General features: G+C 52.8%; 121 protein-coding genes, 1 tRNA gene and 4 pseudogenes (1 of these 126 cut by a window edge). 77 read left to right on the plus strand and 49 right to left on the minus strand.

Annotated elements, in window-relative coordinates; genetic code table 11:
* Positions 1-361 precede the first annotated feature (361 nt).
* From rpsJ to KO503_RS03190, 5 genes are all read left to right on the plus strand, one after another.
* Complete coding sequence (gene rpsJ, locus KO503_RS03170; protein ID WP_085848206.1) at positions 362-670, plus strand: 30S ribosomal protein S10; 309 nt, start codon at positions 362-364, stop codon at positions 668-670.
* Positions 671-684: 14 nt separating this feature from the next.
* Positions 685-1410 carry a 50S ribosomal protein L3 gene (rplC, locus tag KO503_RS03175; protein WP_215990142.1) on the plus strand — a complete coding sequence of 242 codons (726 nt, stop codon included), beginning with the start codon at positions 685-687 and terminating at the stop codon, positions 1408-1410.
* A complete protein-coding gene (gene rplD / locus KO503_RS03180; protein ID WP_215990143.1) occupies positions 1407-2027 on the plus strand; it encodes a 50S ribosomal protein L4 in 621 nt (206 codons plus the stop codon). Before rplC ends, rplD begins: the two co-directional genes overlap by 4 nt.
* Positions 2024-2320: a 50S ribosomal protein L23 gene (locus tag KO503_RS03185; RefSeq protein WP_215990144.1), complete on the plus strand. Its 297-nt coding sequence runs from the start codon at positions 2024-2026 to the stop codon at positions 2318-2320. The genes rplD and KO503_RS03185 overlap by 4 nt, the downstream gene beginning before the upstream one ends.
* 144 nt (positions 2321-2464) lie before the next feature.
* Entirely contained in the window at positions 2465-3577 is a 1113-nt protein-coding gene (locus tag KO503_RS03190; protein WP_215990145.1) for a hypothetical protein, read from the plus strand.
* 69 nt (positions 3578-3646) lie between these two features.
* On the opposite strand, the gene KO503_RS03195 is transcribed toward KO503_RS03190, so the two are convergent.
* The gene (locus KO503_RS03195; RefSeq protein WP_215990146.1) at positions 3647-3892 is read right to left on the minus strand and encodes a hypothetical protein; all 246 of its coding nucleotides are present in this window, start codon (positions 3890-3892) and stop codon (positions 3647-3649) included.
* Between the two features lie 287 nt (positions 3893-4179).
* On the opposite strand from KO503_RS03195, the gene rplB reads away from it, so the two are divergent.
* The 6 genes from rplB (at position 4180) to KO503_RS03225 (ending at position 7953) form a co-directional block, all read left to right on the plus strand.
* A complete protein-coding gene (gene rplB, locus KO503_RS03200; RefSeq protein WP_215990147.1) occupies positions 4180-5019 on the plus strand; it encodes a 50S ribosomal protein L2 in 840 nt (279 codons plus the stop codon).
* A 3-nt stretch (positions 5020-5022) separates the two neighbouring features.
* Entirely contained in the window at positions 5023-5301 is a 279-nt protein-coding gene (rpsS, locus tag KO503_RS03205; RefSeq protein WP_009574008.1) for a 30S ribosomal protein S19, read from the plus strand.
* A 3-nt stretch (positions 5302-5304) separates the two neighbouring features.
* Positions 5305-5685: a 50S ribosomal protein L22 gene (rplV, locus tag KO503_RS03210; RefSeq protein ID WP_215944150.1), complete on the plus strand. Its 381-nt coding sequence runs from the start codon at positions 5305-5307 to the stop codon at positions 5683-5685.
* The gene (rpsC, locus tag KO503_RS03215; protein ID WP_215990148.1) at positions 5685-6392 is read left to right on the plus strand and encodes a 30S ribosomal protein S3; all 708 of its coding nucleotides are present in this window, start codon (positions 5685-5687) and stop codon (positions 6390-6392) included. The genes rplV and rpsC overlap by 1 nt, the downstream gene beginning before the upstream one ends.
* 13 nt (positions 6393-6405) lie before the next feature.
* A complete protein-coding gene (rplP, locus tag KO503_RS03220; protein ID WP_123794175.1) occupies positions 6406-6819 on the plus strand; it encodes a 50S ribosomal protein L16 in 414 nt (137 codons plus the stop codon).
* A 369-nt stretch (positions 6820-7188) separates the two neighbouring features.
* Positions 7189-7953 (plus strand): ion transporter, encoded by a 765-nt coding sequence (locus tag KO503_RS03225; RefSeq protein ID WP_215990149.1) that lies wholly within the window; start codon positions 7189-7191, stop codon positions 7951-7953.
* A gap of 79 nt (positions 7954-8032) precedes the next feature.
* Here the strand turns inward: KO503_RS03225 and KO503_RS03230 are convergent, their stop codons facing one another.
* Positions 8033-8518 (minus strand): hypothetical protein, encoded by a 486-nt coding sequence (locus tag KO503_RS03230; RefSeq protein WP_215990150.1) that lies wholly within the window; start codon positions 8516-8518, stop codon positions 8033-8035.
* A gap of 88 nt (positions 8519-8606) precedes the next feature.
* Positions 8607-9227: a TIGR02466 family protein gene (locus KO503_RS03235; protein ID WP_215990151.1), complete on the minus strand. Its 621-nt coding sequence runs from the start codon at positions 9225-9227 to the stop codon at positions 8607-8609.
* Between the two features lie 157 nt (positions 9228-9384).
* On the opposite strand from KO503_RS03235, the gene KO503_RS03240 reads away from it, so the two are divergent.
* The 32 genes from KO503_RS03240 (at position 9385) to KO503_RS03395 (ending at position 31984) form a co-directional block, all read left to right on the plus strand.
* Positions 9385-9870, plus strand: coding sequence for a bacterioferritin (locus tag KO503_RS03240; protein ID WP_215990152.1), 486 nt, complete (start codon positions 9385-9387; stop codon positions 9868-9870).
* Positions 9871-9968: 98 nt separating this feature from the next.
* Positions 9969-10334 carry a hypothetical protein gene (locus tag KO503_RS03245; protein WP_215990153.1) on the plus strand — a complete coding sequence of 122 codons (366 nt, stop codon included), beginning with the start codon at positions 9969-9971 and terminating at the stop codon, positions 10332-10334.
* A gap of 168 nt (positions 10335-10502) precedes the next feature.
* On the plus strand, positions 10503-10703 hold the full coding sequence (rpmC, locus tag KO503_RS03250; RefSeq protein WP_215944158.1) for a 50S ribosomal protein L29: 201 nt from the start codon (positions 10503-10505) through the stop codon (positions 10701-10703).
* A 14-nt stretch (positions 10704-10717) separates the two neighbouring features.
* Positions 10718-10945, plus strand: coding sequence for a 30S ribosomal protein S17 (gene rpsQ / locus KO503_RS03255; RefSeq protein ID WP_215944159.1), 228 nt, complete (start codon positions 10718-10720; stop codon positions 10943-10945).
* 110 nt (positions 10946-11055) lie between these two features.
* Positions 11056-11424, plus strand: a complete 369-nt coding sequence (gene rplN / locus KO503_RS03260; RefSeq protein ID WP_215944160.1) for a 50S ribosomal protein L14 — start codon at positions 11056-11058, stop codon at positions 11422-11424.
* A complete protein-coding gene (gene rplX / locus KO503_RS03265) occupies positions 11424-11729 on the plus strand; it encodes a 50S ribosomal protein L24 (protein ID WP_215990154.1) in 306 nt (101 codons plus the stop codon). Before rplN ends, rplX begins: the two co-directional genes overlap by 1 nt.
* Entirely contained in the window at positions 11729-12292 is a 564-nt protein-coding gene (gene rplE / locus KO503_RS03270; protein WP_215990155.1) for a 50S ribosomal protein L5, read from the plus strand. Before rplX ends, rplE begins: the two co-directional genes overlap by 1 nt.
* A gap of 19 nt (positions 12293-12311) precedes the next feature.
* Positions 12312-12617: a 30S ribosomal protein S14 gene (gene rpsN / locus KO503_RS03275; RefSeq protein WP_215944163.1), complete on the plus strand. Its 306-nt coding sequence runs from the start codon at positions 12312-12314 to the stop codon at positions 12615-12617.
* A 12-nt stretch (positions 12618-12629) separates the two neighbouring features.
* Positions 12630-13022 carry a 30S ribosomal protein S8 gene (gene rpsH, locus KO503_RS03280; protein WP_215944164.1) on the plus strand — a complete coding sequence of 131 codons (393 nt, stop codon included), beginning with the start codon at positions 12630-12632 and terminating at the stop codon, positions 13020-13022.
* Between the two features lie 10 nt (positions 13023-13032).
* Positions 13033-13566, plus strand: coding sequence for a 50S ribosomal protein L6 (gene rplF, locus KO503_RS03285; protein WP_215944165.1), 534 nt, complete (start codon positions 13033-13035; stop codon positions 13564-13566).
* A gap of 11 nt (positions 13567-13577) precedes the next feature.
* Entirely contained in the window at positions 13578-13937 is a 360-nt protein-coding gene (rplR, locus tag KO503_RS03290) for a 50S ribosomal protein L18 (RefSeq protein ID WP_215990156.1), read from the plus strand.
* A gap of 137 nt (positions 13938-14074) precedes the next feature.
* Positions 14075-14647 (plus strand): 30S ribosomal protein S5, encoded by a 573-nt coding sequence (gene rpsE, locus KO503_RS03295; RefSeq protein ID WP_215990157.1) that lies wholly within the window; start codon positions 14075-14077, stop codon positions 14645-14647.
* Positions 14648-14659: 12 nt separating this feature from the next.
* The gene (gene rpmD / locus KO503_RS03300; RefSeq protein ID WP_215990158.1) at positions 14660-14851 is read left to right on the plus strand and encodes a 50S ribosomal protein L30; all 192 of its coding nucleotides are present in this window, start codon (positions 14660-14662) and stop codon (positions 14849-14851) included.
* Between the two features lie 588 nt (positions 14852-15439).
* The gene (locus KO503_RS03305) at positions 15440-15658 is read left to right on the plus strand and encodes a DUF1127 domain-containing protein (RefSeq protein WP_215990159.1); all 219 of its coding nucleotides are present in this window, start codon (positions 15440-15442) and stop codon (positions 15656-15658) included.
* A 237-nt stretch (positions 15659-15895) separates the two neighbouring features.
* Positions 15896-16366 carry a 50S ribosomal protein L15 gene (gene rplO / locus KO503_RS03310; protein WP_215990160.1) on the plus strand — a complete coding sequence of 157 codons (471 nt, stop codon included), beginning with the start codon at positions 15896-15898 and terminating at the stop codon, positions 16364-16366.
* Positions 16367-16468: 102 nt separating this feature from the next.
* Complete coding sequence (secY, locus tag KO503_RS03315) at positions 16469-17827, plus strand: preprotein translocase subunit SecY (protein WP_215942220.1); 1359 nt, start codon at positions 16469-16471, stop codon at positions 17825-17827.
* On the plus strand, positions 17824-18399 hold the full coding sequence (locus KO503_RS03320; protein ID WP_215990161.1) for an adenylate kinase: 576 nt from the start codon (positions 17824-17826) through the stop codon (positions 18397-18399). Before secY ends, KO503_RS03320 begins: the two co-directional genes overlap by 4 nt.
* A 434-nt stretch (positions 18400-18833) precedes the next feature.
* On the plus strand, positions 18834-19202 hold the full coding sequence (gene rpsM, locus KO503_RS03325; RefSeq protein ID WP_215990162.1) for a 30S ribosomal protein S13: 369 nt from the start codon (positions 18834-18836) through the stop codon (positions 19200-19202).
* Positions 19203-19217: 15 nt separating this feature from the next.
* Positions 19218-19607 (plus strand): 30S ribosomal protein S11, encoded by a 390-nt coding sequence (gene rpsK / locus KO503_RS03330; RefSeq protein WP_215942223.1) that lies wholly within the window; start codon positions 19218-19220, stop codon positions 19605-19607.
* A 120-nt stretch (positions 19608-19727) separates the two neighbouring features.
* The gene (locus KO503_RS03335) at positions 19728-20744 is read left to right on the plus strand and encodes a DNA-directed RNA polymerase subunit alpha (RefSeq protein WP_215990163.1); all 1017 of its coding nucleotides are present in this window, start codon (positions 19728-19730) and stop codon (positions 20742-20744) included.
* Between the two features lie 152 nt (positions 20745-20896).
* The gene (gene rplQ, locus KO503_RS03340) at positions 20897-21322 is read left to right on the plus strand and encodes a 50S ribosomal protein L17 (protein WP_215990164.1); all 426 of its coding nucleotides are present in this window, start codon (positions 20897-20899) and stop codon (positions 21320-21322) included.
* A gap of 317 nt (positions 21323-21639) precedes the next feature.
* Positions 21640-22251 (plus strand): autoinducer binding domain-containing protein, encoded by a 612-nt coding sequence (locus KO503_RS03345; RefSeq protein ID WP_215990165.1) that lies wholly within the window; start codon positions 21640-21642, stop codon positions 22249-22251.
* A 53-nt stretch (positions 22252-22304) separates the two neighbouring features.
* Positions 22305-22892: an acyl-homoserine-lactone synthase gene (locus KO503_RS03350; RefSeq protein ID WP_215990166.1), complete on the plus strand. Its 588-nt coding sequence runs from the start codon at positions 22305-22307 to the stop codon at positions 22890-22892.
* Positions 22893-22977: 85 nt separating this feature from the next.
* A complete protein-coding gene (locus KO503_RS03355; RefSeq protein WP_215990167.1) occupies positions 22978-24309 on the plus strand; it encodes a replication-associated recombination protein A in 1332 nt (443 codons plus the stop codon).
* A gap of 68 nt (positions 24310-24377) precedes the next feature.
* On the plus strand, positions 24378-24752 hold the full coding sequence (gene crcB / locus KO503_RS03360; protein ID WP_215990168.1) for a fluoride efflux transporter CrcB: 375 nt from the start codon (positions 24378-24380) through the stop codon (positions 24750-24752).
* On the plus strand, positions 24749-25789 hold the full coding sequence (locus tag KO503_RS03365) for an RluA family pseudouridine synthase (RefSeq protein WP_215990169.1): 1041 nt from the start codon (positions 24749-24751) through the stop codon (positions 25787-25789). Before crcB ends, KO503_RS03365 begins: the two co-directional genes overlap by 4 nt.
* Entirely contained in the window at positions 25786-26454 is a 669-nt protein-coding gene (locus KO503_RS03370) for an HAD-IA family hydrolase (RefSeq protein WP_215990170.1), read from the plus strand. The genes KO503_RS03365 and KO503_RS03370 overlap by 4 nt, the downstream gene beginning before the upstream one ends.
* 3 nt (positions 26455-26457) lie before the next feature.
* A complete protein-coding gene (locus tag KO503_RS03375; RefSeq protein WP_215990171.1) occupies positions 26458-27168 on the plus strand; it encodes an ATP12 family chaperone protein in 711 nt (236 codons plus the stop codon).
* 313 nt (positions 27169-27481) lie between these two features.
* Complete coding sequence (locus KO503_RS03380; protein WP_215990172.1) at positions 27482-28513, plus strand: amino acid ABC transporter substrate-binding protein; 1032 nt, start codon at positions 27482-27484, stop codon at positions 28511-28513.
* A gap of 137 nt (positions 28514-28650) precedes the next feature.
* The gene (locus KO503_RS03385; protein WP_215990173.1) at positions 28651-29871 is read left to right on the plus strand and encodes an amino acid ABC transporter permease; all 1221 of its coding nucleotides are present in this window, start codon (positions 28651-28653) and stop codon (positions 29869-29871) included.
* 1 nt (position 29872) lies between these two features.
* Positions 29873-31177 (plus strand): amino acid ABC transporter permease, encoded by a 1305-nt coding sequence (locus KO503_RS03390; RefSeq protein ID WP_215990174.1) that lies wholly within the window; start codon positions 29873-29875, stop codon positions 31175-31177.
* Positions 31178-31192: 15 nt separating this feature from the next.
* Entirely contained in the window at positions 31193-31984 is a 792-nt protein-coding gene (locus tag KO503_RS03395) for an amino acid ABC transporter ATP-binding protein (RefSeq protein WP_289846644.1), read from the plus strand.
* A 69-nt stretch (positions 31985-32053) separates the two neighbouring features.
* On the opposite strand, the gene KO503_RS03400 is transcribed toward KO503_RS03395, so the two are convergent.
* From KO503_RS03400 to rpmH, 9 genes are all read right to left on the minus strand, one after another.
* Entirely contained in the window at positions 32054-32563 is a 510-nt protein-coding gene (locus KO503_RS03400; protein WP_215990175.1) for a SixA phosphatase family protein, read from the minus strand.
* Positions 32564-33445 carry an acetylglutamate kinase gene (argB, locus tag KO503_RS03405; protein WP_215990176.1) on the minus strand — a complete coding sequence of 294 codons (882 nt, stop codon included), beginning with the start codon at positions 33443-33445 and terminating at the stop codon, positions 32564-32566. It abuts the gene before it with no gap.
* A 71-nt stretch (positions 33446-33516) separates the two neighbouring features.
* Positions 33517-34164, minus strand: a complete 648-nt coding sequence (gene yihA / locus KO503_RS03410) for a ribosome biogenesis GTP-binding protein YihA/YsxC (RefSeq protein ID WP_215990177.1) — start codon at positions 34162-34164, stop codon at positions 33517-33519.
* A gap of 16 nt (positions 34165-34180) precedes the next feature.
* Complete coding sequence (gene yidC / locus KO503_RS03415) at positions 34181-35992, minus strand: membrane protein insertase YidC (RefSeq protein ID WP_215990178.1); 1812 nt, start codon at positions 35990-35992, stop codon at positions 34181-34183.
* A 103-nt stretch (positions 35993-36095) separates the two neighbouring features.
* The gene (locus tag KO503_RS03420) at positions 36096-37628 is read right to left on the minus strand and encodes a putative bifunctional diguanylate cyclase/phosphodiesterase (protein ID WP_215990179.1); all 1533 of its coding nucleotides are present in this window, start codon (positions 37626-37628) and stop codon (positions 36096-36098) included.
* Between the two features lie 80 nt (positions 37629-37708).
* Positions 37709-38602, minus strand: coding sequence for a tRNA 2-thiocytidine(32) synthetase TtcA (gene ttcA / locus KO503_RS03425; RefSeq protein WP_215990180.1), 894 nt, complete (start codon positions 38600-38602; stop codon positions 37709-37711).
* A gap of 3 nt (positions 38603-38605) precedes the next feature.
* Positions 38606-38863, minus strand: coding sequence for a membrane protein insertion efficiency factor YidD (yidD, locus tag KO503_RS03430; RefSeq protein WP_215990181.1), 258 nt, complete (start codon positions 38861-38863; stop codon positions 38606-38608).
* On the minus strand, positions 38860-39306 hold the full coding sequence (rnpA, locus tag KO503_RS03435) for a ribonuclease P protein component (protein WP_215990182.1): 447 nt from the start codon (positions 39304-39306) through the stop codon (positions 38860-38862). The genes yidD and rnpA overlap by 4 nt, the downstream gene beginning before the upstream one ends.
* Positions 39307-39329: 23 nt before the next feature.
* Positions 39330-39464 (minus strand): 50S ribosomal protein L34, encoded by a 135-nt coding sequence (gene rpmH / locus KO503_RS03440; RefSeq protein WP_123794215.1) that lies wholly within the window; start codon positions 39462-39464, stop codon positions 39330-39332.
* 341 nt (positions 39465-39805) lie between these two features.
* Between rpmH and KO503_RS03445 the strand changes: the two genes are divergently transcribed.
* The 6 genes from KO503_RS03445 (at position 39806) to KO503_RS17730 (ending at position 44894) form a co-directional block, all read left to right on the plus strand.
* Positions 39806-40495: a TVP38/TMEM64 family protein gene (locus tag KO503_RS03445; RefSeq protein ID WP_215990275.1), complete on the plus strand. Its 690-nt coding sequence runs from the start codon at positions 39806-39808 to the stop codon at positions 40493-40495.
* A gap of 22 nt (positions 40496-40517) precedes the next feature.
* Positions 40518-41939 carry a dihydrolipoyl dehydrogenase family protein gene (locus tag KO503_RS03450; RefSeq protein ID WP_215990183.1) on the plus strand — a complete coding sequence of 474 codons (1422 nt, stop codon included), beginning with the start codon at positions 40518-40520 and terminating at the stop codon, positions 41937-41939.
* An 18-nt stretch (positions 41940-41957) separates the two neighbouring features.
* On the plus strand, positions 41958-43388 hold the full coding sequence (locus KO503_RS03455; RefSeq protein ID WP_215990184.1) for a sensor histidine kinase: 1431 nt from the start codon (positions 41958-41960) through the stop codon (positions 43386-43388).
* An 88-nt stretch (positions 43389-43476) separates the two neighbouring features.
* A tRNA-Arg gene (locus tag KO503_RS03460) sits at positions 43477-43553 on the plus strand.
* Between the two features lie 560 nt (positions 43554-44113).
* Positions 44114-44371 (plus strand): hypothetical protein, encoded by a 258-nt coding sequence (locus KO503_RS17725; RefSeq protein ID WP_252730928.1) that lies wholly within the window; start codon positions 44114-44116, stop codon positions 44369-44371.
* 70 nt (positions 44372-44441) lie between these two features.
* Complete coding sequence (locus tag KO503_RS17730) at positions 44442-44894, plus strand: hypothetical protein (RefSeq protein WP_252730929.1); 453 nt, start codon at positions 44442-44444, stop codon at positions 44892-44894.
* Positions 44895-44964: 70 nt separating this feature from the next.
* Here the strand turns inward: KO503_RS17730 and KO503_RS03470 are convergent.
* The 5 genes and pseudogenes from KO503_RS03470 to KO503_RS03490 all read right to left on the minus strand — a co-directional run bounded on the left by KO503_RS03470 (position 44965) and on the right by KO503_RS03490 (position 52721).
* A pseudogene (locus KO503_RS03470) lies at positions 44965-45939 on the minus strand (IS30 family transposase).
* A 230-nt stretch (positions 45940-46169) separates the two neighbouring features.
* Positions 46170-47900, minus strand: a complete 1731-nt coding sequence (locus KO503_RS03475) for a recombinase family protein (protein WP_215990185.1) — start codon at positions 47898-47900, stop codon at positions 46170-46172.
* Positions 47901-48896: 996 nt separating this feature from the next.
* Positions 48897-51029, minus strand: a complete 2133-nt coding sequence (locus KO503_RS03480; RefSeq protein ID WP_215990186.1) for an AAA family ATPase — start codon at positions 51027-51029, stop codon at positions 48897-48899.
* Positions 51030-51112: 83 nt separating this feature from the next.
* Positions 51113-52036, minus strand: a complete 924-nt coding sequence (locus KO503_RS03485) for a GIY-YIG nuclease family protein (protein WP_215990187.1) — start codon at positions 52034-52036, stop codon at positions 51113-51115.
* A 172-nt stretch (positions 52037-52208) separates the two neighbouring features.
* On the minus strand, positions 52209-52721 hold the full coding sequence (locus KO503_RS03490) for a hypothetical protein (RefSeq protein ID WP_215990188.1): 513 nt from the start codon (positions 52719-52721) through the stop codon (positions 52209-52211).
* A 113-nt stretch (positions 52722-52834) separates the two neighbouring features.
* Between KO503_RS03490 and KO503_RS03495 the strand changes: the two genes are divergently transcribed.
* Positions 52835-53011, plus strand: coding sequence for a ribbon-helix-helix protein, CopG family (locus KO503_RS03495; RefSeq protein ID WP_252730930.1), 177 nt, complete (start codon positions 52835-52837; stop codon positions 53009-53011).
* Between the two features lie 75 nt (positions 53012-53086).
* Here the strand turns inward: KO503_RS03495 and KO503_RS03500 are convergent, their stop codons facing one another.
* Together KO503_RS03500 and KO503_RS03505 are read right to left on the minus strand one after the other, a co-directional pair.
* Positions 53087-54877: a hypothetical protein gene (locus KO503_RS03500; RefSeq protein ID WP_215990189.1), complete on the minus strand. Its 1791-nt coding sequence runs from the start codon at positions 54875-54877 to the stop codon at positions 53087-53089.
* A gap of 380 nt (positions 54878-55257) precedes the next feature.
* Entirely contained in the window at positions 55258-56469 is a 1212-nt protein-coding gene (locus KO503_RS03505; protein WP_215990190.1) for a DinB/UmuC family translesion DNA polymerase, read from the minus strand.
* Between the two features lie 52 nt (positions 56470-56521).
* Between KO503_RS03505 and KO503_RS03510 the strand changes: the two genes are divergently transcribed.
* Complete coding sequence (locus tag KO503_RS03510; protein WP_215990191.1) at positions 56522-56740, plus strand: hypothetical protein; 219 nt, start codon at positions 56522-56524, stop codon at positions 56738-56740.
* Positions 56721-56828, plus strand: a pseudogene (locus tag KO503_RS03515) (topoisomerase DNA-binding C4 zinc finger domain-containing protein); the annotation flags it as partial. The gene KO503_RS03510 and the pseudogene KO503_RS03515, both read left to right, overlap by 20 nt.
* 719 nt (positions 56829-57547) lie before the next feature.
* Here KO503_RS03515 and KO503_RS03520 read toward each other — a convergent pair.
* Positions 57548-57994: pseudogene (locus KO503_RS03520) on the minus strand (transposase); the annotation flags it as partial.
* A gap of 211 nt (positions 57995-58205) precedes the next feature.
* Between KO503_RS03520 and KO503_RS03525 the strand changes: the two are divergent.
* Positions 58206-59009 carry a hypothetical protein gene (locus KO503_RS03525; RefSeq protein ID WP_215990193.1) on the plus strand — a complete coding sequence of 268 codons (804 nt, stop codon included), beginning with the start codon at positions 58206-58208 and terminating at the stop codon, positions 59007-59009.
* 376 nt (positions 59010-59385) lie between these two features.
* Here the strand turns inward: KO503_RS03525 and KO503_RS03530 are convergent, their stop codons facing one another.
* The 9 genes from KO503_RS03530 to KO503_RS03570 all read right to left on the minus strand — a co-directional run bounded on the left by KO503_RS03530 (position 59386) and on the right by KO503_RS03570 (position 69439).
* Positions 59386-60303 (minus strand): HEPN domain-containing protein, encoded by a 918-nt coding sequence (locus tag KO503_RS03530; RefSeq protein WP_215990194.1) that lies wholly within the window; start codon positions 60301-60303, stop codon positions 59386-59388.
* 214 nt (positions 60304-60517) lie between these two features.
* Entirely contained in the window at positions 60518-61309 is a 792-nt protein-coding gene (locus KO503_RS03535; RefSeq protein WP_215990195.1) for an inositol monophosphatase family protein, read from the minus strand.
* Positions 61306-62337: a LacI family DNA-binding transcriptional regulator gene (locus tag KO503_RS03540; RefSeq protein WP_215990196.1), complete on the minus strand. Its 1032-nt coding sequence runs from the start codon at positions 62335-62337 to the stop codon at positions 61306-61308. Before KO503_RS03540 ends, KO503_RS03535 begins: the two co-directional genes overlap by 4 nt.
* Positions 62334-63752 (minus strand): glycerophosphodiester phosphodiesterase, encoded by a 1419-nt coding sequence (locus KO503_RS03545; RefSeq protein WP_215990197.1) that lies wholly within the window; start codon positions 63750-63752, stop codon positions 62334-62336. The genes KO503_RS03540 and KO503_RS03545 overlap by 4 nt, the downstream gene beginning before the upstream one ends.
* Complete coding sequence (locus tag KO503_RS03550) at positions 63749-64795, minus strand: ABC transporter ATP-binding protein (protein ID WP_215990198.1); 1047 nt, start codon at positions 64793-64795, stop codon at positions 63749-63751. The genes KO503_RS03545 and KO503_RS03550 overlap by 4 nt, the downstream gene beginning before the upstream one ends.
* The gene (locus KO503_RS03555) at positions 64795-65625 is read right to left on the minus strand and encodes a carbohydrate ABC transporter permease (protein ID WP_215990199.1); all 831 of its coding nucleotides are present in this window, start codon (positions 65623-65625) and stop codon (positions 64795-64797) included. The genes KO503_RS03550 and KO503_RS03555 overlap by 1 nt, the downstream gene beginning before the upstream one ends.
* Positions 65622-66923, minus strand: a complete 1302-nt coding sequence (locus KO503_RS03560) for a carbohydrate ABC transporter permease (protein WP_215990200.1) — start codon at positions 66921-66923, stop codon at positions 65622-65624. Before KO503_RS03560 ends, KO503_RS03555 begins: the two co-directional genes overlap by 4 nt.
* 72 nt (positions 66924-66995) lie before the next feature.
* Positions 66996-68339: an ABC transporter substrate-binding protein gene (locus KO503_RS03565; RefSeq protein WP_215990201.1), complete on the minus strand. Its 1344-nt coding sequence runs from the start codon at positions 68337-68339 to the stop codon at positions 66996-66998.
* 305 nt (positions 68340-68644) lie between these two features.
* Positions 68645-69439, minus strand: a complete 795-nt coding sequence (locus KO503_RS03570; RefSeq protein WP_215990202.1) for an IS110 family transposase — start codon at positions 69437-69439, stop codon at positions 68645-68647.
* 737 nt (positions 69440-70176) lie between these two features.
* Between KO503_RS03570 and KO503_RS03575 the strand changes: the two genes are divergently transcribed.
* The 7 genes from KO503_RS03575 (at position 70177) to KO503_RS03605 (ending at position 76458) form a co-directional block, all read left to right on the plus strand.
* Positions 70177-71085 carry a LysR family transcriptional regulator gene (locus tag KO503_RS03575; protein ID WP_215990203.1) on the plus strand — a complete coding sequence of 303 codons (909 nt, stop codon included), beginning with the start codon at positions 70177-70179 and terminating at the stop codon, positions 71083-71085.
* A gap of 255 nt (positions 71086-71340) precedes the next feature.
* Complete coding sequence (locus tag KO503_RS03580) at positions 71341-72327, plus strand: isopenicillin N synthase family dioxygenase (protein WP_215990204.1); 987 nt, start codon at positions 71341-71343, stop codon at positions 72325-72327.
* The gene (locus KO503_RS03585) at positions 72314-73111 is read left to right on the plus strand and encodes an alpha/beta fold hydrolase (RefSeq protein ID WP_215990205.1); all 798 of its coding nucleotides are present in this window, start codon (positions 72314-72316) and stop codon (positions 73109-73111) included. Before KO503_RS03580 ends, KO503_RS03585 begins: the two co-directional genes overlap by 14 nt.
* Positions 73112-73169: 58 nt before the next feature.
* Positions 73170-74147, plus strand: coding sequence for an ABC transporter substrate-binding protein (locus tag KO503_RS03590; RefSeq protein ID WP_215990206.1), 978 nt, complete (start codon positions 73170-73172; stop codon positions 74145-74147).
* Between the two features lie 61 nt (positions 74148-74208).
* Complete coding sequence (locus KO503_RS03595) at positions 74209-75042, plus strand: ABC transporter ATP-binding protein (protein ID WP_215990207.1); 834 nt, start codon at positions 74209-74211, stop codon at positions 75040-75042.
* Entirely contained in the window at positions 75039-75938 is a 900-nt protein-coding gene (locus tag KO503_RS03600; RefSeq protein ID WP_215990208.1) for an ABC transporter permease, read from the plus strand. The genes KO503_RS03595 and KO503_RS03600 overlap by 4 nt, the downstream gene beginning before the upstream one ends.
* Before the next feature lies 1 nt (position 75939).
* On the plus strand, positions 75940-76458 hold the full coding sequence (locus KO503_RS03605; protein WP_215990209.1) for a nucleoside deaminase: 519 nt from the start codon (positions 75940-75942) through the stop codon (positions 76456-76458).
* A gap of 478 nt (positions 76459-76936) precedes the next feature.
* Here KO503_RS03605 and KO503_RS03610 read toward each other — a convergent pair whose 3' ends face one another.
* The 4 genes and pseudogenes from KO503_RS03610 to KO503_RS03625 form a co-directional block, all read right to left on the minus strand.
* Complete coding sequence (locus KO503_RS03610; protein ID WP_215990210.1) at positions 76937-77980, minus strand: IS110 family transposase; 1044 nt, start codon at positions 77978-77980, stop codon at positions 76937-76939.
* 124 nt (positions 77981-78104) lie between these two features.
* The gene (locus KO503_RS03615; RefSeq protein WP_215990211.1) at positions 78105-79844 is read right to left on the minus strand and encodes a recombinase family protein; all 1740 of its coding nucleotides are present in this window, start codon (positions 79842-79844) and stop codon (positions 78105-78107) included.
* Positions 79845-79848: 4 nt separating this feature from the next.
* Positions 79849-80040, minus strand: coding sequence for a hypothetical protein (locus tag KO503_RS03620; protein ID WP_215990212.1), 192 nt, complete (start codon positions 80038-80040; stop codon positions 79849-79851).
* 939 nt (positions 80041-80979) lie between these two features.
* Positions 80980-81387: pseudogene (locus KO503_RS03625) on the minus strand (hypothetical protein); the annotation flags it as partial.
* A 364-nt stretch (positions 81388-81751) separates the two neighbouring features.
* Between KO503_RS03625 and KO503_RS03630 the strand changes: the two are divergent.
* From KO503_RS03630 to KO503_RS03655, 6 genes are all read left to right on the plus strand, one after another.
* The gene (locus tag KO503_RS03630; RefSeq protein ID WP_215942384.1) at positions 81752-83011 is read left to right on the plus strand and encodes an ABC transporter substrate-binding protein; all 1260 of its coding nucleotides are present in this window, start codon (positions 81752-81754) and stop codon (positions 83009-83011) included.
* A gap of 70 nt (positions 83012-83081) precedes the next feature.
* Positions 83082-83951 carry a carbohydrate ABC transporter permease gene (locus tag KO503_RS03635; protein WP_215990213.1) on the plus strand — a complete coding sequence of 290 codons (870 nt, stop codon included), beginning with the start codon at positions 83082-83084 and terminating at the stop codon, positions 83949-83951.
* Positions 83941-84750 (plus strand): carbohydrate ABC transporter permease, encoded by an 810-nt coding sequence (locus KO503_RS03640; RefSeq protein WP_215990214.1) that lies wholly within the window; start codon positions 83941-83943, stop codon positions 84748-84750. Before KO503_RS03635 ends, KO503_RS03640 begins: the two co-directional genes overlap by 11 nt.
* A gap of 20 nt (positions 84751-84770) precedes the next feature.
* Positions 84771-85520 (plus strand): glycerophosphodiester phosphodiesterase family protein, encoded by a 750-nt coding sequence (locus tag KO503_RS03645; protein ID WP_215990215.1) that lies wholly within the window; start codon positions 84771-84773, stop codon positions 85518-85520.
* Positions 85517-86596, plus strand: coding sequence for an ABC transporter ATP-binding protein (locus tag KO503_RS03650; RefSeq protein WP_215990216.1), 1080 nt, complete (start codon positions 85517-85519; stop codon positions 86594-86596). The genes KO503_RS03645 and KO503_RS03650 overlap by 4 nt, the downstream gene beginning before the upstream one ends.
* 25 nt (positions 86597-86621) lie before the next feature.
* On the plus strand, positions 86622-87503 hold the full coding sequence (locus tag KO503_RS03655) for a MurR/RpiR family transcriptional regulator (RefSeq protein ID WP_215990217.1): 882 nt from the start codon (positions 86622-86624) through the stop codon (positions 87501-87503).
* A gap of 362 nt (positions 87504-87865) precedes the next feature.
* Here KO503_RS03655 and KO503_RS03660 read toward each other — a convergent pair whose 3' ends face one another.
* The 5 genes from KO503_RS03660 to KO503_RS03680 all read right to left on the minus strand — a co-directional run bounded on the left by KO503_RS03660 (position 87866) and on the right by KO503_RS03680 (position 94355).
* A complete protein-coding gene (locus tag KO503_RS03660) occupies positions 87866-89575 on the minus strand; it encodes a recombinase family protein (RefSeq protein WP_215990218.1) in 1710 nt (569 codons plus the stop codon).
* A gap of 4 nt (positions 89576-89579) precedes the next feature.
* Complete coding sequence (locus tag KO503_RS03665) at positions 89580-89771, minus strand: hypothetical protein (protein WP_215990219.1); 192 nt, start codon at positions 89769-89771, stop codon at positions 89580-89582.
* A 747-nt stretch (positions 89772-90518) separates the two neighbouring features.
* Complete coding sequence (locus KO503_RS03670) at positions 90519-92651, minus strand: AAA family ATPase (RefSeq protein ID WP_215990220.1); 2133 nt, start codon at positions 92649-92651, stop codon at positions 90519-90521.
* Positions 92652-92734: 83 nt separating this feature from the next.
* Positions 92735-93658 carry a GIY-YIG nuclease family protein gene (locus KO503_RS03675; RefSeq protein WP_215990221.1) on the minus strand — a complete coding sequence of 308 codons (924 nt, stop codon included), beginning with the start codon at positions 93656-93658 and terminating at the stop codon, positions 92735-92737.
* A gap of 172 nt (positions 93659-93830) precedes the next feature.
* Positions 93831-94355, minus strand: a complete 525-nt coding sequence (locus KO503_RS03680) for a hypothetical protein (protein ID WP_215990222.1) — start codon at positions 94353-94355, stop codon at positions 93831-93833.
* Positions 94356-94489: 134 nt separating this feature from the next.
* On the opposite strand from KO503_RS03680, the gene KO503_RS03685 reads away from it, so the two are divergent.
* A complete protein-coding gene (locus KO503_RS03685; RefSeq protein ID WP_215990223.1) occupies positions 94490-94666 on the plus strand; it encodes a hypothetical protein in 177 nt (58 codons plus the stop codon).
* Between the two features lie 104 nt (positions 94667-94770).
* Here the strand turns inward: KO503_RS03685 and KO503_RS03690 are convergent, their stop codons facing one another.
* Positions 94771-94908, minus strand: a complete 138-nt coding sequence (locus KO503_RS03690) for a hypothetical protein (RefSeq protein WP_215990224.1) — start codon at positions 94906-94908, stop codon at positions 94771-94773.
* 86 nt (positions 94909-94994) lie between these two features.
* Here KO503_RS03690 and KO503_RS03695 point away from each other — a divergent pair, with 86 nt between their 5' ends.
* Positions 94995-95468, plus strand: coding sequence for an NADPH-dependent FMN reductase (locus KO503_RS03695; RefSeq protein ID WP_215990225.1), 474 nt, complete (start codon positions 94995-94997; stop codon positions 95466-95468).
* On the plus strand, positions 95434-95643 hold the full coding sequence (locus KO503_RS03700) for a hypothetical protein (protein ID WP_215990226.1): 210 nt from the start codon (positions 95434-95436) through the stop codon (positions 95641-95643). Before KO503_RS03695 ends, KO503_RS03700 begins: the two co-directional genes overlap by 35 nt.
* A 91-nt stretch (positions 95644-95734) precedes the next feature.
* On the opposite strand, the gene KO503_RS03705 is transcribed toward KO503_RS03700, so the two are convergent.
* The 8 genes from KO503_RS03705 to KO503_RS03740 form a co-directional block, all read right to left on the minus strand.
* On the minus strand, positions 95735-97573 hold the full coding sequence (locus KO503_RS03705; protein ID WP_215990227.1) for a relaxase/mobilization nuclease domain-containing protein: 1839 nt from the start codon (positions 97571-97573) through the stop codon (positions 95735-95737).
* Positions 97551-97919, minus strand: a complete 369-nt coding sequence (locus tag KO503_RS03710) for a hypothetical protein (RefSeq protein WP_215990228.1) — start codon at positions 97917-97919, stop codon at positions 97551-97553. Before KO503_RS03710 ends, KO503_RS03705 begins: the two co-directional genes overlap by 23 nt.
* Positions 97912-98379: a hypothetical protein gene (locus KO503_RS03715; protein WP_215990229.1), complete on the minus strand. Its 468-nt coding sequence runs from the start codon at positions 98377-98379 to the stop codon at positions 97912-97914. Before KO503_RS03715 ends, KO503_RS03710 begins: the two co-directional genes overlap by 8 nt.
* A gap of 1026 nt (positions 98380-99405) precedes the next feature.
* The gene (locus KO503_RS03720) at positions 99406-99549 is read right to left on the minus strand and encodes a DUF2256 domain-containing protein (protein WP_436836506.1); all 144 of its coding nucleotides are present in this window, start codon (positions 99547-99549) and stop codon (positions 99406-99408) included.
* 15 nt (positions 99550-99564) lie between these two features.
* Positions 99565-101097: a cryptochrome/photolyase family protein gene (locus KO503_RS03725; RefSeq protein WP_215990231.1), complete on the minus strand. Its 1533-nt coding sequence runs from the start codon at positions 101095-101097 to the stop codon at positions 99565-99567.
* Between the two features lie 25 nt (positions 101098-101122).
* A complete protein-coding gene (locus tag KO503_RS03730; RefSeq protein WP_215990232.1) occupies positions 101123-101623 on the minus strand; it encodes an aggregation factor core in 501 nt (166 codons plus the stop codon).
* A 367-nt stretch (positions 101624-101990) separates the two neighbouring features.
* Positions 101991-102953 carry an NAD-dependent epimerase/dehydratase family protein gene (locus tag KO503_RS03735; protein ID WP_215990233.1) on the minus strand — a complete coding sequence of 321 codons (963 nt, stop codon included), beginning with the start codon at positions 102951-102953 and terminating at the stop codon, positions 101991-101993.
* Positions 102954-102990: 37 nt separating this feature from the next.
* On the minus strand, positions 102991-103677 hold the full coding sequence (locus KO503_RS03740) for a GntR family transcriptional regulator (RefSeq protein WP_215990234.1): 687 nt from the start codon (positions 103675-103677) through the stop codon (positions 102991-102993).
* A gap of 230 nt (positions 103678-103907) precedes the next feature.
* On the opposite strand from KO503_RS03740, the gene dctP reads away from it, so the two are divergent.
* The 5 genes from dctP (at position 103908) to KO503_RS03765 (ending at position 108075) form a co-directional block, all read left to right on the plus strand.
* A complete protein-coding gene (gene dctP / locus KO503_RS03745; protein ID WP_215990235.1) occupies positions 103908-104891 on the plus strand; it encodes a TRAP transporter substrate-binding protein DctP in 984 nt (327 codons plus the stop codon).
* Between the two features lie 65 nt (positions 104892-104956).
* Positions 104957-105472: a TRAP transporter small permease gene (locus KO503_RS03750; protein WP_215990236.1), complete on the plus strand. Its 516-nt coding sequence runs from the start codon at positions 104957-104959 to the stop codon at positions 105470-105472.
* Positions 105469-106761 (plus strand): TRAP transporter large permease, encoded by a 1293-nt coding sequence (locus KO503_RS03755; protein WP_215990237.1) that lies wholly within the window; start codon positions 105469-105471, stop codon positions 106759-106761. The genes KO503_RS03750 and KO503_RS03755 overlap by 4 nt, the downstream gene beginning before the upstream one ends.
* 85 nt (positions 106762-106846) lie before the next feature.
* Positions 106847-107704, plus strand: coding sequence for an alpha/beta hydrolase (locus tag KO503_RS03760; protein ID WP_215990238.1), 858 nt, complete (start codon positions 106847-106849; stop codon positions 107702-107704).
* Positions 107701-108075 carry a RidA family protein gene (locus tag KO503_RS03765; RefSeq protein WP_215990239.1) on the plus strand — a complete coding sequence of 125 codons (375 nt, stop codon included), beginning with the start codon at positions 107701-107703 and terminating at the stop codon, positions 108073-108075. The genes KO503_RS03760 and KO503_RS03765 overlap by 4 nt, the downstream gene beginning before the upstream one ends.
* 92 nt (positions 108076-108167) lie before the next feature.
* On the opposite strand, the gene KO503_RS03770 is transcribed toward KO503_RS03765, so the two are convergent.
* Positions 108168-109115 (minus strand): cupin domain-containing protein, encoded by a 948-nt coding sequence (locus KO503_RS03770; RefSeq protein WP_215990240.1) that lies wholly within the window; start codon positions 109113-109115, stop codon positions 108168-108170.
* A gap of 171 nt (positions 109116-109286) precedes the next feature.
* On the opposite strand from KO503_RS03770, the gene KO503_RS03775 reads away from it, so the two are divergent.
* The gene (locus KO503_RS03775) at positions 109287-110111 is read left to right on the plus strand and encodes an IclR family transcriptional regulator (RefSeq protein WP_215990241.1); all 825 of its coding nucleotides are present in this window, start codon (positions 109287-109289) and stop codon (positions 110109-110111) included.
* 28 nt (positions 110112-110139) lie between these two features.
* Here KO503_RS03775 and KO503_RS03780 read toward each other — a convergent pair whose 3' ends face one another.
* Entirely contained in the window at positions 110140-110958 is an 819-nt protein-coding gene (locus tag KO503_RS03780) for an IclR family transcriptional regulator (RefSeq protein WP_215990242.1), read from the minus strand.
* A gap of 335 nt (positions 110959-111293) precedes the next feature.
* Between KO503_RS03780 and KO503_RS03785 the strand changes: the two genes are divergently transcribed.
* Together KO503_RS03785 and KO503_RS03790 are read left to right on the plus strand one after the other, a co-directional pair.
* Complete coding sequence (locus KO503_RS03785) at positions 111294-111596, plus strand: recombinase-like helix-turn-helix domain-containing protein (RefSeq protein WP_215990243.1); 303 nt, start codon at positions 111294-111296, stop codon at positions 111594-111596.
* Positions 111586-111745, plus strand: partial view of an ABC transporter ATP-binding protein gene (locus tag KO503_RS03790; protein ID WP_215990244.1) — the 5' end (the start) only. 611 nt of this gene lie beyond the right edge of the window; 160 of the gene's 771 nt are visible here — the first part of the coding sequence; its start codon is at positions 111586-111588; its stop codon lies off the right edge, out of view. The genes KO503_RS03785 and KO503_RS03790 overlap by 11 nt, the downstream gene beginning before the upstream one ends.

A 111745-nucleotide genomic window follows, 5' to 3' on the forward strand; every position in this document is an offset into this window, starting at 1 on the left:
CTAAAATCATCGAGTAAGCCTTATCGCTTATAAGACTTAGAAAAGGCCGCTCGTAAGGGCGGCCTTTTTGGTTTTGCATTTGTTTTGCGGGGGCCGCTCGAACAGAATAATAGTGTAGAAACACGACAGATTTTGCTACATTTTAACCTGCCCTCAGGTCGCTGATCGCCAAGCCTGCCTGACTCATTTCACATTTTCACATCAAAGGTATTGCCACATAGCAATCCAGCCTGTATTGGGCGTGAATTCGTAACTAACGAAGTCTACGGGTGAGATTCGTCTCGCCAATTTTGGGTTCGATGTGGGAGTGCAATAAGGTGCTTCGACCTCTCAACTTAAAAGCCTAAACGGAGGCATTGCAATGCAAAGCCAAAACATCCGCATTCGGTTGAAGGCCTTTGATTTCCGCGTTCTTGACGCATCTACACAGGAAATCGTGAACACGGCTAAGCGCACCGGCGCTCAAGTACGTGGCCCGATCCCACTGCCAAACAAAATCGAAAAATTCACTGTTTTGCGTGGCCCACACGTTGACAAGAAATCCCGCGATCAGTTCGAGATCCGTACGCACAAGCGTCTTCTCGACATCGTAGACCCAACACCACAGACTGTGGACGCGCTGATGAAGCTCGACCTCGCTGCCGGCGTTGACGTCGAAATCAAAGTATAAGGGGGCAATTGAATATGTTGCGCTCTGGTATTATCGCGAAAAAAGTGGGCATGACCCGCTTGTTCATGGAAGACGGCAAACAGGTTCCTGTAACCGTCCTTCAACTCGAAAACTTGCAAGTTCTTGCACAACGCACATCTGAGAAGCACGGCTACACAGCTGTTCAACTCGGTTGCGGCAATGCAAAAGCAAAACGCACATCCCAAGCTATGCGTGGCGTTTTCGCGGCTGCGAATGTTGCGCCAAAACGCAAAATCGCAGAATTCCGCGTAGACGAAGCGAACCTCATCGCTGTTGGTGAAGAAATCTCAGCTGAGCATTACTTCGAAGGCCAATACGTTGACGTTGCTGGTACATCTATCGGTAAAGGTTTTGCTGGTGCGATGAAGCGTCACAACTTTGGCGGTTTGCGTGCGACACACGGTGTGTCTATCTCTCACCGTTCGCATGGTTCGACTGGTCAGTGTCAAGACCCAGGTAAAGTTTTCAAAGGTAAGAAAATGGCTGGTCACATGGGCGCTGCTCGTGTCACGACACAAAACCTTCAGGTTGTCCGCACAGACGCTGACCGTGGCTTGATCATGGTCAAAGGCGCTGTTCCTGGCTCCAAAGGTGGTTGGGTCACTGTCAAAGACGCTGTGAAAAAGCCGTTCCCTGAGAATGCGCCACTTCCAGCTGCCTTGAAATCTGCGGCTGCAGCAGCTCCGGCTGAAGCACCTGTTGAAGGAGGTGAAGCATGAAACTTGACGTAATCAAACTTGACGGCGAAAAAGCTGGTACACTGGATCTGGACGAAGCACTCTTCGGTCTTGAGCCACGTGCAGACATTCTTCACCGCGTGGTGCGCTGGCAGCGCAACAAAGCGCAAGCTGGTACACACAAGGTAAAGACACGCTCAGAAGTTAGCTACTCCACGAAGAAGATCTACCGCCAAAAAGGCACCGGTGGCGCACGCCACGGGTCTCGTAAGGCACCGATCTTCCGCAAAGGTGGTATCTACAAGGGTCCTACACCGCGGTCTCACGGTCACGAGCTTACGAAGAAATTCCGTAAACTTGGCCTGAAACACGCGCTCTCTTCAAAAGCAGGCGCAGGCAATCTTGTAATCCTCGACGACGCCAAATTGGCTGGTGCGAAGACTGCAATGCTTGCAAAAGCTGTTAAAGAGCAGGGCTGGAAACGCGTCCTCATCATTGATGGTGCAGAAATCGACACAAACCTCAAAGCCGCAGCTGCGAACTTGACTGGTGTTGATATCTTGCCAACAATGGGCGCCAACGTATACGACATCCTGAAACGTGACACACTCGTGCTTACGAAATCAGCTGTCGAAGCTCTGGAGGCTCGCCTCAAATGACCACTAAAGCAGATATGTACGACGTAATTCGTAAGCCTATCATCACTGAGAAAGCCACTATGGCTTCCGAACATGGTGCGGTTGTTTTCGAAGTTGCGATCGACTCTAACAAACCACAAATCAAAGAAGCCGTCGAAACGCTCTTTGGTGTGAAAGTTAAAGCCGTGAACACATCGATCACAAAAGGCAAAGCAAAACGCTTCCGCGGAATGCTCGGCAAACGCAAAGACGTTAAAAAAGCCTACGTGACACTCGAAGAAGGCAACTCCATCGACGTGTCCACTGGTCTCTAAATCCTTTCGGATTTGACTGGTTAGAAATTGAAAAGCCCCTCGCATTTTCGAGGGGCTTTTTGTATGTTCTATCGTAGTTGGTGTGTGTGGTGAGTGATGACATTCTTGTCGCACTGAAAGCACTGTGTTGTGGAGATTTAGCCTATGCTCAGATCCCTGTTCCAGTTTGCGCAAGCGCAGTCGTCACGCTTCATCGCTGTATATATTTTGGTTTGGGCATTTGCCGCTGCGTTGATTGCGATCTTGCAGCCTGAGTATAATTGGGACGTCATCGGCTACGTGGCGTCTGGGCTGAGTTTTATAGGTCTGTCTGGCGTGTCACTGCATGAATTGACCTACGCAGATGTCGAATCGGCTGTTCGAGATTTTGCTGTTTTTGATGCACTCACATCAGGTAAAGAGTATCGCGCCGGCGTAGCACTTGATCCGATAGCTCTAGAGCAGCAGCTCCCATTCTATCAAACACGCGTCCTCTATATTTGGCTGTCTTTGGCGGTTTTTGCCTGTGTGCCAACACTGTCGTTCGCGACGGTTTTGGTTTCCGGGTGTTCGGCGGCTATCAGTCTTTGGGTGTCGCATCGATTGTTCGCGATCAGGGGTTGGTGGACAGCTTTGCTTTTGCCAATTGGGCTCTACTTTGGCGGACTGGATGTCTTAGCAGACAAAAGCAGCCCCGACGCTCTTTCTGTTTGTTTGGTCATGACGGCTCTGCTCGTGGCGTCGAAAAAGCCTCGGCTGGGGGTGGTGTTGTTTGCTGTGTTGCCGTTGCTGCGGACCGACTATGTGATTTTGGTATATTTGTCTCCGATCCTCTTCTGGGGGGCCGTGAGGTGGACGGCGATTGCCGCAAGTTTGAGTGTTGCGCTTGTCATTTACATGTCCCTGAACATGGGGTTCGGGAACTACGGGTATCTCCATATTTTCAATTTTACGCTGATCCAAGGTCCGCAGGTCTATCCTGTTGATATGACCATCTCAAAGGAACTATCTGACTATCTGGCAGCCTACACTCGCGGCGCGCGCCGCTTTTGGGAAACGGGAAACGTGCCAGCTTTGGTTCTGGCGTCTGGGTGTATGATTTATAACTTTGTGAAAGCACCGCAGTTTCTTGACAGGGCAATGCTTACACTGCTGTTGTTCGGGTTAGCGCATTTCGTGCTTTTCCCCGTAGGCTTTGAGCGCTTCTACGTTCTGACGTTGGTTTTTTGCTTTGGGTACGCTGTAAAGCAAGTTGACCGTTATGTCGTAGAGCGGTGACTTGAGTACTGCACTTGAAGGCAAAATGATTTCGCGAGATGCTGCGTAAGTGCAAAGACGTTAAAAGGTCTAAGTGCCCCCGAAGAAGGCAACTTCATCGACATGTCCGCTGGTCTCTAAGTGTGGTCCGAACCTGAGATTGTTAGAAATTGAATCGCCCCTCGAGAAATCGACGGGCGATTTTTTTGCTGCAGTACGGGCGTAGATCGAGAGGTAATTTGTTGTCAGATACTTAGTTTCAAGTTGCACCATGTTCGCTACAGTACCAAGCGCGACTTGATAATTGTGGGCGGCCTGATGAAGATAGGTGTTCATTCTAAGCCCTCATGTCGACGGTAACGAATATCGTGTCGCGGTTGCCGTGGGCATAACTGCCCTAGTTTGGCTGGCGCGTTTTTTTGCTAATCGTCATAAGGAGGGGAGCTTTGGGCCCCTCCCCACTAGACACCCAATCCCCCCTCTGATACTCCCCAGCAATCTTATGGCTACAGATTCGTTCTGTGGTCTTTTGATATATGAATTTGGGCACCTACGGGGGCCTACACACAGACCTTCAGGGCAACCTGAACATAGGGTCACAAAGCAAACGGAAGACAGAAACTATGGCACTAAAGTCGTACAAACCAACGACGCCTGGCCAGCGCGGGCTGGTTCTGATCGACCGTTCGGAGCTTTGGAAAGGACGTCCAGTCAAATCCCTTACTCAGGGTCTGACGAAAAAGGGCGGCCGGAACAACACCGGACGGATCACGATGCGCCGCATCGGCGGGGGCGCAAAGCGTCTTTACCGCATCGTCGATTTCAAGCGTAATAAATTTGATGTCCCAGCGACTGTAGAACGGATCGAATATGACCCGAACCGCACCGCGTTCATCGCACTGATCAAATACGAAGACGGCGAGCAAAACTACATCATCGCTCCTCAGCGTCTTGCAGTTGGTGACAAAGTCATCGCCTCTGCTAAAGCTGACGTGAAGCCTGGTAACGCTATGCCGTTCTCCGGTCTCCCAATCGGTACCATCGTCCACAACGTTGAGATGAAACAGGGCAAAGGCGGTCAAATCGCTCGTGCTGCTGGTACATATGCTCAATTCGTTGGTCGTGACGGTGGCTACGCTCAGATTCGCCTTTCTTCGGGTGAGTTGCGCATGGTTCGTCAAGAATGCATGGCAACGGTTGGCGCAGTTTCCAACCCTGACAACTCGAACCAAAACCTTGGTAAAGCCGGTCGTAACCGCCACAAGGGCATCCGCCCATCCGTACGTGGTGTTGTTATGAACCCGATCGATCACCCTCACGGTGGTGGTGAAGGTCGTACCTCAGGTGGTCGTCACCCAGTGACACCTTGGGGTAAGCCGACTAAAGGCGCGAAAACGCGTAAAAACAAAGGGAGCGATAAACTTATCATCCGTTCCCGTCATGCTCGGAAGAAGGGTCGCTAGAATATGGCACGTTCTGTCTGGAAAGGCCCATTTGTGGACGCGTACGTCCTCAAGAAAGCCGAGAAAGCTCGTGAGTCCGGTCGCAACGAGGTCATCAAGATCTGGTCACGCCGCTCAACAATTTTGCCTCAGTTCGTTGGTCTCACCTTTGGTGTGTACAACGGCCGTAAGCACATTCCTGTAAACGTCACAGAAGACATGATTGGTCAAAAGTTCGGTGAGTATTCACCAACTCGTACCTACTACGGTCACGCTGCAGACAAAAAAGCGAAACGGAAATAAGTCATGGGTAAGGTATCAAATCCCCGCCGCGTGGCCGACAACGAAGCAATGGCGAAAACGCGCATGCTCCGTACGTCTCCGCAAAAGCTCAACCTCGTTGCTCAGATGATCCGCGGTAAGAAAGTCGACAAGGCCCTCACAGACCTGACGTTTTCTAACAAGCGTATTGCTGCAGATGTGAAGAAATGTCTTCAGTCCGCGATTGCCAACGCTGAAAACAACCACAATCTTGACGTCGATGAACTCATCGTTGCTGAAGCTTGGGTTGGCAAAAACTTGACGATGAAACGTGGTCGCCCACGTGCGCGTGGTCGTTTTGGCAAAATCTTGAAGCCATTCGCTGAAATCACCATCAAGGTGCGCCAAGTTGAGGAGCAAAGCTAATGGGTCATAAAGTCAATCCAATCGGCATGCGTTTGCAAATCAACCGCACTTGGGACAGCCGCTGGTACGCAGAATCCAAAGATTTCGGTGATCTTCTTCTTGAAGACATCAAAATCCGCGAATTCGTTAAAGAAGAGTGCAAGCAAGCTGGTATCTCTCGCGTGATCATCGAACGTCCACACAAAAAATGCCGTGTGACAGTTCACACTGCACGCCCAGGTGTGATCATCGGTAAAAAAGGCGCAGACATCGAAACGCTTCGCAAGAAGATCGCTGCGATGACTGCTTCTGAATTGCACCTCAACATCGTTGAAGTTCGCAAGCCAGATCTTGACGCCGCTCTCGTTGCTGAGTCTATCGCTCAACAGCTGGAACGTCGTGTGTCTTTCCGCCGCGCTATGAAGCGTTCGGTTCAGAACACAATGCGTCAGGGTGCTCTTGGTATCCGTGTAAACGTTGCTGGCCGTCTTGGCGGCGCGGAAATCGCGCGTACAGAATGGTACCGCGAAGGTCGCGTTCCGTTGCACACTTTGCGTGCGGACATCGATTATGCATCTTTCGAAGCCATGACTGCTTACGGCATCATCGGCATCAAAGTTTGGATCTTCAAAGGCGAGATCATGGAACACGATCCACAGGCTCGTGACCGTCGTCTCGAAGAAGCCCAACAAGGTCCGGCGCCCCGTGGCGACCGCGGCCGTCGCTAAGGAGATCTGATAAATGCTTCAGCCAAAGCGTACGAAATTTCGCAAGATGCACAAAGGCAGCATCAAAGGTCTCGCCAAAGGCGGGTCTGATCTGAACTTCGGCACTTACGGTCTTAAGGCACTTGAGCCTGAGCGCGTAACTGCTCGTCAGATCGAAGCTGCTCGTCGTGCAATGACACGCCACATGAAACGCCAAGGCCGCGTTTGGATCCGCATCTTCCCAGATGTACCTGTCACATCCAAACCGACCGAAGTACGTATGGGTAAAGGTAAAGGCTCTGTTGATTACTGGGCATGCAAGGTCAAACCTGGCCGCGTTATGTTCGAAATCGACGGCGTTGGTGAAGACGTTGCACGTGAGGCCCTGCGCCTTGCTGCAATGAAATTGCCTGTCAAAACCCGCACCGTGGTGCGCGAAGACTGGTAAATGTCGATTGTGCCTTCGGGCACTCTTGGCCACCAAGTCTAACAGTATAAAAGGCCCCGCTGCGAAGCGGGGTTTTTTGCTTTTGGGATGCCTGTCCTAAATTTGGAAAAGCCTCATACCAAAACAGAACCGTGTATTTTGCTGTGATTAGTGTTTGAATGTAGGAGTAAACCCCGCGATGTTTTACGTGTTTCAAACTTTATGCGTTTTCCAGTTTACATGTTTTAAAGGTGGGTCTGATGCTTATCCGCCCACCAAGCAAGCAGTTCATTGACTGCATGCGCTTTCGCCAAGGGATTTCCCCGCCAAGCCTTGATCCCGCGCGCAACACAGGCCATATCCGCTCTGACACGTAACAGGAGCACACAGATGCGCGCGCAGATTGCAGATATTCTCGATCGGTCTTTGACCCAAAATATCATCATGGGCGTGATCTTGTTCAATGCTGTGATTTTGGGGCTGGAAACCTCTGATGCCGCCATGGCGCGGGCAGGGGGGCTGATTCATGCACTGGACATCGCTTGCCTGACAATTTTCGTGATCGAAATCGCTGCCAAAATCTATGCCCGCCGTTTGGCGTTTTTCAAATCGGGCTGGGGTCTGTTCGATTTGGCCATCGTTGGCATCTCGCTTTTGCCTTTTGCCCAAGGTCTGGCCGTGCTGCGTGCCCTGCGCATCTTTCGACTGCTGCGGGTCATATCGGTCGTGCCGTCTTTGCGCCGTGTGGTCGAGGCTTTCATCATGGCGCTGCCCGGTATGGCGTCAGTGTTTTTCCTGACAGGGATTATTTTCTATATCGGGTCCGTGATGGCGACCAAACTGTATGGCGATAGCTTTCCCGAATGGTTTGGCACCTTGGGGCGTTCGCTTTATTCCCTGTTCCAAATCATGACGCTGGAAAGCTGGTCCATGGGCATCGTGCGCCCTGTAATGGAAGTGCATTCAAATTCGTGGCTGTTCTTTATCCCGTTCATCTTGGTCACAGCTTTTGCGGTGATGAACCTCGTTGTCGGTCTGATCGTCAACTCCATGCAAGACGCCCACGCCGCAGAAGAACACGCCGCCACCGACAGCTACCGCGAAGATATAACTGCGCGTCTGGATCGGATTGAGAAGGCTTTGGGGGAGCGGTAGCCATAAGATGGCGTACTATCTGAGGTCTGAAGCGACGATAGGTTAACCTTTTCCGTCAAGAAATCGGCAGAGGTTGGGCTTATGACCAGCTTTGAGTATACCAGTTATAGGCTATTAATTCTGGAAAAAAGTCGGGCGTGGGCATTGGTGTTATTCCGTCATTTCTGTCCCAAAACCGCGAATAGATTACGACACAATCTTCTGGTAACGCACTTTTCCTTGAAACATTGAGCTTGGGTTGCAGCTTATATATGAGCGCGCCTTCTGCGATGTGTAGGTCTGTGGGTGTTTTGCGTGTTCGCCTTCCAGATAAGCCTGCAGTTGCAATTTCTCCGAGATAATAGGTGTTATTGATTGGATCTTTCATCTTTGGATGTCCACCAAACCGAGAGCTGGGTGAAGTTGAGAGGCCAATATAGTTGATGGTGCTTGTGCTTGGCGCATCTCCGTTCGATATGCCCATATAAAGGGTACGTGACCCTTTACCCCAAGCCGAGGCTTCTTTCTTAAAATCTTGAAGCGAAGTGTAAGGTCCGTACCATTCTACTATGATCGCGATTGGCATTTTGTTTCCTAATTAGAGTTTTCAAATAGGATATATTCGGGCAAATATCGGCGAAACGTAATGCGCTCGATACTCGTCCTCAAATTACTCATTCCCACCGATAATTGAAGCTCACAGAAATGCGGTGCTCTTCTGACATGTTCATAGGCACTTCGTGGCGCAGCCAGCTTTCCCAGAGCAATACGTCACCGACCTCTGGTTTGATGTAAACGAAACTTTTCATGTCCTCGCGTGCGTCTTTAACGCGGGGTGGGGCGGCCATCATCATGGCGTGACGCGGATCTTCGAGTTTCAGGGCTGAGGCACCTTCGGGCATCGCCACATAAGTGGTGCCAGAGATCACAGAATGCGGGTGGATATGGGCTGAATGCGCGCCGCCTTCGGGTAGGATGTTGATCCACAGGTCTTCCAGTACCAGCTTGCGGTCGTCCAGATCAAATTGCAGGTCGGCGGCAAAGGCGGCGACATGTTGATCTAGGCTGTCGGTGATGTCCTTGAAAATCGGAAAGCGCCACCCAAGGTCTGTCAGGGAAGCATAGCTGGTGTAGCCGGCAAAATCATTGGCCTCACACCAATCTTGGCCCGCCTCGTCATCTTCGGCAATCGACAGACAAGAGGTTTCCAACTCATCCGCGTCCACTGGCGTGCCAAATTCGGACAGAGCAGCGCGGTAAAGGCGGGTGACGAAAAGGGATGAGATGTCGGGCATGATGTGATCCTCAAAATTGGGAATGCCAAAGGCGTTTTCTGACATCGCATGTGTATGAAAAAAGTGCAATCATGGGGTGAAAACTTGCGGCAGGCCACTATATTAGAATCATTCTAACTTATGCCTCCCCAAAGGCGATTCGAAAGGACGTAACGCTATGAACAACGACACGACATTGAAAAACCTCAATACGGCGCTTCAAATGGAGCTGACTGCGGCGCATCAGTATCAGCTTCATGCTCATGTACTCGATGATTGGGGATTGGACAAACTTGCCGAAAAAATGCGTGAAGAGTTCGCAGAAGAGACCGAGCATTCGAATCTGTTCCTTGAGCGTATGTTCGAGCTTGGCGGCGCGCCTGAAATGGCATTTGCCTCAACACCAAAGGTCGCGACATCTTTGAAAGATATGTTCAACATGGATTTGGTTGATGAACGTGCCGCGACGGATTTCTATACGCAGGCAGCGAAATCGGCTTATGAAGCTGGTGATCTGAAATCAAAGCGTCTCTTTGAGACGATTGCGATTGATGAGGTTGGCCACCAAAGCTGGCTCGAACTACAGCTCAGCCTGCTTGAGCGTATTGGCGAGCAGAACTATGCATCCAAATATGTATCTGCGGCCGCGCCTGACCAAGAGTGATCCCCTTGTGATCGAAACAGCAAAACCTCGCCCGCAGTGTTCACGCATTTCACAGCAAAGTGAGTGCAGGGCGGGGGAGGTATTGCTATACTGAACAGATGAAACAGACAGTCCCAATTATCTTCAGCCTTTTCCTTATGCCTGTTCATCCGCTTTGGGCAGACGCCCCTGTGGTTGAAGCTGCGCGTGCCTCTGTGCAAAATGGCGCTTGGCGCTTTGATGTGACCCTATCCCACCCTGATACAGGATGGGATCACTACGCAGATGGATGGCGCGTGCTTGATATGCAGGGTGAGGAACTGGGCTTGCGTGTTTTGACCCACCCCCATGAGCATGAACAGCCGTTCACGCGGTCGCTGTCTGGTGTTGTGATTGCTGAGGGGGTGACGCAGGTTCAAATTCAAGCCCGCGACACCCAAAGCGGCTGGGCCGATGACACCTATGTTGTGAGCTTGCCGGATTGATCACAGCACGGCAGAAAGCCCGATCTTTCCCTTGCTATGACGTTGCATCCCCCCTATAGAAGCACATCGCTCGAACCTCGTTAGGGGATTCGTGTGTTTTGACATTACCCACCAGATCCTGGGTGACCCTAACGGGGGCCCACTGGTGCTTAGGAAAAGGATAAGGCTATGAACGCCGACGAACTGCGCGCCAAAACGCCAGACCAGCTTCGCGAAGAGCTGGCAAACAACAAAAAAGAGTCTTTCAACCTGCGCTTTCAACAAGCAACTGGTCAGCTCGAAAACACCGTTCAAATCCGTAAAGCGCGCCGTGCAGCTGCACGTGTGAAAACGATTTTGAACGAAAAAGCCGCAGCTGCGGCTGAGTAAGAGGAGCTGAGACTATGCCAAAACGTATCCTTTCTGGTGTTGTGACATCTAACCAAAACGAGCAAACAATCACTGTTTCCGTTGAGCGTCGCTTCAAACACCCAGTTCTGAAAAAGACCATTCGTAAGTCCAAAAAATACCGGGCGCACGATGAGACAAACCAATTCAACGTAGGCGATACAGTCCGTATTCAGGAATGTGCACCTAAGTCGAAAACCAAGCGTTGGGAAGCTCTCGTATAAGCGATCGATTTTAACGCAAGTTGAAATCGATTGTGCGGGACTAACCAGCATAATCGAAACCCTGGGGATCCACGCCGCTGCAGGCAGCCCCAAAGGTCGGGAGAAACCACATGATCCAGATGCAGACCAATCTGGATGTAGCTGACAACAGCGGCGCTCGCCGTGTTCAGTGCATCAAGGTTCTCGGCGGTTCACACCGTCGTTACGCGTCCGTGGGTGACATCATCGTTGTATCGGTGAAAGAAGCCATTCCACGCGGCCGTGTGAAAAAAGGGGACGTGCGTAAAGCCGTCGTCGTTCGCACAGCAAAACAAGTTCGTCGTGAAGACGGCACAGCAATCAAATTTGACAGCAACGCTGCTGTGATTTTGAACAACTCAAACGAGCCAGTCGGTACACGTATCTTTGGCCCAGTTGTTCGCGAATTGCGTGCGAAAAACTTTATGAAGATCATCTCACTCGCGCCGGAGGTGCTGTAATGGCTGCTAAACTCCGCAAAGGTGACAAGGTCATCGTTCTCGCTGGTAAAGACAAAGGTAAACAGGGCGAAATCGCTTCTGTGAACCCGTCCAAAGGCAAAGCCGTAATCGAAGGCGTTAACGTCTCATTGCGTCACACAAAAGCGTCTCAAGGCGACCAAGGCGGCAAGAAACCGGTATCTATGCCGATCGACTTGTCTAACCTCGCGATCCTCGACGCAAACGGCAAAGCGACACGTGTTGGCTTCCGCATGGAAGACGACAAAAAAGTGCGCTTCGCTAAGTCCACAGGAGACGTGATCTGATGCTTGATACTGCAAATTACACACCACGTCTTAAGACTGTGTATGCGGATGCCGTTCGCCCAGCTCTGAAAGAAGAGTTTGGCTACAAGAACGACATGCAAATTCCACGTTTGGACAAAATCGTTCTCAACATCGGTTGTGGCGCTGCAGCTGTTCGTGATTCCAAAAAAGCAAAATCTGCTCAGGAAGATCTGACACTCATCGCTGGTCAAAAGGCTTTGACAACGATCGCTAAGAAATCCATCGCTGGTTTCCGCGTTCGTGAAGACATGCCTCTTGGCGCGAAGGTTACTCTTCGTGGCGAAAAGATGTACGAATTCCTCGATCGTCTGATCACGATTGCTATGCCACGTATCCGCGACTTCCGCGGCATTTCTGGCAAATCCTTTGATGGCCGCGGCAACTATGCCATGGGTATCAAAGAGCACATCGTTTTCCCTGAAATCAACTTTGATAACGTTGATGAAAACTGGGGTATGGACATCGTAATCGCAACCACTGCGAAAACTGACGCAGAAGCTAAGGCCTTGTTGAAAGCTTTCAACATGCCTTTCAACAGCTGATCGCGAGGAGTTAGAGAACATGGCTAAGAAATCCATGATCGCACGTGAGCGTAAACGCGAAAAATTGGTGGCAAAATACGCTACCAAACGCGCCGCTCTCAAAGAGATCATTTATGACCAAGAGAAGCCCATGGAAGAGCGTTTTCGCGCAACCATGAAGCTTGCTGAATTGCCGCGCAATAGCTCGGCTGTCCGTCTTCACAACCGTTGTCAGTTGACCGGTCGTCCTCACGCTTACTACCGTAAGCTCAAGGTCAGCCGTATCATGCTGCGGGAACTTGGCTCTTTCGGCCAAATCCCCGGTCTCGTGAAATCAAGCTGGTAAGGAGAGCATAATATGAACGATCCTATCGGCGATATGCTCACACGTATCCGTAACTCTCAAATGCGCGGTAAATCCGTCGTCTCAACACCAGCGTCAAAGCTGCGTGCATGGGTCTTGGACGTGCTGGCAGACGAAGGCTACATCCGTGGCTACGAAAAAGGCACAAACGAAGTTGGTCACCCAACGCTCGAAATCAGCCTGAAATACTTCGAAGGCACTCCTGTTATTCGCGAAGTGAAACGGGTTTCAAAACCTGGTCGTCGTGTGTACCTCGGTGTCAAAGACATCCCAACTGTCCGTCAGGGCTTGGGCTTGTCGATTGTCTCTACACCTAAAGGTGTGATGTCTGATGCAAACGCTCGTGCCAACAATGTTGGCGGCGAAGTGCTTTGCACAGTCTTCTAAGGAGGGTCTGATGTCTCGTATTGGTAAAAAACCGGTCGAGCTGCCCAGCGGCGTTACTGCTTCTGTTTCAGGTCAGACCATCGAAGTGAAGGGGCCAAAAGCCACTCACGCATTCACTGCAACCGACGATGTGACAATCACTGTCGACGGCAACGTGATCACAGTGACACCACGTGGTAAATCCAAACGTGCGCGTCAACAGTGGGGCATGTCCCGCACTGTTATCGCAAACTTGGTAACCGGTGTTTCTACAGGCTTCAAAAAAGAGCTTGAGATCAACGGTGTTGGTTACCGCGCAACAATGCAAGGTAACGTGCTCAAACTCGCTTTGGGTTATTCACATGACGTCCTCTTCGAAGTTCCTGCTGGCGTAACAGTCACAGCTCCGAAGCAGACTGAAATCGTTGTTGAAGGTACAGACGCACAACTCGTTGGCCAAGTCGCGGCAAATATTCGCGAATGGCGGAAACCAGAGCCCTATAAAGGCAAAGGTATCAAATACAAAGACGAGTATATCTTCCGCAAAGAAGGTAAGAAGAAGTAAGGACGTAGATCATGGCAAACAGCAAAAGAGACCTGTTCTTGAAGCGCCGCCTGCGCGTCCGGAACAAACTTCGCAAGATGGCAAACGGACGTGCGCGTCTGTCTATCCATCGTTCGAACAAGAACATCAGCGTTCAGTTGATCGACGACGTAAAAGGCGTGACACTCGCGTCTGCTTCTACACTCGAGAAAGATCTCGGCGTAGTTGGCAAAAACAACGTCGAAGCAGCGACAAAAGTCGGTGCGGCGATTGCAGAACGTGCGAAAAAAGCCGGTGTGGAAGTATGTTACTTCGACCGTGGCGGTTTTCTCTTTCACGGTAAAGTTAAGGCCTTGGCCGAAGCGGCACGTGAAGGTGGTTTGAAGTTCTAAAAACTTGTGGAAGGCGCCCGATCTTAGGGTTGGCGCCTTCCCGATGATCCAGGAAAAACGTGAGGCCTCGCGTCTCACGTTTTTCACTTGGATTGATAACATTGGCGCCTCGCGCCACCTATGTAAAGGAATGCCCAATGGCAGATAACAACCGCGGGAATAACCGTCGCGATCGCGATGAAACTCCCGAATTCGCAGATCGTCTTGTCGCGATCAACCGTGTGTCTAAAACAGTTAAAGGTGGTAAGCGTTTTGGCTTTGCTGCTCTTGTTGTTGTTGGCGACCAAAAAGGCCGTGTAGGCTTCGGTAAAGGTAAAGCGAAAGAGGTCCCTGAGGCCATCCGCAAAGCCACCGAGCAAGCCAAGCGCCAAATGATCCGCGTTCCTTTGAAAGAAGGTCGCACATTGCACCACGACGTCAACGGCCGTCACGGTGCTGGTAAAGTTGTGATGCGGACTGCACCACAAGGTACTGGTATCATCGCCGGTGGTCCAATGCGTGCTGTATTTGAAATGCTCGGTGTTCAGGATGTTGTGTCCAAATCTATCGGGTCTTCAAACCCATACAACATGATCCGTGCGACAATCGAAGGCCTCAAAAAAGAGTCTTCACCACGGTCTGTCGCTCAGCGTCGCGGCAAAAAAGTGGCTGACATCTTGAAAAAAGATGAAGCACCTGCAGCTGCACCTGCTGAAACAGCAGAAGCGTAAGGAATAGACATCATGGCTAAAACAATCGTTGTAAAACAGGTCGGTTCTCCGATCCGTCGCCCACAAGATCAACGCGCTACGTTGGTCGGCCTTGGCCTCAACAAAATGCACAAAACACGTGAACTCGAGGATACTCCTGCGATTCGCGGCATGGTGCGTAAGATTTCCCACATGGTGGAAATCATTGAAGAGCGCGACAACTAAGTCGTTCTTTTTGATCTAAAGTCTTTGAAAACGCCCTGCTGGAAACAGTGGGGCGTTTTTCTGTTGGTGGCATTGTTTTGTGCGACTTCTGTCCAACGTCTGATTTAGGGCATGGGGATTTTAGTCTGACACAAAACCCCAAGTCTAATTGATGCAGGTTGGTGCCGCTGCTGAATTGATTGCGTTCGACCTCGACCTTTTCCCAATTTACGGATAGCCGCCTACCGTAACCTCCAACCACTTCCACTAGCGCCGTGGCGATGGCTATAACCAAGCCCTTAAAGCCTTTGCATCCCTTGTTGAGAAGGCAGCGCGATTAACGGAAGGCCGTTGGTAGGGTGACGACCTTAGATGATTGGCGCAATCATAAAGTGATGACTTAATGGCCCCATGGATTGTGGTGTGTGCTACTCGATTCGGAGGATTAAGATTCGGTTTATCGAGCCATGCAGTTCGCGCATGTCGGGGTTGGGATTCTAGCGCTACTCAAAAGTTTTCATTTCGCCTAATTAACAATCAACACCTCATCAGAGGTTACTGAAAAATAGACACGATGAAAACTCATCCCGCTTAAAAAGGTTTTGCTCCATGGCACATGTTTCCAACTACGCTCAGGCGTCTAACGGCTCCGTATTCTCTTCCATCTTCGCTTCTGTTTCAAATGCTTACGCGTCATTCATGCGTGCGCGCGCTGCAGAAAAAACATACAATATGCTGAGCGCATTGTCAGATCGCGAATTGTCGGACATCGGTCTGGATCGCAGCAGCATTGCTGAAGCTTCAGTGGTCAGCCCGCGCACATTCTAATCGACCAGAACAATGTGAGACGATAAACGTCTTTAAAAAGTGGCTCGCATCTTATGCGGGCCCTTTTTGCTTTTACGAGCAGATGGCTGGACGCGATTCTCATGCATTGCGAGACTTGCCAAAACGCGGTTCTGCGTCTATACGCGGCCAGTGGTCCAAGATGACCATAAAGAATCAACATTTAAGCCGTGTTTGGTCTTCCGTCGCTGGGGGCCAGTTCCGGCAAGGAGAAGCGACATGAAACTGCACGAACTTCACGATAACGAAGGCGCAACAAAAGCCAAAAAACGCCGTGGCCGTGGCCCAGGCTCTGGTCTTGGTAAAATGGGTGGCCGTGGTATCAAAGGTCAAAAATCCCGTTCAGGTGTTGCGATCGGTGGCTACGAAGGTGGCCAAATGCCACTCTACATGCGTCTACCAAAGCGTGGCTTTAACAAACCAAACCGTAAAAAATTCGCAGTTGTGAACCTTGGCTTGATCGAAAAATTCGTCGCCGAAGGTAAAATCGATGCGACGGCAGCGATCACCGAAGATACACTTGTTGCATCTGGTTTGATCCGCCGCAAATTGGACGGTATCCGCGTTCTCGCCAAAGGCGAAGCGACATCCAAATTGAACCTGACTGTGACTGGCGCGTCCAAAGCAGCCGTTGAAGCTGTTGCAAAAGCTGGCGGCACTCTCACAGTTACGGCACAAGCCGCAGAATAAGGGTTGTGATAGGGGCCTGAGCCCCTTACATCAATTCCATGTTTTCCAAGCGCCGCCGATCGGGAGAACCGTTCGGCGGCGTTATCGTGAAAGAGAGACCAAATGGCATCTGCAGCAGAACAAATGGCGGCGAACTTAAGCTGGGGCACCTTCGGGAAAGCCACAGAACTTCGTCAGCGTATTATTTTCACCCTCGGTCTGTTGATCGTCTACCGTTTGGGCACATTTATTCCTGTCCCCGGTATCGACGCCAACGCGCTCCGTGACTTTATGGAACAAGCCTCATCTGGCATTGGCGGCATTCTGTCGATGTTTACAGGTGGTGCTTTGGGCCGGATGGGTATTTTCGCCCTCGGCATCATGCCTTATATTTCGGCGTCGATTATCGTTCAGTTATTGACGGCGATGGTCCCCAAGCTTGAGCAACTCAAGAAAGAGGGCGAGCAGGGACGTAAAAAGATCAACCAATACACCCGTTTCGGCACGGTAGCCTTGGCGCTGTTCCAAGCCTACGGGTTGGCTGCCTCTTTGGAGGCGGGCGATTTGGCCCACGAGGCTGGTTGGTATTTCCGTGCAGGTGTGGTTATCACGCTCGTTGGTGGCACCATGTTCCTGATGTGGCTGGGTGAGCAAATCACCAACCGCGGCATCGGCAACGGTATCTCTTTGATCATTTTTGTTGGCATCGTTGCCGAGATTCCAAGTGCCTTGGCGCAGTTCCTTGCCTCTGGTCGTTCCGGTGCGATTTCGCCTTTCGTGATCATCGTCGTTTTAGCAATGATCGTTGGAGTGATTGCCTTCGTGGTCTTTATGGAACGTGCCCTGCGCAAAGTGCACATCCAATATCCACGTCGTCAGCAAGGCATGAAAGTCTTTGACGCACAAAGCAGCCACTTGCCAATTAAAGTGAATCCTGCTGGCGTTATCCCTGCGATCTTTGCCTCATCATTGTTGCTCTTGCCGACGACAATCGCGACTTTCTCTGGTCAGTCTGATCTTGGTCCAGTGATGTCGACAATCTTGGCATACTTCGGTCCGGGCCAGCCTCTATACTTGCTGTTCTTCACTGCGATGATCGTGTTCTTCGCCTACTTCTACACAGCTAACGTTGCCTTTAAGACCGAAGATGTTGCGGATAACCTTAAAAACCAAAACGGTTTTATTCCTGGTATTCGCCCAGGCAAGAAGACTGAAGAGCATTTGGATTACATTGTGGCCCGTCTTTTGGTGATTGGTTCGGCCTATCTTGCGGCAGTTTGTCTCTTGCCTGAGATTTTACGTAGCCAATTTACCATTCCATTCTATTTTGGCGGCACTTCTGTTTTGATCGTTGTTTCAGTGACAATGGATACAATTCAGCAAATTCAGTCACACCTGCTGGCACACCAGTACGAAGGCTTGATCGAAAAATCTCAACTGCGTGGCAAAAAACGTGGCAAAAGAGGGACCGCTAGACGATGAACATTATTCTGCTTGGACCACCCGGAGCGGGCAAAGGAACGCAAGCGCAGCGCCTTGTAAAAGAACGCGGCATGGTGCAACTTTCAACTGGTGATATGCTGCGTGAAGCACGGACATCTGGAACTGAAATGGGCCAGAAAGTTGCTGCAGTGATGGATGCTGGTCAGTTGGTCACTGATGAAATCGTCATCGGCCTCATTGAGGAAAAGATTCGTCAAGGTAATGCGGCTGGATACATCTTTGATGGCTTTCCACGCACCCTTGGCCAAGCTGATGCATTGAATGAGCTGTTGTCACGTAACGGTGCGCAACTCGAAGCCGTGATTCAGCTTGAGGTTGACGATGAGACTTTGGTCGCACGTATTGTCAATCGCGCGAAAGAAGCAGCAGCGGCTGGTCAGCCTGTGCGTGCGGATGACAACGAAGACAGTGTCAAAATTCGCTTGATGGAATACTACAAAAAGACATCTCCGCTGCTCGGCTATTACTATGCCAGAGGCGATTTGCAGTCCGTAAATGGTCTGCAAGATGTTGAAAAAGTTGCATCTGACATCGCGCAAATACTGGACTAAGGTGAGCGGTGCTTTGGCAATTCACAAATAGCGTTTTTGCCTAAGCCACTGAACAGCATTACAAAGGGCGCGTTGAATCCAAGTGATTGACGCGCCCTTTGCTTTGGTCGTGTAATGTGCGTGTCGGGGGTTAGTTGCCACTTCCACAGGCTGCCATTATGTCCATGCACAAGAGTTGAAGCCTTTGAAAGTGGGCTGTGCATGTGTCCAGATTGAACGTTTTGGATATAATTTCTGAGATCAGGGGGTTGGCGGTTGACCTTGGCCCGATTCGCATCTATGGCAACCCATCCTTAACAGGAAAATTTTGCGTGTAGCCAGTCTGCGCGCAAAGATCATCGCATTCAGCTGACGCCCGTAGGTCTAAACTTGCGGGCTTCCGTTGTGAAAAAAGGTTCCGGCACTACGGAATCGCAACGAAAAAGGAATATACATTGGCTCGTATCGCCGGCGTAAACATCCCGACAGGCAAGCGTCTTCCTATCGCTTTGACCTATGTAACGGGTATTGGATCTAAATCCGCAAAAGACATCTGTGCAGCAGTTGGCATCGAGGAAACTCGTCGCGTTAATGAACTGTCTGACACCGAAGTTCTGTCACTTCGTGAGTACATCGACGCGAACTACACTGTTGAGGGTGACCTTCGCCGTGAAACGCAGATGAACATCAAACGCGCTATGGACCTTGGTTCATACGTAGGCTTGCGTCACCGTCGCAACCTCCCAGTACGCGGTCAGCGTACACACACCAACGCACGTACTCGTAAGGGTCCTGCGAAAGCCATCGCTGGCAAGAAGAAGTAAGGGAGGCTACTCAATATGGCACGTGATACTCGTCGCACTAAGAAAAAAGTTTCCAAGAACATCGCCACAGGCGTTGCTCACGTAAACTCGACTTTCAACAACACCAAGATTTTGATCTCTGACGTTCAGGGCAACGCAATCGCTTGGTCTTCTGCTGGCACAATGGGCTTTAAAGGATCGCGTAAATCGACTCCTTATGCTGCTCAAATGGCTGCTGAAGATGCTGGTAAAAAAGCTCAAGAGCATGGCGTGAAAACTTTGGAAGTTGAAGTTCAAGGTCCAGGTTCTGGCCGTGAGTCCGCATTGCGCGCACTTGCTGCACTTGGCCTGAACGTCACATCTATCCGTGACGTGACGCCTATGGCGCACAACGGCTGCCGCCCACCAAAGCGTCGCCGCGTATAATTTCGATACTATTTATGGGTCGCGGGCGATTTTGCTCGCGATCCGTTTTTGCGTTTTTAAGACCCCTCGGGCGTCCCTTACTTCAGGACATGGGTTCGGGACAAGAATGGAGGCTACAGCATGATCCACAAGAATTGGGCCGAGCTCATCAAACCACAGCAACTTGAGGTGAAGCCTGGCAACGAGCCAGCACGTCAAGCGACTATTATTGCTGAACCACTTGAGCGTGGCTTCGGTCTGACGCTGGGCAACGCCCTGCGCCGCATTTTGATGTCATCCCTGCAAGGTGCTGCCATCACATCTGTACAGATCGACAACGTTCTGCACGAATTTTCGTCAGTCGCTGGTGTTCGCGAAGATGTTACAGACGTCATCTTGAACCTTAAAGGTGTGGCTTTGCGCATGGAAGTTGAAGGCCCTAAACGCCTTTCCATCTCTGCAAAAGGTCCAATGGTTGTCACTGCTGGTGACATCTCAGAATCTGCTGGCATTGAAGTTTTGAACAAAGACCACGTGATCTGTCACCTCGATGACGGCGCAGATTTGTTCATGGAGCTGACTGTCAACACTGGCAAAGGCTATGTGTCTGCTGAGAAAAACAAACCAGAAGATGCGCCAATCGGCCTTATTCCGATCGATGCGATCTATTCACCTGTGAAAAAAGTGTCTTACGACGTGCAACCGACCCGCGAAGGTCAGGTGCTCGACTATGACAAACTCACATTGAAAATCGAAACTGATGGGTCTGTCACACCAGAAGACGCTGTGGCTTATGCTGCGCGCATTCTGCAAGACCAGCTTGGTATCTTTGTCAACTTCGACGAGCCTGAGTCTGCGAACCGTCAAGAAGAAGACGATGGTCTTGAGTTCAACCCACTTCTACTTAAGAAAGTGGACGAGCTTGAATTGTCAGTACGTTCCGCGAACTGCCTCAAGAACGATAATATCGTCTACATCGGTGACCTCATTCAGAAAACCGAAGCTGAGATGCTCCGCACACCAAACTTTGGCCGCAAGTCTTTGAACGAGATCAAAGAAGTGTTGTCAGGTATGGGGCTGCACCTCGGAATGGACGTTGAAGAATGGCCACCAGAGAACATCGAAGATCTGGCTAAGAAGTTCGAAGATCAGTTCTAAGAGATTGGGGGGATGCGAATGTGTCCTCCCGCAAATGCCCGTTTGGTACGGGGACTATCGGGGTTCGATTGAAAAGAGAATCCTCAAGGAGAGTAGCTGACACGCATCGGCTGCCAGACAAAGTATAAAAAGCACGTTATAGGAGATATACAATGCGCCACGCTAGAGGTTACCGCCGCCTGAACCGTACACATGAGCACCGCAAAGCGATGTTCGCGAACATGGCCGGCTCGCTCATCGAACATGAGCAAATTAAAACAACTTTGCCAAAAGCAAAAGAATTGCGTCCGATCATTGAAAAATTGATCACTTTGGGCAAGCGCGGCGATTTGCACGCGCGTCGTCAAGCTGCAAGTCAGCTCAAGCAAGAGCAGTTTGCTCAGAAACTTTTCGACATCCTCGGCCCACGTTACGCTGAGCGTCAAGGTGGTTACGTGCGTATCGTGCGTGCTGGCTTCCGTTACGGTGACAATGCACCGATGGCGATTATCGAATTCGTTGATCGTGATGCCTCTGCCAAAGGTGCAGCTGACAAAGCGCGCCTTGCAGAAGAAGATGGCACTGTCGCTGACGCATAATTGTGCGCAACATGTTAAAAATTAGGCCCTGCTCTTTTTGAGCGGGGCCTTTTTTATGCTGATCACTGTGATTTCGCGGTAATGTGATATGGCAAAGCTGCGAAACTTGCTCTTCAATCTATAATTGTATGAAGACTTAGAGTTTATTGGTTACGTTGTTTGTATCGGCTTATAGGAAAGCTGTCGTTTCGTTAGGTAAGTGAACGTCGTCGTTTGAATTTTGGCAATCGAAGCTTTTCAAATGATAACTGTTAGTTTAGCGTCGAGGCAGGCAGTCGCCTTTAGGTTGCCACCCTTTTGATAGTGAATGAGCTTTCATGTCCAGTACCACAGAACTCAATCGTCTATTCGCTCAACTGCGTACTGCTGCGCCAGTTGGCTATACCGCAGGTCTGCACATTCGTTTCGCGGCGCCTTTGGTGTATCAGTCGACGTATGATCCCAAGTGGTTGGAACATTACACAACGAATGCTTATGCCTTGCGCGACCCTATGATTGCTTGGGGGTTGAGCACTGAAGGACAAACAAGGTGGAGCGAAATAGAACTCCCCGATCCATTTAATATTTGGAGGCAGGCCGCTGAATTCGGCCTGAATTACGGAATGGCCGTGTCTTGTGGGCCGGTTCAATCGCGTTCTATTGTCGGATGTTCCCGTATAGACCGTGAGTTTACGGATGCTGAGATCGCAAAAATTGCGACCATCGTGCGCACCCTGCATGAGGTATCTGAACCCCAAACACAACTGACACAGGCCCAAATTCAGGCCCTCCGGTGCATCGCGGGCGGTGATCGTCACGCAGCTGCCGCGGCCAGACTCGGGATTTCTGAAAGTGCATTAAAAGCACGATTGGTATCGGCCCGAGAGCGTCTAATGGCGCGGACCACTTCAGAGGCAATCCAAAAAGCCAAGGAGATTAAGCTGTTGTGATGGTGCAAGCTCTCGCGTTGCGTTGAAGAACTCAACCAGCACTGGAGAATACCATGCAAACGACTACCCTTTCTTTCACAAATTTACACAACCATGGCGACCTTTTTGCGAACATGCTTCGCGCCAGACACGAAACATTTATTCAGCAAGCCAAGTGGGATTTACCTCAAGCCGACGGAATGGAATACGACCAATATGATACACCTGCTTCCCGTTGGATTGCAGTACACGAGTTCGGCGAAGTTTTGGCTGGTATCCGATTGACCCCTACCACAACGAAATGTGGCATTTATTCTTACATGATCCGCGATGCTCAGCGCGGGTTGTTGGACAGTATCCCGTCAGATCTGCTTTTTGATGAGGCACCTGTCGCACAGCATGTTTGGGAATCGAGCCGTATTTTCGTGTCACATCGTGTGCCAGCGAAAAGCCGTATGCGTGTGCAGATGAACCTCATCAACGAAATGACCCTATCTGCTCGGGCATTGGGGGCCACATCTGTGATCGGTTTGATTCCAGAGAACGGTCCTCGTTGGGGGCGCCGTGTCGGTCTCGATATCGATGTCATCGGACGTGTGATGGATATGGATGGCACCAACAACGCCTGCATCCGCATTAATCTGTCTAACAAACTGCACTAGTATGTATCCATGATCGGGGCCGAGACGCGCCATGTCGGCCCCGTTTTCTCTTTTATGACACCGCTTTGCGGCGTAATGTGCGCTTATGTCAGATCTTTTCACCACAGATGAATCCCCCACTCCCTCGCCAAGTTTTAAAAGCGGGTTGGCACCGCGTCCGCTGGCGGATCGGTTGCGGCCTAAGGTTTTAGCGGATGTCATCGGTCAATCACAGGTGCTTGGGGCTGAGGCCCCTCTGGGAGTTATGCTGGCCTCAGGGTCTTTGTCGTCGATCATTTTCTGGGGTCCGCCCGGTGTGGGTAAGACCACCATCGCGCGACTTTTGGCGGATGAGACCGATCTGCATTTCGTACAGATTTCTGCAATTTTCACAGGTGTTCCGGATTTGCGTAAGGTGTTCGAGGCTGCAAAGCTACGCCGCCAGAATGGCAAGGGCACCCTGTTGTTCGTGGATGAGATTCACAGGTTCAACAAAGCCCAGCAGGACAGCTTTTTACCACATATGGAAGATGGCACCATCTTGCTTGTGGGGGCCACCACTGAAAATCCCAGTTTCGAGCTGAATGCCGCGGTGATGTCGCGCAGTCAGGTGATGGTATTGGAACGCCTGTCACTGGATGATTTGGCGCTGATGGCGACGCGGGCGGAAGAAGAGCTTGAACGCAGCATGCCGTTGGACGCTCGTGCACGGACGACCTTGTTTGAGATGGCTGACGGTGACGGGCGTACGCTGCTGAACTTGATTGAACAGGTCATGGCGTGGAAAGTCACAGAGCCGCTGACATCGGACCAGCTTGGAAAACGCTTGATGCGGCGCGCTGCGAAATACGACAAATCCGGCGAAGAGCATTACAATCTTATTTCTGCGCTGCATAAATCTGTGCGTGGCTCTGACCCAGATGCGGCGCTATACTGGTATGCACGTATGCTGGAAGGGGGCGAAGACCCGCGGTATTTGGCGCGCCGTTTTGTGCGTATGGCGGTGGAAGATATCGGTCTTGCCGACCCACAGGCGCAGACGGTTTGCATGCACGCATGGGAAACTTACGAACGCTTGGGGTCGCCTGAGGGCGAATTGGCGCTGTCGCAGGCGGTGATCTATCTGGCGCTCGCGCCGAAATCCAACGCGGGATATGTTGCCTATAAGGCCGCGCGCGAAGCTGCACGCAAAACCGGATCAGAGCCCCCGCCCAAACATATTCTGAACGCCCCAACCAAGATGATGCAAGAACAAGGTTACGGCGCAGGCTATGCTTACGATCACGATTCTGAGGACGGGTTTTCGGGGCAGAACTTTTTCCCTGATACTTTGCCACGCACTCAGTTTTATGCACCAATTGAACGGGGGTTCGAGCGTGATTTGGCCAAAAGGGTTGCCTATTTCGAAAAGCTGCGGGCCAAGCGGTCCTCAGAGTGACCGATACACCTATATCTGTTGACATTTTACCCTCTGCCACCCAAGGAACAGGCAAAAGGACAGTGAACATGACACCTCTATTGCAAGTGGCCCTTGGGGGCGCCATCGGGGCTTCGGCCCGTTACCTGACCAACATTGGCATGTCTCGCCTGTTGGGCAAGGGATTCCCTTGGGGAACGATGAGTGTCAACTTTTGGGGGTCATTCCTGATGGGTGTTTTGGTCGTGGTCTTGGCAGAAAAATCGGGCAACCGATTTGCGCCATTGCTGATGACAGGTGTCTTGGGTGGGTTCACCACCTATTCGGCGTTTTCGCTTGATGCGATCACGATCTACGAGCGCGGCCAATTCGGGCTTGCAGCTTTTTACGTATTCGGGACTTTGGCGTTGGCGCTTGGCGGCATTGCAATGGGTCTCACAGTGGCACGAGGTTTCTTCGCATGAGCAAGGTTCAAATGATAACGATCGGTGATGATCAGCCTGAACAGCGTCTTGACCGTTGGTTCCGCAAGACTTTCCCAGTGGTGACCCAAGGCAATATCGAAAAGATGTGTCGCAAGGGCGATATTCGCGTCGATGGCGGGCGGGTGAAATCCAACACCCGTGTTGGTCCTGGTAATGTAGTGCGTGTCCCGCCGCTGCCTGTTTCCGAGGCCCCTGCGCATAACACCATTCGCATCACCAACGCGGACATCAAAATGATGCGCGACGCTGTGTTGTACAAAGACGACCATATCATCGTGATTAACAAGCCTGCTGGCCTGCCCACGCAGGGTGGGTCCAAGCAGACGCGTCACGTGGATGTCCTGTCCGAAGCTCTGCGTTTTGGCTATGATGAAAAACCACGTCTTGTGCACCGTTTGGACAAAGACACTTCTGGCGCTTTGGTTCTGGCGCGCACTCCTGCGATGGCCACGAAACTGACCGAAGCCTTCCGCCACCGCAACACCCGCAAGATTTACTGGGCTTTGGTGGCTGGCGTGCCTGTGCCGTACTTGGGTGAGATCAAATATGGTTTGGTCAAAGCGATGGGGCGCGGTAAAGGCGGCGAGGGCGAAAAGATGCACGCCGTTCACCCGCGCGATGTCGATAGCACGCCGGGCGCGAAGCGTGCGAGTTCTCTTTACGCCACGCTCTACCGTGTGGGCAGTCGCGCGTCTTGGGTGGCGATGGAGCCTTTGACCGGCCGGACGCACCAGTTGCGTGTACATATGGCCGAGATTGGCCACCCTATCGTGGGGGACGGTAAATACGGTGGCTCTGGCCAAGAAAACATGGGCGACGGTTGGGGTGCGCAGCTTGGTGGTGTGATCAGCAAGAAGTTGCACTTGCACGCGCGTCGTATTGCGTTTGAACACCCTGTGACCAAAAAAGAACTCAGCGTGACAGCGCCATTGCCTGAGCACATGAAAAACAGCTGGGAGACTTTCGATTGGCACGAAAGCTTGGCGGCCGAAGATCCTTTCGAGACATTGCGATGACCAAACTTGTCATCTTTGATGTCGACGGCACTTTGGTCGACAGTCAGGCGCATATCATCGCGTCGATGACGGCGGCTTTCGGTGCGGCACAGATCGCGGTGCCCTCGCGCAATGCGATTCTGTCGATCGTAGGTCTGTCTTTGCCCTATGCGATCCGCGAGCTGGCCCCCGACGCGAGCGAGGCCACGATTGTGCAACTGGTTGAGGATTACAAAACCGATTTTAACGCCAACCGTATCAAACCTCAGTCGACTTTTCCGTTGTTTGACGGTGCCTCAGAAGCGATTGAGCGCTTGTCCATGCGCGCAGATGTGCAGCTTGCGATCGCTACGGGCAACAGTCGGCGGGGCTTGAATGGTTTGCTTGAAATGTGGCCTTTCGCGCATCATTTTGTCAGCACGCAATGCGCGGACGATCATCCGTCCAAACCGCACCCCTCGATGGTGCAAAGCTGTTTGGCGGATTGCGATGTGAATGCACAAGATGCGATTGTTATTGGCGATACAACCTATGATATGGAAATGGCCCGCGCGGCGCGCTGTTCAGCTATTGGTGTGTCTTGGGGTTATCACGGTGCGGGCGCGTTGAAAGACACAGGTGCCAGCATTGTTATTGATGATTTTGCGGCGCTGGATGACGCGCTGGATGAGATTTGGAAGGACTAAACTGTGGCGGACTTTGCGGCCAAGCGTTTTTGGAAAAACACAACTGTAGCAGCGGTAGAGGACGGGTTCACCGTGCTTTTGGATGGTCGCAATGTGCGCACGCCTGCCAAAGCGCTTTTGGTCGTGCCGACTGAAACGATGGCCGAGCAGGTGCGTCTGGAATGGGATGCGCAAGAGGGTGAAATCGACCCGAACGTCATGCCTTTCACCCGTGGTGCCAATGCGGCCATTGATAAGGTCAGTGTGCAACACGCTGAGGTCGCCGACATGTTGGCGGACTATGGGGATAGCGACCTTTTGTGTTACCGTGCGACCTTTCCGCAAGAATTGGTGGCCCAGCAAGCGCAGGCTTGGGACCCTATTCTTGACTGGTTATTCGACACTTACGGTGTGCGTTTGGAAACACGTCAAGGTGTGATGCCGGTCCCGCAAAGTGAGGTCGCTTTGGCGCAGTTACGCGCAAGGGTCCATGCGCTGGATAAGTTTCAATTGTCAGCCTTTCATGACCTTGTGTCACTGAGTGGATCATTGGCTTTGGGATTTGCCGCAACCGAATCATTGCACCCACCACAAGCGCTTTGGGAGCTTTCTCGGGTTGATGAGAGCTTTCAAATCGCGCAATGGGGGGAAGATGATGAAGCAACCCTTGTGGCAGACATAAAGCGCAAAAGTTTTGTGCACGCCTATGATTTCTTCCATATGACGCAAAAATAGCGGCAGCATATTTTTTAGCGAGACTGGTATCTGGCTTTGCTCGTGGGGAAAATGACTGGGATGCTTTTGATTTCCCGCACATTGATGCTATTTGATGCTAAAGTCACATCAGGTGCATCCTTTGGCAATCATCGCCCTTCTTTTATACTTACGCACAGTAAATATGCAAATCCGTGATCGACCACTTGACGATATGCGATGATTCATTTCAACTTGTCATCAGTGAAGGTGCTCGCGCGCTTTTTTCGAATATTATCGGCAAAAAATGGCCGAACTAACGTTGTAAAAGACGTACAATCAGGAAGAGGTAAAAATGAAAAAATCTGTATTTATGGGTACTTTGGCTGCGGCTGGTCTCGTTGCGACAGGAGCGATGGCTCAAGACGCAGGATCATCTACATTGGCAGCTGTGAAAGACCACGGCGCACTTAAGTGTGGTGTGAACCCAGGTACACCCGGTTTTGCTGCACCAGACGCGAGCGGCGTTTGGAAAGGTTTTGACGTAGATCTTTGCCGCGCTGTTGCTGCTGCGATTTTCGGCGACCCTGAAAAAGTTGAATACACACCCCTGACATCTGCTGTGCGTTTCACAGCCTTGTCATCCGGCGAAGTTGACATGTTGGCACGTAACACAACATGGACATTCTCTCGCGATGTTGACCTCAAGGCAGAGTTCACCGGCGTAAACTACTACGACGGTCAGGGCTTTATGATTCCTAAAGACCTTGGTGTGTCTTCTGCGAAAGAACTTGAAGGCGCAACGGTTTGTATCGAAACAGGTACAACCACCGAGTTGAACTTGGCTGACTACTTCCGCACAAACGGCATGGACTATGAACCAGTTCCTGTTGAAAGCTTCACAGAAGCGCAAAACCAATTCCTTGCTGGCGCTTGTGACGTATACACAACGGATGCCTCTGCTTTGGCTGCATCTCGTGCGTCATTCGAGAACCCAAGTGACTACGTGGTTCTGCCAGAAATCATCTCTAAAGAGCCACTCGGCCCACTCGTGCGCCACGGTGATTCCGAATGGGGCGACGTTGTGCGTTGGACACTCAACGCAATGGTTTCCGCTGAAGAGCTTGGTGTGACATCTGAAAACGCAACTGAAATGGCAGCTGGCACTGACAATCCTGAAATCAACCGTTTGCTTGGTGTTGAAGGTGAATTGGGTGCGATGCTTGGTCTGCCAAATGAGTGGGCGTTCAACGTCATCACTATGGTTGGCAACTACGGCGAAACATTTGAAGCGAACATCGGTGAAAGCACACCAGTTGGTCTGGCTCGTGGCTTGAACGCGCTTTGGACTGAAGGTGGCCTGATCTACTCTCCACCTTTCCGCTAGGATTTAGTGACTACGGGGCGCGGTTAATTCCGCGCCCTTTTCATATCTAAACACCACCAAAAATAAATTGACCGAAACGATGAAGCGCGCCTTCGTTGAATTTGCGTCATGAACGGGGACATGGGGGACAGTCTACAATGACGACAATGATAGACCCACCAAAGGCCGATGGATTTCGCATCAGCCAACTGCTTTACGACACTCGGTACAGAGCCATAACAATCCAAGTCATCGCTGTGATCGCCTTTGCGATGATTGCGGTTTTCTTGCTTGTGAACGTCAATCGCAACCTTGCCAGCTTGGGCAAAGAGATTGATTTTGGCTTTCTTTCGAATCCATCCAATTACGATATTCAACAGGTTCTCGTTGACTATAGTTCGCAATCGAGCAACCTGCGTGCCGCATATGTTGGATTGCTCAACACGTTGTTTGTTGCCTTCTTGGGCTGTATTTTGGCGACGCTTATCGGTGTGACCGCCGGTGTTTTGCGTCTGTCGAAGAACTGGCTGGTTGCAAAAATCATGACCGTTTATGTGGAAACTTTCCGCAATATTCCTGTTGTGATTTGGATCATCGCCACCATGGCCGTTTTGTCCGAAGCCTTACCGCAACCTAGAGCCTTCCGTGGTGAAAACCCTGATGCGTCGATGTGGCTTTGGGATAGTGTTGCGGTCACTGGGCGCGGGACTTACATCCCAAGGCCTGAATGGGGCGCAGGTTCTATTTTCGTCGTTATCACCTTTTTGCTGTCGCTTGTGGCAATCTGGGCCTTTGGCCGCTGGTCTAAACGCCGCTTTGAAGCCACGGGGCAAATCTTGCCAAATGTTTGGATTAAACTGGCGATTTTTGCTGTGCCAACCCTGTTGGTATTTTTCATTTTGGGTCGCCCGATCGCTTTGGTTTCTCCCGCGCTGAAAGGCTTCAACTTCCAAGGCGGCATTCAACTGTCTAACTCTTTCTTGGCGTTATGGCTGGCTCTGTCTGTTTACACGGGGTCGTTCATTGCCGAGATCGTACGCTCTGGCATTTTGGCTATTTCCAAAGGACAATCTGAGGCCGCTTTCGCCCTGGGCATGCGTCCTTCACGCACCATGAACCTTGTGATCTTACCGCAGGCGTTGCGGGTGATCATTCCACCGCTGATTTCACAGTTCCTGAACCTGACCAAAAACTCGTCTCTCGCTTTGGCCGTTGGGTATCAAGACCTGCGCGCCACTTTGGGCGGGACGACGATGAACAATACTGGTCGCGAATTGGAATGTATGCTGTTGATGATGATGATTTATCTTGTTGTCTCATTGCTGATTTCATCCGGCATGAACGTGTACAACAAATCCATGAAATTGAAGGAGCGCTAAGATGACGGATCAAAAATCGACCATCGCCTTTGTGCGCACCCACATGTTGGAGCAACTGCCGCCCCCGCGCGGTGAAGTTGGCCCCGCGAAATGGATCAAAGAAAATCTGTTTTCCGGCTGGTTCAACACCATTCTGACACTTCTTTCGATCTTTGTGATCTATACGGCTCTGTCCTCAATCATCCCGTGGGTGTTTGGTGGCGTTTGGAGTGCAAGCTCCTTAGCGGAATGTCGTGAAATTCTAGACGGCGCACATGCGGCTTGTTGGGCTGTGATTAATGAGCGTTGGCAGCAGATTTTCTATGGCACGTTTTTTCCGTCCTCTGAATACTGGCGCACTCATGTGGCGTTTGTCTTGCTGCTTGTTGCTATTGCACCTGTGCTGTTTGAAACCGTGCCACGCAAGCTGTTGTTCGTCACAGTGGTCTATCCATTTTTGATGGTTTGGCTGATCTGGGGCGGGTCTTTGTGGGGGCCGATTGGCGTCGCTGCAGGGTTTATTGTGGCTTATTACGCGGGCAAGATTGCAAGCAACTACACTGGTTCTGGCCTTTCCGCGTTGATCGCGATTGTTGCCGCACTGGTCTGGTGGTTCTTCGTTGGTCCACTTGTTGTCGGTATGCTCGACAGTGTTGTTCCGCTTCTGCCTTTGCGCGAAATCCAAAGCCGTGAACTTGGTGGTTTCGTGATCTCGATGATCATCGGTGTGTCTGGCATCGCGCTGTCTTTGCCGATTGGCATCGTCTTGGCTCTGGGGCGTAAATCTGATTTGCCGCTCGTCAAAATGATGTGTGTAGGCTTTATCGAGTTCTTCCGCGGTGTGCCTTTGATCACCTTGTTGTTCACAGCATCGCTGCTGCTGAACTACTTCTTGCCGCCTTCTGTGACCTTTGATCTGACAGTGCGTGTGATCGTCATGGTTACGATTTTCTCAAGTGCTTACATGGCCGAAGTGATCCGTGGTGGCTTGGCGGCTTTGCCAAAAGGCCAGTACGAGGCTGCTGATGCATTGGGCTTGGATTACTGGCAAGCTCAAAGATTAATCATTATGCCGCAGGCTTTGAAGATTTCGATCCCTGGCATTGTGAACACTTTCATTGGCCTGTTCAAAGACACCACTTTGGTCTTCTTTATTGGTATCTTTGACATGTTGGCGGCGGCTCAATCTATTCGCGCCAACTCGGAATGGAACGGCATCACATGGGAACTGTATATTTTCATCGGGCTTATCTTTTGGGTCTGTTGTTTTTCAATGTCCCGTTATTCGCAGTGGCTGGAGCAAAAGCTTCGCACCGATCATCGTTAAGAAAGGAGACTACCTATGTCTACTGAAACTCTAGACCGCGTCGTCGACCGTAGCAAAATGAACGTCTCTGATGAGGTGGCGATTCAGATCACCAATATGAACAAATGGTATGGCGATTTTCACGTTCTGCGTGACATCAACCTGACCGTTCAACGTGGTGAGCGTATCGTTATTGCAGGCCCATCAGGGTCAGGCAAATCCACGATGATCCGCTGCATCAACCGTTTGGAAGAGCACCAAAAGGGCCAGATCATTGTCGATGGCACTGAACTGTCTTCAGACCTCAAGAATATCGATAAGATCCGTTCAGAAGTTGGCATGTGCTTTCAGCACTTTAACTTGTTCCCGCATCTGACGATCCTTGAAAACTGTACTTTGGCGCCAATGTGGGTGCGTAAAACCCCGAAAAAAGAAGCCGAAGAGTTGGCGATGCATTTCCTTGAAAAGGTGAAAATCCCCGATCAAGCGAACAAATACCCCGGTATGTTGTCTGGTGGTCAGCAGCAACGTGTGGCGATTGCGCGCTCCTTGTGCATGCAGCCACGTATCATGCTGTTTGACGAGCCGACATCGGCGCTTGACCCTGAGATGATCAAAGAGGTGCTCGACACCATGATCGAGCTCGCGGAAGAGGGCATGACCATGCTTTGCGTGACGCACGAGATGGGCTTTGCCCGTCAGGTGGCCAACCGCGTGATCTTTATGGACCAAGGCCAAATCGTTGAACAAAACGAACCAGAAGAGTTCTTTAACAATCCAAAATCAGAGCGGACCAAATTGTTCCTCAGCCAGATTTTGGGTCACTAAGGCTTTCAACCAAACAAAGGAAAAGGCGCCGCAGGGCGCCTTTTTTTATGGGTCTATCAAGAAGATCGTTCAGTCACTAAGGTCACGCGGGATACAGAAATCTAACACCGTATTCTGCCCAAATCGAATGTGCGACCAGCTGTCAGCCGCCACGTCAAACACGGTTGTCGCACAAGTGGGGTAACGCGCAAAATCGGGATGTGGGGGTAGTCTGCTCGCAAAGCGGGCTGCAAAATCACCGATCCCTGGGTTATGTGCAATCAAGATGACTGTTTTGGCAGTTGCGCTGCGTAACTGCTGCAAAATGCGATCACTTGATGCGAGGTAAAGTCCTTGATGAAACAAACACTCCATGTCGCCCGTCGAGGCGGTCTCTTGGATGCGTGACCATGTCTCTTGAGTTCTACGCGCTACCGAGATCATGGCTTGGTCAGGGTGGTAGCCCTTTGCTGACAGCCATAGCCCCACGCGGTCTGCGTCGCGTTGTCCGCGTGTGTTTAGAGTGCGCTCAATGTCATCAAGTAAAGGATCGTCCCAACTTGATTTTGCATGTCGCGTCAGGATCAGCCGCAACCCCATTTAGGCGCTAGATGAGGGATCGGCGTTGCGGATCAAAGACCCTGCACCATGTTCTGTGAACAGCTCAAGCAAGCAAGCGTTTGGGGCACGGCCATCCAAGATAACCACCGCACGCACGCCATCGGCCAAAGCCGCCAGTGCCGTTTCTGTTTTCGGAATCATGCCGCCGGCGATCACGCCATCTTCTGTGAACTTGCGGATCATGTCCGAATCAAGCGAAGTCATAACCGCGCCATCCGCGCCTTTGACGCCTGACACATCTGTTAAAAGCAACAAACGATCCGCGTTGAGTGCACCTGCGATGGCCCCCGCAGCGGTGTCGCCGTTGACGTTAAAGGTCTCGCCATTTCGGCCAAAGCCCAAAGGCGCGATCACAGGGATCAATCCCGCTTGGCCAAGCTCCTCGATGATGGATGGGTCCATGTCCGTGGGAGTGCCGACAAAGCCAAGGTCAGGGTTCGTTTGTTCACAGATCATCAGATTGGCATCTTTGCCAGAAATGCCCACCGCGCGGCCACCTTGGCTGTTGATCGCTTGTACGATGCGCTTGTTCACAAGGCCAGACAACACCATTTCGACGACTTCAACTGTGGCTTTATCTGTCACGCGTTTGCCGTCGACGAACTCGGACTTGATGTCCAAATCGGCAAGCATTTTGTTGATCATCGGACCGCCGCCATGCACGACCACAGGCTTGACGCCGACTTGCTGCATTAAAACGACATCGCGTGCAAAGCTTTCCATAGCCTCGTCAGACCCCATCGCGTTGCCGCCCAATTTGATGACCACTGTCGCGCCTTCATAGCGCTGCAAATAGGGCAGGGCTTGGGACAATGTGCGGGCGGTGGCGATCCAGTCTCGGTTCATGTCTTGTGTCTTCATGGCTTAGAGGTCCAAAGGGTTATGTCCGATTGAGTGTATGCCATCGATGCGGCACCTCTCAATTTAAACGGTTATTCCAGCGTTGAAATGACAGCACGAAGTGTGTCGATGCCCCAGCCTTTTTCCGAGGATGTCACGATCAACTCTGGGTAGGCCGCAGGATGTTTGGACACAGCCTCGCGAGTTTGCGCTAAATTTTTCTCGCGTTCAGCGTCTTTCACTTTGTCGGCCTTGGTCATGACAACCTGAAAGGTCACGGCAGAGCGATCAAGCAAAGACATGATTTCTTCGTCCACGGCTTTCACGCCGTGGCGGCTGTCGATCAGCACAAAAGCACGGCGCAAAGTCGCGCGGCCAGACAGGTAGGCTTTCAATAAACGCTGCCATTTGGCGACCGTGTCTTTGGGGGCTTTGGCAAACCCATACCCTGGAAGGTCGACCACATAATGGCTGTCAGCGCAGGTGAAAAAGTTGATCTCTTGTGTGCGGCCCGGTGTGTTGGACGCGCGCGCCAAAGCCTTTCGGCCCGTGAGCGCATTGATCAAGGTCGATTTGCCTACGTTCGAACGACCTGCAAAGCAGATCTCGATGCGGTCGTCTGGCGGCATGCCGTCCATAGCAACCACGCCTTTGACAAAGTCAGTTTCACCAGAAAAGAGGAGGCGACCCTTCTCGAGGGCCGCCGCATCTGGTTCCGCAATGGGAAATGTTAGTTTCATAGGGGTGATACGGCCCTTAGGCCGAACCTTCCTTTTTCTTGAGGCGTAGGGACTTTTTGATATTGGCAAAAAGTTCTGGTTTGTGACCATGGCTACGCATGATGAGATATTGCTGAGTAAAGGTAATCATGTTGTTCGATATCCAGTACAGCACGAGGCCAGAAGCAAAGCTACCGAGCATGAACATGAACACCCATGGCATCCACGCAAAGATCATAGCTTGAGCCGGATCGGTGGGCGCAGGGTTAAGCTTTTGCTGTAACCACATCGAAATACCTAGCAAGATTGGCAGAATGCCAAGGCTGATAAAGGCGAAAATTGATGTTGGGTCTGGCGGCGCGAAGGACAACAGGCCAAATAGGTTCAAGATCGAACTTGGGTCTGGGGCTGACAAATCGCGAATCCAGCCGACCCAAGGGGCATGACGCAGCTCAATCGTGACGAAAATCACCTTGTAGAGGGAAAAGAACACAGGAATCTGCAAGATCAACGGCAAACACCCAGAGGCAGGATTCACTTTGTTTTTCTTGTAAAGCTCCATCATGCCTTTTTGAAGCTTCTCGCGATCATCACCAGCTTCCTCTTTCATCTTTTCCATCTCAGGCTGCAATTCTTTCATGCGTGCCATCGAAACGTAAGATTTATAGGCGAGCGGGAACATAATGCCTTTGATCAACACCGTCAGCGCGATAATGGACCAGCCCATATTGCCGATGAGGCCGTTGATGGCGTGGAGCAAGCGGAAGATCGGTTGCGTAAAGAAGAAGAAGATGCCCCAGTCGATGGAGTAGATGAAACGGTAAATTCCCAGATCATCTTGGTAGCCTTTGATGGCTTCCCATTCTTTGGCTCCTGCAAAAAGATAGGTGATGTTTTGCACCGATGCGCCAGGTTCGACAACTTGGGCTGGTAGACGAGATTCAACTTGGTAAATTTCTGATCCAGGAACAAATTTTACAACGGATGTGAAGCTCTGACCCGGTTGTGGAACCAAAGAGGTCATCCAGTTTTTATCTGTAAAGCCAAGCCAGCCGTTTTCTTCGACTTGTTCGATGGACACATTTCCACCTTCGCGTGCATCAAAGTCGTAGTCAGCGATATCTTTGTAATCGGCTTCCTCAAGGTCTTTGTCGGCTTGACGGACAAGGCCTTCGTGCAGAACGAAGTATTTGGATACATCAGGCGTGCCGTGGCGCGCAACGATGCCGTAAGCGGCCAAGCGGGCTGCGTCAGTGCCGTCGTTTTCAACGGATTGGGTGATCGAGAACATGTAGTCTGTGTCGATCGCTATTGTACGGCGGAAGGTCAGGCCTTTGGCGTTGGTCCAAGCGAGTGTAATCGGCGTGTCAACTGTGAGCGTATCGCCCGTTTCAACCGACCAAACCGTGTTGGCGCCTGGCACATCATCTTGGTCAAGGTCGCCACCGGGGGCCCAGCCGTAAACAGCATAGTAGGGCGCATCGGTACCAACCGGCGTCAACAGTGTGACGATTTCATCGCTGTCGATGTCGACGGTGTAATCCTTCAACGACAGATCGTCGATGCGACCGCCAGCCAATGAGATCGACCCTTGGACACGATCTGTGTCAATCGTCAGGCGAGGGGCTTGCTCGGCTGTACTTGGGACTGCGGTCGTTGCATCGATCACAATGTCGCCGCTGTCCGTACTCGGAGGTGCGAGGGCAATTGAGCCATCACTTGTCTCAAGCACGTTTGTTGAAGTCACAGATGCTGTTGGCTCTTGGGCAGGGAAAAACACCTGCCAGCCCAGTAACACGATCCCGCTGAGTACTACTGCGAGGATCAGGTTCTTATTTTGATCGTCCATCACGGTCGCCTGATTTTTGGAATTGGTCTGGGAGGTTCAACCCCTCCACGCGCCGAAGGTCAAGCAGATTCGAGGATTTTCCTAGGAAAAGGCAAAAAAGTGACTAGCTGGCTTTCCGACCAATTTGCGGTGTCTGAGCTAATTTTTGACGATGGGCATCCATCCAATCAAAGGTTTTATCAAAAGTCAGTGGTCTGGAAATCGAAAAGCCTTGCACGTGATCGCAGCCAAGTTGGGCCAGCATAGCGTGTTCGCCGACGGTTTCGACGCCTTCTGTAAGTGTTTGCAGATTGATACGTTCGGCCATGGTTAAAATTGCTGCAAGCATGTCTTGTTGGTTACGATCGACATCGCAACGGGATACATAGGATTTATCGATTTTGATACGTTTGACAGCAAAGCGGCGGAGGTTGGCGATAGAAGCGTGTCCGGTCCCAAAGTCATCAAGATCAATACCGCAGCCAAGCTGGCTGAGCGCCGCGATGTTGCGCGTGATGATGTCGTTGTCTGAGGACGAGATGACGGTCTCTAAAATTTCGACGGTGAGACGGGAGGGATCAAATTCGAACCGGTCCAATTCCCATCTAATCTTATCGACAAGTTTGGGATTGGAAAGCTCGGTGGCTGAGAAATTGACCGATATTGTGGGTACGTTAAACCCCGCTTTGTCCCATGCCTGAAGTGCTGAGAAAGAATGGTACAAGATGATCTCGCCTAAGCGTTCAATCAGACCGTTTTCGTGGATTGCGGGCAGAAATTCAGCTGGCGAAATCACGCCTTTTTCTGGGTGAGTCCAGCGCGCAAGGGCTTCCATGCCCGAAATTTTCCCCGTATTTGTAGAGATCTGCGGTTGAAACCATGGAAGAATTTCGCCGTTTTCCAGTGCATCGCCGACGTCTGCTAGAATAGCGCCGCGGTTCAAAGTGGTTTGAATCGCGCTCGGCGTGAATGCGCGGATGGAGCCCGCTCCATTTGATTCAGCCTCTACCAGTGCCACCTCAGCTGCATCAAGAAACGCCGCGCCAGATTGTCCCGGCGCTCGTGCGGGTAGACAAAAGCCGATGCTTGCAGTGACATAGATTTTGGTAGCATCAACAGACAAGGGCTCCGACAAAGCAGCCTGCATGCGTGACGATAATTGGATAAGCGTTTCTAAATCTGCGCGGCGCATAGGTGCAAAAGCGACGGCGAAGCGGGGCCCATCAAGGCGGGCCACAATGTCATGATCGCGCAATGTATCAGTCAGGCGGCGCGCCGAGGTGTTCAAGATGTCATGCGCTGTGTCAGTGCCAAAGTTGGCCTCTAATCCGCGGAAATCATCGATGGCCACAGTCAAACAGGCCGTGGTGCGCCCTGTCGCGTGCTGAGCGTCTAGAATTTGGTCGATCACATCAATCACCACTGGACGCAGCGGTAGGCCCGTGACGCCATCGATGCCTGTGTCTCGTGCCGTTGGTAGAGAAATGATGTTGGTCAAGGCCAGAAGCGCGGGAAGTCCTAGCGCCGTTGCGATCAGGGCCGCCTCACCGCCAAGCCAATGCGCGCCTAAGCAGACCGCAGGCAAAAACGCGAGCGTGTGCTGCCCAAGCAGTAGGGTTTGCATTCGGCGTAGAGTGGTGGCGGTGTCGTTGCGCATTGGGCGATCCTCGTCAATGATGGCAGGCTTGCGCTTGCCTTATTCATTGTCACACTATCGCCTATTTGGTGGCCGCAACGTTAACGTAGCTTGGGGATTTCGATAGAATTATCACTATTTTTCGCAACACTGGCTTCATCGCCCGCTTGTGGGGTGGCAAGTAGGCCAAGGAAATCGTGAAGCTTGGGATCAAGCATGTGAGAGGGGCGGATATTGGTCAGCGCCTTGAACATCACTTGACGTCTGCCGGGGCTGTTTTGTTCCCAGCTGTCCAATATTTGCTTGACCTGTTGGCGTTGCAACCCGTCTTGAGATCCGCAGAGATCACATGGAATTATCGGATAATTCATAGCTTTAGCGAATTTTTCGCAATCCGCTTCGGCCACATGCGCCATGGGACGGTACAAGAACAGATCGCCCTCATCGTTGAGCAGTTTTGGCGGCATGGTCGCCAAACGCCCACCATGAAAGAGGTTCATGAAAAAGGTTTCAAGAATATCATCGCGGTGGTGCCCCAGAACCACGGCAGAACAGCCTTCTTCGCGGGCCACGCGGTACAGATTCGCACGGCGCAGACGTGAGCATAATGCGCAATAAGTACGCCCAGCGGGCACTTTATCGGTGACGATGGAATAAGTATCTTGGTATTCGATCCGGTGCGGCACCGTCATTTTTTCCAAAAACTCGGGCAAAACCGTGGCGGGAAATCCTGGTTGCCCCTGATCAAGGTTGCAGGCCAAAAGCTCAACAGGCAAAAGTCCGCGCCATTTGAGTTCATACAGAATGGCCAAAAGCGTATAGCTGTCTTTGCCGCCAGACATGCAGACCAGCCATTTGGCGCCACGTTCGATCATGCCGTATTGCTCAACAGCTTCGCGGACATTGCGCACGATGCGTTTGCGCAACTTCTTGAATTCAGTTGTTGAGGGCGCGCCGTGAAACAGCGGGTGGATGTCGTCGAGGTCGTCCTGCATGTCTTAGTCCTCAGAAGTCGTGTGCTTTGGCGGCGTAGTTGTGTCAGGCACGGGGTCATAGCCTGACGCACCCAAAGGATGACAGCGGCCAATGCGACGTGCGGCCAAATACGCACCTTTGAAGGCGCCGTGTTTTTCGAGTGCTTCTAGGGCGTAGGCGCTGCAGGTAGGTTGATAACGGCAGTTGAAGCCGATCCACGGGCTGAACACCATACGGTAGGCGCGTACTGGCAAAGACAGAATCATCGCGAAGGGCGTCATTGCATTTGCGCTTTGTTTGCATTGCCGTGGACCTTGCGCAGGGCGTAGCGCAGGTCTTTGAGCAAAAGCTGAAAATCGCGCGCACTGGTGTCGCCGGATTTACCGATCAACACATAATCCCAACCATCGAGGCCCGCATCGGGAATCACCAAGCGCGCCGCTTCGCGCAGTCGCCGTTTGGCATGATTGCGTTTGACTGCATTTCCGACTTTTTTGGAGCAGGTATAGCCGACACGAATGCCTGTTGCCGTTTCATCAGCGCGGCGCTGGCGGCCTTGCAACAAAAAACTTGAGGTGCCTTGACGCCGTGCGCGTGCAGCCAACAAAAAGTCGGCACGTTTTTGTAACGTTGTGATCTCGACAGTTGAACATGACAAAACCGCCGACTGCGATCCCGTAGCTTCGGCAGGAGCCATAACCATGGGGGCATTCGACGGTGTCATTCTCATAGCCTTTCGGCTCAACTTTACGCTGACAAGTTCTTCCGACCTTGTGCACGACGTGCGTTGATTATTTTGCGGCCCGCTTTAGTTGCCATACGCGCACGGAAACCGTGGCGGCGTTTGCGGACGAGGTTGCTCGGTTGAAAGGTGCGTTTCATCGCAACGTCTCCATCGGTTTATTTGAGGCCCAAATCCTTTAAGGGGATTCGAAGGCGTGTATACGTTCGAAGCGCAGTCTTTAGGCAGGACAGGGGGACTTGTCAATTGATTGCGCGGCGAATTCGAAAAGAATTCTCAGGCATATTACAGTTTTCTCGCGCTGGCTCACCGATCGTTCACTCACGCGTGAGACATAGGAATTTTTCTGGCTAAGTTGGCGTCGTGTGACCATTTTGCCCATCAAACACTATATTTGCCAGCCAAACACCATAAAGGAAAGCCTTTGTCCAATCATCTTCCCCCTCTCGCGTCAGAGAAGTCCGATCCGCCTAAAGGGCAGGTGCAACGCTTTTTGCCACTGGCACTCTTTGCAATCATTGCTGTTGCTCTGGCTGTTACATTCCGCGACCAGCTGAGTTTTGATAGTTTTAAAGAGCACCGCGAAGCCCTGTTGGCTTACCGTGATTCTCATTATGTAGCGGCTGTTGGTCTATTCGTGATTGCATATGTTATCATTGTGACGTTCTCGTTGCCGGGGGCATCTGTTGCCACTTTGACGGGTGGCTTCTTGTTCGGGGTCTTCCCCGGCGTCTTGTTCAACGTGGCAGGGGCCACGATTGGCGCAAGCTGCCTGTTTCTGGCGGCGCGTTGGGGGCTTGGCGATTGGTTGGCCTCTAAGATGGACACGGGGTCTGGCCGTATCAAGCAACTGAAAGACGGTATCGATGAAAACCAATGGTCGATGTTATTCCTGATCCGCTTGTTGCCGATTGTCCCGTTCTTTGTGGCCAATCTGCTGCCAGCCTTTGTGGGCGTGCCGTTGCACCGCTTTGTCATTTCCACTGGGCTTGGGATCATTCCTGGCACGTTTATCTTTACCTCTGTGGGGGCGGGACTCGGATCTGTGCTAGAAGCGGGCGGTACGCCTGACTTGGGCATAATTTTTGAGCCTCAAATCTTGTTTCCGCTTCTGGGTTTGGCCGCTTTGTCAGCGCTACCAATGGTCTATAAACGTTTCAAACGTACTTAATTCGCCTTTAGGAGGTCGCAACATGAAAAAGATTAAAACGGATATCTGTGTGATTGGCGGTGGCTCTGGTGGGCTGTCTGTGGCCTCTGGTGCGGTACAAATGGGCGCAAAAGTTGTGCTGATAGAGGCTGGCGAGATGGGCGGCGATTGTTTGAACTATGGCTGCGTGCCCTCTAAGGCGCTGTTGTCTGCGGCCAAACAGGCGCATCTGATGCGCAAAGGCGGGGCTGGGGTCGCAGGTGTGACACCTCAGGTCGATTACGCCGCCACTATGGAACATGTGCAAGCCGCCATCGGCACCATCGCGCCGCATGATAGCCAAGAACGATTCGAAGAATTAGGCTGCACCGTCATCCGTGCTTTTGCCAAATTCACCTCGCCCACCACTGTGCAAGCGGGCGATACCGAAATCACCGCACGCCGTTTTGTGATTTCGACAGGTTCGCGCGCCTTTATTCCGCCCATCGATGGCTTGGACGCAGTGCCTTACTTGACCAACGAAAGCCTGTGGGCGCAACGTCAAGCGCCCAAGCATCTGTTGGTTTTGGGGGGCGGCCCTATCGGCATGGAAATGGCGCAGGCGCACCGTCGCTTGGGCTGCGAGGTCACTGTGATCGACGCGATGGAGGCGCTGGGCCGTGATGATCCTGAGGCCGCAAACGTGGTCAAAACCGCGCTTCGCGGTGAAGGCGTTACAATTTTAGAGAACGCACCCGCGGTTCTGGTGTCAGGTGTGGCCGGTGACATTACTGTACAGCTGAAAGATGGCACAGAGGTCAAGGGAACAGATTTACTGGTCGCTGTCGGGCGTGTCGCCAACGCCGACAATTTGGACTTGGAAAAAGGTGAAGTGGATCGCACTCTCGCTGGCGTCAAAGTAGATGCCTCGCTGCGCTCAAGCAACAAACGGGTTTACGCCATCGGTGATGCAGCAGGAGGGATGCAGTTCACTCATGTTGCTGGCTATCACGCAGGCGTTTTGATCCGGTCTATGTTGTTTGGCTTGCCCGCCAAAGCGGCCACGCATCATATCCCGCGTGCCACCTATACCGACCCTGAACTGGGCCAAGTTGGGCTGACCGAAGCAGAGGCGCGCGAACAGCATGGTGATGCGCTCACCGTGTCGCGGGCCGAAATTTCCGGTAATGACCGTGCCATCACGACTGGGCGCGCCGGTGGAGGTGGATTTATCAAAGTGATGATCGTGAAGAATCGCCCCGTTGGGGTCACAATTGCGGGGCCTGATGCGGGCGAATTGATCTCATTTTGGGCCCTCGCTGTGGCCGCAAAGCTTAAGATTGGACAAATCGCTGGCATGGTCGCGCCATATCCGACATTGATGGAGCTTAACAAACGCGCTGCGGGTGCCTATTTTACCCCTAAGCTGTTTGACAACCCGCGTGTGAAAACCGTGGTCAAACTGGTACAACGGTTCCTGCCCTAAAGGGGCAAATGAGGGTCTATGACGCTTCGGCGCTTTTTTAACACGCTTAATGGGCGGTTTTTGATGTTGACGGTCATCTTTGTGATGGCCGCCGAAATCATGATCTTTGTGCCGTCCATTTCGCGATTCCGCGAAGATTTCCTGCTCTCTCACTTAGAGCGCGCCCAGATTGCGTCTTTGGCGCTTTTGGCCAATGATTCGATTGATATGCAGCTTGAAGACGAGCTCTTGGCTAATGCGGGCGTTTACAATGTGGTGCTGCGACGCAATGAAATTCGCCAACTTGTGTTGTCCTCGCCCATTCCGACGCAGATTTCAGGCTCCTATGATCTGCGGTCCCCTTCTGCGTGGGAGTTGATCAAAGACGCAACCGCTGTGTTGTTGGATCCAAACGATCAAGTGATCCGTGTCATTGGAGATCCCGTGAAAGAAGCGGGCCTTTTGATCGAGGTCACCCTGTCCACCACACCTCTGCGCTTGGCAATGATTGATTATGGCATTCGAATTTTGGTTCTATCGGCGGTCATTTCGTTCTTTACTGCGGCCTTGTTGTTTGTTGCTGTGCGCCAACTTATCGTGAAGCCGATCAAACATGTTGTGGGTGCCATGACGTCCTATGCCTTGGCGCCAGAAGACGCGCGCCGCATTATCGAACCCTCAGCGCGGGTTACTGAGCTGCGCGAGGCGGAAATGGCTTTATGCGAAATGCAGATGGAGCTGACAGGGGCGTTGCGGCAAAAAGAGCGTCTGGCGCAACTTGGGGGCGCAGTCGCCAAGGTCTCGCATGACCTACGCAATATTTTGACCACAGCACAGCTGTTTACGGATCGTTTAGAGTATTCCGATGACCCTGCGGTGATCCGCTCTGCGCCCAAACTCGTGAATTCGATCCATCGTGCCGTGAATCTTTGCGAATCGACGCTGGCTTTTGGCAAAGCCGAAGAACCCGCCCCCGCGCTCAAAGGTGTACGCATTGCTGAACTCGTGGCGGAAGTGATAGAAAGTGAGCGCCTTGCCATTGGCGATTTCGATTTGTCGTTGTCCGAAGATGTGCCTGCCACCTTGGTTCTGCGCGCGGATGACGAACAACTGCACCGTGTTATATCCAATCTGGTGCGCAATGCGCGCCAAGCGATCATGGCCACTGGCAAGTCAGGCGAAATTTCTGTCTCAAGTTTTGAAGACACTGACGAATGGCTCATTCATATCGCAGACACGGGGCCTGGCTTGCCCCAAAAGGCTCGTGAGCACCTGTTTCAGCCGTTCCAAGGTGGCACGCGCAAAGGCGGCTTTGGTTTAGGTCTCGCGATTGCGTCCGAGCTTGTCAAAGGCCATGGCGGGCGTCTTGTTTTGGAGGCCAGCGACGAGACCGGAACGCGCTTTGCTATTCACCTTCCCAAAGGGTTTGCTCAATCTGAGGAGGTCACGGAAAAGCCGATCCTCGCATGAAGTTTGCGCGAAAACGAAACTTTTTTACAAAAAGTGCGATTGTCCCCTTGCGCCCCCCCGCCACACTCGGTAAATCGCCCCCATGAGCGCACCCGTAGCTCAGCTGGATAGAGTACCTGACTACGAATCAGGGGGTCAGAGGTTCGAATCCTCTCGGGTGCACCATACTTCCCCTTGTCAAATGCCAAGCAAAACCGAATTTTGTGACAGATAACTGACCCATTTGGCGGAATTTCCTGAATTCATGACAGCGTTGCTCAGTTGAGCGGGTGATCGTAAGATCAAGTAAATCTTGCCTTTGTCTGATCTCGGAAGCATCGCTTGGTCAAAAGCCTACCTACCTCTCCCAGAACAAACTTCCCGCAGTTGTCGCTGACGGTGGCACATGCCGCGTGCGAGCCTGCTACCTCCTTGCTGTCACGACTTGCGGCCAGGAACGGCGCCATTTTCGTCTGAGAGAAGAATTTGCCTCTCTCCAAAGCTTTCAGCGCACGCGCATCCACGTCTGTCCGGAGTGTATACGGTCCGAGATGCCGTCAGCCGCGGGGCCGTGACGTGTGCCGCGCCGCCTTCAGTGGAAATTTTCATCAATCAGGAGCTGCTCGGAACATGGCAGCATGCTCGAATGCCTTCCATCTGAGAGGTTCAATATGGACGCCAGAGACTTCGCAGTGCAGCTGCAAAAACACCACGGTTGGATTTTGGATCAGCCGGAGGTTCAGGCAATGCGCAGTTTTTTTGAGGCGTACCTCACGGACCGAGTCCTGAGCGGACGGGGCGATCGATGGATCGACCGTCTCGAGCTCAACGTTGCGTCACGCGCATGTGAAGTGTTGGGGCTGCGTATCGCAAAGGGACCAGATGCCGCGCTGGCAGGGCGCAGTGAGCCAGACTGGATGAACTATGGTGTCTTGGGCTACGATATAGTGAAAGACGGTCCCGATGCTCTTTCCGACTGCTTAACTTCGATGGCTCGGCGATGAGTTCGAGCCCCTGCGTGAAGTCGTGTGACGACACGTTTTCGATAATTTTTCCGTCTGGAAAGGAGTCCTGATGCTTGGCGTGCCTTCGGAGGGAATGGCTTCGTCGAACCCACTCTCGCTCAAGGGATTCGCCAAGCACAATGCGGAGAATCTGCTTTATCTAGGTCTTGCAACGCGTGATGCTGGTGGCGGTATTGTACCGCTGAACTTTGTAAACCAGAAAATGCTTGACGCCTACGAGCGCGAGAAGAATTCGCATGAGAAAGCTAAAACTAGCGCGAATGGAGCCGATAACGTCAGGGCGTCGGGACAGAGCAGCCTCTCCGTCGGTGACGTCGCCCGCCAGCTAAAAGTGACGGTCAAAACATTAGGGTATTTGGTCCAGCATGAGATGCTGTGCGGGGTGGATACCTCAGAACTCTACCGCCAAGGGGCGACAGTTGTTACCGCTGATAGTCTGGCGCAGTTTCGATTAAACTTAGAAATGCCAACGTGGCCCTGTTGGCGATGCCCCATGATCTAGGCCGGATCTACTGGCGCGAGGATGTAAATGCCGACCTAACAACTGAAAAATGACCCTTTCGGCGGTGGGTTCAACCGATCGATGCAACACACTCTGCAAACTTCTCTGCTGGCGTTTGATATTGCAAGGTCTTTCGCGGAGGTTCGTTTAGTTGCCTTACGATCGCGCTAAGTTTTGCCTGTGAATGGATGGATAGGTCGGTTCCGCGAGGCAGCTATTGCCTTAAAAGCCGGTTGGTGTTTTCGTTGGACCCGCGCCGCCATGGTGACTGAGGGTCGCAGAAGTAGACATCAACGTCCGTGGTCAGCGTAAAGCGCGGATGATCCGCCAGCTCTTTACCACGATCCCACGTCAGGGACTTGTAGAGCGCGCGGCAACTTCTGAGCCGATTTGATCAAGGCCGTAACGACGCTCTCGTTGTCCTTGTTCGCGACTTTTACCAGCATGACATATCGTGAATGCCGCTCAACAAGGGTCGCGATATAGCTGTTCTTCGACCCGCCAGTCAGGTCGCCCTCCCAGTGCCCTGGGAATGCGCGTTTAAGCCAGCCCGCAACCTGGTCGGGCGACCATTTGCGCCGCAGCTTTGCTGATACTGCGTCGGCCAATTCGGGGTGACAAGCCAACTTGCACATCTTAGGCTGCAATGCTCGGTCCCATGCCGCTTGATCCGATGTGGTTGTGCAATAGCCTGTCTGGCCGCCATTGCGTTGATCCTCTCGACTGATCGTTGACGGCGCACGATGCAGCTGACGCGCAATCGCGCGTAGAGATTGTTTGGTGCTGGGCCCACGAGATATCTCTTCGCGCTCAGAAAGGCTCAATGCTGACCTACCCCGCCTGCGATCCAGTGGACGTATTCCACCAGTTGGTGAGATGACTGAAAAGACTGACGATGATTGGCGATCAAAGACACGCCCAATCGATCTCATCGACTCCCCGCGCTGTCATCCACTGCCGGCAGGCGGTGCTTGCATCGCCGAGAGGGATCCCAAATCTCGGCACGCTGTTCAGCTGAATAGTAAATCCTGCGACGATACTTCATTCAAAACACTCCATCTTTTCCTAAAGACTAAAGTGTTGAGCCCACCGCCCTTTGCGGACTTAAATGCGTTGTGCAGCGAATGGCTGCTTCCCGACCTTGTTGCTAAAGCCTATTGTATTTAGTCGTTACGGCGTAGGGTGTGGATGGGTTGGCTTTTATTGGTCTTATACAAAGGCAAGTATTTATCAAATCGAGCTCCCGCAACCAATATCACCATATAAACATCTTGATTACTGAACATTGCCAAGGCAATGCTTCCGCATGTGAACATGCGTCCGGGTCGTAGGTTCAAATCCTACTCCCGCAACCATAAATACTATACTTTGCACAACCTCCTGTTCGCAGGAGGTTTTTTGTTGTTCAGGCTGTCCTTTAGCCCCAAGGCTCAAGGACAAAATGCTTGCCAGAGCGCCATGTAGCTCCAATTGTGGCTGCATGCGCTTGCCGCCCGTGGGCTGTGGTGTGACCGTGATTTTGTCAATCAGACCACGGATCTCATCACGGGCCTCAATCTCGCTGTTTGGATCACCAAGTTCTGAAATAAGGGACTTGATGCGTGCATGATAAGTGTGGGCCATCTGCGGATGGATGCGCAGATTAGAGGTCGGGGCAGGGGGGCTGGCAAGGTCTTGTTCCAACTGTTGTTGGCGCGCTTCAAGGTGGCTCATACGGTCGTTAATCCGCGCTGCCGGGGTTCCTGCCAGAAGGGCGTTGACCAAAATATCCTGATCTTTGATCACCTTGTTCAACTCTTTTTGCTTTGAGGCGCGGTCATCTGTTTTGTGCGCAGAGAGGCGATTGCGCTCAGCGATGTATTCCTTGGCAAAAGCTTCGACTAAGTCTGGGTCCATCAGGTGGTCTGAGAGGAGATCTAGAATTTGACGTTCCATATCTTTGCGTGCGACCGTTGTCCGGTTGGCGCAGACTGAGGTGCCTTTGTTGCGCGAGGTGCTGCAGCCAAATCTGTCCTTGGCGATGGTCGAAAATCCACCGCCGCAACAGCCGCATTTGATCAGGCCTGTAAACAGAAAGCGTGGCTTGCGTCGTTGCCAGGCTTTGCTGTCACTTTGTTTAATCGCCTGACTCTTTTGACGCGTCTTCACCGCCTCCCAAAGATCTTGTGGCACGATCCGCAGGTCTGGAACCTGCGCAATACACAAATCAGCCTCCGCTTTTAGCCGAGACTGTCTTTTACCGTTTCGAGGGTCTGTTTTGTAGGTTTGACGGTTCCAGTGCCGTTCTCCGACATAGAGCATGTTGTTGAGAATCCCCGTGCCGCGCTTGGGGTTGCCATGAATGGTGGATTTATTCCAATTGGGGGCGCGTGGTCCAGGGATGCCCTCACGGTTCAACATGTCTGCGATTTTTCCAGGTGATTGACCGTCGCTATAAGCTTCAAATATCCGCAGAATGATTGCTGCTTCATCTTGATTTATTGACAGATCGCCTCTGTTCAATTCGCCATCCTCGCGCAGGCTGCGGACAACGTCATAGCCATAGGATTTGCCGCCTGCTGATTTGCCCTTGCGCACGCGGCCCTCTAGCCCGCGGTGAGTTTTGGCTGCGAGGTCTTTTAAAAACAGAGCATTCATGGTGCCCTTCAGGCCGATATGCATCTCATTCACAGGTCCCTCAGAAAGGGTCTGTATGCCCACATCGGCAAAGGACAGGGTTTGATACAGCTGGGCAATATCAGCTTGATTGCGGGAAAGGCGATCAAGGGCTTCTGACACAACAATATCAAAATGCTGCTCCTGCGCATTGCGCAGTAGGCGCTGAATACCGGGACGCAGGATACTGGCGCCAGAGGTGGCGCGGTCTTCATAGCATGCTACGACCTCCCAGCCTTCGCGTTCTGCATGCATGCGGCACAGACGAATTTGGTCTTCAATAGAGGCGGGGTTTTGCATGTCGGAGGAATATCTTGCGTAGATGACGGCGCGAAGACAGGTTGGTGTCATAGGTGGTTCTCCTTTGATGATTTAAGTTTTGGGTTTGTGGTGGGGGTGTCGACAGTTCTCCTCTTCTTCATGATCAATCCGCGCGGCATCCCGTGCCAGAGCGCGGACCAATGCACGCATTTGATCCTGTTGTGTCTGTGTTTTGCCGTTTGTGCCGTGTGTACCGCCAGACGACACAGCAACAGTCGGCACCTGTGGTACCTCCTTGTCGCTTGCATGTGTCTTTTGGTCCCGTGCCATTGGCCGAGGTCTCCCGCCCGTTCCGGCGCTGCGCCGGACGGTTTAAAGTGATGAGTTCAAAGCCGGAAACATGTCCGGCGGTGTCGGTATCACTATACTGCATCGGGGACCTCATAGGGGACGCTAAGCGACTGAAACTATGCGCTGAATGTCGGAATGTTGTGGATAACTGTCGTGTCGAAAAACTTTATCTATTATTCTGCAACACTGTTGATGCATAAAAATAGCTATAAAAAATCAACTCTTAAAAAGCTGGAAAAAAATACGGATTTTACATCTCGATTCTAAAACTGAAAAAACCAAAAATCTTACATCTGCCTGTTTGGAAAAACCGAAAAAAATCATCTGTCCTTTTTGAAGCGAAACCAAAAAACCGAAAAAATACTTCAAAAACTGAGAAACTGAGAAAATGAAAAACTAACAAACCAAGAAAACGAAAACCACAAAATGCCCCAGACGCTGATCCTGTCTTTTTGATATGAGCTGCCTTTTTGATCTGTCTGTCTTTGGTCGATCTTACTGCACAACTTGCTTGCCTGTGATTGAAGCAGGCATGTGTGATCTCGTGATATGGTTGGCACTTTGTGGCTGGCCTGAGACATCAGTGTTGTGGGGTTCATTTTTTGTATTGCGACCTGCAGACAGTATAATGTGGATCATTCCTTTGTTTTTAAGGGCAGCCTTTTGGGATTGGTGTGTGTCATTTATCTGTTTGGGGGCATCGTATTTTGTCTTTTTGACCTGTCTTGGCCCCCTTCACCCCAGCCTTGGCGGTTCACGCTGGAGCTGATGTGGCGCGGTGATCTGTGTGCTGGGCTGCGGCTTGGCTGTCATGGGCGTGACGTCGCGCAGCCACGGCTCGATCTCAGCGGCGCGCATTGAACGCTGGTGCAGGAGTTCGCGGGCTAAGGCTTCGAGCTGATCGCGATATTCTGTGAGCAGGGTTGTTGCGCGTTGCTCTGCGTGGTCCAAACGGTGGCGCAGGCGGGCGCGAAGTCTGGTTGTGGCGCGTAGCGCCTCATTCGGTTTGGCGTGCCAGAGGGCGCCTCCTTCGCCAAGGCCCAAGGTGGTCTCGATCTGAATGGCGGCCTTTGTCGCCAGCGCCAGATCGGAGGTCTCAGACCCGCCAGCCCCAGCCGAGATGTCGCCCAAGACCAAGCGTTCAGCGGCGCGGCCTGCCAAAGAATAGGCGATCTGGGCCTCAAAGTCGGACAGCAGGCTCTCGTTCGGTTTGAATTGGCAGGTGACTTGGCCGCCGTCCGGTGAGACCCGCAGGCTGGTGACGGGCCCCAAGTTTAAAGCGGCTGCGATGATCGCGTGTCCCGCCTCGTGAACTGCTATGCGCCAGAGCAGGTTTTGGTTCTCAGCGCTCGCGTCAATGTTGAGATGATCTTGCAGCATCGCCAGCGAGAGCATGCTGTCGCTGTGGCGCGCATCAGACCGTGCCGCGCGGATTGCAGCGTCGATCTCAGCAGCACTTTTGCCGACAGAGCCCCGCGCAAGGGCCTGCAGGTCGGTCTCGGAAACCTCGTCGCGCAGGTTCTGGCGCAGGATCGCCAAGAGGCTCTCAGTGTCGGGCAGGGGCACTGCCACCTTGAGATCCATTCGTCCAGCGCGCAGCACGGCGGGGTCGATTTTGTCTGCGCGATTGGTGGTGCCAACCAGAATGACACCTTCGTCGCGCGATATCGCATCGAGTTCCGCAAGGAAGGCATTGATCACCTGCAGGCGATAGCCTGAGCCGTGGCTGTCGTCGTCACTGCGCGAGCCGACGGCGTCGATCTCATCAATGATCAAAACGCAGGGCGCTTTGCGGCGCGCCTCTGCGAAGCTGCCGCGCATCTCGCGCAGCATATCGCCGAGGTGGCCCGCCGATTGCCACGCTCCGAAGCTGGCGTTGACAACAGACAGTCCCGCACTATTGCCGATGGCGCTGGCGAGATAGGTTTTGCCTGTGCCGGGAGGACCGTCAAACAAGATCGAACGGCTGATCTCGTCCCAGCTGGCTTTGCCGTCTTTCCACAGCCGCAGGTCATCGACGATCCGGCGGGCCGCAGACAGGGCGGGACTGTCGCCGCTCATGTCCTCAAGGTGTGGGCCGGATGATTGGGCATCGCGTTTGGTGACGGCACTCAGCTGAGCCAAAGCGTCCTGCAGGTTCGTCGCGCGCAGCGTGGCACAGGCGGTGACTGTATTGAGATCGGAGAGGATCTCGTCGCTCGGAAGCGCGGCGCGTAAGGCGTTGGGATCAGTGATGTGATGCGAGAGATGGCCGGATTGCAAAAATATGGTCAGGATATCGCCCGAAATCCGTGCCATTGGAAACGTGGGGAGTGTGGGCGAGACCATTGCGATGAGATGTTTGGGCAATGAGATGCCATCGGCTTGCAAGGCCAGCACCGGCTGGATCATATCAAAACTGTCGCTCAGCGCTGTGTGAAAGCGGGCTTGCGCATTCTTTATGAGTGCGCCTTCAGCGACGTCCGGCGCGATGACCTGCCACTGGTCTTGCGCGTAACAAATGCGCAAAACATCTTTGAGCGTCGCTAGGTCTGCGAGGTCGATATCGCGGATCACGGTGAGCGCGCCGCAGGTCTGCGCGGCATCGATGACCGATGGCGATTTGAGGCTGGCCGCGAGGCGAATGGCGATCAGAACTTGACGGGCGGGCACGTGGCGGGACGGCACTGTGCCGGATGACACAGATGCGTCTTGCGCAAAGCAATCGATGCCTTTGCCCGCATCGAATTTTGCGAACAGCTCGTCAAGCTCAGAGGGCGTGAGGTCTTCATCGGAATGACGCGCCACGCCGTGATGGCGGCGCAGGCGTTCAATCAACGTATGGGCGAAATCGGTGCATGCGGGCGTTTGGATTTGTGATTTGGGCATAGAGAAGCCCTCCCTGTGAGAGAGTGTGAGACTGCGCCCTCGAGCGGAAGGCTCGGAGGTCGGTTCTAACTTGAGGTGGAGACCTAGGCGGCAGGCGGCGCGATCTGCGCCTCAATCGTGTCGAGATGATCGAGAATGGTCTGGGTCAGCCGCGCATCGTAGATCTCGGATTTGACGCGGATCTGGCCGCGGTAGATCGCGGGATCGACAAGGCAATCGCAATGGGTTTGACGCAGTTTTGTGTGCAACCCCTTCTCAAGGCGGATGGCCTCTTGGCCTGTCTTGATGGGCACCTCACGCAACACGGCGCAGGGCATCGCGGCATCGCATTGCAGCTGATGCCGCAGGCGGCTGTCAGGATTGCGAGAAAATCCCAGCTTGACCAGTTTGCGGCCGCTCGCCAGCGTGAAGGACATTGCGTAGAGAAAGCTCGGCGCGGCCACCCAGTCTTCGCCGCATCCCCCGCAACCAAAGCGCCCCGTCTGCATATTGGCGCGCGCAACACGTTGCTCATGTCCGCAGTCGGCATGACGATACTGGCGATAGTTCGGATCGCCTTCGGGGTCGGGGCCAATCAAGTCCCAGCCTTGCGCTTTTGCTTCTGCGACTTCGCTGGCGGCATGGCATGTCGCGCAGCGCAGGTTGGTCTTTCCTGCAGCAACGCGTTTGATCAACTCAAACTGACGGCGAAACTTATGTCCGCAGGGCGCGCGATAGATACCGTGGTGGCGGCTTTTGGGGTCGCGACTGAGCAACTCCAGACCCGCGGCTGCGGCGTCTGTGGCCCAAGCCTGCTCAATGCAGGCGGGACAATTTGGGTGACTGTTCATTAAGGTAAAGAGACGCACTTTGTTGAGTGCGCCGCAGTGTTGGCAGCGCAGGGCGAGGTGCAGGCGGTCGACGACGCGGGCGACAACGTCGAAGCCTTTTGATTGAGCGGCCTCAATCCAATGCGGCAGCAGGGCGCTTTTATAAATGGGCAGCAAGGTGTTTTGAATGGTCAGCATGTTTTGGGAATGGGAAATCGTGTTCATGGGATGTGCTCCATATAAAGAAAAAAAGATGTGCAAATTTATTGTGACCGCAGCCAAAGGGCTGCAGCGATCGATCCGCGCACAGAAAGGGGGATCGCCACGGTGAAAATGGCGACCTGTTCTGATGTTTATGGGGATCGTTTACTTAAAAGGCTGGGGCAGGCGGCTCGTCTGAAGCGCGCGTGTCATCCAGCACTTCTGGTGCGCTGTCAAAGAGCGGCAAGGCTGCGAGCGCCGTCATCAGGTGACGGGCTTGGATCAACATCGCATTGCGCTCCATGGCGGTCACGCCAATGCCCGGAAGCTGGAATTGCGAAAAGAATGAAAAATGCATCTCGCGGTGCAGACGCCGCGCGCCGCCAAGTTCTTCGCAGCCGAGCATGGCATCAATGAGCCGCGCCGTGCGAAACAAGGGTTGGTCTGCAAGTCCGTCTTTGGGCAAAGCGAGAAAGCTGCGCAAGCCGTCCGTGAGATGATCTTGGGCGCGTTCAGCGTCGCGCAGAAACAGGCTATAAGCCGGATCTTGGCTGTGCCCCACGTCTTCAAGATCGCGCTCTGCAATGATGAAATCCATCACAAGAGTGAGAAGGGCGGGGAAGGCACGTGACGCAGGTGTTTGATGCGCTGCAAAAGGCGTGATAGGGGTCTGTTTAGTCATGATGATCTCCTTACGATCAGATTGATTAGGGCAGAAGTAAGGGGGGCAACCCTTGCCTCTGCTCGAACAATATGACATCATAAAGTTACTAAGTCAATCAAGGAAGTGATTTTATGCGAAAAAAAATGGGACGCCCCAAGCTTGATACAGAAGCTCTGACTGTTCGCTTGCCGCGCGAAATGATCGAGGCAATCGATAACCGCAGACGCGAAGAAGACGATCTTCCAACACGCCCCGAAATGATCCGGCGGGTGCTCGCGCAGTGGCTTGAGGCGACGGACAAAGCCTAAACGCTAAAGCGCGTCCTGCGCGCTCATTATGTTACTGCACACCCAACGTAAGAACGCACCTCTCAGGCATGCGTCCTACAGGCTTGGCAACGCATCTTCTGCATCATAGCGCGCCTTCAGCTCATCTAGGCGTTCATTGGCATCGATGCCCATCTCTTTACGGATATCGTCCAGCGTTTGAATGTCTTGTGCCATGACAGCACGTTCTTGCGCCAAAAGTGCATGCACAGCTTCGAAGATGAGGCGACCAATGTCGACGAGACGTGTCATGGCTGGGCGGATGCGAGACGCAATGCTTTGGCGGGTCGGCGCATCTGCTCGTGTTGATTTAGAGAAGACAAGGCGATCGTCTTTGTCTTCTGTTGCTGGGCGATACGTGAGGAGGCCCTTCGCAATATAATCGAGACCGTCTGCTAATGCATAGGCTTCGGCGTCAATCGTGTCCGTATGCTCTTTGGTCGAACGCAGTGCAGCCTCAGCCTCTTTCTGAGCGGCCTTCGCATCTTCCGCTTCCGCCTGCCGCGCATTTCGATCCGCCATCGCTTTGGTCGCGGCCTTTTGGGCCTCTTCCGTGTCTTTCAGTGCAAGGTCACGCCAATTCTCGGTCTGTTGTAATTCTGCCTTTGCCGTTGTTAGATTATCGTGTTCACGTGCGGCTGTCTCAAGCCCAATTTGGGCTTGCTTTTCCCAACGGATCATTTGGGCGTTTGCCGCTGCCGACAAATTTTGCGCATCCAAAGCCTCTTCGCGGGCGCGCTGTGCCGCTGTTTCTTCACTCTCACGTTTGGCTTCAGAGATTTTGAACAAGCGCTCTGCTTCTGCTTTGCGTGCGTTGGCCTCTCGGATCGCGCGTGTTCTTGATCTGCGGACAATATTGGCCGCAGTGTCGCGGGCATCATCAAGGATCACTTTTGTGGTCTCTGTGGCTTTCTTTTGAGCTGCTTCGACTTTTTTTGCTTTGCGCCGTGTCGCCCGTTCCGACTTTGAAGCCCGTTGCCGGGTTTTCTTCAGTGCGGCCGCAGAATCTTCTGTCGTGTTATTTTTGATCACTTGAGCTTCGGCCCGCCCTTTGCGCCGCTCTTCTTCGCGATATTCTGATGGAGAGACGTGGCGCCGTTTGTCTGGAACTGGGAGGCCTGCGTTTTTTGCTTGGCGTCTGGCTTCTGCATTCCGAGCCCCGCGGGTGATGCCAATCTCTTCAAAATGAGCGCCGACGAGATCCTGAGCCAATTCGTAGCTTTGCAAAATAGGGTTGGCTGCAGCGCGCAATTGAATTTGTTCACCACGATTAACGGTGGTCTTGCTGTCCCAAGTCGCTGTGACAAAGTGGATGTGAAAGGCCTCTTCGTCGCTATGAGAGGCAGCGTATTGCAATTGGCTGCCCGGAAAATACGTGTGGAGAAAATCCATTGCGTATGCGCGAAAGTCCTCAACTTTTTTCGGATCCCATTTATCTACGCCAGAGCCACCAAACCAAGACTTGTTCACTGTCAAAAGGCCTTCCCTTAGTGGCGCATCTGTATTGGCGTGCCAAGGTGACTTTGGTCCTTCCTTCTGCCTGCGTTGTGCATCAGCCTTCCGTCCCTTTGCTTTTAGGGCGCGCACCTCATTTTTACAGTTCCGCTCTGCCATACGTGCGATGCGTTTCTTAAGTTTAGGAATCCAATCTGCGTGGCCATGTTCGATTTGGTTGAGGGTCTGTTTCGTGAGATCAACGTGATTGAGATCCCCACCTGTGCGCTTATCGTGCATCTTGAACAGCGACAGTTGTTTGGGCTTGAGGGGGGCAAAGCGCAAAACAGCAGGCGGCACGGGAACCTGTGAATTTGCAGGACTGGCATTGTCAAAGTTGTGTTGGATAGACATGGTGGCCTCATAGATCGGAGTTCGGTGTTTTTCCGATTCTACGACAGAGTAAAGAAAATCCCGCCGGCGAAATTCGCAGTTTGCTGAATTCCCTACTCACTAGTGAAGTTGCGGTCCCCACAACTTCACAGCTCGCAAGGGGGATACCCCCTTGACCCCTTCTCGTCTGCAATATGGGCCACGCCCTATATTTTTGACTGCGACCAGCGCCACGCTGGACCTGGTGAAAGGGCAAGCCCCTTTCAGGATTTTGAAGCCGTCGGCTTCTTTTTACACCGTCATTTATGCCTGACGTTCTGTGCCTCATATGTTTATCAGAAAAATGCGTTGATGTTGATCTTTGTCCGATGTGCTGCCCGTTTGATATGTATCGATTGTCCTTAACCACGGTCAAAGAACCCCAGATGCTCCTGCTGCTGACCATACTTGATCACGGTCTTGCCATACCGCAGATTGATGCGGTCGATGGTGGCAGAGAGCGTTTCGCGCTTGCTGTTTTGCCCCGGCGCAAGCGGCAGAAAAAGTTCGCCATTGCGCTCTGTTAACAGCACCAAGTTCGTGAGGTTAATTCCGATCGATGTGGCTTGGGTTCGACTGCCGGCAAACTGCGCCGTAAGGGCATCAAAGATACCCAGAAAATCACGCGTGTCTTGGCTTGGATTGAGCGTTTGTTGCCAATGATGCCCGTGCCGTTTCCACAGGCCGATGTGAATGGAGATCCGTCCTGCGCAATAGCCGTCACGTCGCATGCGTGCTGCCGCCCGTTCGACCAGCCAGCGGCCAACGCGGGTGGCCATTGGGGCAGGGCGATACTTTGGCGCGAGCACTTTGGATTGGCCATAGGTGTTGCGCGAGGTTTCAATCAACGGGATGTCTTCGCCTTGCAACCCGCGCACGAAACGTTCGCCCTCAACGGAGCGCCAAATCATCCGCGCGTGCCGTGGATCGAGCGCATACAGCTCATGAATGCCCCAGACATGCGCCTTGCCCAAACGGGCGCTCATGCCGCGTGAGATGCCGGGCAAATCGTCCAGTTTGAGATGCGCAATGGCCTCTGGCATATTCTCAGGTGAGAGCCATTGCAGGCCATCGGGTTTTTCCAATTTACCAGCGATTTTTGCCAGCAATTGGTTTGGCCCAATACCAATCGAACAGCGCAACTGACTGCCCACGTCACCGCGGATGATATTTTTAATATCGCGGGCCAAATCCAGCGCGGCAGGGAGCGCACTGGTTCTGCCGCCAAGGGCGATTTGGAATTCATCAATCGAGCGCACCCGCTCCACTTCGGCGATGGTATCTATAGCTTTGGAAATCGCCTGATTGGCCCGAGCATAGAGCTTGTGGCGGGCTTGAAGGAACACGATGTCAGGGCAAATTTGACGCGCCTCGGCAACACGCATAATCGTTTTGACGCCCTGCGCCTTGGCCTCATAGCTGGCAGCAACAACAGCCCCAGCCCAATTGTTATGCGGGCCAGTTTCAAGTGCCGTGATTGCCACAGGCCGCCCTCTGAGTCGAGAATCAACCTGTTGTTCAACGCTGGCAAAGAAGGCGTTCATATCCAGATATAGACAGCGCATCGGGGTCATAGCCTAAATCCTGTATCTTCCAAAAATGGCTCAATGTTCTACATTTGTTCTCATGGTTGATTTGAAAACACAATTGAAAAATGTCGCATTTGGCGGCAGCTGGTCAGAAGACATTCTGCGCGTTTCTGAATTGGAGGCGGCGCTGAAAGTGATCGCAAATGCAGCTGAGACTTGCACAGAAATCGACGTGCGCAGCGATGAGTTAAAGGTGGCTCTGAGCTTTGTGGCGTCCAAAATAGAAAAAGGCCCTCAGTTGTCCAAGCTGTTCTGATGGCTGGTTGGTCGAGCGCAGAGGACGGTATGGGAAGTTTATGAGCTGCGTGAAATTCCCGCGATGCAATGGCAAAGCTAAAGTTTGAAAAAACGAGAGTTTTGTTAGAAGACCTACTTTCGTGAGGTGGCTATTCTGTGATCTTAGTGGGAGCTTGGCCTAAAAGCGAAAGCCTGCCCAATTACGCATGCTTTCCGCCCTTGGTGTCGATAGACGTGAACGGCCCACAGCGGACCTCGACAATATATCACTTAGCCGCAGTGCAGCTTTCCTAAAGCGGACATTGATGACAAGGTGCAGAAAATTAGTTGTCGGATGTTAGACGCTAAGGCTAAAGAATTGTTCTGCCAGGTTTTCTGGAATAAATCGACAACCATGATCGGGAAGGAGTTGGTGTGGCAAATTCAAACATTGATCAGGCGGCGGTCCAGGGTTTACTCGATAGCTAGATCCTTGTCGTTGTGCTTGTCGAAACGAACGGCCCTTAGCGGCCATTGACCAGATCTCCAATTGCTGCATCGCAGCTTCCCCGAAGCAGACATTGCCCCGTTAGCGCAGCATTTTGACGTGCTGGATGGCGGCTATGCGGGACGAAGCCGACATTGACGGTGTAGGGGCCAATGGCTGCTTTCGGAAAATCGGCATCTAGCTAGCGGTAATTTATATACTCCAAAAACGGTTCTCTGATTGCGGCTATGTCAGGCGGGATGGCGATTGTCCGTCCAGGGTCATGGTTCTCTCCGAGGTCGCGTGATGCGCCTCACGATGGTTTTCGGTGGTGGATCGTCTCCAATGTCGTTAGCGGGTTACCGCCTTCAGCCGTGTGCCATCGACGGCAATCAGCTCGCGGCCAAACAAATCAAGGCTACGGCACAGGACCACAAACTCACGGAAGACTTTCCGGAAAGATGTTTTGTTCTCGCGCCGGAAGTCAGCAATGGTTTTGAAGTCAGGCCGCAACTGCCGCATCAACCAGATCACTTCCAGATTGCGGTGAGTTTCCGCTTCCAGACGCCGGCTCGAACGCACCCGGTTCAGATAGCCATAAATGTAAAGCTTCAGCAGATCGCTTGGATCATATCCCGGCCTGCCAGTGGCTTTGGGGCGAGCCCGATCAAAGCCTGCCGCCGCAAGATCAAGGCTTTCGACAAAGGCTTCAATAAACCGAACCACGTTATCTGGAGCAACATAATCGTCCACGCATTCAGGCAAAAGTAGCGTCTGTGCGCGAGGCGTTCCTTGAATATGTGTCATGCAAAAGAATACCATTTCTGCAGACCCAAAGGAATCCTGAATTGGGCGATATCAGCGGTGATTGCCTCTCTTGCAGACGGGGAGAAGTTTCCACACAGTCTGGGTGGATTTTTGGAACGTCGTTACAAATGCTGCGAAGGCTCGCTAAGAGATCTTTGCTGTAACCGATTTTCAATGTAGCTTGAGGCCAATCTCAGCAGGATGGTTTTCAATGAAGAGTGCAGACGTTGTCATTGGAATAACAACTTATGACGACATTTCGAACAGTGATACGGCACGGGCCGTCTACGATATCTTGCATCAATGCGATGCACGGCTGACACCGGAATTTGTCAACTGGCATGAACCCGTAAATATTCCCATCGAGAAGCTTGAGACTTGGTCGCACTATTGGACGACCGATGCTGTCATACGGGGGCAAGGGACTGCCACAGATGTCAAAATAGGTGCGATCTGGCGTAGACGGAAATCCCTGCGCAATTGGGGGATGGTGAATCACGCAAGTGGAAATAATCGCAACTTGGATTCGACACTGATCATGGCGTTCAACCAAAAAAGTGGGATCGATTGGTTCACCTTGTTTTCCGAGCTTTGTGCGTTGTTACGTCCAGCCCACGGCATGCTACATCAGTTTCCACCACAAGAAATAAAAGAGCTCGACTATCACCGATTTGATAGCGCCGTCGTCGGGGAGAAGGCCTTTACAGGACGAGTCGCAGAAGATGGAAACAAGGTCTTTCCCGACCTTAGAAAACGAACGTGGCCGCGTCAGTTTAAATACTTGCCGGAACTGGCATGGGCTAACTACCTTGGACCGGAGCTGTCATCGACTTATGATACAGCCTCAATATTGAACCGCGCTTCAAGGGCTTGGCCTAATGAACATGGATTGCTCTTTCGAATTACGGACGATTTTGACGACGTTACTGAAGATCACGAACGGTTTTCAGCCAGACGCTTGGAGTTGAGGGATTGTTTCGTTGCCGGAACCTTCAGGCAAGCCTTACCACAGTAAGCAGTGAAAAGACGACGCGCCGTAAATGCTCCTTTTTGGAACGGCTTCAAACCACCCCAATTTACGTTGCCCAAAACCCCGTTCAAAACCCAACCAGTTGTTGAAGGTTTTTGGGAGCCTATGATAGCGGCCATTCGCGCACAATGCAGCATTGGTCAAAGTGGGCTCTAAACGGACTTGCGGCAATGCAGCGCATGGTTCTTGCGCAAAATGCCCTGCCACTGGCCTGAGCGATCACACCAGATGACTGCTGTCAGCCCGCAGTTGACCCAAGGCATCAGACGCCGATTTGCGATAGCTGACCTTCACCGTTGGTGCCGCGAGATGGGAAAATGCAGGCGGAAAGATAGTGACTGCGGCTAATTTATTACTCTGTTTATTTGTAAGACTGATGATAGTCCGAATAACCAACTGTGCCGAGCTGGCCAACGAGCTCAAGACTAGATTTGTGGGCGTGATAGGCAACTGAGCGATCTATAGGAGCTTCGTATCGCGCAGAAGAATTATAAGGAATTTTTACCAACAGCGGCTCAAGGTTGCCCATGCCTCTTATTAGACAGTCAGATTTCAACTTTTTGAATATATCACCCAATCCATGGACGCGAGTTGGTGTCTCATTTGTGATTATTTTATAAATACCTTTCATAAATTTTTCAGCGACCTGATAAGACGAATATAATGATTGACCATAGTCTGGCCTTTGAGCAGTTAAATGTAATGTCGCTGCCGCCCAATCCGCCTCTGCTCTAACGAACAACGGATCAAAATTTCTGAACCGCTTGAACGCCTCTCTTGAATTATGCCCCAGGTTATATAGATCAACTACCTCGTTGATATCTTCATTAGTGAAGCGGTTGAGACGAGCTTGAGTAATACCTGTCAAATGCGCACATGGATTATATATCTTGGGGGCATTAGGGTTTTTGCCTGTGGTGTCTGGCAATTTTCGGCTTGGGGCCACCAAGCCACCAAAAATGATTGGTAAATTGCCTTCCCAAATATCGCCATCAGCAATAATCGCTACACGAGCATTGGCAGACGGATCAAGATTGAGTCTGTCACCATATAGCTCTTGATACCATGAGCTTATTCTCTGTGTGATCAAATCAGGGAGGCTGTCTTTTTCAGGATGGTGCTCGGTGAGGGGGACGAGCGGCAATCCCGGCAGGCCCAGAGCTCTTGCAACCTTCATAACAGCATGAATTGGCCGTGCATGTGGCGGAACATCTTCGGCTTGAAGTTCTCGATCCGCAGTCTCGATGATCGAGTTCAGATCGTCCGGCAAGTCATTCATGCGCTATTCCCATAAGTGCAGCTTCACTGTCCATGCAGAGACTGGTTTGAATTAGTCTGACAGCACCGTTCGATCACATCATCGAAAAGTTTCCATTCCGCATTCGAGAGGTTCGGACTGACAATGGTCAGGTGGCTCTTGGCAGTAGGTTATAATGTTGCAATGCAACGTCCTGAAAGTTGGTGTCGACAATTTAGCGCAGCGTTTTCTGTCGTTAAACGATTGATAAACGCAAGATCGGCGCTAGCTCATGGTCTGCGCGCGCTATAGCCAGAAAAGGGGCGGGTGTTTTGAGATCAGGCGTAAAGTCGGGGGCCTCCACGACTCCGCCTGCCGCACGAATAATTGCGATCCCCGCAGCGGCGTCCCATAGGTTCAACTCGCGCTCTACATAGGCATCGACCCACCCGCTCGCGACACCGATCAAGCCGATTGTGGCAGCCCCTGAACGGCGATATTCGCCCCCCTGTGCGACGATCTGTGCAAGGAAAGCTGCATGATCTTTGAAGGCCGTCCGTGGGGACCAGCCGACGGCGATCAACGCCTCGGTGGCTGTGCAACTGGTGGCGGGCTGCATGGCCGCTCCGTTTTTGCGGGCGATTGGTGTGCCCGCCAGAAGACCTTCGAGCATCAGATCGTGGTCGGGTGCAAATATCACTCCGAGGACGATCTCACCCTCACTTGCGCAGGCGATGGACACGGCCCAGTCGGGCAATCCGCGCATGAAATTTGTCGTCCCATCGATGGGATCAATGATCCACACCTCACCAGAGGATGTATTGCCGTGGCGTCCGCCTTCCTCTCCGATGATCGCATCGTTGGGGAACTGTTCTGCAATGCGCTCTCGGATCAAGGTTTCCACGGCAAGATCCGCGGCGGTGACAAAATCTTGCGGGCCTTTGGCGTCGATTGTTAGCCCCTCTCGCGATGCGCGCATCGTGAGAGCAAGGGAGCCGGCCTCTTTTGCGAGGGATGCAGCAAAGGACATTCGGTCGTGCAGGGTCATGTGAAATCAGGCTTTCCAGTGGTGCCGCGTAGGATTGGTTTGAGCGGCGGATGTTTCAAAAGTGTTGGCGCGTCGGGCATTTGCAAGCGATATAGCATGACCTCAACGGCTGTGTCGGCTTGCTTTTCTGGGTCTTGCCGTACGGTGCTGAGATCATAAGACGCCCAGCTTGCCTGTTCTATATCATCAAAGCCCACAACGCGAATATCTTTGGGCACCTGCATATTGAGATCAAGGCGCAGCCCATCTAAGGCCCCGCAGGCCAGTAAATCTGACGTGGCAAAAAGGCCGTCGCAGGTTTGCAAAATGTCTGCGTATTGGCGCATTGCGTCGCGCCCTGCGTCATAGGATTGGCTATCACAGGGCAACTGATGACAGGTCAGACCTTTGGTGCGTACAAGCGCGTCAAAGGCATGAACACGCCCTAACACAGTATAGGTTCGATCTTCGGGGCGCAGCACTGCAAAGCGACGCGCACCTGCTTGATGCAGCATATCAAAAACAACCTCGGCGGCTGCCGTGGTGTCAAGCTCGATCCGATCCCCGCCACTGGGCTCTGGGTTTCGGTTGATCAGCACCAATGGCACCCGCAATCGCTTGCATTCCTCAATCACGGCAGTGGGCGGCGTGTCCGAGGTGACGATCATGCCCGCCAGATTGTAGTCAAGCATGGACGACAGCAACGGCTCCAGATCATCACTGCGCTCAGCGGTCAACAACAGGGGGCGAAACCCCTGCGCAATCAGCGCCCGAGAGAGATGTTTCACCTGCCGTGCGCGAAATGGCGTATCCAACCGTGAGGCTAAAATCGCGACCAGTTGCGATTGTTGTGACTTCAGGTTGCGCGCTAATGCATTGGTGCGATAGCCCAGTTCCGCCGCGGCTGACATAATCTTTGCACGGGTCTCGTCTGCGATGCTGGCTCCGGGCGTGAAACAACGTGACACGGCAGAGCGTGAGACACCTGCCAAACGTGCGACGTCATGCGACGTGGGGCGGCGGCGTTCATTCACTGTGTGATCGTTCATCCGCGCACCTGTCGGGCAAGATCAAAGGGATGATCAACATTGGCAATGTCAGGCGCGGCGGCAATGACCTGCGCCAAGGTGCTAGCGTCTCCCGCCATAGCGGCCAGCATGACCTTGGCACCTGCCGCGCGCACAGCTGCGTAATCCTCGGTGCCTTCGCTCAAGATGAATTCTATGACTTGAGGCGCATAGTCATCCAACGCCTCTTGCAAGCTGGCATAGTCTTGACGCCGAGCCATGATGTGTGCGGTCGGCGCCAAGGCTCGCAATTCTTTGAGGGCAGCGTGATTGAAGGACCAGAAAAATACGCGATCTTGCAGCCCCGCATCACAGACCGCTTTCCAGACGGGCTCTGGCTGTGCCGATTTCAATTCCAGATAAGCGCAACCGTCATAGCGTTGCATAAGGTTGAGCAGCTCGGTGAGTGTCGGTATCTGTGTGCCTGCGAAATGCGGGCTGAACCAGCGGCCCGCATCCAGCGCGCGCAGCTCAGACAGGGTCAACGCGGTGATTGGTCCCTGTCCATTTGTCGTCCGGCCCAGTGTCTGGTCATGGTGGACGACAATTTCGCCGTCAGCGGTCACTTGTAGGTCGCATTCTACATACTCAAACCCAGCGGCCAGCGCACATTCAAACGCAGGCAAGGTATTTTCAGGCGCGATCTTATTGGCGCCGCGATGGCAGACCGTCTCGAACGGCAAGCCAACCCCAGGCTGACTGACCAACTCTGGCAAATCAGAGCAGATGCCGATGACAGGACGGTTGCGGATTGCAGCCATGCGGTCGGGGTCTTCCTCATGCCAGATTGCAATCGTTTGACCCTTGGCAAAGGCGCGCTCGAAAAGCTCATCGGTTAGGGTGTCCTGTGGTCGCTCCATGCGCTCCCAACACAGGTGAATGACATCTGCGCCATGGGCATAGGAAAACGGCTCAGCCCCAAGCGGGACGAGCACAGAGCGCGGATAGGGGCTGCTTGCCTCGGCCAAAATCTGCGCGGCTTTCGGGTCAAACGCCCCAAGGATCGCGCGGGTGATACCGTGCTCTTGCAGCATGAGCAGGGTTGGCAAGGTGGCATCCGTATCTTTGATGTCGGCATAGATGCCCGCACCAAGTTTTGCAGCCTCGGCCACCACATCACGCAGCAGCGGGCAGGGGCGGTGTTCTGCGGTGGTATGGGCAAGGATCTCGGCAAAACGAGTGTCGATAATCTTGCGCCCGTCCGAGAGTATCTTATCGTGGAAAGCGATGATTTCACCATCAGAGGTGACACGAATATCGACCTCCCACATGTCCGCGCCAATGCGACTTGCGATGCGAAAGGCTTCTAACGTGTTGTCGGGCGCATAGGCCGCTGCCCCTCGGTGAGCGATGGAGTAGGGGCGCTCAGGACGGGTCCAATCGGTCGGTGCGGTCATAGACGATTTCCCTCAGCGTTAAAGAGATGCGTGCGCGATAGATCCACTTGCCAGTTGACGTCTTGGCCAAGCGCAAAGTCATGGCCAGCTGGCACAATGGCGCGCAAACGCTGGTTGTCGGGCAAGGTAACGTCGATCAAATCCTCACGGCCCTGTGGCTCGATAAAGCTTACCCGGCCTGTCACAGTTGGACCTTGATGTTGCGGACCGAAATGCTCGGGGCGGATGCCGAGCGTAATCGGGCCGGATGCATCAACTCCTTGTGGCATAGGCAGTGAATTTTCTGCGCCGAGCATGAGTTTCCCATTGGCTTCGGCTTTCAAGAAGCTGATCGGCGGATTGCCAAGGAACCCTGCCACGTAGTGTGATGCTGGGCGTTCGTACATCTCGGATGGCGTGCTGATTTGCTCAATCTGGCCGTCCCTCATTAACGCGATGCGATCGCACATGGACATGGCTTCGATCTGGTCGTGGGTGACTAGGATCGCGGTGATGCCGGTTTCGCGCTGAAGGCGGCGGATCTCCGAGCGCATCTCAAGGCGCAGCTTGGCATCGAGATTGGCGAGCGGCTCGTCAAGCAGCAACACGTCGGGTTTGCGCACCAAGGCGCGGGCCAGTGCCACACGTTGCTGTTGTCCGCCGGAAAGCTGCTGCGGCCTACGTTTTAGAAGGTTTCCGATTTGGACGAGCTCAGCCATTTCCCCCACGCGTCGCTTGATCTCCGCCGTGTTCAGCTTTTGCACCCGCAATGGGAAACCGATGTTTTCGGCCACGCTCATATGCGGGTAAAGCGCATAGTTCTGAAACACGACCCCCACGGGCCGGTCTTGCGGCGGCAAAGTGGTCACGTCGCGGTCGCCAAAGTGTAGCGATCCGCCGTCGATGCGGTGAATGCCGCTGATGGCGAAAAGCGTCGTGGACTTACCGCAGCCCGAGGGTCCAAGCAGCGCGATCATTTCGCCGGAGGCAATCGAGAGCGACATATCCTCGATGACAGTTGTGTCACCAAAGCGCTTGGTAAAGTTTTGCAATTTGATCTGCATTAGCCTTTCGTGCCTCCGCCATAGATGTTCATGAGCCGTTTTTGGAACAGCAGGTAAATAGCGATTACGGGCAATGCGTAGAACATGCCGATCGCCTTGAAGAGCCCGTAGTCTGGGCGTGTGTCGTCCGCGATGACCGCGTTCATGTAAGTGGCCAAGACCTGAGCATCGGCGCCAGGGGCCAGCACGAGTGGCAAGATGAATTCCGACCAGCCCGCAAGAAAGGAGAAGATCAACAGCGCCGAGAGGCCCGGCTTGACCTGCGGCAGGATCAGTTCCCACCAGACACGGAACCGCGAGGCTCCATCTTGGACGCCCGCCATCTCAATTTCCCACGGCACAGAGTCGTAAAACCCCTTCATAATCCAAATCCCAAACGGCAACTCCAATGCGGCTTTGACAAGGATCACCCCCATCAAGCTGTCGTAGAGGCCCAAGAATTGCAGCACGATAAAGATCGCTATGATCAAGGTGATCGTCGGAAAAGCGTGCAACATAATCAGACCCGCGAGGAAAAACCGACGCGCAGGAAAATTTAGCCGCGAGAGCGCATAAGCCGCTGTGATAGAGAAGGCGCAGACCAGCAACGCCGTCGTGCTGGCGAAGACAAAGGTGTTGAACGTCACACGCCAAATTGAGGGGCGCGCGCTGTCTATCGGCTCCCACAAGAACCGCCAGTTGGTCAGCTCCCATTCCTGCGGAATGATGCCGCCCGGTGCGGGGCGCGAGACGCTGTCGATCAGTTGGAAACCATACATGATGACCAGCGGCGCCGAGAACAGAGTGAGGGCAAGGATCAAAATCCAGTTGCCTTTGATGGACGTATTCATTGTTCGATCCTCGGCTTTGCGACGAGCTCGCGGAAGTTGAAGAACCGCAGGTAAAGTGCGGAAAGCAAGATGCCGATAATCACCAGCGCCAGCGCATAGGCTGCGCCCAACCCGTATTCGAGATTGCCGCCGTAGTTAGACAAGGCCGTGTGATAGGCGGCGAGCGCCCAGACCTCGGTTTGGCGACCGGGGCCACCATCGGTTGCAAGCAAGATGTATTCGAAGGATGTCAGCAACGAGAGAGTCTGATAGGAGGTGATGAACAAGATCGGCCAGCGCATTTGCGGCAGCAGCACAAAGCGCACCTGTTGCCAGCGGTTGGCCCCATCCACTTGCGCCGCATAGAGCTGCGTCTCGGGAATTGCGCGCAGCGACGAGGAAAACAGGATCATCCCAAGCGACGCGCCGACACAGCCATTGATCAAGACGATGAACGTCCATGCATGGGTCGCCGTGTGACGCATCCAGTTGATCGGCTCGATACCGAAGGGGCGCAGTATCGTCGAGATAAAGCCCTGATCCCACGTAAGCCATTGCCACATAAGCACGTAAAGAACGGGTGGCAAAATACGTGGCAAGAACCAAATAGCACGAAATGTCTGCGCCGTCCGTGTCGGTAGATAGAAGGTCGAGAACGCGAGAAACAACCCGAAGCTCACATTGAACGCTAGCGTCAACACGACGTACACCACCGAGTTCATCGCATAGCGCCATGTGGCGGGAAGCTCCCATAAAAGCTCGAAGTTTTGCGTCGTAAAGGTCCAGCCCGTATACGCCGCCTCGGTCAATGCTGCGCGGTCGGCGTCAGGTACACCAATGTCAGCGATGGCATCCGCAAAGGCCGCTTCTGTCGGGTAACGCTGACCGAGAATAGAGATGCGGAACATCTCTGCGGCGGCCTTTCTGTCACGCACGGAGCGGATTGGGTCACGGCGCAAGTCTTTCAACGCACGCTCAATCGCCCGGCGATCATCGAACACTGCGCCACCATGTAGCGCGTCAAGTTCATCCGCGCGTTCGTCACCAAAGTCAGACGCAAAAAGCGCCAGTGTTTCGGGGCGCACGGCGTAACCTGCGCCTGCTAACATCTCCACGGACTCGTTGCTCACGCCCGCTGCTGGCAGGCGGCGCAGATCGCTTTCACTGATCTGATATTCGCCGCCAAGAATACCAGTTGAGGTGCTCATATTGGTGAAGGCAAAAACAACGGTCAAAATGACCGGAAGCAGAAAAAACATCACCACCGCCATCAGCGCGGGGCTTAGAAAGCTCCAGCCCAATAAGGTCTGTCGGTTCATGTTTCACCTCGTATTTAAATGGGAGCGGCGGCACGCATTGGGCGCGCCGCCGCAAAGAGTGGGAAGAGCTGTTTAGCGGATGATCAGCTCGTCACCGAGTGTGGCGCTCATTTGTGCTTCGATTTCAGCCACGGCCTCTTCAGGGGTTTGAACACCAGACCAAGCGGCTTCTAAGCCTTTGAACATCGCTTCCGAGAAGGCGCCATAGGAGGGGTGGTTTGGCTGTGCGTTGGCGTGCGGCAGCAGAACCTCGGTGGCTTCAGACGCCCAACGGTCGCCCGCGTAGAGGTCGAGAGCAGCTTCCGCCTTGCCAATGGCGAGGTGGGAGGAGGCAATGGCGTGCAGCGTGTTGAGGCGTGGTTCAGACGCGATGGACACCAGTTGTGCGGCGATCTCTTCGGCACGATCTTCTTCTTGATCGGTCACGAGATAGACCAATGGATGCGTGACCGTGTTGGCACGGCCCGCCTCATTGCCCGCAGGGATGAGCGTGAAGCCAATGGTGCCAAAGAAGTCCTCGTTGCCTTCTTTGCCAGTGTAGCGGCCATAGTGCCATGTACCGCCGTGCCAGAACGCCGCTTTGCCGTTGGCCACCTCGGAATACCACTGATCCCAATCGGTGCCGATGTGGTTCTTGCGGGTCACGCCCGCCTCAACAGCATCCACGAAGAACTGATACATTTCGGTCATGGCTGTGCGATCAAGCACAAGCTTGCCAGTGTCAGGGTCCATCAGCTCGCCGCCAAAGGATTGATAAAACTGAGCGTAGTCTGGGCCGTTCGATACGCGTGGGTAGAAGCCGTAACCCTCTTCCACGAGGCCCATGTCCACGGCCTTTTTCGCATCTGCGAGCATGTCGCGCAGAGTGTATTCACCGGCTTGTACACGGGCTGCCATGGCATCGATGTCGGCTGCGCTATATCCCAACTTCTCCATGGTTTCTTTCCAGAAGAAGAACGGGCGGCTTTCAGCATCTTGCGGAACGCCCCACTGCATCCCGTCATAGGCTGCAATCTCCATCAAGTTGGAGTAGACATTGTTGAGCGGCCAAGCATCCAAATCGATGTAGTCCTCAACCGGAACGATGTAGCCCGCGCTGGCCCAAGGGGCGATGTCGAGGTGTGAGGTAACGACGATATTTGGGGCATTGCCTGCTTCAGCCCCGAGTGTAACAGCTTGCTTGAAGCCATCCCAGCCGTCGAAGTCGCGCTTACCTTCAACAGTAATGTTCAACTCTTCGCCGCGGATGGCGGCTTCGCGTGACAGGATGTCCGCCGCAATCTTGATGTTGTCGATGCGGTAATGGTCACTGTCATTGGACCCACCGGCCCAAACGGTGATGTTGATATCTTCTGCCAGAACCGGCGTGGCGGCTGTGGCTGCGAGCAGCGCAAGAGCGCAAGTCATTTGTTTCATGAGGTCGGTATCTCCAAAAATTGAGGTGCGCGACGACAGTTTGCACACGTGTGCATAGATTTGATGGAGACTGTAACAGCAGCTTGAGGCCCCTGTGACAGTTTTATGAAATGTTATTCAGTGGGGCTGCGCAAGCTGCATACCAGCCTGGATCACGACCCTGACTGAGGCTGATGTCAAAATCTCGATGCCTCTCGTGACATTGGCTTTGCCAATGCACTGCCGGTAAAAGATGGGCGGGGCGACGCTTGCATCACCGCCAGCACGCTGCATAATCAAACCAACCAGATGAGCCAAACTCTCTCTTAATTTAAGCCGCCTTTGGTGCCAAAAAACCTGACGACGGACACTAAGCCCAACCAGGCAGCAAAGTCCCGACCACGGGCAAAGTTTTCCAGCGGTGGCGCAAATGCCTGAATAGCTGCGGCACTCATCGGACCGATCCCGGGCATAGTTTGCAGGAGTGTTGCCTGACTATCACGGGCAGTCTCTCGCCTCAGTGCTATTTCCAACTCCGTAATCTTCTGGGTCAACGCGGCTATTTGCTCAAAGTACACTCCGCTGATCGACAACACCGTCTTGGGAAGCCTTGTGCTATGATCAAGAGGCGCCTGTTGAAAAACCTTTACGTTTCGAGCGCCTATGGCAACGACAATGCCATATTCGGCCAAGTGCCCGCGCAGGGCGTTAATTAATTGAGTTCTTTGGCGCACCAAAAGTTCTCGTGTGCGAAACAGTAACCCGAGGGATTGCTGATCGGCACTCTTCACTTCGACAAACCGCATGGTTGGCCGAAGCGCCGCTTCCACAATCGCTTCTGCGTCAGCAGCATCATTCTTTTGCCGCTTAACAAAAGGTTTGACGTAAATCGGGGGAATGAGACGGACCTCATGGCCGGCATCAAGCGCCTCCCGCCCCCAATAATGAGCTGTCGCACAGGCTTCCATTGCAATCAGGCAAGGCGGTTGTTCTGAAAGAAACTTCATAAATTGTGAGCGGGACAACTTCTTGCGAAAGGCGACGTCCCCAGATGGCAGCGCGCCATGAACCTGAAAAACCCGCTTTGCGAGGTCTACCCCTATAATGCTAACTTCGGACATGGATGCTTCTCCTTTTTGTGGCTTTCAACAAAACCACTGTGGCACGTTACGATGCCGACAGGAGGGGTATCCAATCCATCATCTTAGCACGCTGTCCAGTTTTGCCGGACCACTTCAGTCATCACCACCCCCTTCCAAGAATAAGGGGATTGAAACAGCAGTTCAGGCCATAATCAAGGGTGAGTTTTTCAACAAAATAAGCCCATATTGCCAATTCTCTGTGATGCAGTGAAAGTCCGCTTTCGGGATACAGTCAAAATTGCTGAGGAAATCACGGCTCTTACTGGCCGTTCACCGGCGTATCAAGATGCTGCGGTCGCAGCCCGCATAGCGGTTCTTATCCGATGTTGCAGCACTCCAAGCCAGCCCGATGATTGCAACGCGGGACAAAACTTCCATTGAGTTGAGCCATTCAAAAGGACGGCCCTTTGCGGGCTTTCGTGCAATGCTCGCCAAGCTGTGTTAGGATTTTTGGAAGAGTCATTCGTTGCCCGCGCAAGTCAAGCTTGTTCCCCAAAATCGGGATTGCAAGATAGTGCCTCCGCTGCGTCTGACGGGGAGGGGCAGGCTTGGCCGCAATGTTGGGCACAGCCGTCCGGTCAAGTCACCTTTAGAGATCACGGGAATGACCGAAATTTTGCGCGACCAATATGGATTGATATGTTCGTTCCAATCGGTTCTTCTGTATGGGCATGCCATTTCCCGAATATCCGGCATCACCAATTGAGGTCACAGCAATGAGAATCCACGCGCCTGCGATCCTGTATTTCGATGCTGTCCGTCGCGCGGGATCAATTCGCGAAGGTGCGCGGCAACTGAACGTCGCATCTTCCGCCGTTAACCGGCAAATCCTCAAACTGGAGGATGAAATTGGCGTGGCGCTTTTCGAAAGGCGTTCGGATGGGGTTGTCCTGACAACCGCAGGCGAGATGCTGGCGCGTCACGTCATCGTGGTGCTGCAAGATCTGGAGCGCGCCAAATCTGATATTGCCGCACTGCGGGGCGCGCGGGTTGGTCATGTCACCGTCGCCGCTGTCGAAGGGGTGTCCGCAGCACTTTTGCCCAAGGTCATCGGACGACTGAACGTCGTTGCGCCTCGGATCAGGGTGACTGCTCTGACGATGGGCTCGCGTGACATTCCCGATGCGATTGAAGACGGGACCGCTGATGTCGGAATTGCGTTTTCAATCGGGAAAAGCCCGAGGATCCGGCAGGTCCATATGGCGAAATTCAAGTTGGGTGCGATCATGGCACCGACACATCCACTGGTAGACCGTGAAACTGTCAGCATTTTGGCTTGTACTGACTATCCTTTGGTTTGGGCCGGCGCGAGCCTGTCGATCGCCCCCATATTGGAACTCCATTTGCAAAGCCAGGGCCGAGCAATCGAGCCTGCTGTCATCACCGACTCGATCGACCTGATGCGGCAACTCACCTTGTCGCCACCAATGATCGGTTTTCAGTCTCCGATCGGCTTGGAGGACCTGATTGCCGAAGGCAAGATTCGGCATATTCCATTGGAAACTGCTCGAGGGCCGATTTGGTCCGAGCTGGGCGTCTATGTTCGTGCGGGGCGGTCGTTACCGGCGGCGATTGACCTTTTCCTCCAAGTTTTGATCGCCGAGTTGCAAGACAAAGGCGATTAGTAAAACTTCTAAGGCACTGATATTTTTAACTATCGTTAGAATTGTCAGATTTACGTCGTCCGTAGCGCTGGAGCAGATTTGGAAAGCGCTTCTCAAGGTCTCGCAAAGACTCCTACAACCTAAAGCACGACGCTCAAAACGTGCGGCGCCCAATAGTGATGCCGTTTCGGCACCGCTATGAGCGATATTTTGTTCTTTTTAGGTCGCTTAAGGTCGCGGTAGCATCGTTCCAGATACTGGTTAGGAGAAATCAAAATGACCCAACAGACACTCACAGCCGCTCGTGTCGAAGCGGCCAGTTTGCCGATTATTGACGTGGCCGATCTGTCTTCAAGCGATCCAAGCAAACGAGCTGCGGTCGGCGCTGCACTTCGAGCGGCCTGCCTCGACAAAGGTTTTTTTTACTGCAGTGGGCATGGCATTCCGCAGGGTCTTATCGACGCTGCGTTCCAAGAGGCCCGTGCGCTGTTCGACCTGCCCGATGCCGACAAGGACCTTCTGGACAAGTCCAACTCAAACTGTAATCGCGGCTATGAAACGTTGGGCGGCCAGACCTTGGAAACTGGTGCAATGCCTGACCGCAAAGAGGGCTATTACATCGGTGTTGAACTGCCGGAAAACGATCCGCGCGTTGTGGAAGGTCGCTTTAATCGCGGACCCAACATCTGGCCCTCCGACCTCGCCGGTTTTCAGCCGACGATGCAGGCCTATTACGCGGCGCTCTCGGTGCTGGGTGAAACTTTGATGCGCGGCATCGCATTGTCGCTTGACCTGCCGGAAGACACCTTTGCCCCTTATTGCCAAGACCATCTTGCAACGCTGCGCCTGCTGCACTATCCGCCCGCCCGCCCCTATGCACCGGACGAACGTGGCGCAGGCGCGCATACCGATTTCGGCGGGTTGACGATCCTGATGCAGGACGACAATGGCGGGTTGCAGGTTTTCGATGCGGCGTCCGATGGGTGGATCCACGCCGATCCTGTCCCTGGCACGTTCGTGGTCAACCTCGGCGACATGATCGCGCGCTGGACCAATGATCGGTATCGCTCGACCTTGCATCGGGTCATGAACACTTCTGGCCGAGAGCGGTATTCAATCCCGTTCTTCTACGTCGGCAATCCTGACTACGAAGTGAAGTGTATTCCGACCTGCCTCGAACCCGGTGAGAGCCCTAAATACGACACCATCACCGTCGAAGGGCACCTCAACTCAATGTACAAGAAAACTTATGTCAGTAAGTGATCCTGTCGTTCTCATCCACGGCGCGTGGCAAGGTAGCTGGTCGTGGGATATCCTACGGCCGATGCTCGAATCCCAGAATTTTGATGTCATACCTGTCGATCTGCCGGGCAATGGCGCGGACGGATCAAATCCGGCTGCGACCACATTCGAAGGCTGTCTCGACTATCTCGACGACATCATTTCTGATTTCAAACGTGTCAGCGTTGTCGGCCATTCTGGGGGCGGTGTGTTTGCATCGGCTCTGGCAGAACGCAACTCAAAGGTGACCCGTATCGCATATGTCGCGGGCATGATGCTTCCTGCGGACCGAACCTTTGCCGATGTTCGCGCCGAGGGTTTGGAGGGGGACGACTCTCTGCCTGGTGTCGCGCCTTTTCTTGAGTGGAGCGCGGATGGGAAGGTATCGACAGTCCCGCGTCACATCGCAAAAGCGATCTTCCTGAGCGATTGTCCAGCAGATGTGGCACATGCCGCCAGCGCCAAACTAACACCACAGGGGGATGCAGCACGTTCGATCAGTCTGACTTCGGTGGATCGCGTCACATCGCTACCGAGGTTCTACATTGAAGCGATCGAGGACCTTTCGTTGCCGATCGTGGTGCAACGCCACATGCAGGCGCTCATGCCGGGTGCGTTGATTGCAGATCTTCCAACTGGTCACGTTCCACAGGTGTCTGCGCCAAATCTTTTAGCCGATCTTCTGGTCCCTTTCCTGAAGGGGATGAGGGACGCGGAAGCCCTGGAACCTCTTCGGCCTCTTCAACACACCGCCAGCCTCACCTGATCGCGGAGCCCAAATCGTCAAACGCCCATCAAACGTCAAACCTGTAACGGAGAAACACATGTCTAAACTAAATTCACTTATCCTATCGTCCGGACTGATCATTGCGGCTGCGACGGCCCACGCGGATGATGCTGTCAATTTCATGATCGACTGGCTGCCCGCTGGCGACAAAGCCGTCGTCTACTATGGCGTCCAGAGCGGGATCTTTGAAGACGCCGGGCTCGACGTCTCAATCCTCGTGGGAAAGGGATCCTCAGACGTGGTAACCAAACTTGCCACCGGCACTGCTGATGTTGGCTCAGGGGGGCTGTCGGCCCTGCTGCAAGCGGTCGCTACGGACAATGTTCCAGTTAAGGCTGTCTTGTCATTCTACAGCATTCAGCCGGACGCCATTTTCACCACCGAAGGGTCAGGTATTGAAAGCATTGCCGATCTCGTCGGCAAAGACGTGGGTACTGCGACATTCTCGTCTTCCAACGTCGTTTGGCCGCTGTTGCTCGAAGCCAACGGGTTGGCTCCGGATGCGATCGTTCCCACAAAGATTGATCCCGGCGCGCTGGCTCCAATGCTTGCCACGGGGCAAATGGATGCAACGATTAACTGGTCAACCGTGTCACCCGCCTTTGACAACGTCTTAGCTGAGACGGGCGAGACATTGAAAGTCCTGCCGTGGTCCGAATTTGGATATACCGGTTATGGTTTGTCGATCTTTGCTTCGGATACGATGATTGACGAGCGGCCCGAGGTCTTATCCCGGTTCGTGACAGCCTACATGGAGGCGACTGAGGCGGCGATTGCTGATCCCGCAGGGGCCGCAGCGGCTCTGAAGCAAATGGTGCCTGAAGTTGACGAAGCGCAGGCTGAGGAACAATGGACAGTTTCGATTCCGTTGATTGAAAACTCTATCAGCGACGAGAATGGCAAGGGCCGTTTTGAGCCAGAGCTGCTTGCGACTACGTGGGACTGGGTTGCCAGATCGCAAGGGATGGATCCCGCATCTATGGACCCAAGCAGTGCCGTCGCCGTCGTCGAGTGACGCACAAAATCCATCCGTCTCGAACGCCCTGCCCGTCGGCAGGGCACTTCGGCAGGACCACATGCCTACTATTAAAACCGGAGAGAAGCCAACGATGCAGAATCCACCAGCCATACATTTCAACGGAATCGAGCAGGTTTTCAAAGGCGCAGGCAGCGCTCCGATCCATGCCCTCACGGCACTCGACTTTACGGTTGGCCGTCACGAATTCGTTTCGGTCCTCGGGCCATCAGGGTGCGGCAAGTCGACATTGCTGCGTCTGCTGGCTGGGTTAATCCAGCCATCTGCGGGGCAGGTTGAGGTGTTCGGCAATCCGGTGACAACGCCGCGCGATGACGTGGGCATCGTCTTTCAAAAACCGACCCTGCTCCCGTGGTTATCCGTCATCGACAATGTGACCTTTCCGATAAAGCACAAACAAGGCCGGGTGGGCGAAGCACATCGCAAACGCGGGTACGAGATGCTCGACCTCGTCAGGCTCGGTGATTTCGCCGATAAGCAGATCGATGAGCTTTCCGGAGGGATGCAGCAGCGCGTCGGTATCGCGCGGGCCTTGCTGCTGGACCCTGATATCCTGCTTATGGACGAACCGTTCAGCGCTCTGGATGCCCTGTCGCGTGACGAAATGAGCCTTGAGCTGCTGCGGATCTGGCACGAAAGACCAAAGACGGTTCTATTCATTACCCATTCCATCCCCGAAGCACTTCTCTTGTCAGACCGGATCATCGTGTTGAGCGAACGCCCGGGCACTGTACGCGACGACATCATCGTTCCATTTGATCGTCCAAGAAGCCTTGAGACGATGGCCGATCCCCGGTTCAACGAAATGGCAAACAGCATCCGGCGGCGGTTATTCTCTCATCCGGTTAACGCAGCAGCCGGAGGCATGGCATGACAATGGTTACGGAACACTCTGGCGGCAATACCCAGCCGAGCCCTGAGCCTTCATCTGTCGGCGATCAAGCACGCGCAGCCCAGCTGAAAGCTCTGATCGAGCCCTCGGCACCCACGGGATTACAAAAGGTCATCACCATCCTCGACCGCTTCACGCCCTTTTTGATATTTGTAGCGGTTCTGGTCGTCTGGCAGGCCGCGACTTGGATTTTCTCGATCCCGACATTTCTACTTCCCCCGCCAACACTTATCGTGACCGCTGGATTCGCGGTCGAACCTGCAATCTGGGGGAACCATATTTGGGCGACCTTCCGGGTGGCGACAATCGGCTTTGCAGCCTCAATCCTGATCGGAATTCCGCTCGCCATTGCTCTGGCCAATTCGCGTTTCCTCACTCGGACTCTTTATCCCGTGTTGATTGTCATCCAGTCCACACCCGTCGTGGCAGTCGCGCCGATCATTGTCGTGACACTGGGAGCAGGAGATTTGCCACGCGTCGTTATCACGTTTCTGATTACGTTCTTCCCGATCGTCGTTTCAACAACCACGGGGCTGATGGCGACGCCTGAGGAACTGATCGAACTGTCCCGTTCCTTGCGTGCAGGCAAGTCACGTGAGATCACCCAGATCCGGCTGCCGTTTGCGCTGCCTTATATCTTCTCGGCGCTCAAAATATCGGTCACGCTGTCGATTATTGGCGCGGTCGTCGCCGAATTCGTGGCCGCCAATTCCGGGCTTGGGTATTTCATTGGCCTTTCGACGTCGTTCTTTAAGATACCGCAGGCCTTTGCCGGGTTGATCGTTCTGGTTCTGCTCAGCCTGCTGATGTTTCGCACTGTGGTTTGGATTCAGACTCGGTGCGCGCCTTGGTCTCTCCCTAAATCCGAAAGGCACTAACATGACCGCCGATATTCATATCTTCGATGACACCCGAGATGAAGAATTCATGCATTTGGCAATTGGCGTCGCAGCCAAATCGCGTGAGGCGGGCGACCATCCCTTTGGCGCCATTCTTGTGGGCCCCGATGGCGCGGTGCTGATAGAACAGGGCAACGCCTTTTCCGCGCACGGCAGCGATATGACGGCCCATGCCGAACGGGTCTTGGCAACCCGCGCATCGCAGACCTATTCGGCAAAGTTCCTCAACTCCTGCACAATGTTCACCTCGGCTGAACCCTGCGCGATGTGCGCAGGTGCGGCCTATTGGGCCGGCATCGGCCGGATTGTCTATGGACAGTCCGAAGCGGCTCTGAAGGACCTGACAGGTGATCACTCGGAGAATCCGACGCTTGATATGCCCTGCCGCGAGGTTTTGGCCTCCGGCCAACGCGTGGTGGTGGTCAAGGGGCCCTTCTTGGCTGACGAGGCATCAAAGCTTCAGGAAGGTTTTTGGATGACTGCGGATCGAGGCCTCTGAACCTTTCTGATCCATGCCTGCATTGCCAAATAGCCGTAATAAGTGCCAATAGACGTCGTAAAAGAAGATAACAATTGCACCCTTTTGAATTCTCGGGAGGCTCTTTTGCGCCCGCAGAGAACGTCCCTTTCCGCCCAAGGTGCGTTGCATCGCCGTTGTAGCATTTAAAAAGCAGCCGTTGGCACACTTGAAGCCAATGGCGGTGTTAGTCCGCACAACAGAACTCCACGGGAACTACAGCGAAGGTTCTCTATCTGCGGCCCTAAATTCAAGGGTGTATTTCAGTCTCATCGGGCTCATGGTTCACTTCGAGGTCGGCGATGCCGCCTCATTATGGCGTCGGGGACTGGTGCCTCATAAAGGTCCGGTGCGAGGTCGCCTGAGTTCAGGCGCTTCGACATTCGACAGCGAGGTCATCCGGCCACCGTCCCGGTGGGACATCTTTACACCCGGACGGGCGTATTCTGGTTGGGCTATCTCATACGGGCAGCTTCTCCTTGGTCCATGCAAAGGTTGTGCCGTCGCGCCAAATACGGGTCATGATGACGGCCAGTTTTCTGGCGGTCGCAACAATGGCTTTTTTCATACCTCTGCGTGCCACAAGCCGCATGGCCCAAACTTTGAGCGGCGAGAAGCGCAACACACGTTGGATCAGGATGTTAGCCGCCTCATAAAGCAGTTTGCGCATGGCCCCATCCCCGCGTTTTGAGATGCGCCCCGACCAATCCGTTTCGCCGGATTGATATCGTCTCGGGGTCAGGCCCAAGTACGCCCCAACATCGGTCGCTCTGCGAAATCGTGCGACATCGTCAATTGTTGCGATGAAGTTGAGGCTGACGATGGGGCCTACCCTAGGGATGCTGGTCAGTCGCCGCGCCAGAGGATCGTCTTTTGCCAAACGCTGCACCTTGGCATCAATCGCGGTGGTCTCAAGACAGACGGTTTCATGCACGGCAATCGGTGAAGCGAAGATCATTTCCAAGCTTGGAATGCCTTTGATGGCCATCCCGAGCTGATCGCGGAAACTCTTCCTGCTGTAGCCTGCATTGACCGGCCCAAGCCGGATCCCATAAGCTTTCAGAAGACCCCGCACTTGCCCTTCGATGTCCATCCGGATGCGGATCAATCGTTCTCGTGATGATAGTATGAGACGCAATTGATCGCTTGCCTCACTTTTTACGTGCACTTCAGCATACCAGCCAGTGCGGGCCAGTTGCGCCAGCCCGACAGCATCTGATTTGTCAGATTTATTCATCCGCGCGGACAATACTTTGTGGGCAGCCCGCGCATCAATGCAGACAACTGGAGCACCTCGTTTGACCAACTCCCTTGTCAACCAAATCGATAGTGGACCAGACTCGTGCACGATTTTTTCCACATCATCGGCCTCAGCAGTGATGATGCGCACAATCTCATCAGGGTTTGTCACACACGTTCCCTCGAATAGGACCGCACCTGCATCATCCACAATGCAAAGCGCACATTCCTTTTGGGCGACATCAATTCCAACGTAGCGTTTCATGGTACTTCTCCTCTGGCTTCAGGGTTTCTCCATCAACAATAGCGATGTTTGAAACCTCACAAGCGGGATTCGCCGCAGATACGCCATGTCTGGTTTCCGCCCTTGTTGCCAAAGCCCATTGTATTTAGTCGTTACGGCGTAGGGTGTGGATGGGTTGGTTTTTGTAGGTCTTATACAAAGGCAAGTATTTATCAATTCGAGCTCCCGCAACCAACGTAATCGCCCCCAAACCCGCACATGATGCGGGTTTTGTCGTTTTTGCGCCCCCCAATGCCAGAATGCCCGCCAATTCTCCAACGAGTTCAATGCGATGCCCGTTTGGTGCGGTCTCGTCGGGCAGCATCCGTATCGCAGAAACCAGCCCCCGCAGCGCTTCTGTCGCCTCTGTCTTGAGTGCAGGGTCTTGCAGGGCTGACGACAGATTGCGGATCTTACGCTGATAAGCCTGTGACAGGCTTGGGTGCAAGCGCAGGGTCGGAGGTTCAGGGCTTTGCTCAAGGAGGCTTTCCAGGGACTGCTTCTCGCGTTCCAGCTCTGCGATGCGGTCCTTCATGCTCGGTTGATACATCCCGTCCTCAATTGCTGTCATGATGCCGTTGATCTTTTTATCGATTTTGGCGAGATCGCTACGGGCCTGCCCGCGCTCCGCAGTTGCGCCTGCTGCGTTTTGATTGAAGACGCGGTGGTATTCTTCCACGAAGGCTTCCAGCAGTTTGGGGTGGAGCAGGCTGTCGTGCAGGCCGGTGAGCACGCGGTCTTCGACCGCCTCGCGGGTGATGGTGGCACGGTTGGTGCAGATTGTGTCGCCTTTGTTGCGCGCACCTGAGCAGCCGTAGCGCGTTTTGTTGATCAAGGTATAGCTCGAGCCACAGCAGTCGCATTTGAGCAATCCTGAACACAGATAGCTCGGACGCCGCGCATTCTCGGGGCGGGTGCGGGCATTTTGGATTCCAGCGGGGTTCATATCTTTGCGCACGGCAGCTTGGCGGGCTTTAACGCGGTCCCATAGAGCGTCATCGATAATTTGCAGGTGCGGCACGGCGACAACGACCTTTTGATCGGGCGGGTTCAGGCGAGCTTGGCGTTTTTGCTGTTCTGGGTCTTTGATGAAGTGTTGGCGATCCCAAACCAAATTGCCGATATAGAGCTCGTTGTTGAGAATACCGGTGCCGCGTTTCCAGTTGCCCATGATTGTAGAGGGCCCCCATGTGCCTGCGCCTTTCCCTGTGCCTGTGGTGATGCCATCAGCGTTCAAGCCTGCCGCAATCGTGCGCGCCGAATGGCCGGCATCATATTCTTTGAAAATACGTTCAACGACAGCGGCCTGATCGGGATCAATGTCACGTTCACCCGTGACGGGGGTGCCATCCTCGTTAAAGGCGCGTCTGACGCGGTAGCCATAGCTGATCCCGCCTGCAGATTTACCTTTGCGCACACGGCCCTCAAGACCGCGGTGTGTTTTGGCCGCGAGGTCTTTTAAGAACATCGCGGACAATACACCGTTAATGCCGATATGCATCTCGCTCACATCGCCTTGCGATACCGTCACGATACGAATGCCTCGATATTGCATTTGCTTTAAGAAGCCAGAAATGTGTTCTTGGTCACGGCTGATACGATCGAGGCTTTCTGCCACAACCACGTCGAAAAGGCCGTTGCGGGCATCTTCGAGGAGGTTTTGGTAGCCTGGCCTTTGTAGGGATGCGCCGGAAATCGCCGCATCGGAATAGTCATTCGTCGCGGTCCAGCCGCGATCTGCAATCAGCCTGTGGCAGATGCGTTGTTGATCCTCAATTGAGGCATCCGATTGCATGTCTGTCGAATACCGGGCGTAGGTGACAACGCGAAGAGGTTGGTCGGTCATGATATTACTCCTCCGAAGGTGTGTTTTGTTGGGCTGCGATATCGGCCATTGCTGTTTGCCGCGCCAACAGGCGCACGATTGTGATCAGGCTGGGATGAGGGTCGGCGGGCGAGCCGCCAGAAGACACAGCGGCAGCGACGGGCGGCACTTCTGCCACCTCCTTGTCGCTTGCGTGTGTCTTTTGGTCCCGTGCCATTGGCCGAGGTCTCCCGCCCGTTCCGGCGCTGCGCCGGACGGTTTAAAGTGATGTATTTGAAGCCGGAGATGTGTCCGGCGGTGTGGGTATCACTATACTGCATCGGGGACCTCATGGGGGGCGCTAAGCGACTGAAACTATGCGCTGAATGTCGGAATGTTGTGGATAACTGGCGTGTCGAAAAACTTTACCTCACTTTCGAAGCATTAAAATAGCTATAAAAAATCAACTCTTAAAAAGCTGGAAAAAATCCGGATTTTATCTGTCTGCTCTAAAACTTAAAAAACTAAAAATCTCTCGTCTGCCTGTTTGTAAAAAACCGAAAAAAATCATCTGTTCTTTTTAAGACGAAACCCAAAAACTGGAAAAATCCTTCAAAAACCGAGAAACTGAAAAACAAACAAACCAAAATAACGCGCACCATAAAATGACCCAGACGCTGATCCTATCTTTTCTATGTGAACTGCCTTTTTGATTTGTTTGCCTTCTTTATGCACCTTTCTCCCCCCAGCCTTGGCGGTTCGCGCGGGATTTGATGTGGCGCGGTGATCTGTGCGCAGGTCTGCGTCTTGACGCTGACGGGCGTGACGTCGCGCAACCAAGGCTCGATCTCAGCGGCGCGCATTGAGCGGTGGTGCAGGAGTTCGCCAGCCAAGGCTTCGAGCTGATCGCGATAGTCTGCGAGCAGTTTGGTTGCGCGTTGCTCTGCGTGGTCCAAACGGTGGCGCACACGGTCGCGAAGTCTGGGTGTGGCGCGCAGGGCCTCATGTGGTTTGGCGTGCCAAACAGGACCTGCTGGTCTTGCCACGGTTTAGTTCCGGTCTCTTTCGAGCAATGTTTGCTATGAAGGAGATTAAGAATGGCAACGAGATACACACTCGAGTTTCGGCGTGATGCAGTGTGGATCTGTCACGCTTTTGTGCCGCTCCGAGTGCTCGTTTAGGCCACCTTCCGTTCGAAAGCGAAAGAGCTTTTCCAGCCCAATGCTGAATGACGGCGGCGTGGATTTACGCGGCCGTTGATGTATTCGAAGATCGCCATCTCAGCCTTCCGCCGCGTCTCCCAAGGATGCCGCCAGATAAGTTCAGCTTTGATCACTGCCTGTCAGGGTATTGCGCAGCAATGTCCCGAGAAGACATTTCTGGTTTGGAGCAATATTGAACTTATGAACGCTATCGGTTGTAACCTTGTGTTTACGGGTCCGTACGACAGATATGCCGTTCTGATGCAGTGACGAGGGTTCCGCAAATGATCTGGGGGATCATTTGCCAGAGGGACACGGCCAACACGACGATGCCCCACATTCAAACCAATCTCTTTCAACTCTTCGGTCATACGAGGGCGGCCACTCTCGGGACATTGCTGCGCATAACCCTGCCGTGCAGTGGATAGTCAGTCTCCTTTGATAGAATTTACTGCAGCCAAGGAGAGATGTTCGTGCAAAGTCGCCATGCGATGATGTAAAGGCTGTACCCTCAGCAATTTGACAGACCAGCTGCATGACGGGGTACCGCATACCTTTTCCGTTGCATCCAACCGTTGAAATTCATTTGGCCTTAATGGCAATCATTGCTCGTAAAAGGGCGCAGCTATTCTGCGCTAAGCCATGTTTGTTGCCTATTTTTCACGTGTTATTATTAATATCGTTACAATGACTGCCTATTTCGTACCTTAACGAAACTGCAATTAGTATTGCAAAATGGGTGTTAAAATGATTGCACATATCAAGAATATTACAAGCGCAGGGCTGCTGGCTTTGCTGGGGTCAACGACTTTAGCCGCGGCGGATGTGACCGTTGAATTCTGGCACAGTTTTGGTGGATCTTCTGGTGATGCGCTGAACCGTATCATTGAAAACTTTGAAGCGGAAAACGCAGATATCAAAATTGATGCGCAAGAGATCGGCAACTACAACGACATCGTCACGAAACTTCAAGCGGCGATCCCTGCGCGGCGCGCGCCTGATGCGGTGATCATGGAAGTCACACGATACGGTTTGTTCGCGGACCGCGGTGTGTTGAAAGATTTGACAGCCTATGTTGACGCAGATCCGCTTAAAGATGATCTGTTCAACTTCGCGCGCGAAGTCGGCGTGTATGAAGGCAAAAACTACATTGTACCGTTCAATTCCTCGACGCCAGTTTTGTATTTCAACAAAGCGATTTTCCAACAAGCTGGCCTTGACGAAAACACACCTTTGAACACGTATGATGACCTGTTGGCTGCGGCGAAACAGATCACAGAAACGCTTGGCGATGAAGGTATTTCTGGCATCGCCGCTCCTGGGCAATTTGCGCGCTGGGGTCTGGTCATGGACAATGACAGCGACCTGATCGATAGCGTTTCTGGCGATATTTTGCTCGACGCACCAAATACGATCGAAGCCTATGAATTTATGGCGTCGCTGGTGCATGAGCACAAGGTTGCTTCGCCCGATGGTGTGACCAAAGAAAACAACGGTCGTGATGCATTCTTGGCTGGAAAAGTTGGTATGATGATCAACTCGACTGGCAACTACGGGCGCTCGACGTCAGCTTTGGGTGACGATTTGGCTGTCGTGCCGATGCCGTGCAATAAGGTCTGCGCCGTGCCAATCGGCGGGGCAGGGATCGGTATTTTGTCTACATCTGAACAAGAGGTTCAAGACGCGGCATATAAGTTCATCAGCTTTGCTGCCTCTCCTGAATCCAATGCATTGTGGTTCTCAGAGACGGGTTACATGCCGATCAATAAAAATACCGCAGGGCAACCTCTTGCGATAGAAGCGTTGGCTGAAAAGCCCGGCATCGATGTGGCCATCAACCAACTTGATGTTGCACGCGGACGCCCCCGTCCTCCGGTCGTGACATGGATGCGCGCCTCTGAATATGATCTATGGCAAGCTATGGCGTTGGGCCAACGCGAAGTCCCAGACGTCTTGAACGAGTTTGCTGAACGCACACGCGCAGAAGCTGAACGTCTTAAAAAATAAGCCGTAACTTAACAAACAAACGAGGCTCCAATGCGTTGGGGCCTCGTTTCATGATTTGGAAGGCCACTTTATGTTACGCCGTATGACGCCCTATCTTTTTGTGCTGCCGCTGCTCGGATTTATCGCGGTGTTCACCTATATCCCGATCGTTCAAAGCATGAACCTTAGCCTGCGCGAATGGGACTTTCTATCGCCGACCAAACCTTACGTGGGGTTTGATAATTATCGCCTGCTTTTGGACAGTCGAGAATTTTGGAACGCTCTGCGCGTGACGGCGATCTTTGCGATTATATCGGTGCCGCTGCGTTTGCTTTTGGCACTGTTCATCGCCAATCAACTTTTGCGTGAAACTTTGGTGTCGCGCTTGATGCGAGGCGCGCTGTTTTTGCCATCTGTCACGTCGACCGTTGCCATCGGCGTGGTGTTTTCTTGGGTCTTTTCGACAGATTACGGCATGATGAATGCGCTGTTGTCGAGCTTTGGTCTGCCAAAAGTGGCATGGTTGCAAGAGCCGCATGTTGCCTTGTGGGTGTTGATCTTTGTCAATACCTGGAAGCAACTTGGCTACGACATCATTATTTACATCGCGGGCCTGCAAGCAATTGCGCCTGAACTGTATGACGCAGCGGCTGTTGATGGGGGGCGCAAGGCCCATGTCTTTCGTCGCATCACGGTGCCGCTTGTGATGCCGACAACGTATTTCTTGCTGATGATTTCAGTGATCGAAGCTTTTCAAGTTTTCACCATAGTTGACGTCATGACCAAAGGCGGGCCTGCGGGGGCGACGGATATGTTGGTCAATATGTTGTACCGCGTGGGGTTCAATCTGTTCGACATCGGTGTGGGATCTGCCTTGGCAGTGTTGCTATTCGCATTCCTTATCACATTGGCGGTGGTCAAATCCCGCGTTATTGGGCGAAAGGTACATTATGAAGCCTGAAAATCCATTTTTGGCTGTCCTTGCGCTGGCCGCTGGTCTGCTGTTTTTGTCGCCTGTTTTGTATTCCATCTGGATGTCGTTTCAGACGGCTGATGCATACTACACGGGCAATATAGAGTTTACCTTTCACAACTATGAGATGGCGATCGGACAATATAATTTTGCGCGCTATCTGGTGAATTCGGTGATCGTGTCCGGACTTGTGACGCTCATTGGTTTGGCAGTCGCTACCTGTGCCGCGTTTGCCTTTGCGCGCTATACATTTCCGGGAAGCAATCTGTTGTTTGGGGCTGTCGTGGCGACATTGATGATCCCAAGTCATATCACTTTGATCCCGAACTATCTAACGCTGGCCAAGGCGGGTCTGCTGGATACCTATGCGGGATTGGTTTTGCCCGCGGTGTCTAATGGATTTGCGGCCTTTTTCTTGCGCCAATATATTCGCGGCATCCCGCGCGCGCTGGATGAAGCGGCGTATATGGATGGGGCATCGCCTTTGAAGGTGCTGTGGCGGGTGATCATTCCGCTGTCAAAGCCCGCAATCCTGTCAATGGGGCTCTATATTTTTATCTCGGAGTGGAACAATTATATTTGGCCGCTTGTCGCGATTGGGCGCGAAGATCTTTACACATTGCAGATCGGTTTGGCACGCCTGTACCGCGTGAATCCGGGCGAAGATATCATCGATTGGCCGCTGGTTATGGCGGCCTCAACCATCACCATTTTACCCGTTCTTGTTGGTTTCATCTTGGTCGAACGTCATTTGATACGCGGCATGATGATGGGAGCCGTAAAATGACGCACATTAGGATTAGTAATATGACACGCATTGCATCGCATCGTGGTGGCACGCTGGAGTATGGTGACAGCACGCCTTTTGGGTTTCGTGCAACGGCGTCCCTGCCGCTGGAGGAGGTCGAGTTTGACCTGCACCCTAGCAAAGATGGTGCTATCATGGTGCATCATGACCCGACACTTGATCGCACAACAGATCGCACTGGGGCGCTAAACGCCCTTACTGAGGCCGAAATTCGTGCCGCAACCATCGACTATGGCATTGATGAACATCCCATATCGCTCAAAGAGCTTTGCGCGTTATATCAGCAGAGTTCGGTAAATTTCAGGTGTGAATTTAAGCCAGATCGAAACGGCGCGCCTTATGAGAATTTTGTGCCAAAAGTAATCACGGAGCTGTCTCACAACGCCATGTTAGAACGTACAGTTTTCTCGTCCTTTTTGATTGCCAACCTTGATGAGATCAAGCGCCACACAGCGCGTCCTTGTCTGTGGCTTGTCAGCCCAGCAGTGCAGAAACAATTGGGGGTGGCGACAGTGATTGACGTGGCAAAACAGCATGACATCCCTGAGATTGGATTGAACATCGATCACGTCAGTGAAGATGTGATGATGCAGGTGACAGACGCTGGTTTAAACTTTGGGTGTTGGGCCGCACATACGGAACCCCAGATCAGAAAAGCGTTGGCTCTGCGAGCCAAAGTGTTCACAACAGACCGCCCCAATCTGGCGATTGCGGTGCGCAAAGCATTTATGCAAGAGGCAGCCCAATGAGCGCGATCACTTTGAAAGACATTCGTAAATCCTATGCGGGCGGGCCACAGATTTTACATGGCGTATCCATGGATATCCAGCACGGCGAATTCATTGTTATCGTTGGTCCTTCGGGATGCGGAAAGTCCACGTTGTTGCGGCTATTGGCGGGGCTTGACCCCTGTGAGCAAGGTGAACTTTTGATTGATGGCAAACGGGCGAATGACCTGCCGCCACAAGATCGGGACATCGGGATGATCTTTCAAAACTATGCGCTGTATCCGCATATGACGGTTTTGGAAAATATCGCTTTTGGATTAGAACTGCGCAAAGTGCCAAAAGTGGAACGCCTAAAACGAGCTCGATCTGTGGCTGAAACATTGCAGCTTACATCGTATCTGGATCGCAAGCCGGGCGCGCTGTCTGGAGGGCAACGCCAGCGAGTTGCAATGGGGCGTGCAATGGCGCGTGATTGTTCGACGTTCTTAATGGATGAGCCTTTGTCAAATCTGGACAATGCACTACGGGTTGCCATGCGCACTGAAATTAAAGACTTGCACCGTCAACTTGGGGCGACGATCATCTATGTGACTCACGATCAAACCGAGGCTTTATCATTGGCTGATCGTGTCGCGGTGATGAAGGACGGACATCTACAGCAATTCGATACACCAGATATGATTTACGATCAGCCGGTCAATCGCTTTGTTGCTGGCTTTTTAGGCTCGCCTGCCATGAATTTTGTTCCCGCTGACTGTATCGATGATTGGGGGGGCGAGCGTAATATCGATGTTGGGTTCCGGCCTGAGGCTTTGAGCTTAAATCGCAGTCCTGTCAGTGGACCTTCTATCACTGCGCGCGTCGTTTTGACCGAAATGACAGGGGCGACTTTCATCGTACACTGCGAAAGTGAAGCTGGCCGACTGTCAGCCGTTGTGGCGCGAGGCGAAGAATTGCCGCATGAAGGGGATACCATATGGCTGTCATTAGATCCTTCGCAAGCACTGTGCTTTGATGCTATATCTGGGGTTAGATTAGACCTTCCAGTGATGCATCACTCTCAGATGCCCAAAACGCATGTAAAAGAGACTGCCTGATGTTCCGCAGCGGTGAAATTCATTTATGATTGATCGACATAATCCCCCCACGGACCTCTCTCAACTTATCACTCAGCATTTTGGAAAGTTAACGGATGCTGATACGCGCCTTCTTAAGGTTTTAACCAGCGACCCGATCCGCGGGGCATTCGAAAATAGTACCGAAGTGGCGTCGCGGGCAGGGGTGCATCCCGCATCGGCTATGCGCCTTGCGCGGCGTTTGGGGTTCAAAGGCTATCCTGAATTTCGAACCTTTATGCAAACCAGCTTGATGGGGGGGCAAGATGAGTTTGCAGATCCGACAGCGCGGATCGCTGCACGACTTGCGCGCGCGGGTGAGGGGGGGCTGCTGTCATCGCTTATCGACAGTGAAGTGTCTGCTCTTGAACATTTACGCGATACCGTGACCGATGCGCAAATCCGCGTTTTTTCTGAGGTTCTTTACAATGCACGGCGCATTTTTACAGTTGGAACAAGCCATGGAACGGCACTCGCAAAATTGATTGCATTGCGTCTTCGGCGTTCTGGCTACGAGGCAATTGATTTGGGCAGCGTAGAACAGCAACAGGTAGAATGGGTTTACACGATGGGGCCCCGTGATGTTCTGTTCTTGAGCTGCTTTCGTGGCACCACAACGCAGCTCAAACACCTTACAGATTTAGCCGGTGAGCGTGATGCCGCGTGCCTCATCCTTTGTGATGTTGAAGATACTCGCATAAAGGGGGCTAAAAATAGTCAGATATGCGTCTCGCGAGGGGGGGCAGGGGAATCCCAGTCTTTGGTCGTTCCTATGACCATAGCCAACACAATCATCCTTGATCTTGCAAGCATCGATGCCGGAAAAACCATGCGGTCTTTAAATACTTTCAAGCGGGTGAGAGAAGACCTTAATCGCGTGATAAAATAGGATTGCATGAGATGTTCGCAGTTTATTGAGCTTTTTCCATTTAACTTCTGGCTTGAGCTGATAAACAAACAAGCATGCGACCTCGCCGATGTTGGCCATATGAGCACCTTCGTTCGCCCAACCGGGCTATCGTCAATCGTAATCGCGGTTGTCGTCGTTCGAGGTGGCTTGCCTACACCAAGCGCATATTCACAAAGGCAGGCGGGAAAAAAGGGAAATCGGCACCTTAATCGACTGCTTTTAGATTATTCATAGTAAAACCTCGCAACAGCGGTGAACTTTCGCTTTCCGCGCTTTATAGCGAGGAATATAGTGCTTTTGGCTTTTGGCTTTTGGCTTTTGCGAGCTCGGGCTCAGGCGTGCTAACTTGTGGGAGTTTTATACAAAGGCAAGTATTTATCAAGTCGAGCTCCCGCAACCATCGTAATCGACCCCAAACCCGCACATGATGCGGGTTTTGTCGTTTTTGCGTCCCCCAATGCCAGAATGCCCGCCAATTCTCCAACGAGTTCAATGCGATGCCCGTTTGGTGCGGTCTCGTCGGGCAGCATCCGTATCGCAGAAACCAGCCCCCGCAGCGCTTCGGTCGCCTCTGTCTTGAGTGCAGGGTCTTGCAGGGCTGACGACAGATTGCGGATCTTACGCTGGTAAGCCTGTGACAGGCTCGGATGCAAGCGCAGGGTCGGAGGCTCAGGGCTTTGCTCAAGGAGGCTTTCCAGGGACTGCTTCTCGCGTTCCAGCTCTGCGATGCGGTCCTTCATGCTAGGTTGATACATCCCGTCCTCAATTGCTGTCATGATGCCGTTGATCTTTTTATCGATTTTGGCGAGATCGCTACGGGCCTGCCCGCGCTCCGCAGTTGCGCCTGCTGCGTTTTGATTGAAAACGCGGTGGTATTCTTCCACGAAGGCTTCCAGCAGTTTGGGGTGGAGCAGGCTGTCGTGCAGGCCGGTGAGCACGCGGTCTTCGATCGCCTCGCGGGTGATGGTGGCACGGTTGCTGCAGATTGTGTCGCCTTTGTTGCGCGCACCTGAGCAGCCGTAGCGCGTTTTGTTGATCAAGGTATAGCTCGAGCCACAGCAGTCGCATTTGAGCAATCCTGAACACAGATAGCTCGGACGCCGCGCATTCTCGGGGCGGGTGCGGGCATTTTGGATTCCAGCGGGGTTCATATCTTTGCGCACCGCAGCTTGGCGGGCTTTAACGCGGTCCCATAGAGCGTCATCGATAATTTGCAGATGCGGCACGGCGACAACGACCTTTTGATCGGACGGGTTCAGGCGAGCTTGGCGTTTTTGCTGTTCTGGGTCTTTGATGAAGTGTTGGCGATCCCAAACCAAATTGCCGATATAGAGCTCGTTGTTGAGAATACCGGTGCCGCGTTTCCAGTTGCCCATGATTGTAGAGGGCCCCCATGTGCCTGCGCCTTTCCCTGTGCCTGTGGTGATGCCATCAGCGTTCAAGCCTGCCGCAATCGTGCGCGCCGAATGGCCGGCATCATATTCTTTGAAAATACGCTCAACGACAGCGGCCTGATCGGGATCAATGTCACGTTCACCCGTGACGGGGGTGCCATCCTCGTTAAAGGCGCGTCTGACGCGGTAGCCATAGCTGATCCCGCCTGCGGATTTACCTTTGCGCACACGCCCCTCAAGACCGCGGTGTGTTTTGGCCGCGAGGTCTTTTAAGAACATCGCGGACAATACACCGTTAATGCCGATATGCATCTCGCTCACATCGCCTTGCGATACCGTCACGATACGAATGCCTCGATATTGCATTTGTTTGAAAAAGCCAGAAATGTGTTCTTGGTCACGGCTGATACGATCGAGGCTTTCTGCCACAACCACGTCGAAAAGGCCGTTGCGGGCATCTTCGAGGAGGTTTTGGTAGCCTGGCCTTTGTAGGGATGCGCCGGAAATCGCCGCATCGGAATAGTCATTCGTCGCGCTCCAGCCGCGATCTGCAATCAGCCTGTGGCAGATGCGTTGTTGATCCTCAATTGAGGCATCCGATTGCATGTCTGTCGAATACCGGGCGTAGGTGACAACGCGAAGAGGTTGGTCGGTCATGATATTACTCCTCCGAAGGTGTGTTTTGTTGGGCTGCGATATCGGCCATTGCTGTTTGCCGAGCCAGCAGGCGCACGATTTTGATCAGGCTGGGATGAGGCTCGGCGTGCGAGCTGCCAGAAGACACAGGGGCAGCGACGGGCGGCGCTTCTGCCACCTCCTTGTCGCTTGCGTGTCTCTTTTGGTCCCGTGCCATTGGCCGAGGTCTCCCGCCCGTTCCGGCGCTGCGCCGGACGGTTTAAAGTGATGTATTTGAAGCCGGAGATGTGTCCGGCGGTGTGGGTATCACTATACTGCATCGGGGACCTCATGGGGGGCGCTAAGAGACTGAAACTATGCGCTGAATGTCGGAATGTTGTGGATAACTGGCGTGTCGAAAAACTTTATCTATTATTCTGCAACACTGTTGATGCATAAAAATAGCTATAAAAAATCAACTCTTAAAAAGCTGGAAAAAAACCCGGATTTTATCTGTCTGCTCTAAAACTTAAAAAACCAAAAAATCTCTCATCTGTTTGTTTGTAAAAAACCGAAAAAAATTATCCGTTCTTTTTAAGATGAAAATCAAAAACTGAAAAAGCCTTCAGAAACCGAGAAACTGAAAAACAAACAAACCAAAATAACGCGGACCATCAAATGACCCAGATGCTGATCCTGTCTTTTCTATGATGCTCGTTATTTTGATTGTCTGTCTTTGGCCTCCCGCACTTAACCGCTCAATAGACAACCGGAATGCGTGATCCGTCGATAGGGTTGGCAAATTGAGGCTTGGTTGACTTGAAGTATCTATTGTGGCGTTCCTTTTTTATATTGCGACCAACAGACAGTATAATGTGGATCATTCCTTTGTTTTTAAGGGCAGCCTTTTGGGATTGGTGTGTGTCATTTATCTGGTTGGGGGCATCGTATTTTGCCTTTTTGATCTGTCTGTCTTTGGCCTTTCTCACCCCAGCCTTGGCGGTTCACGCGGGGGTTGATGTGGCGCGTTGATCTGTGCGCTGGTCTGCGTCTTGACGCTGAGGGGCGTGACCTCGCGCAGCAAAGGCTCGATCTCAGCGGCGCGCATTGAGCGGTGGTGCAGGAGTTCGCCAGCCAAGGCTTCCAATGGATCGCGATGTTCTGCGAGCAGTTTGGTTGCGCGTTGCTCTGCGTGGTCCAAACGGTGGCGCACACGGTCACGAAGTCTAGGTGTGGCGCGCAGGGTCTCATTTGGTTTGGCGTGCCAAACAGGACCTGCCTCTCCAAGGCCCAAGGTGGTCTCGATCTGAATGGCGGCCTTTGTGGCCAGCGCCAAATCCGAGGTGTCAGAGCCGCCAGCCCCAGCCGAGATGTCGCCCAAGACCAAGCGTTCTGCTGCGCGGCCTGCCAAAGAATAGGCGATCTGGGCCTCAAAATCCGCCAGCAGGCTCTCGTTTTGATTGAACTGGCAGGCCACTTGGCCGCCATCCGGTGAGATCCGCAGGCTGGTGACGGCGCCCAAGTTCAAAGCGGATGCGACGATCGCATGGCCAGCCTCGTGGATGGCAATTCGCCAGAGCAGGTTTTGGTTCTCAGGGCTCGCGTCGATGTTGAGATGATCTTGCAGCATCGCCAGTGAGAGCATCGTCTCGCTGTGGCGCGCATCAGACCGTGCCGCACGGATTGCGGCATCAATCTCAGCAGCGCTTTTGCCGACAGAGCCCCGCGCAAGGGCCTGCAGGTCGGCATCGGCAATCTCATCGCGCAGATGCTGGCGCAGGATCACCAAGAGGCTCTCAGTGTCGGGCAGGGGCATCGCCACCTTGAGATCCATCCGTCCAGCGCGCAGCACGGCGGGGTCGATCTTGTCCGCGCGATTGGTGGTGCCAACCAGAATGACACCTGCGTCGTGCGAGATCGCATCCAGCGCTGCAAGGAACGCATTGATTACTTGTAAGCGATAGCCTGAGCCATGGCTGTCGTCGTCATTGCGCGTGCCAACAGCATCGATCTCATCGATGATCAGGACACAGGGTGCTTTGCGGCGGGCTTCTGCAAAGCTGCCGCGCATCTCGCGCAGCATGTCGCCCAAGTGCCCCGCCGCTTGCCATGCGCCAAAGCTGGCGCTGACAACGGATAAGCCAGCGCTGTTGCCAATGGCGCGGGCGAGATAGGTTTTGCCGGTGCCGGGCGGGCCGTAAAGCAAGAGCGAGCGGCTGATCTCGTGCCAGCTTGCTTTGCCTGCTTTCCAAAGCTGCAGATCATCGACAATCCGGCGGGCCGCCGACAGGGCGGGGCTCTCGCCGCTCATATCCTCCAAACGCGGGCCAGAAGTATTAGCATCGCGTTTGGTGACAGCACTCAGCTGTGCCAAAGCCGCCTGCAGGTTCTTCGCACGCAGCGTGGCACAGGTGGTGACCGTGTCGAGATCGCAGAGGATCTCATCGTTCGGAAGTGCTGCGCATAAGGCGGTGGGATCAGAGATGTGATGCGAGAGATGGCCGGATTGCAAAAATGTGGTCAGGATATCGCCAGAGATCCGCGCCATTGGAAAGGTGGGCATTGTGGGCGAGGTGATCGCGGTCACATGTTTGGGCAGCGAGATGCCATCGGCTTGCAAGGCCAACACCGGCTGGATCATGTCAAAGCTGTCGGTCAGCGCGGTGTGAAAGCGGGCTTGCGCGTTCTTTATAAGTGCGCCCTCAGCGACGTCCGGCGCGATCACCTGCCACTGGTCTTGTGCGAAACAAATGCGCAAGACGTCTTTGAGCGTCGCAAGATCTGCGAGGTCGATATCGCGGATCACGGTGAGCGCGCCGCAGGTCTGCGCCGCAGTGATGACCGATGGTGATTTGAGGCTGGCGGCCAGACGAATGGCGGTCAGAACCTGACGGGCGGGCACGTGGCGGGGCGGCACTGTGCTGGCGGACAGTGAACTGTCTGGCGCAAAGCAATCGATGCCGTCGCCTGCATCGAAACGCGCGAAGAGCGTATCGAGTTCAGAGGGCGTGAGGTCTTCATCGGAATGACGCGCCACGCCGTGATGGCGGCGCAGGCGCTCGATCAACGTATAGGCAAAGTCGGTCCATACGGGTGTTTGGGTCTGTGATTTGGGCATAGAGAAGCCCTCCCTGTGAGAGAGTGTGAGGCAGCGCCCCCGAGCGATCTGCTCGGAGGTCGGTTCTAACTTGAGGTGGAGATCTAAGCGGCCGGCGGCGCGATCTGCGCCTCAATCGTGTCGAGATGATCGAGAATGGTCTGGGTCAGCCGCGCATCGTAGATCTCTGATTTGACGCGGATCTGGCCGCGATAGATCGCGGGATCGACAAGGCAATCGCAATGGGTTTGACGCAGTTTTGTGTGCAACCCCTTCTCAAGGCGGATGGCCTCTTGGCCTGTCTTGATGGGCACCTCACGCAACACGGCGCAGGGCATCGCGGCATCGCATTGCAGCTGATGCCGCAGGCGGCTGTCAGGATTGCGAGAAAACCCCAGCTTGACCAGTTCGCGACCGTTCGCCAGCGTAAATGACATTGCGTAGAGAAAACTCGGGGCTGAGACCCAGTCTTCGCCGCATCCCCCGCAACCAAAGCGCCCCGTCTGCATATTGGCACGCGCCACGCGCTGCTCATGGCCACAGTCCGTATGACGATACTGGCGATAGTTCGGGTCGCCTTCGGGATCAGGACCGATCAGATCCCAGCCCTGCGCTTGGGCTTCTGCGACTTCGCTGGCGGCATGGCATGTCTCGCAGCGCAGGTTGGTCTTTCCAGCGGCCACGCGTTTGATTAACTCAAATTGACGACGAAACTTGTGTCCGCAGGGCGCGCGATAAATGCCATGGTGGCGGCTTTTGGGATCGCGGCTGAGCAACTCCAGCCCAGCGGCCGCGGCGTCTGAGGCCCAAGCCTGTTCAATACAGGCAGAACAATTGGGCTGACTGTTCATAAAGGTAAAGAGACGCACTTTGTTGAGCGCGCCGCAGTGGTGGCAGCGCAGGGCGAAGTGCAGGCGGTCGACGACGCGGGCGACGATGTCGAAGCCTTTTGACTGCGCCGTCTCAATCCAATGCGGCAGCAGGGCGCCTTTATAAATGGGCAGCAAGGTGTTTTGAATGGTGATCATGTTTTGGGAGTTGGAATTCGAGTTCATAGGATGTGCTCCATATAAAAGAAAAAGATGTGCAAATTTGTTGGGACCGCAGCCGAAGGGCTGCAGCGATCGATCCGCGCACAGACAGGAGGATCGCCACGGTGAAAATGGCGACCTGTTCTGATGCTTAAGGGGGATCGTTTGCTTAAAAGGCTGGGGCAGGCGGCTCGTCTGAGCCGCGTGTGTCATCCAGAACCTCTGGGGCGCTGTCAAAGAGCGGCAAGGCTGCGAGCGCCGTCATCAAGTGACGTGCTTGGATCAGCATTGCATTGCGCTGCATGGCGGTCACGCCAATGCCTGGAAGCTGGAATTGCGAAAAGAATGAAAAATGCATCTCGCGGTGCAAGCGCCGCGCGCCGCCAAGCTCTTCGCTGCCGAGCATGGCCTCAATGAGCCGCGCCGTGCGAAACAGCGGCTGGTCCGCCAAGGCCACATTCGGCAGAGCGTGAAAATGGCGCAAGCCCTTCATCAGGCGCGTTTGCGCGCGATCCGCATCGCGCAGCCACAAAACGTAGGCCGGATCCTGGCTGTGCCCGACATCTTCAAGATCGCGCTCTGCGATGATGAAATCCGTCACAAGAGTGAGAAGGGCGGGGAAGGCGCGTGACGCTGCCGTGTCATGCGGGACTTTATGCGCCCCAAAAGGCGTGATAGGGGTCTGTTTAGTCATGATGATCTCCAATGGATCTGAATGATTAGGAATCGTTGGGTGCTCGTAACACCCTGCGGTTCCGTCTGTTGCAATTGTTAGCAAGTGTTAGTATGTCTTGTTTGCATCTATAGGTCAATAGCGGATTACTAACATTGTCAAACAAACGCGAACTTAAGTCAGCCCCTTTGGGATTGCGCATAACACCAAGCTTAAAAGAGGCGCTGGAAAAAGCTGCTCAAAAAGATAGCAGATCGGTCGCTTCAATGGCTGAAGTCATTCTGACACAATGGCTTGAAGAGCACGGGCATCTGACGCCAGATAAAATATGATATCAGCACTGGCAGTTTGAATGTCCTAAAGCCTAAATGCTGCGCCTGTGCCGTGGAGCTGTCGTGGGCTCTGACGTTAAGGACGCATCCATCTGGTATGCGTCCTACAAGCTTGGCAACTCATCTTCTGCATCATAACGCGCCTTCAGCTCATCCAAGCGTTCATTCGCGTCGATGCCCATCTCTTTACGGATATGCGCAAACGGTTTGGCGTCAGCGGTTATGAGCGCAAATAGCATCATGTGTTAAGAGTGTGCTCATCGTAGACAAGCAACATTGCATTGCGCATGATGCGGGGTAATTGGACTGCAGTGAGGGCCTGACACGTATGAAAGTCATCGTATTTCTAGGATCGGTTCGCGACAGCACGCCGCCACGTCCGGCCAGACTTGGCGCGCGTGTTGCCGCGGCAATGGCGCGGTTGCTTGAAGGTGCTAAGGTCGACGTAGAGGTCATCGATCCGCTGGATCTTGATCTGCCTGCTGTATTCAAGCCGCACTTTGCCTATGCCGCTGGGAAAGCACCTGTTGCGATGCAGCGTCTTGCTGAGAAAGTTGAAGCCGCTGATTGCTATGTGATGGTCAGCCCAGAATACAACCATTCAATGAGCCCCGCGCTTGCCAACCTGCTCAACCACTTCGCAAGTTCGAGTTTTGCGTTCAAACCCAGCGCCATCGTGACCTATTCCGCAGGCCAGTGGGGCGGTGCGCGCGTCGGTCAATATGCGGACATATCTGAGCGAATTGGGATGCCTGCCGGTGTCAGCGATGATCCACATTCCGCGCGCACAGGAGGTCTTTGAAGAAGACGGATCGTTTGGAGCGGATGCTGACGTGGCAGAGTGGGAATCTTACTTTGGTCGCACGCTGGAGCAGATGTTCTGGTGGAGCAAGGCGGCGAAGGCTCAGCGCGGGCATGGTCTTCCGACCAAAGCATTCGGGCGCGATCCTTCGCAACGCAACGCGCCGCTGAAATGAGGCGTGAGCCTCTGGCATGCAAAGAACTGGATAGGGTGCGCCCCGATGCACATCCATGCCTTCGCTTCATTGCTCTATAGGCAGCTGGCGCTTAAGGCGTATCTGGTGTTGGCAAATATGTCTCGTGATTGCCGTCACGCGGGGCATCTTTAGACAGGGTGCGATACGATGCGTGTGGTAACAACCTATTCAATCGTGTTTGGCTTTCCGCATTGTCCTGCTGATATTTTATTGCGATCTCACAGTCTCGGTCTTGAACCACGTCCTTAAGCAGATATTCCGTTTTGGGAGTGAGCGGCATTCCCACTGCAACAATCAACGTGGAGGTGTCCGCCGATGTGGCGGCTTGAGACAATGCAGATTTGATATTCTCAACCACGACAACATTTTTGGCATCGCGAGGTCCGAGCAAGTTGATGCCTTCGCCCCTGGTTTCATGAGTTGGGTTGATTTCTTTGAGTGCCTCAACATTAAAACCATCGAACCCCACGATGCTGCCATGATCGCTGCGGCGTGCCAAAAGCATATTGCCATCTGTATCGCTGCGGATGTCGTCTGGATACGACGCTAGGATATGCTGGCTCCATTCAGGATGCTCTTGTTCATTGCGCAGGGGAGACAGAGCCCATGCCTGACGCATTTCTGTGTGGTCGAGGTAACGATCAGATTTGGAGGGGGGCTCAGCATTTGACATCAATTTGCGAATGACATGCCGGTATTTACGCAACTCCATTTCGCTTGGGATCAATTTGATGAGAGCGGCTTTCATGTCGGTTTGAGGGGGCGACGGTCTAGGGTTTTCTCTCAACCAATCGTTCTTTTGGACGCGATGCTGTTCACGCATCACGGCCCGCAGTGTGTGCGTGACGGTATTGCTGTTGCCAGAGAGCATCTGCTGTAATTGACATTTTTCCGTTGCGTGTTGAACTGATAGGCGCCGCAATCCGGTGCGATGATGTCGGCGGCGGCGTTTTTGCTCTACCGCTTGCGCAACTATAGTCTGCAAGGGACGCGTAAACCGACCCGCGAGTGCGCTCGTGAGTGTTGGATCTTTACTCTCTGTCGTTTTCGAGGATCCAAGTTTCGGAACATATTTTCCAAGGCGTTTTTGCATCTGGGCCAAGCCGTAAGCCGTGCCAAGTTGGCTTGCCGCCATCGCCCATTTTTCTAACATACGTGTGATCCTCGCGCCGCTGCGATGAAGGCTATAACGTAGCCCATGGTTGGCCAGAGCTGCGTGGACATCTTGCCAGTCTGTTGCAGCATCAAGATCGTGGCGTATATCCGTCCAGTCGTGTGGGGACACCGCATCACGCAGTGCAGGCAGGCCTGTCCGTTGTTCATGGCCTCGGATCGCGCGTCCATCCGGTCGCAACCCTGCCTTTCGGTCCGCTTTTTTCTTCTCCCAATGCTCCGCTGGTTTAGGAATAAGATGAACCTCACCATCGAAGATTTCGCAATCAAACCGTCCGCGATCTTGTGGCCAGCCCATTTCATATTCAATCTGGCGACACACTTTTTCAAGCCGCGCGTAATCGTGGCCAAGCGACAATGTTGCCCCTGTGATCGGATGAACCTTATTCAGCACTCCATGCAAATGTTTACCTGATGTATTGAAGTGAACTACAAGAACATATTGATGCGTGTCAGCTCCCAGTTCATAGATGATACGATGCCCCGCATCGATCAGTTCTTCATCGCTTGGGGTCTCCGTCTCGGCGCAGGAGACCATGAAATGATATGCAGGCCCTTTGACGCGCGGATTCAATTGCGCCGCGATATCCATTTGGAATGCAGCGTCATGCCAGTCGCCAGCCAAATTTGACAGATTGACTGTGACGTTGTTTGCGCAGACGTATCTAATCCTTGCTCTAAAGCTGGCCTGCTTCCCTTGCTGGCAGGGTCGATTAGGAATCTTTTTTGCCAACATCGGTAACCTCTTTCATGATGTCGCGCTGTAAATGATGAATACGTTTTGTAAGCAGCCTTGCCAGCGCGTGGGTCTCGTCGGGGGATGCGTTCTGACTTTGAGCTGCAAGCGCAACAATGCTGGCACCAATTTGTCCAAGTTCACCAACGATCATTTGCCGACGCCGCAAGCACATATCGCCAGTCGCGTGCAACTGATCACGGTGCCATGCCGAAAGTGTAGGATATCCCTGTTGCTCCGCGATCTTTGCGAATGTTTGTTTTTCATGCTTATGCACCCGCAGCGACATCGTGTCGTGCTGTTGGCGGTTCGAGGAACGTTTTTTTCCATCACCAACTTTAGCCATCGGAGGGCCTCCTCGATGTTGGAAGGCCTTTAAAGGGAGTGGCCTGCAGCTCAATAAAATCATCTGCTTCGTTTAGCTGCTTAAAGGGTGAGGAAATGAATTTTTGTTCACTGTCTGCAGTCTGTTCTGCGGAGGCAGGCTGCGTCTGCTTTGCAGGTTGCTGGGCGGCTTTTTTATTTTCTGTTTTGTTCGATTTTTTCTTCGGCTTTTGTTTTTTTGCGAGCTCGCGCAGATATGTAGAAAGCGTGCTCGGTGCGATATTCAGGCCTTCTTTCTCCAGCATTTCTGCGATGTCCAAAAGGTTATATCCAAGGTCAAGGGCACTGCGAATGGCGGCCTCAAGCTCAGCGATCGCTTCGCGAGTGCTGAAGAGCGTCTTAGGTTTAGCCTGTAATGAAGCCAGCTGATCTTTCAGCTTGTGGAGTGATTCTGTATTGATATTGTTTGTTTTTTTGGGCATGTCGGTTCTCCTGAAATAGTGTCCGACTCTTTTATTAAGCGCAGTTTGGGACAAAACAAAACAGACTGTTGAGAAATCCACAGGATTCGAACAATTTGTCTGTAGGAGCATTGGCAGTGTGCGTGTCGTGGATCCTTTTGACTGTCTTTGATCTACTGGCCCAGATTGGGGAAATTCTGTCGCTAAAAAATGCGGGTCATTGGGATATTGAGATTTTCGTGTTGTAAGCAGGGTATGCTGACGGTGTGACCGTCCCCTATTTCTGAAATGAAAAGCATCTCTCTTTCAGCAGCGTTCAGCAGAGCCAATCCACTTAGCCAAGGGGTGTTTCATAGCATTGGGATGCAGTGCGCGAGGTATCCTCAGGCGCGCGCCCATCGTCTTTTATCTCGCGTAGCCCCATTTAGTTGCCATCAAGCAGGTCATAAATTTTGTAGTGTCGATCATCATAAGGGCTTTGTGTTCCGGATAGGTATTTTGCAGGTCAATTATTTTTGATGGATTTCTTTTGTAAATTTGACGGATGAAGACTTGATTTATTGGCTGTCTTTAAGTGTGGTGATTTGACAATAGGCGGGCAACGCCATGCTTTGCTGGGCCACGGCATGATGCTCTACGCAGGAGCTATATGGGTGATAAAATGAACACCACCCAGGTTTAAAGTGTCATACAGATATCTGACTGAACGATGAGCATGATTAACTCTGGCACACAGTTTTCATTGATGAATAGACGCATTCATAAGGTTTGCGCAGGCTTTTGTGTTTGTGGGCTGCGATGCAGCTGATGGCTCGCCATAGATGCAGGCTGGTCGGTGATGATCCCAAGACCGTCTGGCATGATCATCCGCCGGAGAAAGCCATTGGGGCGAGCACAATGGCGGCCTTTAAGTATACGAGCAGATGAAAGCGGTTGCCATCAAACGGCGCAGATCATGAATATTAATTAGCCACGATCAAAGAACTCCAAATGCTCCTGCTGCTGACCGTATTTGATGACGGTTTTGCCATACGGATAAATGCGTTTTTAGCGAGGCTGGGGGCTGAAAAAACGGCTGTCATTTTTTGTGAATTTTCGAGTATTGCTACATTTGGCGAAGCAATAGCGCACATCGTCCCACACCATTTTCCATTTCTTACGCCAACTGAAGGGGCGCATGCAGACGGGCAGGTCTTTTACGTTAGGTTAGCTTTTTTCATGTGGCGCGATTTCTTTGAAAAACCTGTCAGTGTCTACCTGGATCTCGTGTCGTTTTTCATCCGTCATGCGATCAAGGCTTTGGTACATGAACCCCATCCTTGGATTGCCGCGCAGCTTGTCTGCGTTGCGGTCAATAAAGTCCCAGTAAAGGTAGTTAAACGGGCAGGCTTTGGGGCCATTTTTCACCGTGTGTTTATAACTGCAAGACCCGCAATAGTTCGACATTTTGTTAATATAGGTGCCGCTTGCCGCATAGGGTTTGGACCCCATGATGCCGCCATCTGCGAACAAGATCATGCCGCTGACGTTAGGTAGCTCTACCCATTCGTAGGCGTCGGCATAGACCAAAAGATACCAGTCATTGACCTGATCAGGGTCCAAACCTGCGATCAATGCGAAATTTCCCAGCACCATCAAACGTTGGATATGGTGGGCGTAAGCGTTTTGCTTTGTCTCGGTAATGCACTGGCGCATGCAATTCATTTTCGTGTCGGCGGTCCAGTAAAATTCGGGCAAAGCGCGTTTGGCCTCAAGGAAATTCATCGCCTTATAGTCTGGCATTTTGATCCAGTAGATGCCGCGCACATATTCACGCCACCCCAAAATTTGACGAATAAACCCCTCAACAGCATTTAATGGCGCACTGCCGTCGTGATAGGCCGCTTCAGCGCGAGCAATACACTCAAGAGGCGCGAGAAGACCGCAGTTGAGGTAAAGCCCGATATGACTGTGGAACATCCATGGCTCGTTTTGCACCATCGCGTCTTGATAGTCACCGAATAGGCGCAACCGCGCATAGACGAACAGATCCAAGGCTTGCAACGCGGCATCACGCGTCACAGCAAAGTGGAATGGGGCAATGTCACCAAAGTGGTCGGAAAAATGTTGCGATACAAGGTCGATCACGTCTTGGGTGATGTCATCGATATCTATGTGAAACGTGTCGGGTACGGTCAAGTCTTTGGGGGGCGATTTGCGATTGCTTTCATCGTAATTCCATTGCCCGCCGATGGGGCCGTCATCCGTCATTAGGATCGCATGCTTCTTGCGCATCTCGCGGTAGAAATACTCCATGCGAAACTGTTTGCGCCCTTCAGCCCACGCGGCAAATTCCTCAGTTGAGCACAAGAAACGGTCGTCAGGTCGGATCGCCACGGGCAGGGTCAGGGCGTTTGCCCATTGCTTCATATCCTCGAGCACACGGTATTCATTCGCTGCGGTAACGATAATCTCGGAAATGCCGCGCTGATCTGCCAGCCGCCCGACTTCGCCACGAATGGAGCCTGTGTTCGCGGGATCGTCATATTTTACGTAGTGGACATTGAACCCTTTCGTCGAGAGCGACGCCGCGAAGTGACGCATCGCAGAAAACAGGAACACGATCTTCTTTTTGTGATGTTTGACGTAGGTCGCCTCTTGTCGGACTTCGCACATCAAAATCATATCTTCCTTTGTGGCATCCCGTAGGCTAGAAATCGTGTGCGATAACTGATCGCCAAGTACCAAACGCAGCTTCATCGCTGCGCCATATTTTCCAGTGACTTCAAGACTCGCACCCGCCAACCGTCAGCATTGCTTCAGCATTTGCAGCAAGAACTGCAGTGGTTTGTTTTCCGCTCGCATTTAGAGATATTTGCGCGCCGTTGATCTCTTCGTCAGACACCGTGATTTCACGCGTTCCATTTGTGTCGTCCACGTCAATCGTGAACGCGATTTTCTGGCCAAGGCCAAGCGACGCGATAGAAAACGTCGCAGTTTGGTCGCCATCTGTGATGGTCGGCTGGCTGGTCAACAGGTCCGCACCCTCGGTTATTTCAAACGGTTGAAATACCTCAACGCCTTCACCTGCAGCGCTCACGTCAAAGATCAGGCCCGCGTTCGTGGCTGCAAAGTCTATGACCAATTCGGCGGGGCCGATATTGCAGGTGCCTTGGTTCGTAATAATAAATGCGTCCTTGGGTGCCCCTTCGACGAACTGAACACGCACGTCAGCAACCGCTGGCAAGGCAATAAATAAGGCGAAGGCAGCGAGACAAAGTTTCATAAGATGTCATCCAAATATGTGTTTCAACGGTGCCTTTTGACAATGCGTCCAACGACAGGCTGGTTATAGTGCTTACGGATCGTGGTCTTATTTGGATCACTCATGTCGGAAATTCTGTCTCTGACATCGCAAAACCGGAGGCGCACATATGATGCAATTCGACCCAGAATGGGAATTTATAGCCGACACTGATGGGAGCGTATCAGCGGGAGCAGTTACTCAAGGGTGTTTACAGAGCGCGATGCTGCGGTTTTACGCGGGTAGATGTCGCTGGAGAATAACGGCCTAATCCCCGCAACCATTAAATACTTTACTTTGGAGACGCACGAAACCGTGACAAGACCAAGTTGAAGCAAGCAAAATCAATTCATGATGTGAACCAATAGGTGAGCGTGTCGTTAAGGTCGTGTTTGCAGCGAAACCCTAACTCGTGCTCGGATGCTGATGTGTCGCTCGCGGCGGGACGTTGAAAGGGGAAACCTGCAAAGCCAGTCGTCACCCCATTAGGTAAGTCGCAAGTGAATTCTCCGAATATGCGTTCCACGCTGTTGACGACATCTGACAGGGTCCACAGCTTAGAATGTGCAATCGTATAGGTGCCTAGTTTCGGATCATCCGCATCAAGTGCAGCAATAACGGCATCAGCGCAATCGCGCAGATCGACGAATTCTTCCGTGCCGCCCCAATGAAAAAGAGGGTTGTCGAGCGCGCAGTGCTTCCCAGACTTTGCGGCAGTGACTAATGTGGCTAACAACTGCCCAGGAACGCTGCTAGGCGCAGTTGCATCGCCACCGATAACGGCGGCAAGACGCAAAGACACGTGACTAACGCCATAAAGGTCGCGGTATAGCATCCCGAGGTTTTCGCCGGCCACTTTGGTCGCTGCGTAGAGACTTTTGGGGCGATCAGACAGCATGCGAAGCGAGGCGTCTTCGGGAATGGGGGTGTCATCAAAGGCACCAAAACCAGAATAGACAACAGTGGCGGAGCTGATCGTGACTGTGCGCCTGGCTTGAATGGTTCGTGCCAATTCAAGGATATTGGCCGTGCCCATAAGGTTGACTTTTAGCCCTAACAAGGGATTGGCGCGCAATCCGTTGGACAAAACGGCAGCTGTGTGAATGATCTGATTAACGCCAGTTTCATGTGCTATGGCAAAGAGCGATTTGGCGTCGGTGACATCAAGCTCGACAAAGCGCATTCCCGGAAGGTCTTCTGGAAAGTTTTTTGGTTGACGAATGTCCACCAGAACAAGGCTCTCACCACGTTCAGAAAGGCGTTTTGCCACTTCTTGGCCCAATAATCCGGCGCCTGTAATTAATACCGTCATGCTGTTTGTCCTTGTGGTTGATTGATGTCGCTCGCACTTAAGGGAGTTTGGCGTCCTTAATCTGCTTCTGAATAAGTCGCTCAGCGGCAAGCTTGGTCGCTGACAGGTGTTTGCCTATCAACTCTACGGCTTTATCGGTGTCACGGTTAATGACTGCCGTTGCGATAGCTGCATGTTCAGCGTCCATTTTTTTAACTTTGGATTCTGCACGAAAGTTGTTGAGCAAGCGAAGGTTCCGATAGCGTTCAGAATGGTCCATTAACATGTTCCAGATTTTCAGCTTCCACTCTGACCCGCAGGCAGCCACAAGCGCATAATGGAATTGACGGTGCAGCATTTCCCAATGCGCAGCACTTTCTTGGTCGTCCTCTGTGCTTGGCGTCGGCGCGCGTGACAGCAAGTGCAGGCTGCGGACTATTTCTGCTTCCCATTCGTCATCCCCCCGTTCGATTGCACGGGTAAGGCACCATGTTTCTATGTCGATCCGTGTCTCTGTAATATCTTGCAATTCCTCCAAAGATGCGTTGCGTACTTTTGCACCTCGGTTGGCTTCGGCTTCAACGAGGCCTTCGGAGCTCAGGCGAACCAACGCCTCGCGGATCGGCGTTAGGCCAGATTTGTAGCGTGCATTCAGGTCTACAACGCGGAGCCGCTCGCCCGGCTTGAGTGCGCCAAGCAAGATGTCAGCTCTGATTAAATCATAGGCGGTCTTTGTGTATTCCATGAAATTTTCAATATTTCCGATTGATTTATATATTTTATAAAATCAATAGTAATTTATGTAAACAATAAAGTTGCACAGAGATTCTTCATGGTTGCGACACTTGAATCCTTAAGTCCAAGGGGCGACCGAGAGGTGCAAACTTGTGTGGCTGGGGTGCTCGTGATGATGTTTCTGATCTGTTGTGAGTATAAAAATATAACAAAAACAATGCCAACACGGAGAAAATATTGATGACTAACTTTAAAACGATGACTGCTGCAGCTGCCGTAGTGCTGGGACTGACGGTGCCAGCAGTTGCAGAAATAGAGATCCGGATTTCTACCGCGGCTCCGGGCGGTTCGCCTCTTACCGTTGCCTTTGAACATATCGCAGAAGGAATGGAGGCTGCCTATCCCGATGATATTGATATGTCAGTGCATCATTCCAGCTCACTTTTTAAGCAGGGCACGGAGTTCCCAGCGTTGATCCGCGGCAATTTAGAGATGGCTTCGCCGGTTACGTTTGAAATTGAACAACAGCTTCCAGAATACGGTATTCTGGGAGGTGCATATCTCTTCCGTGACAGTCAGCACATGATTGATGCCTTTCGCAGCGAAATTGGTGAGCAATTCTATAAAGACGTTGAAGAAAAAACAGGCGTTGTCATTTTGGACACTGCCTATCTTGGAACTCGCACATTCAACCTTGGTGCTGTGCGCGACGTGAATACCCCTGCAGATTTGAATGGCGTGAAAATGCGCATGCCTCCCGGTCCCGCGTTTCAAACACTCGCCTCGGCACTTGGCGCGACGCCTGTGTCTATGCCAATCACCGAAGTGTATCTTGCTTTGAAAACTGGAGCGATTGACGGGCAAGATAACCCGACAAGCCTCACACGCGATTGGAAATTCCACGAGCAAACGAAGCAGGTGATATTGACCAAGCACTTGATCCAGCCGGTATTCATCGCGATTAGCAAAGGCGCTTACGAGGAGTTGAGTGATGAGCAGCAAGCGACATTGCGAGTCTTGGCGCGTGAAGCTGCTGATATGGAAATCGAGGGAACGCGGTCTGACGAAGCTGCAGCTATCGAAACCTTTGTTGAGGCCGGTTTGACGATTACCGAAGTTGACACTGAGCTGTTTCGTGACGCCGTTTGGGAAAAATATGAGGCCACTGGCCTAACGGATGATTGGATGCCAGGTCTTGCCGAAGCTGTCGCGACCATAAAATAAGCACTTGGGCCCGAGTATAATAATGCTCGGGCTTACTCTTTTACTCAATGAACTAAGGACCCCCAATGATGACGACCTTAACGCAATGGTGTTCGCGCCTTGCTACTCATATAGCGACCGCAGGAATGTTCCTGCTTTTTGCGCTATTTATATACGGTATCGCGATGCGACACCTTTTGGGAATGCCGCAGACATGGGTGGACGAGGCTGTAACACTGCTGGCGGCTTGGCTGGTATTTTGGACCGCTGCCTTTGTGCTTAGTTTTTCTGAATATATTTCCTTTGATGTGATTTATCGCCTCTTTTCACCAACAGCCCAACGGATCGTTGTGATGGTGGGGGCGCTCTTGTTTATCGCGGTGTTCGCGGCATCAATTTACGGGATCATCGATTACATTCTCTTTATGAACATCTCGACAACGGACATGCTGCTTATCCCGCTTGATCAGGTCTATGCGATTTTCGCGGTATTCTTGATCGCGATGATATTGCGACTTTTGATCCTGTTCTTGCGACTTGCTTTTGGTGAGTGGCGTCAGGCGCTGATCGATCTCGAAGCCATTCCACAGGAGCACTCATGACTTACGGACTTTGGATTTTGTTGCTCAGCTTTGTGTCGGGCGCAATTTTACGTCTGCCTTTGGCATTGTCGATGTTTACCGCTGGCGCGCTTTATTTTCTCGCGACGGGCCAAGATGTTGGACTTTTGGCGGGGCAGGTTATGGGGCAGATTACGGGCATTTATGTCTTGGTTGCGATCCCTATGTTTATTCTAGCTGCCAATATCATGAATGCGGCGGGGATCAGCGAACGCCTTTGGGCGGCGGCTGATGTATTGATGGGGCGGTTTCGCGGCGGCACTGGGCACGTAACAGTTTTGGTCAGCATCATCTTTTCATCGATGAGCGGCTCTGCTGTGACTGATGCTGCTGGACCCGGTATTGTTTCTATTCGAATGATGCGAAAAATTGGCAAATTTCCAGGCGAGCTGGCTGTTGCAGTTGCTGCCGCCGGTGCAGTTATAGCTCCTGTGATACCTCCGTCTATTCCGTTGGTTATTTACGCGATGCTGTCTGGCGCATCTGTTGGTGGGCTGTTTTTGGCTGGGATCATACCGGGCCTCATGATGGGGTTGGCTGTGATGGCGACTGTCGCAATCGTGGCCAAACGCCATGGTTTGCCCGCTGGGGAAAAGGTAGCATTTACGGATGCTGTCCCAATTTTCGGACGTGCAAGTATTCCGATGACACTGCCTGTTGTGTTGTTGGGTGGCATTTGGACCGGCTGGTTTAGCCCGACAGAAGCCGCTGCGATTGCTGCGCTTTGGGCTATGATAATCGGTGTGGTGATTTTGCGCAGTTTGAAGGCTGGCACGTTGATCGCCTCATTCGAGGAATCTGTGCGCCAAACGGGGTCTACAATGCTGCTCATCGCGAGCGCCTTTGTGGTGAACTATGCGATTGCAAACGAAGGCTTGGCTGGCGCTTTGGTGATGCTGATCGAAGCTTTGAACATGTCGCCAATGACTTTCATGCTGTCGGTCAATGTTTTGCTTTTGCTTTTGGGCTGCTTCCTAGATGGGTCAGTGATTTTGCTGGTGTTTATCCCGTTGTTGTTGCCGACAGCGCGTGCGCTTGGGATTGATCTGACATATTTTGGGGTCGTGGTTATCATTAACTTTATGATCGGGCTTATTACGCCACCATACGGCCTTGTTCTGTTTGTGCTTGCGTCCCTGACGGGGGTGCCAATTCAAAAGATTTTCAAAGCTGTCGTGCCCTTCTTTATGGCGCTGATAGCGCTACTTTTACTGCTGACTTTGGTGCCTGAGATCATCTTGTTCCTGCCGCATCACTTTGGATATCAGTGATGCACATGAGGAAACAGGATACCATTTATCGATCGTCTGCGGCGGATGCCGCGGGACTTACGACACATAATACATGCGAGATATCATGACCTTTAATTTACCATCGCAAATGCCACTGCCGTTTCATGCAGCTGCTCTTTATGCTGCGCAAGCTATCGCTGCTTCATCCGGACCGTGGCCAGGTGTGAAAGAGTATCGTGACCAAACTTTTGGTTCGCAAAGCTGGGAAAAATTCGATGTCTTTGCACCAGAAGATTCTGGCGAAGGCTTGGATGTCTTGGTCTTTTTACACGGGGGCGGTTGGACGAACGGATATAAAGAATGGTCAGGCTTTATGGCACCGGGCGTGACCTCGCAATCGTGTTTGCTTGTCACGCCAAACTATAGGCTTGCTCCTGCGCATCGTTATCCTGTTTTCATCGAGGATGTGGTCACTGCGATTGTCGAAATTCGTGCGCGTATCGCGCAATATGGCGGCAACCCTGATCGCGTCTTTTTGTCGGGACACTCTGCTGGGGGGCATCTTGCCAGTCAGATCGCTTTGCGTCCTGATCTATGTACAAAATACGGGTTGGAAAAAGATGCGCTAAAGGGATGTCTGCCGATCAGTGCCATTCTTGATTTGCGCTCTGAAGGGGCCGCCGAAGGTAGTTTAGAGGCGCGTGTTTATGAAATGGTGCTCCAAGATCCGTCGCAAGATTGGGAGGCCAGTCCTTTGGCTTGGCTCGGTAACTTGCATATGCCGATGGATTTCACATGGGGCGAACAGGATTCCGAGCGTGTACGCGGTTCAAATGAGGCCGCGCGGGCGGCTCTAGAAGGCAACGATAATGTTCGCTTTCATACGGAGGATACAAACCATTTTGGTACACACCTGAGTCTCGTGGACAGTTGTCATCGTTGGTATCGCGGGCTTGAAGCTATGAGAAAGGAAACGGCATGAAAGTGATTTTAACAGGGGGGCTTCCAAATCCGGGACAACCGTTTTCCTGGGGTGTGAAATCGCGTGGCATTGTCTACACAACGCATGGCCCTGTGCTGCCCGATGGCAGCATTTTACGAGCGAGTATTGAAGAACAGGCCGCATTGACCATCCGCAATCTACAAGCCGTATTAGAAGAGGCTGGCGGATCTTTGGCCAATGTAATGCAGGTCCAAATATTTTTGCTGGATGTGGCTGATATGGCCCCAGTCGATGCCGTCTATAGCCGATATTTCAAAGCGCCGTTTCCCAATCGAGCTAGTCTTGTAGTCGCAGGGTTGGTTGCTCCTGGTATGCGCGTAGAAATGATGGTGACTGCGGATTTAAACTGACGTTTTTGGGGATCATAGCATTCCAAATTTAAAGCGCGCCGCAGGATGATCCTGCGGCGCGCTTTCATTTCATCATCAGAGGTTTTGAAAACTCAAAGTGCTTCAAATGTTATATTTTCAGGTTCGGCAGAGCCAATAACATACCAAACTGTGGCTGCACTCGCGCCATTGTTGCGGAACCAATGTTTACGGCCCGCTGGGGTTTTAACCAAGTCGCGTGGACCTAGTTCAACTTCTACAGTTTCACCGTCTTCTTCCCAGCCGACAACAAGTGAGCCTTCGAGAACAAAAAATGCGTCTTCGACATCGCGAGTAAAGGCTTTGACGCCAACGCGAGACGGGATGCCCAACATTTCTTTGCGGCAAGTGTCGGATTCGACGCCGCCGGGGCCGCAATAGATTTTACGCGTAAAGCCTGCGTCTTCCCAATGGGTTTCAAGCTCAGAATGGCGCACAACATATTTCGCCATCAGCTTTTGCATTGGGTGATCGCCTTTTGGGTCGAATGGCAGAGTGTTGCCAGGTTCCGCGCCAAATGTGCGGGCCAATTCGGGCGCGCAGTCTTTGGGGTGATAGTGGTACACGGGGGGCAGTGGTTTGCCGACATCAACCGAAATAGACATCATAACAGGCTCGACGCCATCAACGCGGAAGCCATGTCCGATTTCGCGAGCGTTGAGGATCATGTCTTTAGGGCCAAGGTTCACCTCAACAACTTCGCCGTCTTTTTCCCATCCAACAATCAATGCGCCATCGATAATGAGAAAGCTTTCTTCGATTTCGTGGCTATGGCAGGCAGCGTAACGGCCCGGTTCTTTGTAGATCAAGGATAAGGTAAAGCTATCGGGTTTCAGCGTGGATGTGTCGCCAACTTTAGGTGAACCGCCAGCCCCGATGTAACGCATTTGCGCACGGGCGAGGTCTTCGTAGCCTACATTCGAAGGGAAGGCTTTCCAATCAAATTTCTTGTCGGTGAAGCGGCCAGTATTTGCGATGAGCGCGTCGGACAGGTTTGCAGTATCTTTTATTTGAGTTGTCATGTGCGTGGTCCTCATTGTGTATTTGACATCGTTATCGTCTGAAATATGAATACAGCCATTGTATTTTGTATGGCATGCGCCATTTTACTGGCAAAACAGTCGTCCTAAGGGTTAACCTGTTAAGGTAAGGCTTTCTTGATACTCAGCGCTGTTATTAAAGGAGATGAAACTTTGACTGGTCACAAATCCTCAGATCGATATCTCGTGCCGGGACTGCAGCGTGGGCTGGCTGTCATTACGTTGTTCACACCAGAACGCACGTCTTATACACTTGGTGAAATTGCCGAGGCCCTTGGGGTTACGCGATCCGCAGCGTTTCGGACCGTTTATACTTTAACCGAAGGCGGCTATCTTCTGCATGATGATCGTGCGCAGCGTTATGTGCTTGGTCCTGCGATCTTGCGCCTCTCCTATGGCTATGTCGCGACACGGGAAATCGTAGAGATTGCACAGCCTGAACTGGAAAGACTGCGTGAAAGAACCGGTTGGTCATCGCATATGGGGGTGCTTGATGGCTCAGCGGTTCTGTATGTGCTGCGTGTGCCGTCGCCGCGACGTGATCCATCAATCGTGCAGGTCGGCAGTCGCCTACCTGCCCGAGGAACTGTAATGGGGCGTATACTATTGGCCGGTCTGAGTGATGAAAGTTTGGTTACACTTTACCGAAATGATTTCGTTGCAGGCACAAAAGGCAAAGGGCCAGCGCTTGCGCGGCTTTTAGAACAAGCAGCGCAAGATCGAGCAAGCGATGTTGTCGTGCATTTTGGCGACTTTGAAGCAAGTATTGTTTCAGGGGCCACGGCTGTGCGCGATATGACTGGCGATATTGTGGCTGCAATAAATGTTACTGCGCCAAAGTCAGTGGAAACAGAAAAGCAACTTCGCGCGGAGGTGGGTGACGACTTGGCGGCCACAGGACAACGGATTTCCAAGTTGCTGGGGTGGGACGGGCGATCACGGCGTGCGCTGTTAGGTGAGGCTGGTGATACGTTTTAAAAACAACCGTCCTGTGATGTTGAAAAAATCAATTCGAACAACTGTGTCCCATCAATGCAGAAAGCCTTTGAGACGCGACTTGGATAGCTGCAGCGATCTGATCACGTTTTTCAGACCCTAAATCGAAAGCTGTTTGAGGGCCAGATACACTTATGGCACCCACTGGACGATTGTCATGATCAAGGACTGCCCCCGCACAAGACCCGATGCCATCTTCAAAAAAGGCAACGGACCACGCCAAGCCTTGGGCGCGATCTTTTTCAAGTTGCGCGTTTAGCGTTTCAAGTGTGGTTGGAGTCTTGTCTGTGACGGCATCCAGTGGCTTATTTGAAAAGAGGCTTTGAATTTCTTCAAATGGAAGATTAGCCAACATGATCCGCCCCATTACCGTGGCGTGCGCGGGCAGGCGGCTTCCTTCGTGGATGTTGCTGATAAGTTGGGAATTTGGTGTTTCACGCACTAGAATGATAACTTCCGTACCAGACAGCACTCCGAGATGCGCAGATAGGCCAATTTCTGTAGCGAGCTTGGTTAGGATGGGCCGTGCGAGGCGTACAATATTGCGTCCAGAGAGCATGTTTGCCGTCAATTCAAGTATTCCATAAGATAGAATATAGCCGCCGCCGTCTTGGTCGGTTTCGATCATTTCTTCACGTTCTAATGTGTGAAGTAAGCGAATCAGGGTTGTGCGGTTTATATTTAGCGCGCTGGCAGATTTCGACATATTACGGCAGCGGTTTCCCGCAGCAATATAGCGCAACAGGTTGATAGCACGCGTCACGGGGGGGACATCATAGGCGGTGTCCTTACTGCCTGTGCCCGTAATGTCGCTTGAGGATGTCGACATGCGTGTCTCCGAATGTAATTATTTATATTTGAACGATTTAACTAATACTGAACAGTTTTTGTTGGGCCAAGCGAAAACTTTGTCCAATCCCTGTTAAGCTCATGATCATTGGATATTCGTTGCCTTTGCGCAGATCAAACCAAAGCCAATTGTGACGTCAATTTGGTGATGCATAATTTTTAATCGATCTCCCTAAAATCATTCTTCGATCATTTTTGTCTCTAGAAAAGCTTGACACACCGCCAACTGAATGACCTATTGTGAACAAGGTGTTCGTATTAGAACAATTAATGCACTCTGGCAGATCACCTAACGCAACAAATAAGGGGGCAAAGATGGACGCATTTAGAAATCGGATTTTGCAAGGCGCACAGGACACTTCAGGTCCTGACTTGGGACGACAGTCTTGTGGTCGCGTTTTTACTGATGCCGAAATGGCTTTGGCTGACGCGATGATGGAAATCTACGGGGCGGGTGTTTCCGATCCAGCCGGCCTTGCCGCGGAGCTTACAAAAAAAGGTATTAATGCGCCAATGTCTGGTCGCTCGGATTGGACGGCAGATTTGCTGGCCGACGAATTGGCCGCAATAAATGCTGACCTTGATGCAGCATATCAGGAAAGCGGTTATGGCGCTTGAATTCAAACATGTAACGAAACAATTTCAATCCAACTCGGGCGAAATGCTTACGGCCGTGAAAGATGTCGATTTTCGTGTTGAAAAAGGCGAATTCGTATCTGTCGTTGGTCCGTCCGGGTGTGGGAAATCTACAATCCTAAGTATGACTG

The sequence above is a fragment of the Pacificibacter marinus genome (assembly GCF_018860505.1).
Lineage (GTDB): Bacteria > Pseudomonadota > Alphaproteobacteria > Rhodobacterales > Rhodobacteraceae > Celeribacter > Celeribacter marinus_B.

Coding starts and splice junctions, on each gene's coding strand:
- rpsJ (WP_085848206.1), top strand. CDS start 362: ATGCAAAGCCAAAACATCCGCATTCGGTTGAAGGCCTTTGATTTCCGC.
- rplC (WP_215990142.1), top strand. CDS start 685: ATGTTGCGCTCTGGTATTATCGCGAAAAAAGTGGGCATGACCCGCTTG.
- rplD (WP_215990143.1), top strand. CDS start 1,407: ATGAAACTTGACGTAATCAAACTTGACGGCGAAAAAGCTGGTACACTG.
- KO503_RS03185 (WP_215990144.1), top strand. CDS start 2,024: ATGACCACTAAAGCAGATATGTACGACGTAATTCGTAAGCCTATCATC.
- KO503_RS03190 (WP_215990145.1), top strand. CDS start 2,465: ATGCTCAGATCCCTGTTCCAGTTTGCGCAAGCGCAGTCGTCACGCTTC.
- KO503_RS03195 (WP_215990146.1), bottom strand. CDS start 3,892: ATGAACACCTATCTTCATCAGGCCGCCCACAATTATCAAGTCGCGCTT.
- rplB (WP_215990147.1), top strand. CDS start 4,180: ATGGCACTAAAGTCGTACAAACCAACGACGCCTGGCCAGCGCGGGCTG.
- rpsS (WP_009574008.1), top strand. CDS start 5,023: ATGGCACGTTCTGTCTGGAAAGGCCCATTTGTGGACGCGTACGTCCTC.
- rplV (WP_215944150.1), top strand. CDS start 5,305: ATGGGTAAGGTATCAAATCCCCGCCGCGTGGCCGACAACGAAGCAATG.
- rpsC (WP_215990148.1), top strand. CDS start 5,685: ATGGGTCATAAAGTCAATCCAATCGGCATGCGTTTGCAAATCAACCGC.
- rplP (WP_123794175.1), top strand. CDS start 6,406: ATGCTTCAGCCAAAGCGTACGAAATTTCGCAAGATGCACAAAGGCAGC.
- KO503_RS03225 (WP_215990149.1), top strand. CDS start 7,189: ATGCGCGCGCAGATTGCAGATATTCTCGATCGGTCTTTGACCCAAAAT.
- KO503_RS03230 (WP_215990150.1), bottom strand. CDS start 8,518: ATGCCAATCGCGATCATAGTAGAATGGTACGGACCTTACACTTCGCTT.
- KO503_RS03235 (WP_215990151.1), bottom strand. CDS start 9,227: ATGCCCGACATCTCATCCCTTTTCGTCACCCGCCTTTACCGCGCTGCT.
- KO503_RS03240 (WP_215990152.1), top strand. CDS start 9,385: ATGAACAACGACACGACATTGAAAAACCTCAATACGGCGCTTCAAATG.
- KO503_RS03245 (WP_215990153.1), top strand. CDS start 9,969: ATGAAACAGACAGTCCCAATTATCTTCAGCCTTTTCCTTATGCCTGTT.
- rpmC (WP_215944158.1), top strand. CDS start 10,503: ATGAACGCCGACGAACTGCGCGCCAAAACGCCAGACCAGCTTCGCGAA.
- rpsQ (WP_215944159.1), top strand. CDS start 10,718: ATGCCAAAACGTATCCTTTCTGGTGTTGTGACATCTAACCAAAACGAG.
- rplN (WP_215944160.1), top strand. CDS start 11,056: ATGATCCAGATGCAGACCAATCTGGATGTAGCTGACAACAGCGGCGCT.
- rplX (WP_215990154.1), top strand. CDS start 11,424: ATGGCTGCTAAACTCCGCAAAGGTGACAAGGTCATCGTTCTCGCTGGT.
- rplE (WP_215990155.1), top strand. CDS start 11,729: ATGCTTGATACTGCAAATTACACACCACGTCTTAAGACTGTGTATGCG.
- rpsN (WP_215944163.1), top strand. CDS start 12,312: ATGGCTAAGAAATCCATGATCGCACGTGAGCGTAAACGCGAAAAATTG.
- rpsH (WP_215944164.1), top strand. CDS start 12,630: ATGAACGATCCTATCGGCGATATGCTCACACGTATCCGTAACTCTCAA.
- rplF (WP_215944165.1), top strand. CDS start 13,033: ATGTCTCGTATTGGTAAAAAACCGGTCGAGCTGCCCAGCGGCGTTACT.
- rplR (WP_215990156.1), top strand. CDS start 13,578: ATGGCAAACAGCAAAAGAGACCTGTTCTTGAAGCGCCGCCTGCGCGTC.
- rpsE (WP_215990157.1), top strand. CDS start 14,075: ATGGCAGATAACAACCGCGGGAATAACCGTCGCGATCGCGATGAAACT.
- rpmD (WP_215990158.1), top strand. CDS start 14,660: ATGGCTAAAACAATCGTTGTAAAACAGGTCGGTTCTCCGATCCGTCGC.
- KO503_RS03305 (WP_215990159.1), top strand. CDS start 15,440: ATGGCACATGTTTCCAACTACGCTCAGGCGTCTAACGGCTCCGTATTC.
- rplO (WP_215990160.1), top strand. CDS start 15,896: ATGAAACTGCACGAACTTCACGATAACGAAGGCGCAACAAAAGCCAAA.
- secY (WP_215942220.1), top strand. CDS start 16,469: ATGGCATCTGCAGCAGAACAAATGGCGGCGAACTTAAGCTGGGGCACC.
- KO503_RS03320 (WP_215990161.1), top strand. CDS start 17,824: ATGAACATTATTCTGCTTGGACCACCCGGAGCGGGCAAAGGAACGCAA.
- rpsK (WP_215942223.1), top strand. CDS start 19,218: ATGGCACGTGATACTCGTCGCACTAAGAAAAAAGTTTCCAAGAACATC.
- KO503_RS03335 (WP_215990163.1), top strand. CDS start 19,728: ATGATCCACAAGAATTGGGCCGAGCTCATCAAACCACAGCAACTTGAG.
- rplQ (WP_215990164.1), top strand. CDS start 20,897: ATGCGCCACGCTAGAGGTTACCGCCGCCTGAACCGTACACATGAGCAC.
- KO503_RS03345 (WP_215990165.1), top strand. CDS start 21,640: ATGTCCAGTACCACAGAACTCAATCGTCTATTCGCTCAACTGCGTACT.
- KO503_RS03350 (WP_215990166.1), top strand. CDS start 22,305: ATGCAAACGACTACCCTTTCTTTCACAAATTTACACAACCATGGCGAC.
- KO503_RS03355 (WP_215990167.1), top strand. CDS start 22,978: ATGTCAGATCTTTTCACCACAGATGAATCCCCCACTCCCTCGCCAAGT.
- crcB (WP_215990168.1), top strand. CDS start 24,378: ATGACACCTCTATTGCAAGTGGCCCTTGGGGGCGCCATCGGGGCTTCG.
- KO503_RS03365 (WP_215990169.1), top strand. CDS start 24,749: ATGAGCAAGGTTCAAATGATAACGATCGGTGATGATCAGCCTGAACAG.
- KO503_RS03370 (WP_215990170.1), top strand. CDS start 25,786: ATGACCAAACTTGTCATCTTTGATGTCGACGGCACTTTGGTCGACAGT.
- KO503_RS03380 (WP_215990172.1), top strand. CDS start 27,482: ATGAAAAAATCTGTATTTATGGGTACTTTGGCTGCGGCTGGTCTCGTT.
- KO503_RS03385 (WP_215990173.1), top strand. CDS start 28,651: ATGACGACAATGATAGACCCACCAAAGGCCGATGGATTTCGCATCAGC.
- KO503_RS03390 (WP_215990174.1), top strand. CDS start 29,873: ATGACGGATCAAAAATCGACCATCGCCTTTGTGCGCACCCACATGTTG.
- KO503_RS03395 (WP_289846644.1), top strand. CDS start 31,193: ATGTCTACTGAAACTCTAGACCGCGTCGTCGACCGTAGCAAAATGAAC.
- KO503_RS03400 (WP_215990175.1), bottom strand. CDS start 32,563: ATGGGGTTGCGGCTGATCCTGACGCGACATGCAAAATCAAGTTGGGAC.
- argB (WP_215990176.1), bottom strand. CDS start 33,445: ATGAAGACACAAGACATGAACCGAGACTGGATCGCCACCGCCCGCACA.
- yihA (WP_215990177.1), bottom strand. CDS start 34,164: ATGAAACTAACATTTCCCATTGCGGAACCAGATGCGGCGGCCCTCGAG.
- yidC (WP_215990178.1), bottom strand. CDS start 35,992: ATGGACGATCAAAATAAGAACCTGATCCTCGCAGTAGTACTCAGCGGG.
- KO503_RS03420 (WP_215990179.1), bottom strand. CDS start 37,628: ATGCGCAACGACACCGCCACCACTCTACGCCGAATGCAAACCCTACTG.
- ttcA (WP_215990180.1), bottom strand. CDS start 38,602: ATGCAGGACGACCTCGACGACATCCACCCGCTGTTTCACGGCGCGCCC.
- yidD (WP_215990181.1), bottom strand. CDS start 38,863: ATGACGCCCTTCGCGATGATTCTGTCTTTGCCAGTACGCGCCTACCGT.
- rnpA (WP_215990182.1), bottom strand. CDS start 39,306: ATGACACCGTCGAATGCCCCCATGGTTATGGCTCCTGCCGAAGCTACG.
- rpmH (WP_123794215.1), bottom strand. CDS start 39,464: ATGAAACGCACCTTTCAACCGAGCAACCTCGTCCGCAAACGCCGCCAC.
- KO503_RS03450 (WP_215990183.1), top strand. CDS start 40,518: ATGAAAAAGATTAAAACGGATATCTGTGTGATTGGCGGTGGCTCTGGT.
- KO503_RS03455 (WP_215990184.1), top strand. CDS start 41,958: ATGACGCTTCGGCGCTTTTTTAACACGCTTAATGGGCGGTTTTTGATG.
- KO503_RS17725 (WP_252730928.1), top strand. CDS start 44,114: ATGCGCAGTTTTTTTGAGGCGTACCTCACGGACCGAGTCCTGAGCGGA.
- KO503_RS17730 (WP_252730929.1), top strand. CDS start 44,442: ATGCTTGGCGTGCCTTCGGAGGGAATGGCTTCGTCGAACCCACTCTCG.
- KO503_RS03475 (WP_215990185.1), bottom strand. CDS start 47,900: ATGACACCAACCTGTCTTCGCGCCGTCATCTACGCAAGATATTCCTCC.
- KO503_RS03480 (WP_215990186.1), bottom strand. CDS start 51,029: ATGCCCAAATCACAAATCCAAACGCCCGCATGCACCGATTTCGCCCAT.
- KO503_RS03485 (WP_215990187.1), bottom strand. CDS start 52,036: ATGCTGACCATTCAAAACACCTTGCTGCCCATTTATAAAAGCGCCCTG.
- KO503_RS03490 (WP_215990188.1), bottom strand. CDS start 52,721: ATGACTAAACAGACCCCTATCACGCCTTTTGCAGCGCATCAAACACCT.
- KO503_RS03495 (WP_252730930.1), top strand. CDS start 52,835: ATGCGAAAAAAAATGGGACGCCCCAAGCTTGATACAGAAGCTCTGACT.
- KO503_RS03500 (WP_215990189.1), bottom strand. CDS start 54,877: ATGTCTATCCAACACAACTTTGACAATGCCAGTCCTGCAAATTCACAG.
- KO503_RS03505 (WP_215990190.1), bottom strand. CDS start 56,469: ATGACCCCGATGCGCTGTCTATATCTGGATATGAACGCCTTCTTTGCC.
- KO503_RS03510 (WP_215990191.1), top strand. CDS start 56,522: ATGGTTGATTTGAAAACACAATTGAAAAATGTCGCATTTGGCGGCAGC.
- KO503_RS03525 (WP_215990193.1), top strand. CDS start 58,206: ATGAAGAGTGCAGACGTTGTCATTGGAATAACAACTTATGACGACATT.
- KO503_RS03530 (WP_215990194.1), bottom strand. CDS start 60,303: ATGAATGACTTGCCGGACGATCTGAACTCGATCATCGAGACTGCGGAT.
- KO503_RS03535 (WP_215990195.1), bottom strand. CDS start 61,309: ATGACCCTGCACGACCGAATGTCCTTTGCTGCATCCCTCGCAAAAGAG.
- KO503_RS03540 (WP_215990196.1), bottom strand. CDS start 62,337: ATGAACGATCACACAGTGAATGAACGCCGCCGCCCCACGTCGCATGAC.
- KO503_RS03545 (WP_215990197.1), bottom strand. CDS start 63,752: ATGACCGCACCGACCGATTGGACCCGTCCTGAGCGCCCCTACTCCATC.
- KO503_RS03550 (WP_215990198.1), bottom strand. CDS start 64,795: ATGCAGATCAAATTGCAAAACTTTACCAAGCGCTTTGGTGACACAACT.
- KO503_RS03555 (WP_215990199.1), bottom strand. CDS start 65,625: ATGAATACGTCCATCAAAGGCAACTGGATTTTGATCCTTGCCCTCACT.
- KO503_RS03560 (WP_215990200.1), bottom strand. CDS start 66,923: ATGAACCGACAGACCTTATTGGGCTGGAGCTTTCTAAGCCCCGCGCTG.
- KO503_RS03565 (WP_215990201.1), bottom strand. CDS start 68,339: ATGAAACAAATGACTTGCGCTCTTGCGCTGCTCGCAGCCACAGCCGCC.
- KO503_RS03570 (WP_215990202.1), bottom strand. CDS start 69,439: ATGTCCGAAGTTAGCATTATAGGGGTAGACCTCGCAAAGCGGGTTTTT.
- KO503_RS03575 (WP_215990203.1), top strand. CDS start 70,177: ATGAGAATCCACGCGCCTGCGATCCTGTATTTCGATGCTGTCCGTCGC.
- KO503_RS03580 (WP_215990204.1), top strand. CDS start 71,341: ATGACCCAACAGACACTCACAGCCGCTCGTGTCGAAGCGGCCAGTTTG.
- KO503_RS03585 (WP_215990205.1), top strand. CDS start 72,314: ATGTCAGTAAGTGATCCTGTCGTTCTCATCCACGGCGCGTGGCAAGGT.
- KO503_RS03590 (WP_215990206.1), top strand. CDS start 73,170: ATGTCTAAACTAAATTCACTTATCCTATCGTCCGGACTGATCATTGCG.
- KO503_RS03595 (WP_215990207.1), top strand. CDS start 74,209: ATGCCTACTATTAAAACCGGAGAGAAGCCAACGATGCAGAATCCACCA.
- KO503_RS03600 (WP_215990208.1), top strand. CDS start 75,039: ATGACAATGGTTACGGAACACTCTGGCGGCAATACCCAGCCGAGCCCT.
- KO503_RS03605 (WP_215990209.1), top strand. CDS start 75,940: ATGACCGCCGATATTCATATCTTCGATGACACCCGAGATGAAGAATTC.
- KO503_RS03610 (WP_215990210.1), bottom strand. CDS start 77,980: ATGAAACGCTACGTTGGAATTGATGTCGCCCAAAAGGAATGTGCGCTT.
- KO503_RS03615 (WP_215990211.1), bottom strand. CDS start 79,844: ATGACCGACCAACCTCTTCGCGTTGTCACCTACGCCCGGTATTCGACA.
- KO503_RS03620 (WP_215990212.1), bottom strand. CDS start 80,040: ATGGCACGGGACCAAAAGACACACGCAAGCGACAAGGAGGTGGCAGAA.
- KO503_RS03630 (WP_215942384.1), top strand. CDS start 81,752: ATGATTGCACATATCAAGAATATTACAAGCGCAGGGCTGCTGGCTTTG.
- KO503_RS03635 (WP_215990213.1), top strand. CDS start 83,082: ATGTTACGCCGTATGACGCCCTATCTTTTTGTGCTGCCGCTGCTCGGA.
- KO503_RS03640 (WP_215990214.1), top strand. CDS start 83,941: ATGAAGCCTGAAAATCCATTTTTGGCTGTCCTTGCGCTGGCCGCTGGT.
- KO503_RS03645 (WP_215990215.1), top strand. CDS start 84,771: ATGACACGCATTGCATCGCATCGTGGTGGCACGCTGGAGTATGGTGAC.
- KO503_RS03650 (WP_215990216.1), top strand. CDS start 85,517: ATGAGCGCGATCACTTTGAAAGACATTCGTAAATCCTATGCGGGCGGG.
- KO503_RS03655 (WP_215990217.1), top strand. CDS start 86,622: ATGATTGATCGACATAATCCCCCCACGGACCTCTCTCAACTTATCACT.
- KO503_RS03660 (WP_215990218.1), bottom strand. CDS start 89,575: ATGACCGACCAACCTCTTCGCGTTGTCACCTACGCCCGGTATTCGACA.
- KO503_RS03665 (WP_215990219.1), bottom strand. CDS start 89,771: ATGGCACGGGACCAAAAGAGACACGCAAGCGACAAGGAGGTGGCAGAA.
- KO503_RS03670 (WP_215990220.1), bottom strand. CDS start 92,651: ATGCCCAAATCACAGACCCAAACACCCGTATGGACCGACTTTGCCTAT.
- KO503_RS03675 (WP_215990221.1), bottom strand. CDS start 93,658: ATGATCACCATTCAAAACACCTTGCTGCCCATTTATAAAGGCGCCCTG.
- KO503_RS03680 (WP_215990222.1), bottom strand. CDS start 94,355: ATGACTAAACAGACCCCTATCACGCCTTTTGGGGCGCATAAAGTCCCG.
- KO503_RS03690 (WP_215990224.1), bottom strand. CDS start 94,908: ATGATGCTATTTGCGCTCATAACCGCTGACGCCAAACCGTTTGCGCAT.
- KO503_RS03695 (WP_215990225.1), top strand. CDS start 94,995: ATGAAAGTCATCGTATTTCTAGGATCGGTTCGCGACAGCACGCCGCCA.
- KO503_RS03700 (WP_215990226.1), top strand. CDS start 95,434: ATGATCCACATTCCGCGCGCACAGGAGGTCTTTGAAGAAGACGGATCG.
- KO503_RS03705 (WP_215990227.1), bottom strand. CDS start 97,573: ATGTTGGCAAAAAAGATTCCTAATCGACCCTGCCAGCAAGGGAAGCAG.
- KO503_RS03710 (WP_215990228.1), bottom strand. CDS start 97,919: ATGGCTAAAGTTGGTGATGGAAAAAAACGTTCCTCGAACCGCCAACAG.
- KO503_RS03715 (WP_215990229.1), bottom strand. CDS start 98,379: ATGCCCAAAAAAACAAACAATATCAATACAGAATCACTCCACAAGCTG.
- KO503_RS03725 (WP_215990231.1), bottom strand. CDS start 101,097: ATGAAGCTGCGTTTGGTACTTGGCGATCAGTTATCGCACACGATTTCT.
- KO503_RS03730 (WP_215990232.1), bottom strand. CDS start 101,623: ATGAAACTTTGTCTCGCTGCCTTCGCCTTATTTATTGCCTTGCCAGCG.
- KO503_RS03735 (WP_215990233.1), bottom strand. CDS start 102,953: ATGACGGTATTAATTACAGGCGCCGGATTATTGGGCCAAGAAGTGGCA.
- KO503_RS03740 (WP_215990234.1), bottom strand. CDS start 103,677: ATGGAATACACAAAGACCGCCTATGATTTAATCAGAGCTGACATCTTG.
- dctP (WP_215990235.1), top strand. CDS start 103,908: ATGACTAACTTTAAAACGATGACTGCTGCAGCTGCCGTAGTGCTGGGA.
- KO503_RS03750 (WP_215990236.1), top strand. CDS start 104,957: ATGATGACGACCTTAACGCAATGGTGTTCGCGCCTTGCTACTCATATA.
- KO503_RS03755 (WP_215990237.1), top strand. CDS start 105,469: ATGACTTACGGACTTTGGATTTTGTTGCTCAGCTTTGTGTCGGGCGCA.
- KO503_RS03760 (WP_215990238.1), top strand. CDS start 106,847: ATGACCTTTAATTTACCATCGCAAATGCCACTGCCGTTTCATGCAGCT.
- KO503_RS03765 (WP_215990239.1), top strand. CDS start 107,701: ATGAAAGTGATTTTAACAGGGGGGCTTCCAAATCCGGGACAACCGTTT.
- KO503_RS03770 (WP_215990240.1), bottom strand. CDS start 109,115: ATGACAACTCAAATAAAAGATACTGCAAACCTGTCCGACGCGCTCATC.
- KO503_RS03780 (WP_215990242.1), bottom strand. CDS start 110,958: ATGTCGACATCCTCAAGCGACATTACGGGCACAGGCAGTAAGGACACC.
- KO503_RS03785 (WP_215990243.1), top strand. CDS start 111,294: ATGGACGCATTTAGAAATCGGATTTTGCAAGGCGCACAGGACACTTCA.